The 114,327-nt window shown below is 72.5% G+C and carries 102 protein-coding genes, 2 pseudogenes and 3 riboswitches (2 of these 107 running past the window's edge); of the genes and pseudogenes, 46 read left to right on the top strand and 58 right to left on the bottom strand.

Going from position 1 to position 114,327, the window contains the following annotated elements:
* The 6 genes from ACIQGQ_RS25100 to cas6e form a co-directional block, all read left to right on the top strand.
* Positions 1-1,117, top strand: partial view of a CRISPR-associated endonuclease Cas3'' gene (locus ACIQGQ_RS25100; RefSeq protein ID WP_402399040.1) — the 3' portion only. 1,607 nt of this gene lie to the left of the window's left edge; only the last 1,117 of its 2,724 coding nucleotides appear in the window; its start codon lies beyond the left edge, outside the window; the stop codon is at positions 1,115-1,117.
* Positions 1,118-1,181: 64 nt separating this feature from the next.
* The gene (gene casA / locus ACIQGQ_RS25095; protein WP_402399038.1) at positions 1,182-2,786 is read left to right on the top strand and encodes a type I-E CRISPR-associated protein Cse1/CasA; all 1,605 of its coding nucleotides are present in this window, start codon (positions 1,182-1,184) and stop codon (positions 2,784-2,786) included.
* A gap of 28 nt (positions 2,787-2,814) precedes the next feature.
* Positions 2,815-3,480 carry a type I-E CRISPR-associated protein Cse2/CasB gene (gene casB, locus ACIQGQ_RS25090; RefSeq protein ID WP_402399037.1) on the top strand — a complete coding sequence of 222 codons (666 nt, stop codon included), beginning with the start codon at positions 2,815-2,817 and terminating at the stop codon, positions 3,478-3,480.
* Positions 3,481-3,505: 25 nt separating this feature from the next.
* On the top strand, positions 3,506-4,681 hold the full coding sequence (cas7e, locus tag ACIQGQ_RS25085) for a type I-E CRISPR-associated protein Cas7/Cse4/CasC (RefSeq protein WP_402399035.1): 1,176 nt from the start codon (positions 3,506-3,508) through the stop codon (positions 4,679-4,681).
* A 20-nt stretch (positions 4,682-4,701) separates the two neighbouring features.
* Positions 4,702-5,502: a type I-E CRISPR-associated protein Cas5/CasD gene (gene cas5e, locus ACIQGQ_RS25080; protein WP_402399205.1), complete on the top strand. Its 801-nt coding sequence runs from the start codon at positions 4,702-4,704 to the stop codon at positions 5,500-5,502.
* Positions 5,499-6,164 (top strand): type I-E CRISPR-associated protein Cas6/Cse3/CasE, encoded by a 666-nt coding sequence (gene cas6e / locus ACIQGQ_RS25075; RefSeq protein WP_402399033.1) that lies wholly within the window; start codon positions 5,499-5,501, stop codon positions 6,162-6,164. The genes cas5e and cas6e overlap by 4 nt, the downstream gene beginning before the upstream one ends.
* A gap of 162 nt (positions 6,165-6,326) precedes the next feature.
* Here cas6e and ACIQGQ_RS25070 read toward each other — a convergent pair whose 3' ends face one another.
* From ACIQGQ_RS25070 to ACIQGQ_RS25045, 6 genes are all read right to left on the bottom strand, one after another.
* Positions 6,327-6,971, bottom strand: a complete 645-nt coding sequence (locus tag ACIQGQ_RS25070; protein ID WP_402399031.1) for a response regulator — start codon at positions 6,969-6,971, stop codon at positions 6,327-6,329.
* Complete coding sequence (locus ACIQGQ_RS25065; RefSeq protein WP_402399030.1) at positions 6,962-8,047, bottom strand: sensor histidine kinase; 1,086 nt, start codon at positions 8,045-8,047, stop codon at positions 6,962-6,964. Before ACIQGQ_RS25065 ends, ACIQGQ_RS25070 begins: the two co-directional genes overlap by 10 nt.
* A gap of 263 nt (positions 8,048-8,310) precedes the next feature.
* Positions 8,311-8,973 carry a DedA family protein gene (locus ACIQGQ_RS25060; protein ID WP_402399028.1) on the bottom strand — a complete coding sequence of 221 codons (663 nt, stop codon included), beginning with the start codon at positions 8,971-8,973 and terminating at the stop codon, positions 8,311-8,313.
* 216 nt (positions 8,974-9,189) lie between these two features.
* Positions 9,190-10,047 (bottom strand): alpha/beta fold hydrolase, encoded by an 858-nt coding sequence (locus ACIQGQ_RS25055; protein WP_402399026.1) that lies wholly within the window; start codon positions 10,045-10,047, stop codon positions 9,190-9,192.
* Positions 10,047-10,988, bottom strand: coding sequence for a VOC family protein (locus ACIQGQ_RS25050; protein WP_402399024.1), 942 nt, complete (start codon positions 10,986-10,988; stop codon positions 10,047-10,049). The genes ACIQGQ_RS25055 and ACIQGQ_RS25050 overlap by 1 nt, the downstream gene beginning before the upstream one ends.
* 36 nt (positions 10,989-11,024) lie before the next feature.
* Positions 11,025-12,572 (bottom strand): bifunctional 3-(3-hydroxy-phenyl)propionate/3-hydroxycinnamic acid hydroxylase, encoded by a 1,548-nt coding sequence (locus ACIQGQ_RS25045; RefSeq protein ID WP_402399023.1) that lies wholly within the window; start codon positions 12,570-12,572, stop codon positions 11,025-11,027.
* Between the two features lie 185 nt (positions 12,573-12,757).
* Between ACIQGQ_RS25045 and ACIQGQ_RS25040 the strand changes: the two genes are divergently transcribed.
* Complete coding sequence (locus tag ACIQGQ_RS25040) at positions 12,758-13,417, top strand: TetR/AcrR family transcriptional regulator (protein WP_402399021.1); 660 nt, start codon at positions 12,758-12,760, stop codon at positions 13,415-13,417.
* A 27-nt stretch (positions 13,418-13,444) separates the two neighbouring features.
* On the opposite strand, the gene ACIQGQ_RS25035 is transcribed toward ACIQGQ_RS25040, so the two are convergent.
* Positions 13,445-14,221, bottom strand: coding sequence for an IclR family transcriptional regulator (locus tag ACIQGQ_RS25035; RefSeq protein ID WP_402399019.1), 777 nt, complete (start codon positions 14,219-14,221; stop codon positions 13,445-13,447).
* A gap of 68 nt (positions 14,222-14,289) precedes the next feature.
* On the opposite strand from ACIQGQ_RS25035, the gene ACIQGQ_RS25030 reads away from it, so the two are divergent.
* The 5 genes from ACIQGQ_RS25030 (at position 14,290) to ACIQGQ_RS25010 (ending at position 20,493) form a co-directional block, all read left to right on the top strand.
* Complete coding sequence (locus ACIQGQ_RS25030; RefSeq protein ID WP_402399017.1) at positions 14,290-15,450, top strand: cupin domain-containing protein; 1,161 nt, start codon at positions 14,290-14,292, stop codon at positions 15,448-15,450.
* 2 nt (positions 15,451-15,452) lie between these two features.
* Positions 15,453-16,280 (top strand): fumarylacetoacetate hydrolase family protein, encoded by an 828-nt coding sequence (locus ACIQGQ_RS25025; RefSeq protein ID WP_402399015.1) that lies wholly within the window; start codon positions 15,453-15,455, stop codon positions 16,278-16,280.
* Complete coding sequence (locus ACIQGQ_RS25020) at positions 16,277-16,909, top strand: maleylpyruvate isomerase family mycothiol-dependent enzyme (protein WP_402399014.1); 633 nt, start codon at positions 16,277-16,279, stop codon at positions 16,907-16,909. Before ACIQGQ_RS25025 ends, ACIQGQ_RS25020 begins: the two co-directional genes overlap by 4 nt.
* A gap of 32 nt (positions 16,910-16,941) precedes the next feature.
* Positions 16,942-18,180 carry an FAD-dependent monooxygenase gene (locus ACIQGQ_RS25015; RefSeq protein ID WP_402399202.1) on the top strand — a complete coding sequence of 413 codons (1,239 nt, stop codon included), beginning with the start codon at positions 16,942-16,944 and terminating at the stop codon, positions 18,178-18,180.
* A 201-nt stretch (positions 18,181-18,381) separates the two neighbouring features.
* Positions 18,382-20,493, top strand: coding sequence for a DUF2075 domain-containing protein (locus ACIQGQ_RS25010; RefSeq protein WP_402399200.1), 2,112 nt, complete (start codon positions 18,382-18,384; stop codon positions 20,491-20,493).
* A 53-nt stretch (positions 20,494-20,546) separates the two neighbouring features.
* Here ACIQGQ_RS25010 and ACIQGQ_RS25005 read toward each other — a convergent pair whose 3' ends face one another.
* From ACIQGQ_RS25005 to ACIQGQ_RS24890, 24 genes are all read right to left on the bottom strand, one after another.
* Complete coding sequence (locus ACIQGQ_RS25005) at positions 20,547-20,675, bottom strand: DUF6408 family protein (RefSeq protein WP_402399012.1); 129 nt, start codon at positions 20,673-20,675, stop codon at positions 20,547-20,549.
* 191 nt (positions 20,676-20,866) lie between these two features.
* Entirely contained in the window at positions 20,867-22,738 is a 1,872-nt protein-coding gene (locus ACIQGQ_RS25000) for a DNA/RNA helicase domain-containing protein (RefSeq protein ID WP_402399197.1), read from the bottom strand.
* Between the two features lie 333 nt (positions 22,739-23,071).
* Positions 23,072-24,559: an SDR family oxidoreductase gene (locus ACIQGQ_RS24995; RefSeq protein ID WP_402399010.1), complete on the bottom strand. Its 1,488-nt coding sequence runs from the start codon at positions 24,557-24,559 to the stop codon at positions 23,072-23,074.
* A 92-nt stretch (positions 24,560-24,651) separates the two neighbouring features.
* Complete coding sequence (locus ACIQGQ_RS24990) at positions 24,652-25,266, bottom strand: hypothetical protein (protein WP_402399009.1); 615 nt, start codon at positions 25,264-25,266, stop codon at positions 24,652-24,654.
* A 93-nt stretch (positions 25,267-25,359) separates the two neighbouring features.
* Positions 25,360-25,908, bottom strand: coding sequence for a tunicamycin resistance protein (locus tag ACIQGQ_RS24985; RefSeq protein WP_402399008.1), 549 nt, complete (start codon positions 25,906-25,908; stop codon positions 25,360-25,362).
* Between the two features lie 15 nt (positions 25,909-25,923).
* The gene (locus ACIQGQ_RS24980) at positions 25,924-27,120 is read right to left on the bottom strand and encodes a class I SAM-dependent methyltransferase (RefSeq protein WP_402399006.1); all 1,197 of its coding nucleotides are present in this window, start codon (positions 27,118-27,120) and stop codon (positions 25,924-25,926) included.
* Positions 27,117-28,121: a zinc-binding dehydrogenase gene (locus tag ACIQGQ_RS24975; RefSeq protein WP_402399004.1), complete on the bottom strand. Its 1,005-nt coding sequence runs from the start codon at positions 28,119-28,121 to the stop codon at positions 27,117-27,119. Before ACIQGQ_RS24975 ends, ACIQGQ_RS24980 begins: the two co-directional genes overlap by 4 nt.
* The gene (locus ACIQGQ_RS24970) at positions 28,118-30,127 is read right to left on the bottom strand and encodes a hypothetical protein (protein ID WP_402399002.1); all 2,010 of its coding nucleotides are present in this window, start codon (positions 30,125-30,127) and stop codon (positions 28,118-28,120) included. The genes ACIQGQ_RS24975 and ACIQGQ_RS24970 overlap by 4 nt, the downstream gene beginning before the upstream one ends.
* An 18-nt stretch (positions 30,128-30,145) precedes the next feature.
* Positions 30,146-30,337: a hypothetical protein gene (locus tag ACIQGQ_RS24965; protein ID WP_402399000.1), complete on the bottom strand. Its 192-nt coding sequence runs from the start codon at positions 30,335-30,337 to the stop codon at positions 30,146-30,148.
* Between the two features lie 48 nt (positions 30,338-30,385).
* Positions 30,386-31,432: a hypothetical protein gene (locus ACIQGQ_RS24960; RefSeq protein WP_402398999.1), complete on the bottom strand. Its 1,047-nt coding sequence runs from the start codon at positions 31,430-31,432 to the stop codon at positions 30,386-30,388.
* Positions 31,429-35,151 (bottom strand): ABC transporter ATP-binding protein, encoded by a 3,723-nt coding sequence (locus ACIQGQ_RS24955; RefSeq protein WP_402398997.1) that lies wholly within the window; start codon positions 35,149-35,151, stop codon positions 31,429-31,431. Before ACIQGQ_RS24955 ends, ACIQGQ_RS24960 begins: the two co-directional genes overlap by 4 nt.
* Positions 35,152-35,171: 20 nt before the next feature.
* A complete protein-coding gene (locus tag ACIQGQ_RS24950; RefSeq protein WP_402398996.1) occupies positions 35,172-36,662 on the bottom strand; it encodes a carboxylesterase family protein in 1,491 nt (496 codons plus the stop codon).
* Positions 36,662-37,744, bottom strand: a complete 1,083-nt coding sequence (locus tag ACIQGQ_RS24945) for a phenazine antibiotic biosynthesis protein (protein WP_402398994.1) — start codon at positions 37,742-37,744, stop codon at positions 36,662-36,664. Before ACIQGQ_RS24945 ends, ACIQGQ_RS24950 begins: the two co-directional genes overlap by 1 nt.
* The gene (locus tag ACIQGQ_RS24940) at positions 37,737-39,161 is read right to left on the bottom strand and encodes a thymidine phosphorylase (RefSeq protein ID WP_402398992.1); all 1,425 of its coding nucleotides are present in this window, start codon (positions 39,159-39,161) and stop codon (positions 37,737-37,739) included. Before ACIQGQ_RS24940 ends, ACIQGQ_RS24945 begins: the two co-directional genes overlap by 8 nt.
* 10 nt (positions 39,162-39,171) lie before the next feature.
* The gene (locus ACIQGQ_RS24935) at positions 39,172-40,473 is read right to left on the bottom strand and encodes an aminotransferase class III-fold pyridoxal phosphate-dependent enzyme (RefSeq protein WP_402398990.1); all 1,302 of its coding nucleotides are present in this window, start codon (positions 40,471-40,473) and stop codon (positions 39,172-39,174) included.
* Positions 40,470-41,618, bottom strand: coding sequence for a hypothetical protein (locus ACIQGQ_RS24930; protein WP_402398988.1), 1,149 nt, complete (start codon positions 41,616-41,618; stop codon positions 40,470-40,472). Before ACIQGQ_RS24930 ends, ACIQGQ_RS24935 begins: the two co-directional genes overlap by 4 nt.
* On the bottom strand, positions 41,603-42,304 hold the full coding sequence (locus ACIQGQ_RS24925; protein ID WP_402398986.1) for a hypothetical protein: 702 nt from the start codon (positions 42,302-42,304) through the stop codon (positions 41,603-41,605). The genes ACIQGQ_RS24930 and ACIQGQ_RS24925 overlap by 16 nt, the downstream gene beginning before the upstream one ends.
* Entirely contained in the window at positions 42,301-43,131 is an 831-nt protein-coding gene (locus ACIQGQ_RS24920) for a TauD/TfdA family dioxygenase (protein ID WP_402398984.1), read from the bottom strand. Before ACIQGQ_RS24920 ends, ACIQGQ_RS24925 begins: the two co-directional genes overlap by 4 nt.
* 79 nt (positions 43,132-43,210) lie before the next feature.
* Positions 43,211-44,497, bottom strand: a complete 1,287-nt coding sequence (locus tag ACIQGQ_RS24915; protein ID WP_402398982.1) for a hypothetical protein — start codon at positions 44,495-44,497, stop codon at positions 43,211-43,213.
* A 4-nt stretch (positions 44,498-44,501) separates the two neighbouring features.
* Positions 44,502-45,857 (bottom strand): hypothetical protein, encoded by a 1,356-nt coding sequence (locus ACIQGQ_RS24910; protein ID WP_402398981.1) that lies wholly within the window; start codon positions 45,855-45,857, stop codon positions 44,502-44,504.
* On the bottom strand, positions 45,854-46,489 hold the full coding sequence (locus ACIQGQ_RS24905; protein ID WP_402398979.1) for a hypothetical protein: 636 nt from the start codon (positions 46,487-46,489) through the stop codon (positions 45,854-45,856). The genes ACIQGQ_RS24910 and ACIQGQ_RS24905 overlap by 4 nt, the downstream gene beginning before the upstream one ends.
* Positions 46,486-47,136, bottom strand: coding sequence for a class I SAM-dependent DNA methyltransferase (locus tag ACIQGQ_RS24900; protein WP_402398978.1), 651 nt, complete (start codon positions 47,134-47,136; stop codon positions 46,486-46,488). The genes ACIQGQ_RS24905 and ACIQGQ_RS24900 overlap by 4 nt, the downstream gene beginning before the upstream one ends.
* Positions 47,137-47,154: 18 nt before the next feature.
* On the bottom strand, positions 47,155-47,676 hold the full coding sequence (locus tag ACIQGQ_RS24895; protein ID WP_402398976.1) for a hypothetical protein: 522 nt from the start codon (positions 47,674-47,676) through the stop codon (positions 47,155-47,157).
* Between the two features lie 78 nt (positions 47,677-47,754).
* Complete coding sequence (locus ACIQGQ_RS24890; RefSeq protein ID WP_402398974.1) at positions 47,755-48,657, bottom strand: helix-turn-helix transcriptional regulator; 903 nt, start codon at positions 48,655-48,657, stop codon at positions 47,755-47,757.
* A 367-nt stretch (positions 48,658-49,024) separates the two neighbouring features.
* On the opposite strand from ACIQGQ_RS24890, the gene ACIQGQ_RS24885 reads away from it, so the two are divergent.
* Both ACIQGQ_RS24885 and lepB read left to right on the top strand, forming a co-directional pair.
* On the top strand, positions 49,025-49,870 hold the full coding sequence (locus ACIQGQ_RS24885; protein WP_402398973.1) for a nucleotidyltransferase domain-containing protein: 846 nt from the start codon (positions 49,025-49,027) through the stop codon (positions 49,868-49,870).
* Positions 49,871-49,994: 124 nt separating this feature from the next.
* Positions 49,995-50,645, top strand: a complete 651-nt coding sequence (gene lepB, locus ACIQGQ_RS24880; protein WP_402398972.1) for a signal peptidase I — start codon at positions 49,995-49,997, stop codon at positions 50,643-50,645.
* Here lepB and ACIQGQ_RS24875 read toward each other — a convergent pair.
* The 8 genes from ACIQGQ_RS24875 to ACIQGQ_RS24840 all read right to left on the bottom strand — a co-directional run bounded on the left by ACIQGQ_RS24875 (position 50,629) and on the right by ACIQGQ_RS24840 (position 59,744).
* Entirely contained in the window at positions 50,629-51,195 is a 567-nt protein-coding gene (locus tag ACIQGQ_RS24875; protein ID WP_402398970.1) for a DUF2087 domain-containing protein, read from the bottom strand. The genes lepB and ACIQGQ_RS24875 overlap by 17 nt on opposite strands.
* On the bottom strand, positions 51,192-51,836 hold the full coding sequence (locus tag ACIQGQ_RS24870; protein WP_402399194.1) for a TetR/AcrR family transcriptional regulator: 645 nt from the start codon (positions 51,834-51,836) through the stop codon (positions 51,192-51,194). The genes ACIQGQ_RS24875 and ACIQGQ_RS24870 overlap by 4 nt, the downstream gene beginning before the upstream one ends.
* Before the next feature lie 177 nt (positions 51,837-52,013).
* The gene (locus ACIQGQ_RS24865; protein ID WP_402398969.1) at positions 52,014-53,066 is read right to left on the bottom strand and encodes a peptidase C39 family protein; all 1,053 of its coding nucleotides are present in this window, start codon (positions 53,064-53,066) and stop codon (positions 52,014-52,016) included.
* 40 nt (positions 53,067-53,106) lie between these two features.
* Entirely contained in the window at positions 53,107-55,185 is a 2,079-nt protein-coding gene (locus tag ACIQGQ_RS24860; RefSeq protein WP_402398967.1) for an iron ABC transporter permease, read from the bottom strand.
* Complete coding sequence (locus ACIQGQ_RS24855) at positions 55,182-56,258, bottom strand: iron-siderophore ABC transporter substrate-binding protein (RefSeq protein WP_402398965.1); 1,077 nt, start codon at positions 56,256-56,258, stop codon at positions 55,182-55,184. Before ACIQGQ_RS24855 ends, ACIQGQ_RS24860 begins: the two co-directional genes overlap by 4 nt.
* A 73-nt stretch (positions 56,259-56,331) precedes the next feature.
* Positions 56,332-57,240, bottom strand: a complete 909-nt coding sequence (locus ACIQGQ_RS24850) for an ABC transporter ATP-binding protein (protein ID WP_402398963.1) — start codon at positions 57,238-57,240, stop codon at positions 56,332-56,334.
* Between the two features lie 87 nt (positions 57,241-57,327).
* Positions 57,328-58,221 carry a helix-turn-helix domain-containing protein gene (locus tag ACIQGQ_RS24845; RefSeq protein ID WP_402399191.1) on the bottom strand — a complete coding sequence of 298 codons (894 nt, stop codon included), beginning with the start codon at positions 58,219-58,221 and terminating at the stop codon, positions 57,328-57,330.
* A gap of 110 nt (positions 58,222-58,331) precedes the next feature.
* Positions 58,332-59,744, bottom strand: a complete 1,413-nt coding sequence (locus ACIQGQ_RS24840; protein WP_402398961.1) for a hypothetical protein — start codon at positions 59,742-59,744, stop codon at positions 58,332-58,334.
* 121 nt (positions 59,745-59,865) lie between these two features.
* Positions 59,866-59,940: riboswitch (cobalamin riboswitch) on the bottom strand.
* 97 nt (positions 59,941-60,037) lie between these two features.
* Positions 60,038-60,175, top strand: a riboswitch (cobalamin riboswitch).
* A 117-nt stretch (positions 60,176-60,292) separates the two neighbouring features.
* Between ACIQGQ_RS24840 and ACIQGQ_RS24835 the strand changes: the two genes are divergently transcribed.
* Genes ACIQGQ_RS24835 through ACIQGQ_RS24815 form a run of 5 tightly spaced genes read left to right on the top strand, consistent with a single transcriptional unit; the run spans position 60,293 to position 67,641 of the window.
* Entirely contained in the window at positions 60,293-63,043 is a 2,751-nt protein-coding gene (locus tag ACIQGQ_RS24835; protein ID WP_402398960.1) for a prenyltransferase/squalene oxidase repeat-containing protein, read from the top strand.
* A gap of 8 nt (positions 63,044-63,051) precedes the next feature.
* Positions 63,052-63,954, top strand: a complete 903-nt coding sequence (locus ACIQGQ_RS24830) for a hypothetical protein (RefSeq protein WP_402398958.1) — start codon at positions 63,052-63,054, stop codon at positions 63,952-63,954.
* 5 nt (positions 63,955-63,959) lie between these two features.
* Positions 63,960-65,123: an energy-coupling factor transporter transmembrane component T gene (locus ACIQGQ_RS24825; protein WP_402398956.1), complete on the top strand. Its 1,164-nt coding sequence runs from the start codon at positions 63,960-63,962 to the stop codon at positions 65,121-65,123.
* Positions 65,120-66,811, top strand: a complete 1,692-nt coding sequence (locus ACIQGQ_RS24820; RefSeq protein ID WP_402398954.1) for an ABC transporter ATP-binding protein — start codon at positions 65,120-65,122, stop codon at positions 66,809-66,811. The genes ACIQGQ_RS24825 and ACIQGQ_RS24820 overlap by 4 nt, the downstream gene beginning before the upstream one ends.
* Positions 66,808-67,641: an ECF transporter S component gene (locus ACIQGQ_RS24815; RefSeq protein ID WP_402398953.1), complete on the top strand. Its 834-nt coding sequence runs from the start codon at positions 66,808-66,810 to the stop codon at positions 67,639-67,641. The genes ACIQGQ_RS24820 and ACIQGQ_RS24815 overlap by 4 nt, the downstream gene beginning before the upstream one ends.
* Positions 67,642-67,651: 10 nt before the next feature.
* On the opposite strand, the gene ACIQGQ_RS24810 is transcribed toward ACIQGQ_RS24815, so the two are convergent.
* The 3 genes from ACIQGQ_RS24810 to ACIQGQ_RS24800 form a co-directional block, all read right to left on the bottom strand.
* The gene (locus ACIQGQ_RS24810) at positions 67,652-68,392 is read right to left on the bottom strand and encodes a hypothetical protein (protein WP_402398952.1); all 741 of its coding nucleotides are present in this window, start codon (positions 68,390-68,392) and stop codon (positions 67,652-67,654) included.
* 187 nt (positions 68,393-68,579) lie between these two features.
* Positions 68,580-69,887 (bottom strand): VanZ family protein, encoded by a 1,308-nt coding sequence (locus ACIQGQ_RS24805; protein WP_402398950.1) that lies wholly within the window; start codon positions 69,885-69,887, stop codon positions 68,580-68,582.
* Between the two features lie 278 nt (positions 69,888-70,165).
* Positions 70,166-70,990: an alpha/beta fold hydrolase gene (locus ACIQGQ_RS24800; RefSeq protein WP_402398948.1), complete on the bottom strand. Its 825-nt coding sequence runs from the start codon at positions 70,988-70,990 to the stop codon at positions 70,166-70,168.
* A 171-nt stretch (positions 70,991-71,161) separates the two neighbouring features.
* Here ACIQGQ_RS24800 and ACIQGQ_RS24795 point away from each other — a divergent pair, with 171 nt between their 5' ends.
* Positions 71,162-72,028, top strand: a complete 867-nt coding sequence (locus ACIQGQ_RS24795) for a phosphotransferase (RefSeq protein ID WP_402398947.1) — start codon at positions 71,162-71,164, stop codon at positions 72,026-72,028.
* 219 nt (positions 72,029-72,247) lie between these two features.
* Here ACIQGQ_RS24795 and ACIQGQ_RS24790 read toward each other — a convergent pair whose 3' ends face one another.
* Together ACIQGQ_RS24790 and ACIQGQ_RS24785 are read right to left on the bottom strand one after the other, a co-directional pair.
* Entirely contained in the window at positions 72,248-73,099 is an 852-nt protein-coding gene (locus tag ACIQGQ_RS24790; protein WP_402399188.1) for an RCC1 domain-containing protein, read from the bottom strand.
* Between the two features lie 75 nt (positions 73,100-73,174).
* Positions 73,175-73,966, bottom strand: a pseudogene (locus ACIQGQ_RS24785) (IS5 family transposase); the annotation flags it as partial.
* A gap of 82 nt (positions 73,967-74,048) precedes the next feature.
* Here ACIQGQ_RS24785 and ACIQGQ_RS24780 point away from each other — a divergent pair.
* On the top strand, positions 74,049-74,876 hold the full coding sequence (locus ACIQGQ_RS24780) for an NAD(P)H-binding protein (RefSeq protein ID WP_402398945.1): 828 nt from the start codon (positions 74,049-74,051) through the stop codon (positions 74,874-74,876).
* A gap of 586 nt (positions 74,877-75,462) precedes the next feature.
* On the opposite strand, the gene ACIQGQ_RS24775 is transcribed toward ACIQGQ_RS24780, so the two are convergent.
* Entirely contained in the window at positions 75,463-77,058 is a 1,596-nt protein-coding gene (locus ACIQGQ_RS24775; RefSeq protein WP_402398944.1) for an AMP-binding protein, read from the bottom strand.
* A 253-nt stretch (positions 77,059-77,311) separates the two neighbouring features.
* Between ACIQGQ_RS24775 and ACIQGQ_RS24770 the strand changes: the two genes are divergently transcribed.
* The gene (locus ACIQGQ_RS24770) at positions 77,312-78,151 is read left to right on the top strand and encodes a hypothetical protein (RefSeq protein WP_402398943.1); all 840 of its coding nucleotides are present in this window, start codon (positions 77,312-77,314) and stop codon (positions 78,149-78,151) included.
* Positions 78,152-78,496: 345 nt separating this feature from the next.
* Positions 78,497-78,778, top strand: coding sequence for a hypothetical protein (locus tag ACIQGQ_RS24765; RefSeq protein ID WP_402398941.1), 282 nt, complete (start codon positions 78,497-78,499; stop codon positions 78,776-78,778).
* Positions 78,779-78,799: 21 nt separating this feature from the next.
* On the opposite strand, the gene ACIQGQ_RS24760 is transcribed toward ACIQGQ_RS24765, so the two are convergent.
* A complete protein-coding gene (locus ACIQGQ_RS24760; RefSeq protein ID WP_402398939.1) occupies positions 78,800-79,378 on the bottom strand; it encodes a GNAT family N-acetyltransferase in 579 nt (192 codons plus the stop codon).
* Positions 79,379-79,614: 236 nt separating this feature from the next.
* On the bottom strand, positions 79,615-80,523 hold the full coding sequence (locus ACIQGQ_RS24755) for a hypothetical protein (RefSeq protein ID WP_402398937.1): 909 nt from the start codon (positions 80,521-80,523) through the stop codon (positions 79,615-79,617).
* A 113-nt stretch (positions 80,524-80,636) separates the two neighbouring features.
* Here ACIQGQ_RS24755 and ACIQGQ_RS24750 point away from each other — a divergent pair, with 113 nt between their 5' ends.
* The gene (locus tag ACIQGQ_RS24750; RefSeq protein WP_402398935.1) at positions 80,637-81,218 is read left to right on the top strand and encodes a TetR/AcrR family transcriptional regulator; all 582 of its coding nucleotides are present in this window, start codon (positions 80,637-80,639) and stop codon (positions 81,216-81,218) included.
* Positions 81,219-81,386: 168 nt separating this feature from the next.
* Here ACIQGQ_RS24750 and ACIQGQ_RS24745 read toward each other — a convergent pair whose 3' ends face one another.
* Positions 81,387-81,752, bottom strand: a complete 366-nt coding sequence (locus tag ACIQGQ_RS24745; protein ID WP_402398933.1) for a hypothetical protein — start codon at positions 81,750-81,752, stop codon at positions 81,387-81,389.
* A gap of 63 nt (positions 81,753-81,815) precedes the next feature.
* Positions 81,816-82,301: a DUF4265 domain-containing protein gene (locus ACIQGQ_RS24740; protein WP_402399185.1), complete on the bottom strand. Its 486-nt coding sequence runs from the start codon at positions 82,299-82,301 to the stop codon at positions 81,816-81,818.
* A gap of 54 nt (positions 82,302-82,355) precedes the next feature.
* Here ACIQGQ_RS24740 and ACIQGQ_RS24735 point away from each other — a divergent pair.
* Both ACIQGQ_RS24735 and ACIQGQ_RS24730 read left to right on the top strand, forming a co-directional pair.
* Positions 82,356-82,738: pseudogene (locus ACIQGQ_RS24735) on the top strand (hypothetical protein); the annotation flags it as partial.
* Between the two features lie 150 nt (positions 82,739-82,888).
* Entirely contained in the window at positions 82,889-83,089 is a 201-nt protein-coding gene (locus tag ACIQGQ_RS24730) for a hypothetical protein (protein ID WP_402398931.1), read from the top strand.
* Positions 83,090-83,196: 107 nt separating this feature from the next.
* Here the strand turns inward: ACIQGQ_RS24730 and metE are convergent, their stop codons facing one another.
* From metE to ACIQGQ_RS24715, 3 genes are all read right to left on the bottom strand, one after another.
* Positions 83,197-85,521 (bottom strand): 5-methyltetrahydropteroyltriglutamate--homocysteine S-methyltransferase, encoded by a 2,325-nt coding sequence (gene metE, locus ACIQGQ_RS24725; RefSeq protein WP_402398929.1) that lies wholly within the window; start codon positions 85,519-85,521, stop codon positions 83,197-83,199.
* A gap of 182 nt (positions 85,522-85,703) precedes the next feature.
* A riboswitch (cobalamin riboswitch) is annotated at positions 85,704-85,856 on the bottom strand.
* 144 nt (positions 85,857-86,000) lie between these two features.
* Positions 86,001-86,204, bottom strand: coding sequence for a DUF397 domain-containing protein (locus ACIQGQ_RS24720; RefSeq protein ID WP_402398927.1), 204 nt, complete (start codon positions 86,202-86,204; stop codon positions 86,001-86,003).
* A complete protein-coding gene (locus tag ACIQGQ_RS24715; protein WP_402399182.1) occupies positions 86,204-87,028 on the bottom strand; it encodes a helix-turn-helix domain-containing protein in 825 nt (274 codons plus the stop codon). Before ACIQGQ_RS24715 ends, ACIQGQ_RS24720 begins: the two co-directional genes overlap by 1 nt.
* A gap of 200 nt (positions 87,029-87,228) precedes the next feature.
* Here ACIQGQ_RS24715 and ACIQGQ_RS24710 point away from each other — a divergent pair, with 200 nt between their 5' ends.
* Positions 87,229-87,708 carry an ATP-binding protein gene (locus tag ACIQGQ_RS24710; RefSeq protein ID WP_402398926.1) on the top strand — a complete coding sequence of 160 codons (480 nt, stop codon included), beginning with the start codon at positions 87,229-87,231 and terminating at the stop codon, positions 87,706-87,708.
* 115 nt (positions 87,709-87,823) lie between these two features.
* On the top strand, positions 87,824-91,003 hold the full coding sequence (gene glyS / locus ACIQGQ_RS24705) for a glycine--tRNA ligase subunit beta (RefSeq protein ID WP_402398924.1): 3,180 nt from the start codon (positions 87,824-87,826) through the stop codon (positions 91,001-91,003).
* A 107-nt stretch (positions 91,004-91,110) separates the two neighbouring features.
* Here the strand turns inward: glyS and ACIQGQ_RS24700 are convergent, their stop codons facing one another.
* Together ACIQGQ_RS24700 and ACIQGQ_RS24695 are read right to left on the bottom strand one after the other, a co-directional pair.
* Positions 91,111-92,289 carry a GDSL-type esterase/lipase family protein gene (locus tag ACIQGQ_RS24700; protein ID WP_402398922.1) on the bottom strand — a complete coding sequence of 393 codons (1,179 nt, stop codon included), beginning with the start codon at positions 92,287-92,289 and terminating at the stop codon, positions 91,111-91,113.
* 112 nt (positions 92,290-92,401) lie between these two features.
* A complete protein-coding gene (locus tag ACIQGQ_RS24695; protein WP_402398921.1) occupies positions 92,402-92,971 on the bottom strand; it encodes a TetR/AcrR family transcriptional regulator in 570 nt (189 codons plus the stop codon).
* A 156-nt stretch (positions 92,972-93,127) separates the two neighbouring features.
* Here ACIQGQ_RS24695 and ACIQGQ_RS24690 point away from each other — a divergent pair, with 156 nt between their 5' ends.
* From ACIQGQ_RS24690 to ACIQGQ_RS24650, 9 genes are all read left to right on the top strand, one after another.
* Positions 93,128-94,003 carry a Gfo/Idh/MocA family protein gene (locus ACIQGQ_RS24690; protein WP_402398920.1) on the top strand — a complete coding sequence of 292 codons (876 nt, stop codon included), beginning with the start codon at positions 93,128-93,130 and terminating at the stop codon, positions 94,001-94,003.
* 448 nt (positions 94,004-94,451) lie between these two features.
* Entirely contained in the window at positions 94,452-95,363 is a 912-nt protein-coding gene (locus ACIQGQ_RS24685) for an ArsR/SmtB family transcription factor (RefSeq protein WP_402398918.1), read from the top strand.
* 329 nt (positions 95,364-95,692) lie between these two features.
* Entirely contained in the window at positions 95,693-96,757 is a 1,065-nt protein-coding gene (locus tag ACIQGQ_RS24680) for a phytanoyl-CoA dioxygenase family protein (protein WP_402398916.1), read from the top strand.
* Positions 96,739-98,067 (top strand): DUF6271 family protein, encoded by a 1,329-nt coding sequence (locus ACIQGQ_RS24675; RefSeq protein ID WP_402398914.1) that lies wholly within the window; start codon positions 96,739-96,741, stop codon positions 98,065-98,067. Before ACIQGQ_RS24680 ends, ACIQGQ_RS24675 begins: the two co-directional genes overlap by 19 nt.
* 5 nt (positions 98,068-98,072) lie before the next feature.
* Positions 98,073-99,281, top strand: coding sequence for a type III PLP-dependent enzyme (locus ACIQGQ_RS24670; protein WP_402399180.1), 1,209 nt, complete (start codon positions 98,073-98,075; stop codon positions 99,279-99,281).
* A 1-nt stretch (position 99,282) separates the two neighbouring features.
* The gene (locus ACIQGQ_RS24665) at positions 99,283-99,846 is read left to right on the top strand and encodes a GNAT family N-acetyltransferase (RefSeq protein WP_402398912.1); all 564 of its coding nucleotides are present in this window, start codon (positions 99,283-99,285) and stop codon (positions 99,844-99,846) included.
* Between the two features lie 6 nt (positions 99,847-99,852).
* On the top strand, positions 99,853-101,070 hold the full coding sequence (locus tag ACIQGQ_RS24660; RefSeq protein WP_402398910.1) for an MFS transporter: 1,218 nt from the start codon (positions 99,853-99,855) through the stop codon (positions 101,068-101,070).
* A 110-nt stretch (positions 101,071-101,180) separates the two neighbouring features.
* Entirely contained in the window at positions 101,181-101,882 is a 702-nt protein-coding gene (locus tag ACIQGQ_RS24655; RefSeq protein ID WP_402398908.1) for a 4'-phosphopantetheinyl transferase, read from the top strand.
* A gap of 4 nt (positions 101,883-101,886) precedes the next feature.
* Positions 101,887-103,020: a P1 family peptidase gene (locus ACIQGQ_RS24650; RefSeq protein ID WP_402398906.1), complete on the top strand. Its 1,134-nt coding sequence runs from the start codon at positions 101,887-101,889 to the stop codon at positions 103,018-103,020.
* A 40-nt stretch (positions 103,021-103,060) separates the two neighbouring features.
* On the opposite strand, the gene dmpG is transcribed toward ACIQGQ_RS24650, so the two are convergent.
* Genes dmpG through ACIQGQ_RS24635 form a run of 3 tightly spaced genes read right to left on the bottom strand, consistent with a single transcriptional unit; the run spans position 103,061 to position 105,824 of the window.
* Positions 103,061-104,083, bottom strand: coding sequence for a 4-hydroxy-2-oxovalerate aldolase (gene dmpG, locus ACIQGQ_RS24645; RefSeq protein WP_402398905.1), 1,023 nt, complete (start codon positions 104,081-104,083; stop codon positions 103,061-103,063).
* Positions 104,080-105,027, bottom strand: coding sequence for an acetaldehyde dehydrogenase (acetylating) (locus ACIQGQ_RS24640; RefSeq protein ID WP_402398904.1), 948 nt, complete (start codon positions 105,025-105,027; stop codon positions 104,080-104,082). Before ACIQGQ_RS24640 ends, dmpG begins: the two co-directional genes overlap by 4 nt.
* On the bottom strand, positions 105,024-105,824 hold the full coding sequence (locus ACIQGQ_RS24635) for a 2-keto-4-pentenoate hydratase (RefSeq protein WP_402398902.1): 801 nt from the start codon (positions 105,822-105,824) through the stop codon (positions 105,024-105,026). Before ACIQGQ_RS24635 ends, ACIQGQ_RS24640 begins: the two co-directional genes overlap by 4 nt.
* 183 nt (positions 105,825-106,007) lie before the next feature.
* Between ACIQGQ_RS24635 and ACIQGQ_RS24630 the strand changes: the two genes are divergently transcribed.
* Together ACIQGQ_RS24630 and ACIQGQ_RS24625 are read left to right on the top strand one after the other, a co-directional pair.
* Positions 106,008-106,724, top strand: coding sequence for an IclR family transcriptional regulator (locus tag ACIQGQ_RS24630; RefSeq protein ID WP_402399176.1), 717 nt, complete (start codon positions 106,008-106,010; stop codon positions 106,722-106,724).
* 99 nt (positions 106,725-106,823) lie between these two features.
* The gene (locus tag ACIQGQ_RS24625; protein ID WP_402398901.1) at positions 106,824-107,348 is read left to right on the top strand and encodes a hypothetical protein; all 525 of its coding nucleotides are present in this window, start codon (positions 106,824-106,826) and stop codon (positions 107,346-107,348) included.
* Between the two features lie 83 nt (positions 107,349-107,431).
* Here ACIQGQ_RS24625 and ACIQGQ_RS24620 read toward each other — a convergent pair whose 3' ends face one another.
* On the bottom strand, positions 107,432-108,316 hold the full coding sequence (locus ACIQGQ_RS24620) for an SIS domain-containing protein (RefSeq protein ID WP_402398899.1): 885 nt from the start codon (positions 108,314-108,316) through the stop codon (positions 107,432-107,434).
* A gap of 238 nt (positions 108,317-108,554) precedes the next feature.
* Between ACIQGQ_RS24620 and ACIQGQ_RS24615 the strand changes: the two genes are divergently transcribed.
* The 7 genes from ACIQGQ_RS24615 to ACIQGQ_RS24585 all read left to right on the top strand — a co-directional run.
* Positions 108,555-109,355 (top strand): DeoR/GlpR family DNA-binding transcription regulator, encoded by an 801-nt coding sequence (locus ACIQGQ_RS24615; RefSeq protein WP_402398897.1) that lies wholly within the window; start codon positions 108,555-108,557, stop codon positions 109,353-109,355.
* Positions 109,356-109,649: 294 nt separating this feature from the next.
* A complete protein-coding gene (locus tag ACIQGQ_RS24610; protein WP_402398896.1) occupies positions 109,650-110,651 on the top strand; it encodes an MBL fold metallo-hydrolase in 1,002 nt (333 codons plus the stop codon).
* 66 nt (positions 110,652-110,717) lie between these two features.
* Positions 110,718-112,091: an ATP-binding protein gene (locus ACIQGQ_RS24605; protein ID WP_402398894.1), complete on the top strand. Its 1,374-nt coding sequence runs from the start codon at positions 110,718-110,720 to the stop codon at positions 112,089-112,091.
* Positions 112,088-112,513 (top strand): roadblock/LC7 domain-containing protein, encoded by a 426-nt coding sequence (locus ACIQGQ_RS24600; RefSeq protein WP_352273144.1) that lies wholly within the window; start codon positions 112,088-112,090, stop codon positions 112,511-112,513. Before ACIQGQ_RS24605 ends, ACIQGQ_RS24600 begins: the two co-directional genes overlap by 4 nt.
* Complete coding sequence (locus ACIQGQ_RS24595; RefSeq protein ID WP_402398893.1) at positions 112,510-112,863, top strand: DUF742 domain-containing protein; 354 nt, start codon at positions 112,510-112,512, stop codon at positions 112,861-112,863. Before ACIQGQ_RS24600 ends, ACIQGQ_RS24595 begins: the two co-directional genes overlap by 4 nt.
* A complete protein-coding gene (locus ACIQGQ_RS24590; protein ID WP_402398891.1) occupies positions 112,841-113,455 on the top strand; it encodes a GTP-binding protein in 615 nt (204 codons plus the stop codon). The genes ACIQGQ_RS24595 and ACIQGQ_RS24590 overlap by 23 nt, the downstream gene beginning before the upstream one ends.
* Positions 113,452-114,327: the 5' portion of a cytochrome P450 gene (locus tag ACIQGQ_RS24585; protein ID WP_402398889.1), read on the top strand. The gene runs 423 nt beyond the window's last position; 876 of the gene's 1,299 nt are visible here — the first part of the coding sequence; its start codon is at positions 113,452-113,454; its stop codon lies off the right edge, out of view. Before ACIQGQ_RS24590 ends, ACIQGQ_RS24585 begins: the two co-directional genes overlap by 4 nt.

Genomic DNA, 114,327 nt, shown 5'->3' with positions numbered 1-114,327 from the left:
AAGCGGGCATCTGCCCCAGCAGCCTGCCGGGGCCGTTCGTGCCAGCACGCTCAGTATGACCGTGGTTGACGGTACGCCGTATGGCGAGATCCGGGCGGCTCTCGCACCGATGGTCGCAGCCGACAAGGGCCGAGCCGCCGTCTACCGACCGACGCCCGCGGAGGCAATCCGCACATTCCATCAACTCACACGGGATTTTCCCGACCTTGATGTGGCCCTGGTCCATGAGCAGATGCGCAACAAGGACCGATGGCAGCGACTCGCGGCGTGCCGGAAGGCCTTTGCCCCTGACGGTGGAGTCCTCGGCCCCTCCGTGCTGGTGACGACGTCGATGCTGGAGCATGTCCGGGGCCTTCATTTCGACCTCGTCATATCCGGACCGGCTCCGCTCGCGGACCTCTTGGCCCGTGTGGTGCAGAGTGCGGGTGATAGGTCGAGGCTGGTGGTGCTCAGAGCGGACGACGCGTCGGAACTGGACGACGCCGCCCTGCTGTGGCGGACGGACACGCTCCTGGGGTCCGGCAGGACGGTTTCTCTGCCCGAAGAACTGCCTTCGCTGCTGGATGAGGTGTATGCCGAGGAGCTCGTCGGCAAGTTGGCGCAGCCTGCGGCGTCTGAGCTCCAGCGGTTCGACAACCAGCGCGTGGTGCGTGAACGCCGGGCCAGCGGTACCGCGCGTTGGCTTGAAGTGCCTGGACCGCAGGAGCTCGACGGTGACCTCGGCCTGCTGAGCCGGGATCACCCCGGCATGGAACCCGAGTTGCTCTCCGCCGTGCTCGGCGAGGAGATGGTCCACGTGGTCTGTCTGTATCCCGGGCGCGACCGACAGGGGAACCCGGCGCATTTCCTGGAGAACGGCGTCCTGGAGCGGAAACTTCAACGCGGCCCCAAGGGGAGACCGAAGCCGGGCCAGCTCGTCCCCTATCTCATTCCGGTACCGAAGCGACTCGTGGAGGCCGTGGAGGGCGATGCCAACCCTGCCTGGCGTGGAATGGCCGCCCTCAGGAATGTTCTCCGACTGAACCTGAGAGAGGAGGGCGGTGAATGGGTGTACACCAGCCCGAGGCACCGATTCTGCATGAGTGAACACGGCCTGAAGATCGTCCAGTTGCCGTAAACGCCCGCGCTGCCCCGTACTGCCGTCTAACATTCAGTGCACGTTTGACCACGGAGGGAGGGGCGTGGCCGCGTCCAATCTGATCGACCAGCCATGGATTCCGGTCGCATGGCTGGAGGGGGAGTCGGGCCCACCGCAAGTGGGCCTCAGGGATCTGTTCCTGCACGCCCGAGAAATTCGCACGCTGCTGGTCCCGGACAGTCCGGCTCACTCGGCGCTGCTGCGCGTGCTGTACGCGCTCACCGCCCGGATCGCTGCGCTGGATCAGGCCGGTCCCGGGAGCTGGGGTGATCGGCGGGAGGAGATCATCGAGCAGGGTCTTCCCGAACAGAGCATCGAGCTCCCCGACGGTCGCAGGGCCGGCATCGCCGGCTACTTCGACCAGTGGGCCCACCGTTTCGACCTGTTCGACCGTGATCGTCCTTGGCTCCAGGACCCTCGCCTTCCCGACCAGTGCGACAGGAGCCAAACTGCCGGGGTCCACAAGCTGGTCATGAGCCGGTCAGCAGGCAACAACCACTCCTGGTTCGGGCACTGGAGCCGCGACAAGCTCGTGCTCCCCGATCTTTCGCAGGCGGCGCTGTCGCTGCTGACCTGGCACTACTGGGGAGCCCCCGGGGGACTCTCCAGGCGTGCGGTCGACAACGTGAGCCACCACTACGCGAAGGCGTCACCGCTGCGAGCCGCGCTGTCTTATCACCCGGAGTGCGACAACCTCCTCCTGACACTGCTGGCAGGTCTGACTCCGCCGGATGGCGACGTCAGCCGGCAGACCGACCTGTGTCCGTGGGAGCGTGAGGACCTCCCGGACCCCCTCAAGCCGATGCCCGAGCCGCAGGGCCCCTGCTCGCGGCTCACCGCCTGTTCACAACACGCTCTCTGTCTCGTCCCCGCCGAGGACGGTGAGCACACCGCCGACGCATACATCACCTGGGCCTACAACGCCGAGCGCATCCGGCCGGAAGACGACTTCCTGATCTGGGACATCGGCAAGGACGGAGAAACCTCCCCCCGGCTCGCGCGCGCCTCCCGTTCCCTCTGGCGGGACCTCGACGCCCTCCTGCTCAAACAGCTGGACGACGAGAGCCCCATCCAGCCGAAGGTCATGGACCACGCATTCGACGTCAGCGAGTACTTGCGTGTGCGGGCGCTCGGCTTCGAACAGGACGCCAGTCAGTCGGCCAATCATCAGTATGTCGACTCCACGACCCCGGTACTCCTTTCCCGAGTGGAGGAAGAGGTGGTGAGCAGCGACCGGCCTGTCCGTCAGCTCCGCGAGCTCGGTGAGCTCTTCGGGGGCCGGCTGGAGCAGGCCACGAAGGAAGCCTGGCTGAAGTACACGGATGACAAGAAGAACGATCCGGGGGCTTGGCTGGACGCGGTCGCGGCACGGTACTGGCCGTCCGCGGAGGACGAGTTCTGGTCCAGGTTCAGGCAGTTGAACCGATCCGACTGTGCGGTGGACTCCACCTTCGACTTCGAGGCCGCGTGCCGGGCCTTCGGGCGCCACGCACTCGATGCGTACGAGGCAGTGACCGATTCCGTGACACGCACACCTCGGGGCGCGAAGGCCGTTGCCAGGGCGAAGGCGATCATCCTCGCCGCCCTGAAGGACCCGCGCAAGGCGATGGAGCAACCGAAGACGAAAAGGGCGGCCAAGAAGTCGTGACCGGCGCCCACCGACCCGAGGACAGTCAGTGACCTTCCACGCCCCTGATGCGAGCAAGCACCAGCGGATTCGCGCCTCGTACACCGCCTTCACCATGAGCATCGAACGCTTGTGCCGTGTGGACCCCGGTGCCCGTTCGGCCCTGCGTGCTGGTCTGCGCCGAGATTTGGATGACCCGCGAGCCCGTGCCATGCACCGGCTGCTGACGCCGCGCCTGCCGGAGGAGTGCGATGACAGAACGGCGCAGGCCTACTACACGGTGGCCTCGCTGATCGCGGCCCAGCCCCGACACGCCTTCGCGCCCGGCCAGGAAGCCGACGAAGGCACCGCGGACGAACAAGGGGAGCAGGTTCCCCAGGAGGGCGGAGAGCCGGACGAGGAGGCCGCTCCGTCGGAGCGGACCTCGTACGGATCCTCGTTCGGCGCCACTTTGGGGCAAGCAGCCATCGCGAAGGGTGCCTCCATGAGGATGAGCGCCGCAGAGAACAGCATCAACCTGCTGGCGCGGCAGAGTCTCCGAGGCATCCACCTCCACCTTCCTTCCGCGGTGAATCGGGTGCGCACCACCGATGCCCCGATCGATTGGGGGCAGTTGCTGGCGGACCTCGTCAACTGGCCGCATGGATCAGGGCGTATCAGTCGCCGCTGGCTGCAGGACTTCTACCGGATCACCGCCCATGCCGACCGGGACTGACCCGCTCACCCCAAGGAGACCCCTGATGGACATCGAGCCACGCTTCCTCGACATCCACATCGTCCAGCCCGTTCCCTACGCGAACCTGAACCGGGACGACACCAACTCGGTGAAGACCATGATCTACGGGGATGCCCTGCGCACCCGCATCTCCAGTCAGTCCTGGAAACGGGCCATCCGTGAGCACTTCCAGGACGCGCTCGGTGACAAGGCGCTGCGCACACGCCGCGTCGGTGAGCGAGTCACCGAGGTGCTCCGCGACCGTGGGTGGGAGGAGGCGCTTGCCGAACGTGCCGGTGCGCACGTAGCGGCTGGGAGCAGCATCAAGTGGGAGGTGGCCAAGGGGAGGGACAAGCAGCCCATCACGAACAAGGTCCTGACCAATGCGCTCGTCTATCTCCCCGAAGACGCCGTCGAGGAACTCGCAGACATCGCCGAAGCCCACAAGGAAGCCCTCACGGACGACTTCACCGGAAAAGGGAAGGCGAAGCCCGAGAGCGTCCTGAAGGGGAAGATCGACAAGATCCTCATCAGGAGGAACGGGGTCATCAACCTCTTCGGCCGCATGCTCGCCGAGGTCGACCAGGCTGGTGTCGACGGTGCCGTCCAGGTCGCGCACGCCTTCACCACCCACGCCACCGAGGTCGAACTCGACTACTTCGCAGCCGTCGACGATGTCACCGCGACGAAGGGTGATGAGACCGGCAGCGGCCACATGGGCACTGCGGAATTCAGCACGGGAACCCTGTACCGGTTCGCCACGGTCGACCTACGGGAACTCACCAAGAACCTGAGCGACGACAACGACATCGCCGTCCACGCCGCCCGCGAACTCGCCGGCCAGTTCCTGCTCTCCTTCATCGAGTCACTGCCGCAGGCCAAGAAGAACTCCACGGCCCCGCACTCACTCCCGCACCTGGTCCACGTGGCGGTCCGCTCCGACCGGCCCTTGTCCTTCGCCGCGGCCTTCGAGGAACCCGTACGGTCCGCTCAACACGGCGGCTACGTCGTGCGCTCCGTGGAAAGCATCGACGCCTACTCCAAGGCCGCAAACACTCTTCTCGGCCCGGACCGCGTTCTGCACACGGCGCACGCCTCCCTCCACTTCGACAAGCTGGAGCATCTGGGAGAACGCCATTCGTCCTTCGAGGCTCTCGTCACCACGGCCGTCGACGTGGCGCTCGCCGAGGCTCCGCAGTGACCGAAGAACACGCCCGCGGGATGCTGTTGCGCCTGGCAGGCCCGCTGCAGTCCTGGGGCACGCACAGCAAATACCTGTGGCGTGACACCGCCAGATTCCCCACTCGGTCCGGCGTCGTGGGCATGCTGGCCGCAGCTCTCGGCAGGGAGCGCGAGGCGGCCCTGGACGACCTCACGACCCTGTCGATGACGGTACGGGTCGACCGTCCCGGTGTTGTGCTATCCGACTTCCACACCGTAGGCGGTGGGCTGGCCGCCGACGAAACAGTGATCACTGTCGACGGGAAACGCCGACCGGAGGGTAAGGGCACTCTGGTATCCAAACGCCAGTACCTGGCTGACGCGGCCTTCACCATCGCGCTCACCTCCGACGACGCGGCGCTGCTCGACTTGTGCGCTGCTGCCCTGCGCGACCCGCACTGGCCCCTCTTCCTCGGCCGACGGTCCTGCCCGCCGGAAGGCCCGATCCTGCTGGGAATCGTAGAAGACCCGTTGCACCACCTCGTGCGGCTCCCGCTCGCAGCCAAGAGGCCGCGCCGCGGCCCACAGCCGACCGACTTCTACAGCGACAGGCCGCTCGGTGTGCTCCCCGTGGACTCCGACGCCCCGGACAGGAACGATGGCGATCACCACAGCGGCGAAGTCACCGACGAGCCACTGTCGTTCGCACCGCTGGAACGCCGGTACCGCCCCCGGCCGCTGTACCGGCGTGCTGTGCAGTTGCCGGATGCCGCGTATGAAGGCTTCGGTGTCGGCTACCTCGAAAAACTCCGCACCTACATCGACACCTGTGCCGTCAAGCCGGAGAGGAACGCCCGGTGACTTTGTGGTTGACCCGCATCGTGCCCTCGCCCAGTTCTCGCGAGGCCCGGAGGGACCTCGGCGGCAGCGATCAGGGCATCCGGCTGCACCGGCGAATGCTGCAGATGTTTCCCGACGGAGTCGAAGGCCCGGCCAGGGCCGCATTCGGAGTTCTGTTCCGTGCTGAGGAAGGTCCACTCGGACCGCGAATCCTCCTGCAGAGCCACGTAGAACCCGACTCCTCGCGCCTGCCGGAAGCCTACGGCAGCGTTGAAACCCGCTCTCTCGATGCTTTGTTGTCGAACCTGCACAAGGGGATGGTCGTCAACTACCGTTGCGTGGCCAACCCGGTGCGCAAGCCCGGGGCCACTTCTCGGGAAGTCTATGGGCTTCCACCGGTCGTGGCCCTGAGCGGCAACGCCGCTGTTGAATGGTGGGAACGGCAGTCCAACGCAGGCGGGTTGGAGCCGTTGCACATCAACGCCCACCCGCTCGCCATGGTGCGAGGCCTCCAGGGCTTCAAAGGGACCGCCGCGAAGCAGCGCATCCAGCATGCCCGCACACAATTCGACGGGACGGCCCGAGTCCTCGACGCCGAGCTGCTTCGCGAGAAGCTCGCCACGGGCATCGGGCGGGGCAAGGCATACGGATGCGGGCTTCTCAGCATCGCTCCCGCTCGATGAGCTCATCCACGCGCGCTGACGGATGGTGTCGTGGGCTCCGTGTGCGTGGGTGAGGAGAGAAGACGAGGAAGCCGCACGGGGACGGTGGGGTCACTGGGGCGTGTCGCGGCCACTTCCACCGCCGCCGCCGCTGGGGTGGCCCAGGCCGGACCAGCGGTTCGGCTACGACTCCAGGTAGCGGAGCACGGCCAGGATGCGTCTGCTGTAGCCGGTCGTGCGGGACAGGTCCAGTTTGTCGAAGACGGAGTTGAGGTTCTTCTCCACCGAGCTGAGCGAGAGGTGCAGCTTCTGGGCGATGGCGGTGTTCGTGTGGCCCTGGGCGAGGGCCTCCAGGACCGTGCGTTCCCGGGGGGTCAGTCGTGCCAGTGGGTCGCCGTGGGTGGTCCGGACGACCAGTTGCCGTACGACTTCCGGGTCGATCGCCGCTTTGCCGGCGTGGATGCGGTCGAGGGCGTCGAGGAACTCCTCGACCTGTGCCACCCGGTCCTTGAGGAGGTAGCCGACCCGTTCGGCGTTGGACGCGAGCAGCTTGGCGGCGTAGTTGCGTTCGACGTACTGGGAAAGGACGAGCACCCCGGTCCCGGGGAAGCGCTCCCGGATCTCGACGGCCGCCCGTAGTCCCTCGTCGGTGTGGGTCGGGGGCATCCGGATGTCGGCGACGACGATGTCCGGGCGCTGTTCCTCGACCTCCTTGAGCAGGGTCACCGCGTCGCCCAGCGCCGCCAGGACCTCGTGGCCCTCCTCGGCGAGCAGCCTGACCAGGCCCTCGCGCAGCAGGGTCGAGTCCTCGGCCAGGATTACGCGCATGGGAGCTCCGCGGTGATGGTGGTCGGTCCCCCGAGGGGGCTGTGGAGGTGCAGGGTGCCGTCGAGGGCGGCCACCCGGCTGCGCAGCCCGGTGAGGCCGCTGCCGGATTCGTCCGCGCCGCCGGTGCCGTCGTCCTCGACCCGTACGGTGAGCAGCGCGCCGTCGAGGGTCACCGCCACCGAGATCGCCGAGGCGCGGGAATGTTTCGCCGCGTTCGTCACGGACTCCGACACCACGAAGTAGGCGGCGGTCTCGACCGGCCGGGGCAGCGGACCGCCGACGTCGAAGCGGGTCCGCAGCGGAATGCCGCACCGTTCGGCGACGCCGCCGATCGCCTCTTCGAGCCCGAGGCTGTCCAGCGCCGACGGATACACCCGCCAGGCGACCTCGCGCAGTTCGGTCAGTACGTTCCGGGACTCCTCGTGCGCCTGGAGCAGCAGCGCGGCGGTCTGCTCGGGGTCGCGGCCCCGGCGCGCCCGGCCGATCAGCATGCCGAGCGCCACCAGTCGCTGCTGCATCCCGTCGTGCAGGTCCCGCTCGATGCGCCGCCGCTCGGTGTCGACTGCGGCGACGACCGCGGCCCGGCTGGCGGCGAGTTCGTCGATGCGGCGTCGGAGCAGTTCCCGCTCGGAGGGACCGAAGCACTCCCGGGTGATCCGGGCGTCGAGCGCGGCGAGTGAGTGCAGGCCCTGGACATCGAGGAAGAGCAGGACGCCGCCGAGCAGGACCTGGGTGAGCAGCTCGTCCCAGTCGAGGGTGCCCCGGACGACACCGCCGGCCAGGAGACCTGCCAGGACGGCCCCGAAGACGAGGAGTCCGACGACCACCATGTGGAGCAGGCCCGTGCAGACGCGGATCGCGAGGTAACGCAGGATTTTCTGGTCGGAAGCCGTGTAGTGCTCGGGGAAGAGGTCGCCGAAGAAGTCGGAGCGCCGGACCCGTTCGAAGGCGGCCAGGCGCCGGGCGCCGGTCATCAGGATCTCCAGGGCACTCGGCCGGGTGTGCGGCCAGAGGAGGAACGGGCCGAGGGCCGTTCCGACGACGAGGAAGTACAGGGCGCCGACCAGGGCGGTCACGCTGCCGACGAGGCTCCCCAGGCCGCGTCGGGGCCAGGACGGAACGGTCGTACGCGTGATGGTCCCGTCCCCAACGGAGCCGTCCCCAATGCAGCCGTCCTCAACGGAGTTGTTCCCGGCGGGCTCGGGCCACGGCCGGTCGGACGCGGTGCCCCCCAGATCCCCTTGCACGGGGCCCGAGGCTAGTGCGCCCGTGCGGACCGGGCAAGATCGTCCGGGCGGCACGGGGAGGGGGACCGTGCCGTTCGGGCGGGAGCCGGGGGTCACGAGGCGCGGCGGTGCCGGGCCTGGCCGCGGCTGCGCAGCCGGACCGCCAGGTAGGTGGCGACGGCGACGAGGACGAGGGCCGCGACGATCTTCGACAGGATGCCGACGTAGGTCTCCACGACATCCCACTGGTCGCCCAGCCAGTAGCCGGCCATGACGAGGACGCTGTTCCAGACGAGGCTGCCGAGTGTGGTGAGCATGAGGAACACGGGCATGGGCATCCGCTCGACGCCCGCCGGTACCGAGATCAGGCTCCGGAAGATCGGCACCATCCTGCCGAGAAAGACCGCCTTGGTGCCGTGCCGGGCGAACCACTCCTCGGTACGGACCAGGTCCGACGCGTTCACCAGCGGCAGCTTTCCCCAGATCGCGTGCATCCGCTCCCGGCCGAAGAGCATCCCGATCCAGTAGAGCGCCACCGCCCCGACCACGGAGCCGAGCGTCGTCCAGAACAGTGCCGAGACCAGGCTCAGTACGCCCTGACCGGCGGCGAAGCCGGTCAGCGGCAGGATGACCTCGCTGGGCAGCGGCGGGAAGAGGTTCTCCAGGGCGATGGCCAGACCGGCTCCCGGGCCGCCCAGTGTGTCGACGAGACCGGCGGCCCAGCCGGCGAAGCCGTCCGTGGGCTGCTGGGCGAGCGCCAGGATCGTGAGGTGCATGAGGGACTCCAAGTCGGAGGGGAGGCGGGGCGGTTGCCCCGTCGTTCTCCCTGTTCTCCCTCGAAACTAGAAATCGCCGCTCCGTACCGGTATGCGGGTTGCCGCCCGCTCCGGTGGTGCTTCCCGTACGTCCGACCCTGCGGTTTTCCGCAGGGTCGGACGCGCGAAAGGCGGGCGGCGCCCGGCGGTCGGGCCCCCCGGGGCCGTGACGGCCGGTCAGGACTCGACGGGGTTTCCCCGGACGAAGTCGATGACCAGGCGGTTGAACTCCTCGGCGTGCTCGATCATCGCCCAGTGGCCGCAGCGGTTGAGCAGGACGAGGCGGGAGTCCGGGATGTTCGCCAGGAGGAACAGGGAGTTCTCGAAGGGGACCACCCGGTCGTCGCGGCCGTGGATGAGCAGGGTGGGTACCGTGATGCCGCTCAGCCGGGCCGGGTCCACCCAGCGGGGCAGGGGAGCACCCTTCGGGAGGCCCGCCACGTAGTTGGAGAGGTGCTCGGGGCGGGCGAGGGCCGCCCGGGAGCGGGCCTCGCACAGCTCGGGGGTCGCGAAGCGCGCCTTGTCGTAGCACATGATCTCGACGAGCCGGCGCATGTTCTCCGGGCTCGCGTCCCGGTACGCCTCGATGAGGACCTTCAGCCCCTCGGACGGGCCGTCACCGGCGGCGAACAGGTTGGGGATGCGCCCGACCGGCGGGCCCATGGTCACCAGGTGGCTGATCCGGTCCGGGTGCTCGGTGGCCAGCCGGAGCGAGGTCTGGCCGCCCATGGAGTTCCCCACGAAGGCGGCGCGGGGGATGTCCAGCGCGTCGAGGAACTGGATCGCGGCGTCGACGTGGTCGAGCTGCTCGACCGTGGCCGCGTCCGATTCGCCCCAGCCGGGCATGTCGACCGCGTACACGTGGAAGTGCTCGGCGAGCGCCTCGATGTTGCCGCTGAAGTTGCTCCAGCCGGTCGCCCCCGGGCCGCTGCCGTGCAGCAGCACCAGCGGGTGGCCGGAGCCGGCCTCGTAGTAGCGCAGCGTCCAGTCGCGGGTCCGGACCGTCCGGGTGATCTGTTCCTTGTCGAGTGCCATCAGCTCTCTCCTCCTTCGGTGTCCAGCGGGGACGGCGCGGCGGCCAGCAGCTCGGCCACCACGCCCGGCGGGCGGTGGCCCCAGCTGTGCAGCCGGTCCAGGGTGCGCACCTGCCAGGTGGCGTCGTCGATGATGAGCCCGCCCCAGCCGTACTCGACGGAGAAGCCGGAGGGGGTGAGGACGTAGAAGCTGAACATGTGGTCGTTGGGGTGCATCCCCAACGTCATCTCGAACGGCTGCTTGGCGTCCATGCACCGGTCGTAGGCCAGGCCCACGTCCCGGATGTCGGTGACCTCGACCATGAAGTGGTGGGTGCGCTTGGGGGACGGCATGTCGCCGAACGCGACACTGTGGTGGCGGCCGTTGCAGTGCAGGAAGATCAGGTCGGCGACGACACCGGGGGCCAGCTCCTCGACGATGATGTCGCTGATCCGGAAGCCGAGCAGGTCCTGGTAGAAGCCCAGGTACTCCTCACGGCTCACCCCGCGGGCCAGCAGAACCTGGTGTCCGGCGCCGCCGGGCCCGGTGACGAAGTCGCCGAGCAGCGACGCGGAGGCGAACGGGGTGTCGGCGTCGGCGAGGCCGGTGACCAGCTCGACGCGGTTGCCCATCGGGTCGGTGGTGGTGAAGATCCGGTCCACCCGGCGGGCCGCGGCGAGCGCCGCGTCCCCCTCGTCGACCCGGACGCCGGCCGCCCGCAACCGCTCGACCAGCGCGTCGAGTTCGCCGCCGTCCTCGACCTCGTACCCGCTGGCGGCCAGGTCGTCGGCCGGCCCCCGGGTGACGATCCAGCGGTGCGCCTTCTCGTCCAAACGCAGGCCGAACCAGTCCTCGCCCCGTTCGCCGAGCTGCATGCCGAGCAGCTCGACCCCGAAGCGTTCCCAGTCGGTGAGGTCGCCGACCTCGTAGACCACGTAGGCGAGTTCCTTGACTCCGCTCATGGGAGGTTCCTCCTTCTGAAGGGTGGTGGACGGCGGTCAGGCGGGGACGGCGAGGCCGCTGGTGTCGGCGGCCGCCACGAAACGGTCGGGGCGCAGGGCCACCGCGCGTACGCCGTACCGGCGCAGCCACGGACCGAGCACGCCTTCCAGGTCGACGAGCTCGTCGGGCCCCTGGGTGTAGGCGCTCTGCGGGCGGACCGCGAGATAGCGGGCACCGAGCGCGTCCCACTGGGCGCGCTCCGGCCCGGTCAGCAGGGTCGAGGGGTCGACGTCGTCGCCCAGCAGGACGAAGGCGTCGCCGAGCAGCTCGTCCAGGCGGGCCATCCGGCCGACGGTGTCGCCGACCACCGGCTGCGGCACCATCCGGCCGACGATGCTGGCGTCGCCGAGCGGGCCGCGCAGCCAGCCGGCCGCCAGCACCGGCGGCGCGGTCAGCGGCGGCTCGAAGGGGGTGACGAGCGCCTCGGACGGCGGCGCGGAGAGGGCGGCCTGCTCCTCCTCGGACGCCTCCTGCCTGATCACCCGGCCGAGCCGCACGGCCAGCCCGGTGTAGAAGTCGGCGTTGGGGCGGCGCTCGGCCTCGTAGGTGTCGAGCCAGGACTCGTCCAGCTCCCCGGCCAGCACCCGGCCGAGCTTCCAGCCCAGGTTGTGCGCGTCGCGCATCCCGGTCTGCATCCCGGCCCCGGCCCACGGCGGCATCAGGTGCGCGGCGTCACCGGCCAGGAAGACCCGGCCGGAGCGCCAGGTCCGCGCCGACCGCACATGGTGGCGGTAGAAGGCGTGCTGGTGGATCTCGACGTCGTCCTCGCTCACCCCCAGCGCCTTGAGGAGGGGCCACACCTCGGCGCTGGTCGGGAAGTCGGCCTCGGTCTCGTGCGGCTTGAGCGGGATCTCCCAGCGGTGGTTGCCGGCCGACAGCGCGATGTCGACGACCGGCCGCTCCGCGTCCGTCCAGAAGGTGAGGAAGTCGCGGTCGGGCCACCAGCGCTTGACCCGGCAGTCGATGACCACCCAGGTCATCTCGTTGGTGTCGCCGTCCAGCGGGATGCCCAGGCTCTGCCGGGCCGGGCTGCTCCCGCCGTCCGCGGCGATCGCGTACCGGGTCCGGTACCGGTGGACCTCGCCGGTGGCCGTGTCGGTGGTGGTGACCGTGACCCCGGAGCCGTCCTGCTCGATCCCGGTCACCTCGGCGCCGTAGCGGACCTGGACCGAGTCCCCGCGCTCCTGCGCGCAGGAGCGCAGCTCGGCCTCCATGACCGGCTGGTAGATGTTGTAGAAGCGGGGCCCCGCCCCGAGCGCCGACGGCGGATGCTCGATGCGCATCACCTCGTGGCCGTCGTACGTCACCCAGCGCAGCGCCCGCTGCGGGTCGATGACCTTTCCGATGCGCTCGCCGATGCCCAGGCTCTGGAAGATCCGCATGGTCCAGTCGTTGACCGTGACCGCCCGGGCCCGGGGGTAGATCTCCTTGTCCCGTTCGAAGGCGATCACTCGCGCGCCCTGCTGGGCGAGGGACAGAGCACCGACGACGCCCGTGGGCCCGTAGCCGATGACGGCGACGTCCGCGTCGAAGTTCTGGGGCATGGCGGCCTCCTTGCCGGTCGTCCCAAGTTTTGGACCGGTCGTTCAGTCCAATAGTGGGGACTGTCACACGGCTGAAAAAAGCCGGTCAAGAGGGTGCAAGCCGGATTCCGCAGAGCAGAATCAGCCGCTGTTCGGGCGCCGGACACCTAAAATCCACCCGGTCGAGCGCGGGTATGCTTCAGCGCGTGGACCCCAGGCGCGACATGACCGGCAACCGCAGAGGGCGGCGCTCCCGGGAAGAGATACTCGAGGTCGCGTCCCGCCTGATGGCCGAGCGCGGCTACGCGGCGACCACGTTGTCGGAGCTCAGCCGGGAATCGGGGCTCCCCAAGAGCGCGGTCTACCACCACTTCCGGTCCAAGGCCGGGCTGCTCTCCGCGGTGATGGAGCACGGTGCCCACGCCTTCTTCCAGGGCATGGCCCGGGCGCAGGAGAACCCGCCGCGCCAGGGGAGCGTACGGGAGCGGCTGGGGTGGTACCTCCAGCGCACCGGGGAGGTGTTTCTCGCCAACCCGGATTTCCTGCGGCTGCACCTGATCCTGCTGATGAACGCCGAGGCGGGCGAGGCCGCGGAGGCCGCGGAGATCGACCGGATCCTCGACCGGGTGCGGTGGGACGGCCGCGCGCACATGAACCGCATGCTCGCCGACTCGTTCGCCGTGTACGGGGCAAAGACCGCACAGGCCGTGGCCGACCGGCTGGACTACTTCGCCATCGCGGGCTTCGACGGGGCCTTCGTCGCCTGGCAGGCGGACCCGTCCCGCTCGATGGCCGACGCGATGGAACTGCTGACCGACGCGGTCGCGGCCCTCGGCGAGTCGTTCGCGGAGGGGCTGCGGGCCTGACCGCCCGAGGGCCGCGCCCCCGCCCGGTCACCGATGCTCGGCGAGGTCCTCCTCCAGGGCGCGCGCCGTGGCGTTCAGGGCCGTGACCAGGGACGGAAGCCGATGGGGGTCGTAGCGCACACTGGGCATCGACACCGACAGACCGGCCAGCGCGCTGCCCTCCCGGTCGCGGACCGGCACGCCGACGGCGATCAGGCCCCGCTCGGAGCGTTCCCGGTTCACCGCGAACCCGTTGCGCCGCAGCCGTCTCAGCTCCGCACGCAGCCGGGCCGGGTCCGGTCCGTCCGCCGGACGGTCGTGCTGCGGCCCGGTCGTGTACACCTCGTCCAGCTCCTCGTCGGAGAGGTCGGCGAGCAGGAGCAGCCCCGCCGTGGTGCGGTGCGCCGGGAACACCATGCCCTCCCGGGAGCCGACCCGCAGGGCCTGCCGGCACTCGACGCTGGCGATGAACCGGACCGTGCCCCCGGTGCGCACCGTCAGGTTCGCGGTCTCGCCGAGCAGGTCCACGACCTGGTGGAGATGGGGCATGGCAGCCGTGCGCAGCCGTGAGACCAGCGACTGGGAGTGCGCGGCGAGCTCCAGCACCGGCCCCGCCCGGTAGAGGCGGTCCTCGTCCTGCACCGCGAAGTCCCGGTAGACCAGCATCGCCAGGACCCGGTGGGCGGTGGACCGGGCCACGCCCAGCCGTTCGGCGATCTGCGAGACGGTCGCCCCGCCCTCCAGCTGGAGGATTGCGGCGGCGCGCAGCGCGTGGTCCACGCTGGCGATCGGATAGGGCGGCGGTGTCTTCAGCGGTTTGTCCATGACGGTCCTCTGATTCTGCTCTCCAGAATCTCCATGTTCTCTCACCAGACGCCGCGCAGGCTGAGCCCGTGACTGAGATCTCCATCGCCCAAGACACCGCCACGGGTTCCCCGGTCCGGCTCCAGGCTGTCGCCGCAGAGGGTCAGCCGGAGGTCACCCCGGCCCTCGAAGAGCTCTACCGGGGCTTCGAACAGGAACTCCTCGTCCCGCTGTGGACCGAGATCGGCGACCTGATGCCGTCCCACCCGCGTTCGCGCGCCGTGCCGCACCTGTGGCGCTGGGAGCGGCTGCGGGAGCTGGCGTCCCGGGCCGGGGACCTGGTCCCCGTCGGCCGGGGCGGCGAACGCCGGGCCATCGCGCTGGCCAACCCCTCGCTCGGCGGCCGGCCCTTCGCCACCCCGACCCTGTGGGCGGCGATCCAGTACCTCATGCCCGGCGAGGACGCCCCCGAGCACCGGCACACCCAGCACGCCTTCCGCTTCGTCGTCGAGGGCTCGGGCGTGTGGACGGTCGTCGGCGGCGACCCGGTGCCGATGAACCGCGGCGACTTCCTCCCGCAGGCCGGCTGGAACTGGCACGCCCACCACAACGCGACCACCGAACCGATGGCCTGGATCGACGGCCTGGACATCCCCTTCCAGTACCTCACCGAGGCGCAGTTCTTCGAGTTCGGCCGCGACGTGATCGGCGAGGCCGAGCGGATCACCCCTGAGCGGTCACGCTCCGAGCGCCTGTGGGGCCACCCCGGCCTGCGCCCGCTCGCGGCCGCCCCGACCACGCCGGGCAGCCCGCTGCTCTCGTACAAGTGGGAACACACCAACGCCGCCCTGCGCGACCAACTCCTGCTGGAACGCGAGGGGTTCGGCGCCACCGTGGAGCCCGGCCACGCCGCGGTCCGCTACACCAACCCGCATGACGGATCCGACGTACTGCCCACGCTCCGCGCCGAGTTCCACCGCGTCGCCCGCGGCGCCGAGACCGCGCCGGTGCGCGAGACCGGCTCGTCGGTGTACCAGGTCTTCGACGGCTCCGGCGTGGTGACCGTCGGCGGGAAGTCCTGGACGGTGACCCGCGGCGACCTGTTCGCCGTCCCGTCCTGGGAACCGTTCACCGCCAGGTCCGAGGCCGGTACGACCGACTCCGACGAGGGCTCCCTCGACCTCTTCCGCTTCTCCGACGCGCCCGTCTTCGAGGCGCTCAAGCTCGACCGCACCCAGAAGGACGCCTGACCATGAAGCTCGCCACCATCCGCACCACCGACGGCACCCGCGCGGTCCGCCTCGACGGCGACCACCTGGTCGACCTCGGCCACCCCGACCTGGGCGCACTCCTCGCCGAGACCGACTGGCGGACCGCCGCGGCCGCCGCGACCGGCCCCACGTACCCCGTGGCGGGCGCCGACTTCGCGCCGGTCGTCCCCAACCCCTCCAAGATCATCTGCGTGGGGCACAACTACACCAACCACATCAAGGAGATGGGCCGGGAACTGCCCGCCCACCCGACCCTCTTCCCGAAGTTCGCCGACACCCTGATCGGCGCCGGTGACGACATCGTCAAGCCGGCCGAGACCGACGCGCTCGACTGGGAGGTCGAACTGGCCCTCGTGATCGGCGGGACGGTACGCCGCGCCGACGAGCGGCAGGCCGCCGACGCCATCGCCGGCTTCACCGTCATGAACGACATCTCGGCCCGCGACTGGCAGTTCCGCACCATCGAGTGGACCCAGGGCAAGATCTGGGACTCCTCCACCCCGGTCGGCCCCTACGTCGTCACCCCCGACGAGGTCGGCGGCGTCCGCCCCTCGCTGGAGGTACGGACGACCGTCGACGGCCGGACCATGCAGCACGACGACACCGGAACCCTGCTGTTCGACCCGGTCTTCCTGGTCCAGTACATCTCCACCGTGATCACACTGCGCCCCGGCGACATCATCGCCACCGGCACCCCCGCCGGGGTGGGCAACGCCCGCGACCCGAAGGTCTTCCTGCTGCCGGGCCAGAGCGTCGTCACCGAGATCTCCGGCCTGGGCGCCTGCACCAACAAGGTGGTCGAGGCATGACGGCCCCCGCACGGACCGTGGCCGACGCGCGCGCCTGGGCCCGCGCGGGCACGGAGCTGGTCCTCGGCGCCGTCGCGGACCTCGACGAGGCCGGATTCCGGGCCGACAGCGCCCTGCCCGGCTGGACGCGGGGCCACCTCGCCGCCCATGTCGCCGCGAACGCCGACGCCCTGGGCAACCTCGTCCACTGGGCGGCCACCGGGGAGGAGACGCCCATGTACGCCTCCGCCGAGGCCCGCGCCGAGGGCATCGCCAGGGGCCCGTCCCTCTCCGCCGACGAGCTGCGGTCCTGGCTGACCGCCTCCGCGCAACGGCTCGCCGAGGGGCTCGACGCCCTCGCCGACGAGCAGTGGCAGCACCCGGTCGTCACCGCCCAGGGCCGCACCGTCCCCGCCACCGAACTGCCCTGGATGCGGGCCCGGGAGGTCTGCGTCCACGCCGTCGACCTCGCCACCGGCACCGTCTTCACCGACCTGCCGGACGGCTTCCTCACCGCGCTGGCCGACGAGATCCGCGACCGGCGCGGACTGGCCGGCCTGCCCGAAGGACCGCTGCCGGAGATCGCCGCCTGGCTGTCCGGCCGCCCGCACTCGCTCGCCGACGCCCCCGCGCTCGGCCCGTGGCTCTGAGGAGTCGAACCATGTCCCACTCCGAACCCGATGTGATCGTCGTCGGCGGCGGCCTCGGCGGCCTCGGCGCCGCGCTCTCGCTGACCCGCCAGGGCCTGGCCGTCCGCCTGCTGGAGCGCGCCCCGGCCTTCGGCGAGGTCGGCGCGGGCATCCAGCTCGCACCCAATTGCACCCGGATCCTCGACGACTACGGCCTTCTCGCCGAGGCCAGGAGCCTCGGCGTCGTCCCGGACGCCATGGTCATGCGCGACGCCGTCGACGGCGACGAGCTGACCCGGCTCGACCTGCGGGACCTGGAGAAGCGCTACGGCTACCCGTACCTCGTCATCCACCGCAGCGACCTGCACGGCCTGCTCCTGCGCGCCTGCGAACGGGCGGGCGTCGAGCTGGTCACCGACGCGGAGGTGGTCTCGTACGAGAACACCGACGGCGGCGCCCGCGCGACCCTCGCCTCGGGCGAGCGGCACGAGGCCGGTGTCGTGATCGCGGCCGACGGGCTGAACTCCGTCGCCCGCAAGCTGCTCGTCGACGACGAGCCGGTCTCCTCCGCGTACGTCGCCTACCGGGGCACCGTCCCCGCCGACCAGCCGCGCGTACGCTCCCTCGACCTCAGCGAGGTCGTGGTGCACGTCGGCCCCGCCTGCCACTTCGTCCACTATGGCCTGCGCGGCGGGGAGCTGCTCAACCAGGTCGCCGTCTTCGAATCGCCCAAGGCACTGGCCGGGCGGGAGGACTGGGGCACCCCCGACGAACTCGACGCCGCCTTCGTCGGGACCTGCGACTTCGTCCAGGACGGCCTGCCGTTCATGTGGCGGGAGAAGTGGTGGCGGATGTTCGACCGGGACCCGGTCATGAACTGGGTCCACGGCCGGATCGCACTGCTCGGCGACTCCGCGCACCCGCCGCTCCAGTACATCGCCCAGGGCGCGGTCATGGCGATCGAGGACGGCTGGGTCCTGGGCGAGCACGTCGCCCGCAACCGCTCCGCCGACGGCACGGTCGACTGGGACACCGTCTTCGCCGCCTACGAGGCGGTCCGCCCGGAGCACTGCCGCCGCGTACTGACCACCTCCCGCGCGTGGGGCGAGCTGTGGCACCTCGACGGCACCCCGCGCGAACAGCGCAACGCCCTGCTGCGGTCCCGCGACACCTACGACTACACGTTCGTCGACTGGCTCTACGGCCCCACCGCCCTGACCCCGGACCAGGAACCGCCCATGTTCACCCCGATCCCCCTGGCACCGCAGGAGGCGACGGCGGGAGCCGTGTGACGGCCCGGCCCGACCGGGCAAACGGCCCAAAGGCCTGTGTCCGGTCGATGAGCAGTTCCGGGCCACCGCAGTGGCGGTGTACTTCCGCAGGAGACCATTCTCTAGGATCACCGGAACCGATTGCGGCCCGACGGGCTTCCGAACAGGACATGCCCCCACCCGCACGAATCACTCGTGCCCCGGGGGAATCACTTCGTGTCCATGCTTTTGCTGAAACTGTCGGCGCGGGATCTCCTCGCCCTGAACGCTCGTCGACGGATGGTGCCGCACCTTGCCGCCCGGTGGCGGCACTTCCGTGGAGCCGACGCCTCCTTGTCGGAGCGTTCCGCGTGGGCCGAGAGCCTGGTCAGTCTGGCGAATGACCTGGTTGCCGCAGGGCGCGGAAACGTGGAGATGATCGTCGAATGCGCGGTGACGGTCGATGAGGGCGGTCGGTCCGACACCCCCAGGCTCGTCGATGTCGTACTGGTGGGTCGGCATCCGGACGCCGGCGGGCCATCCGTGCAACTGGTCGAGTTGAAGCGCTGGTCCACGGTGACCCGCGTGGAGCGGGCCGCTGCGAACATGGTCCATGTGCCGGGAATGGGGGAGAAGAAGCATCCGGCCATCCAGTTGCGCGAGTATTACCAGGCGTTCACGAGCGAGCACGGCCCCCTCGGGAACATCGACTTCACGTGCGGCGGCTTTGCGTACCTGCACAATGCGACGGACGATTCGGTGCGGCCTCTGGTGGACTTTGACGCACCGACCGGTGCCTATGCCCGTGTGTACACGGCTGACCGGCGTGACCAGTTGCTTTTCGATCTCCGCAAGAACTTCGCGGAGGATGGAGCGGGGTCCGAGGCCGAGAGGATGATGCAGCGCATGGGCCTGCGCAACACGCCCTTGCTCGACGCCATGATCCGGTCCCGTGGGGAGGACACGGTCTTCACCCTGCGAAGAGAGCAGAAGCGCGTCGCCGACCAGATTCTGGAAGCCGCCAGCAAGGTGCTCCCTGACCCGGCCCGCCCCGCTCTCGTCCCGGACGACCGACGTGTGGTCTTTCTGATCACGGGGGGAGCCGGTACGGGGAAGAGCGCGATCGGCCTCCAGCTCAAGGCGGAGCTGGAGGCGCAGGGAAGGACCGTCAAGTACGCCAGTGGCAGCAGGGCCTTCAACGGCGCGCTTCAGGAGCATGTCGGATACGGCGATCGGGAGTTCAAGGAGTCGTTCACCTACTTCAGCAACTTTGTCACACCGCCGGACCCACCTCTGGACGTGCTGATCTGCGATGAGGCGCACCGCCTTCGGGACCGGTCCACGAACCGTTTCTGGAAGCCGGAGGACTGGGGCACCGGTCCGCAGGTGGACGAGCTCCTCGATGCGTCCCGTCTCACCGTCTTCTTCCTGGATGAGGGTCAGTCCGTCCGTCCCAACGAGGTCGGGACCGTCGCGCTCATCGAGGACGCGGCAAAGAGGTACGGTGCCCGACTTGTCCCGAGCAACCTTCGGGAGCAGTTCCGCTGCGGAGGAAGCGACGCCTACATCCGCTGGGTGCGAGCTGTACTCGGGGTCTCGGATGAGCCTGTCGAGGAATGGCGCCCTGACGGGCTGATGCACATCGAGGTGGCGGACACACCGGAGGAGCTTGAACGGACCATCCGTACCGAAGCGCTCGCAGGGGCCTCCGGGCGGATGGTCGCAGGCTACTGCTGGCCCTGGACGAAGCCGCTCGGAAAGGAGAAGCGACTGGAGCCTGATGTCCGCATCGGCACATGGCACCGGCCGTGGAACGCGGACAGCGACAGTCGGTGCGAAGAGGGCCGGGTACCGCCGGCGAAGACCTGGTCGACCGACGAGAACGGTCTCGGGCAGATCGGTTGCGTGTACACGGCTCAAGGGCTCGAGTGGGACTGGTGCGGTGTGATCATGGGCGAGGACATGGTGCGCCGTGGGGACAAGTGGGTCTTCCGTCGGGGCAAGGAGCGCGAAGAAGAGGGATCGAAGATCAAACGGGTCGACCGGCCAGGATCGTTCGACCCGAAGGTGCGACCGAGCAGCGTCAGCGACGAGGAGTTCGCACGGCTCGTCCGTCACGCCTATCACGTGCTGATGACCCGGGCCAGTCGCGCGACGGTGCTGTACTCCACGGACGCCGAAACGCGGGCCTATCTCAAGGGACTTGTCGGAGAGGTTGAGCTCCACGACTTGCGGCCCACCTGGGAGACATTGCCTCTGGAGGCCCGGAGTCCGCACCTGCCCCGGCCGAGCAGAGGTTCGGGCGGTCGAAGGAAGAAGAAGCGGAGGTCGAGCGGGGAGCTCCGGTTGTTCTGAGGAGAGCGGCGAGGAGTGCGTGGCGGGCTCACCGGGCCCGCCACCTGCCTGCGTCAGAAGAGCAGGCCTGCCACCGTTGCCAGAGCCGTCACCACAAGGTTGGAGACGACTCCCACAGCGATGTCGATCAGGATCTCGCGAATCCGGTCACGACGCGCAGACTTGTACTCGACCGTAGTCATGGCCACTCCAGAGCAGTGAGATATGGAATGGAAGGGGGACGCCCTACCGGGTATCCACAGCTCGCGTCGAGTGTCGCCACACGACGGGCACAACCATCCGTCACTCGCTGCCGGTTGGGGCAGACGCACAGACCACTGCCCGTACCCTCCGGGAAGGTGCGCAGCACGCCGATATTAACCCGGCCACGGAATCAGTGTGCTGCAGGGACGAGGGAGCGAAGTTTCTCACGGGTCTCGGGGTCCGTGGAGTAGATGATCGTTCCGATCATGCCTCGTGTCAGCAGCACCTTGTAGGTGTTGCGGACCAGTCTGTCGACTTCGCTGTCCGGTGTGGCCCTGGTGAAGGAGGGGTCCTTGGAGGCTGTGCGGTCCACGACCCAGTGGTCGGTCCGCCAGACAAGGTCCTGCCCCATGATCACGCCCGACCAGTCGTACTCGAAGCCCTGCGCCGTGTAGACGCATCCGATCTGGCCGAACCCGGCCGGGTCGGTGGCCCAGAGCGAGGCGGACGGCGCGCCGAGAAGGGAGCGGTCTCCGTACAGGTTCCACGGTCGGGCCCAATCCCCGATGGTGACATCCGGCGGTAGCGCGTTCATGCCTGGCGTGATCTTTGTCGTCCACTTCCAGCAGTAGCCTGCGGACATGCGGGCTCCGTAGTTCCGGGCGCGCTGAGCGATCAGGAAGTCCTCGAGCTCCTGAGGGCTGTCCGTCGTCAACAGCTCCACCTTGCCATCGGGTTCCCAGACGGAGGGGCCTTCGCCCTCCAGGCCCAGCAGGCTTGTCACCCAGCGCAGGTACGCGTCGCTTCCGCCGCAACGGAACTGGCTGTCGAGTTCCACCACCGTGCACTCCAACCCCTGTCCGGCGGCGGCATCCCGGATCTCCTGCACCGTGCCCATCTCGCCGGGACGTACCACCTGGTGCTGGTCGAGCAGGAAGACGGGCACGCGGGCGGCGTCCATCAGTTCCGCCACCTGGGGCCGCCCCGTGCGCAGGGCGGCCCTGGTGTACCGGTTGGCGGAGGTCTTGCGCAGCCTGTGGGCCTCGTCGCAGACCAGCACGTCCAGGTCGTTGGGCTCGGCCTCCATGAAGCTGTTGAAGTAGCGGAAGAGCCGTTGGACCTCGGGCTTCCGAGCGCCCGCGACCTTGCGCATGGTCTTCGTGAACGACTGCGATCCGGTGGCGTGCAGCGCGGGGACCCCGCGCCGGTACAGATCGCCCAGCAGGGACAGAGCGATCACGCTCTTGCCGGAGCCGGGCCCGCCCGCCACCACGATCACTTGCTTGTGATTGGACCGCCGGGCCTTTCTGACGGCGGACATGACCGTCTCGTAGGCAACCCGCTGCTCGTCCAGCAGAACGAACTGCTCGCGATCGCGGACCTCTTCGGCGGCAACCGCCATCAGTTGCCTTGACGGCCGGACCTTTCCCTGCAGCAGCGCGTCGGCCGCTTCGCCCCCGGGCTTCGGGGCCAGCCTCGAACGCAGGTAGGCGAGGAAGGCACCACGTTGATCACCGGTGAACATGCGGCCCAGGCCGTCTTCCGGAACCGCGCGCAGCCCCGCGACACCGAACTCGGTGGCGTTGTGCAGATACGCCACGCCCGCGACCGAATCGGGGAAGTGCTCCAGAGCCCCGTTGAATGACATCAGGTAGTCGCAGTAGCTCCGCACCTGTTCGATCGGATTGAGGACCGGATCGGGGTACGCATCGATGCGGCACCGCAATGGGTCGTCCTCTTCGGGGAAAGCGTTGCTCCACTGCTTGAGTTCCACGACCACGTACGACGGATCCCCTGTGGCGGGGTGTACACCGGCGAGTACCACATCCGCGCGCTTGCTGGTCAGCGGCAGCCCGTACTCCAACAACATCTCGATCTCGCCGAGTCCGGCCTCGATCAGTACGTTGGTGAGTGCCGGGATGCTGCGTTCCCAGGAGCGCACTTCCGACGGCTGGGGCTGATGGCGGTGCTTATGGAAGAAGTTCTCCTTCAGGAGTTCGGCGAGGCGGCCTTCGAGACGGGTGCGGTCGGCCAGCGATGCCGCAGATTCACGGAACAGCAAGAAGAAGCCCCCAGGCAGCACGAAGTAGCTCGCGCGGGTGGGGGCATGTCCTACGACTTCCACGGCAGTGGAGCGGAAGCCCGGCGGGCCGCTGAGATGGTGTTTGTCAGTCTAGAGCAGAAGACGGACCATGAGCCCGGGGCTACGCCGCAGCCCTGTATCCACGAGTTTCGCTGATGGCAAGCCGATTTAATTCCCCGTTTTTTCGGAGGAATTCCTGGAGTTCAGTTTATTCGGAAAGGCTGGCTTTCGGGGTGTTTTGTGGCGCCTGATGCTCCACCGGGAACGGACGGGAATTCGGGCGGTCCGATCGACTGACCGGGCACCCGGCCGTCAGGCCCGTTCGGCCGTGCGGGCGATGTTGCGGGCCATTCCGCCGAAGACGACGGCGTGGAAGGGGGAGACGCTCCACCAGTAGGCGTGGCCCAGGAGGCCGTGCGGGTGGAACAGGGCGCGCTGGCGGTAGCGGGTGCGGCCGGATTCGTCGGTGTCGGTACACAGTTCCAGCCAGGCCAGTCCGGGCAGCCGCATCTCGGCGCGCAGCCGCAGCAGCCGGCCGGGCTCGATCTCCTCCACCCGCCAGAAGTCGACCGAGTCGCCGACCCGCAACCGGTGCGCGTCCCGGCGGCCGCGGCGCAGGCCCACACCGCCCACGAGCCGGTCGGCGATGCCCCGGACGGACCAGGCCAGGGGGAAGGAGTACCAGCCGTTCTCCCCGCCGATACCCTCGACGACCCGCCACAGGGCCTCCGGCGGGGCGTCGACCAGGCGTTCCCGCCGGTCGGTGTAGAGGCTTCCGCCCGCCCAGTCGGGGTCGGTGGGCAGGGGGTCGCTGGGGGCTCCGGGGACCGAGGCGGAGGACCAGCGGGTGGCGACCTCGGCGTCGCGTACGCGCTTGAGGGCCAGCCGCACCGCCTCGTCGAAGCCGATGGGGTGGCCGGGCGGGTCGGGGGCGTAGCGGGTGATGTCGTTCTCCTGGCACACCACCTCGTACCGCAGCGACTCCGCCAGCGGGCGGGCGATGGACGAGGGTACCGGGGTGACCAGGCCGACCCAGTGGCTGGACAGGCCGGGGGTGAGCACCGGCACCGGCAGGATCACGCGCCGGGGCAGCCCGGCGACCGCCGCGTAACGCAGCATCATGTCCCGGTACGTGAGCACGTCGGGCCCGCCGATGTCGAAGGCGCGGTTCACGTCGGCGGGCATGTCGGCGGCGCTCACCAGCAGGCGCAGCACGTCCCGGACGGCGATGGGCTGGATGCGGGTGCGGACCCAGCTCGGTGTGACCATCACCGGGAGCCGTTCGGTCAGATAGCGCAGCATCTCGAAGGAGGCCGAGCCGGAGCCGATGATCACGGCGGCCCGCAGCTCCGTCGTGGGCACCCCGCTCCCCAGCAGGATGCGCCCGACCTCGGCCCGGGAGCGCAGATGCGGGGACAGCTCGCGTTCGGGCACCCCGGCCGGGGTCAGCCCGCCGAGGTAGACGATCCGGCGCACCCCGGCCGCGGCGGCCCGCTCGCCGAACACCCGGGCCCCCGTACGGTCGGTGGACTCGAAACCGCGCCCGGTGCCGAGCGCGTGGACCAGGTAGTAGGCCACGGCGACCTCCCGCATCGCGGCCCCGGCCGTGACGGGATCGGTGACGTCCCCCCGGACCACCTCCACCTCCCCGGCCCAGGGATGGTCGCGCAGCTTCCCGGGGGAGCGGGCCAGACAGCGCACCCGGTACCCGGCGGCGAGCAGCTCCGGCACGAGCCGCCCGCCGATGTAGCCGGTCGCCCCGGTCACCAGACACAGGGGCCGGTCCTCCGCCGCTTGCATGCCGTCCGCCTCCTCCGTCCGCCGGTCCCGTCCATACTGCGCAACCGCGGGCGGGCGCGCGCGGCGGACGGCCCTGCCCGGTCCTGCCCGGCTCAGGGGTCCTCCGCAGGGCCGATCTCCCGGGCGGCGGGGGATTCCAGGGCGGGGCCCGGGGGGTGGGTGAGGGCGTGGGCCAGTTGATCGGCCAGGCGGGGGAGGGTGGCCGGGGGGAGGTAGAGCTCGGCTCCGGCGTCGAGGAGGCGGCGGACCGGGCCCTGGTAGTCGACGCCCAGCTCCGGGTCCTCGATCTCGGTGACGACGACCCGGGCGTCGGGGAAGGACGAGCGCAGGGACCCGATCAGCTGCGGGCTGACCGGGGGGACCAGCAGGACGTCGGCCGAGCGGGGGGCGGAGCGCATGTCGAGGACGATGTAGTCGGGGCCCAGCCGGTCGGAGAGCGCGGTGCGGGCCGTGTCCGACAGCTCCATGGCCGTGGCGACGACCGTGACGGACCCGTCCGGGGGGCGCGACCCCTCCTCGGGGGCGTTCGGCGGGGCGACGACGGTGCCGACGAGGACGGTCCTGGTGACGGGGGAGACCCGGGCGAACGGCGCGCCGTCCCGGGTGATCACCAGCTCCTCGCCGGGGCCGAGGGCGTCGACGAGGGCCAGGACGTCCTCGGGTAACCGGCCCGCGTCGATCGCGCGCGCGGCGTCCTCGCCGGTCATCGGGGAGCGGGAGGGACGGGTGCGGTGGGCCGAACGGGAAGCGTCCTCACAGCGCCCGATCCTCCCATATGCGGCGGAAGATCCCCGGGTGCCTCATCCGGTGACTTCGGCGCGGGCCGCGATCCGCTCGGCCAGTCGACGGGGGCTCGCCGTGTCGGTCGGCAGGACGAGGGTGTCCGCGCCGAGCCGGTCCTCGCAGGCCAGCGCGGCGTCGATCCGGCCGAGCCGCCAGGCCCGTACGTCCGCGTCCCGCACCGGGTCGTCCGGATGGATCACCTGGGCGGTGATGCGCCGGGTCAGCAGGGCGCGGTCGGCCGACAGCCAGACGTGCAGCAGGCCGTCGTCCTCCTCGCGGACGACGTCGAAGATCTCCCGCCGGTACGCGTCGTTCACCACGGTCATCGGGACGACGAGGAGGTGGTCCGGATAGTGCCGCACGAACGCCGCGCACGAGCGGGCCACGACCTCGCGCCAGCACGCCAGGTCCTGGAAGTCCCCGGAATCCGGCATCGGCACCCAGGCACGCAGATGGAAGCCGGCCTCCTCCGGGTCGAAGACGATGATCCGCTCCACGATCCGCGTCAGCTGCTCCGTGACGCTCGACTTGCCCGCGCCGAAGGCGCCGTTGATCCAGACCAGCATGACTCTCTCCAGGGGTCACGGGAGGTGCTTCGGACAGCAGCGGTCGACGGGCTCGTACAGGTGCAGGATCACCCAGGCGCGCCCCGGCCACCGGGTGTCGAGCGATCCCAGCGCGGCGGCGCGGGCCAGTTCCGCGCAGACGGACCGCGCGGTGTGCTCGTCGATGCCGGAGAAGGACGGATAACTGGCGTTGACCAGGCCCTGGAGCCAGTCGCGGAGCGTCCGGGTCTCGTCCCAGCGGGCCAGCTCGATCCTGCGGTGCACGAAGCCGCGGTGCAGCAGCCAGCCGTGCAGCCGCTGCCGCTGCCCCTTCGTCCAGTACGGGAAGACCCCGCCGGCCACCTCCGCCAGCCGTGCGGTGACCGCCTCCTGGAGGCGGCCGACCCCCGCGGCGGGCGCGGTCTCCAGCTCGACGCGGTAGAACCGGCCGCCCAGCGCCAGCACGCGTTCCACCTCGGCGGCCGCCAGCAGCGGCTCCGTGCAGAAGTCGATGCTCTCGTGCTCGACGACCGCGTCGAACGATCCGGGGGCGAACGGCATCGCCATCATGTCGCCGTGCCGCACGTCCAGGCCGTCCCGGCGCCCCGCCTCGATCATCGCGCGCGATGCCTCGATCCCGGTGTACGAGCCCGCGAAGGGCGCCACGTTACGGGCCAGCCTGCCGGTGCCCGTACCCAGTTCCAGGACCCGGAGGGAACCGAGGAAGTCCCGGGCGAAGCCGCGCAGCACGGCGTTGAACCGCTCCGTCACCGGCCGGGCCGGGGCGTACCGCCGGGCCAGCTCCGGCCCGTAGAGCGCGCCGTCGCACGCCCCCGCCCCGGGGAGGTCCACCCGGGTGAGCGGGCGTTGGTTGGCGTCGAACCAGCCGACGCACTCCCGCGCCGCCCGTACCGTCATCCGTTCGGTACGGGCGTGCCCCACCAGCTCCGGGGGCAGCCCGCCGAACGCGAGGACGCAGTCGTCGGGCGCGCCCCGCAGCCGTACGTACGCGCAGGCCGCGAGCAGCGTCGCCGTCTCCTCGGCGGTGACCTCGGCATCCGGCCGGGCGGCGGCGTACCGGGCCGCGACCTCGGCGACCGGGGGCAGGACCTGCCGTGCGAGCGCCGTCAGCGTCGCCGTCCGCCACGGCGGGACGTAGTGGAACCGTCGGTCGCACGGCGGCACGGCACCGCCCTCGCCCGCCTCGCGCAGCACCTCGGCCGCGGCGCTCACCGGGCCTCCCCTCCGCCGGCCGGTGCGCCGTGGTCCGGCCAGGTCAGGACGAGATTGCCGCGTACGTCCCCGTCCGCGAGCCGCTTGAGCGCCGCGCGCGCCTCCTGCGCCGGCAGCACGTCGTCCACCAGCGGCCGGATGCCGGTGGTCCGCATCAGGGTCACCATCCGCGCGTACTCCTCCCGGGTCCCGCTGAACGAACCGACGACGTTGATCTGGTGGAAGTAGATCCGGTGCAGCCGGGCGGGCGGGACGTCGCCGGTCGTCGCGCCCGCGACCACCACCGTGCCGCCGTGCCGGACGCTGCGCAGGGTGTGCGTCCAGGTCTCCCGGCCCACACTGTCGATCACCGCGTCGACCGGCGCGGGCAGTTCGGCCCCCGGCCCGAACGCGGCGCTCGCGCCCAGCCGCCGGGCCAGGGCCCGCTTGGCGGCGGACCGGCCGGTCACCCAGGTGCGGACCCCGCTCGCCGAGGCCAGGCTGATCAGCGCGGTGGACAGGCCGCCCGCCGCGCCCTGGACGAGCACGGTGTCCCCGGGGCGCAGCGCCGCCTTGGTGAACAGCATCCGGTACGCGGGAAGCCAGGTGCACACCAGGCAGGCCGCCTCCTCCCAGGACAGATGGTCCGGGACGGGCAGCAGGCTCTCCGGGGGAGCGGCGAAGAACTCGGCGAGGGTGCCCGGCCGGGCACCGACGAGCTGCGCCGCGGGCATCGCCAGTGTCTCGTCGGCGGTGCCCGGCGGGGAGTCGAGAAGCGGATACAGCACCACACGCGCCCCGTCCGGCCGCATCCCCGCCGCCTCGCAGCCGAGGATGCGGGGGTACTGGTCCCGGTTGATCCCGACGCCGCGCAGGGTCCAGAGGTCCTTGTGGTTGAGGGAGGCCGCCCGCACCGCCACCCGCACCCAGCCCGGGGGCACCTCGGGGTCGGGGCGGTCCCCGACGACGACGGTGGACAGCGGGTCGTCGGGGTCGGGGGCGGTGGCGAACACGGCCTTCATGAGCCCTCGCCCTCGGGCCGGCCGGCAGCGGTGCCGCGCATACGGTCGCGACCTCCTTCGTGTCGGGGGGAACCGGACGGGGGCGGGGCGCCCAGCAGTTCGGCGGACGGCACGGTCGCCCGCGCGAACCAGATCGCGAACCCGGACACCGCCAGCGCCCGCACCCGCAGCGAGGGCCCCGCACCGCCCGTGTCGCACCGCACCCGCACCGCCCCGCCCGCCGCGAGAACGTGCGCGCTCCTGGTACGCAGGCCCCCGGCCCCGTCGTCGACGTCCACGACCACCCGGGCGGCCGGGCCCGGCCGGGCACCGCCGGGGCCGGGGGCCGTGCCGAAGAACCGCACGCCGACCGCGCCCGGCCCCGCCACGGTGACCAGCGGGAACCGCTCCCCGTCCGGCGACCGTGCCAGATCCCCGCAGACGTCGCACCGCGCCCAGTGGCACTCCCGGCCGTCCGCCGCGCCCCGGGCCGCGCCGACCCGGACCGGGAGCCCGCACAACCGGCAGGAGCACAGCACCTCGGGACCCGCCGGTTCGAAGAGCAGCCCGGACCTCATGGCGCGCTCGACGGCACGGGCACCGACCAGCGCAACGTCCGCCCGGACGTCCCCTGGAACGCTCGCCGGAATGCCTCCCGGAACGTTCGCCAGGAAGGCGACCAGATCCCGTTCGAACCGTTCGCCGAGGGACCCCATTCCGGCGACGCAGCGGGCGAACTCGGCCCGGGCGGGCTCGCCGTACAAGGTCCGCCCGCTCGCCGCCGACAGCACCGCCGCCGCCCGTACCGCCCAGCCCCGGGCCCCGTCGATCCCGCGCGCGCAGGCGTCCAGCGCCCCGCGCCCGGCGGGGCCCGCCGCCAGGCGCAGGGCGACGAGCACACCCCGGGCGTCCTCGACGGTCCGGGTCAGGGCCAGCAGCCGGGCCCGGTCCTCGGCCAGACGCGCCGAATCCGCCTCGATCCGCCCGAGTTCACCGCCCAGCGACGCCACGGCCGCCGTCCGGCCCGGCGCGTCGGCACGGTGGCGCAGCAGGACCGGATCGCCCAGGCAGAGCGTCCCCGCCGACCGGCCGTCCCCGCCCGGCGCGGCGCCGCCGAGCTGGGCCAGCTCGTGGACGAGGATCGCCCGGCGCGACGTCGGCATGCGGTAGAGCGAGCCGCACAGGGTCGCCGCGTAGGAACTCGCGAAGGCATCGACGAAGTTGGTCGCGGGCCGGCTGCGCCGCCAGTCGGGGATCAGCGCCCCGCAGGACCCCAGATGGATCCAGCCGCAGCGGATGTCGTCGAGCCGGCAGAGCCGCAGGCCGTTCGGGGCGCACGCGCAGTCCTGCCCGGGGAAGCCGCTCGTGCTGTGCGCGCAGACGAACCGGTCGCCGATCTTCACATGGGACTCGTTGCCGTGGCCGTACACCGAGACGGTGCGCACGCCCTCGGAGCCGGGCGCGGCCAGCTCCGCCGCGTCGCCCACCACGGACGAGGAATCGGCCGCGTCCACGAAGACATGGGCCCCGGCCCGCGCCCTTCTGGCCAGGGCCATCCGCCGGAGCATGAAGCCCAGCTCCCCGGCGGAGCGCGCGGGCAGCGTGCCCACCGGGAGTCCGGTCCGGTGCCCGAGGGCCACGACGTCCCCGGCGAACCGGAGGTCGAACGCGTCCCTGGCGACGGTCACCAGGACGTATCCCGCCGACGACGGGACCGCCCGTTCGACGGCCCCTGCCCCCGCACCGGTGCCTTGCCGCCAGTCGTCGAGCGGGACGTGCGCGGCCACGCGGCAGCCGAGGGACGTCAGATCGGCCCCGTGCGGGTGCGGGCCCTTCCCCACGACGATCACCGCCCCCTCGGGCCACATCCGTCCGGCCCCCTGTCCCGTGCCCTCTCCGGCGTCCGGTCCGGCTGTCCGGGACGCGTACCAGTCGAGTACCTCCCGCCGCCGGGCGCGAAGCGGGTCCGTACCGGGGCGCCGGGGGCGCTCGGTGACGTGCCCGGTGGCGCGGTGCGAAGGTTCCACGATGCTCCTCACTGTTCTCTAGATCCCTGGGTACGGGGCCAGTTCGTCCAGCGAGAGCACGGACCCGACGTTCTCCTCGGGGACGTCGTCGAACCAGTCGGCGTCCGCCTCGGCAGGTCCGGTGGGCCCGGCCGTCCCGGCCGCCACCGTGCCGTCGTGCTGCTGTGGCTGCTGCTGCTCGTCGTCGTGGGTCTGTTCGGCGTCCTGCACTTCGTTTCCTCCTCGTCGGATTTCGATCCGGTCCGGGACGGACCGGCCCTATCCCAGGCGGGCGCGGATCCGCTCCGCCAGATACGCCCCGTACCTGCGGTGCGCGTCCGATGTCAGATGGATGCCGTCGGCGAGGAAGTCGGACTCGTCGACGTCCGTCCACTGGCGCACCGGGTGGACCCGGCCGTCGCCCCACTCCATGACCGCCGCCACGGCGGCGTCGTGCACCGTCGCCCACTCCGTCGCGGTCAGCCCGCCCGGACCCTTGCGGTCGTGGAACCGGGGGCTCGCCGGAGCCAGGAGGACGACCACCTCGCAGTCGGGCACGGTGTCCACGACGCGTTTCACGAACCCGAGCATGTTCGTCAGGTACGTGTACGGGTTCAGCGAGCCGGTGAGATAGACCATGCCGCCGACCGCCATCGTCAGATAGCGCGGCCGCAGTTCGGCGATCAGGTCCGCGAACACCGGCTCCAGGTGCGTGCCCTTGCCCCGGGCCAGCGACACCAGGTCGAGGTCGTCGCGCCACCGGCTCGACTGCACGTAGTTGGTTAGCGGCGAGTCCGCGCCCATGCCCTGCGAGAGCGAACCGCCGTAGTGCACCCACCGGTTGGGGTTCGGCGCCGTTACGGAGGCCGTCGCCCCCTCGTCGATCCGCAGGTCGATCAGGCGGAACTGGGCGTAGAGCGGCAGCCACAGTTCGACCTGCCGCACGGGCGCCGTGCCGGCACCGCCCTCCGCGCCGAGATCGAGCCGCAGGGTCTGTGTGCTCCGCGAGGCGGACAGGGCGCGCCGGCCTCGGCGCACACCGTCCACGACGATGTCGACCGACTCCAACTGCTCGATGTCCTCGGCGAGTTCGACGATGTTGTCCGGGCAGCGCGAGCACAGGTAGTCGAGTTCCACGTGGTCCGTGTCCGTCGTCAGCACGAGGGCCACCCCGGACGGCATCCCCGCCCGCCCGATGCCTCCCTCGGGGAAGTACAGCCGGGCCCGGTCGAAGGGCACCCGCCACGGCGCCACCCAGCCCTCGCCCCGCTGCAACGACACCGCCCCGTTGAACCGGAACTCCTCGCCGCAGGTCAGTGACCTCATGTCCTCGCTCCTCGTCCTTGTCCTCGTTCCCGGACCGGCCCTCGTCCCCGGTCGCGGTGTGGTGGTCCGTCGGCGGCGGAAGCCGCCCAGAGGTCCGCGTACAGCCCGCCCGACCGCAGCAGGGACGCGTGCCCGCCGACCTCCAGCAGCCGGCCCCGCTCGACGACGGCGATGGCGTCCGCCTGCGCGGCGGTGGCGAGCCGGTGGGCGACCAGGACGGTCTTCCGCCCGCTCCGGTCGCCGCGCAGGGCGTGGACGACGGTGCGTTCCGCCTCCGCGTCCAGCGCTCCGGTGGCCTCGTCCAGCAGCAGGAGTCCGGGGCGGGAGACCAGCGCCCGTGCCACGGCGACCACCTGCCGCTGCCCGGCGGACAGGGCGGCTCCCCGGGGGCCGACGTCGTGGTCCACCCCGCCGGGCAGGGCGTCGATCAGTTCCGCCGCGCCGAGCGACCGCAGGACGGCCGAGATCTCCGCACGGGAGACGCCGGGCCGCCCGAAGGCGATGTTCTCGCCGACGGAACCGCTGAACAGATGGGCCTCCTGCGGCACGATGGCGGTCCGCAGCCGGTAGTCGCGCAGCGGGATCAGCCCGACGTCCACACCGTCCAGGCGCAGCGTCCCGCACTGCGGGTGGTAGAACCGCGCCAGCAGTTTGATGATGGTCGACTTGCCCGCCCCGGTCGGGCCGACGACGGCGAGCGACGCCCCCGGCGGGATGTCGAGCACGACGTCCTGGAGCGAGTACGGGGCGTCCTCCCGGTACCGGAAGCCGACCCGGTCGAACCGGATGCCCGCACCGGCCGGTCCCTCCGGTACGGGAGGCACCGGCGCGGGCCCTGCCGGCTCCTCAGCCGGTTCCTCCGCCGGTTCGGACAGCAGGCCGTTGACGCGCCGGAGCCCCACCCGGGCCTGCTGGGCGCCGTCGTAGACCGTCGCGATCTGCTGGATCGGGTAGGACAGCAGCGAGAGGTACAGGACGAGGGCGGCGGCGGTCCCGCCGTCGAGGACACCGGCCCCGGGCGGCCCGTCCGCCGCGGCGGGCAGCAGCAGGCAGACCAGCGTGAGGTCGACGGCGAGCGCGACCAGGGGGAAGAACCACGCCACCGCCGTCTGCCCGCGCAGACGTTCGTCGCGGTACGCCGCCGACCGCTCCGCGAACTCCGCGACGATCCGCCCCGTGCAGCGGAAGATCTGCGCCGTACGGATGCCGTGCGCCTTCTCGTGCAGGTCGGTGTTGACCGCCGCGAGCAGGTCCCGCGCCCTGGGGTACGAACGGGAGACGACACGGCGGAACGCGGCCGCCCCGGCCAGCACCGCGCCCCCCGCCCCGGCCAGAACGGGCCAGCGGTCCGGCGCGATCCACACCACGGCCAGGACGACCCCGCCCACCAGCGGCAGATTGACCGCCAGGGACACCAGCCCCGTCTGCACGAACGCGGAGAGCGAGTCGATGTCCGACGTCAGCCGGGTCAGCAGCCCGCCCGACCGCACCCGGTCCACGTACGGCAGCGGAAGCCGCTGGACGTGCCGGAAGCACCGCAGGCGTACGGCGAACAGCACCCGGTCGCAGACCCGCGCGGTCGTGCGGATGGTGCCCCACCCGGCGATCCAGCCCACCGCCGTGACGGCCAGCCCCAGGGCGAACAGCGCCCCGACCGCCGCCGCGTCGCCGTCCGCCGCGCTCGCGAGGACGGACCGGGCCACCGCCGGAAGCGCCACGGCCGCAGCGACCTCGGCGCCGATGCAGACGAGGGCCGCGAGGACGGGGCCGCGTACCGGCCGCAGCGCCGCCCCGAGGGTGAACGGGCCGTTCCGCCGCCCGCTCTCCAGATCCGCCCGCGCGGGCGCGTCCACCACCCCGGGCAGCCGGGCGGCGTACGCACCGGCCGGGTCCTCCCGGGTGCCGGCGCGGGCCGGTCCGGGCGGGGGGCCGTCCGCCGCGGGTCCGGCCGTGACCCCGTCGGCGCCCAGCGTCGGCGTATCGGCGGCCTCGCCCATCAGGGCCCTCAGCCGTACGGAACGTTCCATCAACTCCCCGGCAGCGCCGTGCTCGACCACCCGGCCGCCCTCGACGACCGCGATCCGGTCGGCCAGCGCCAGCACCGCGCGCCGCCGCCCGGTCACGACGACCGTGCACCCGTCGCCGAGCCGCCGCCGCAGCGCGGTGAGCACCCGCGCCTCCGTCAGGGTGTCCAGCGCGGACGTCGCGTCGTCGAGCAGCAGCAGCTCCGGCGCGCCGTACAGGGCCCGGGCGAGGGCGATCCGCTGCCGCTCGCCACCGGAGAGCAGGGCCCCGTCCTCACCGGCCGGGGCCAGATCGCCGTCCGGTAGCCGGTCCAGCATCGTGTCCACGGCGGCGTCCGCGACCGCCGCGGCGTACCGGCCGCCGTGGAACTCCCGGCCCAGCAGGATGTTGTCCCGGACCGTGCCGGAGAACAGGAACGGCTCCTCCGTCACCAGCACGGCACCGCAGCCGCCGGGCGCCGATGCCCGGACGCGCCCGGTACGGTCGGTGAACTCCAGCCGTCCGCCGGAGGGTGGGTACTGCCCCGACAGCAGCAGCGCCAGCACCGACTTCCCGGAGCCGGTCCGGCCCGCGACGCCGAGGCACTCCCCGGGGGCGACGGTCAGGCTCAGATCCCGCAGGACGTGCCGCCGCTCCGGCCCGAGCCGCAGCCCGACGCCGGACAGCACCACTCCGAGCCCGGCCCCGTCGCCTTCCCCACGGGGCTCGGCCTCCGGGTCCGGCCCGGGGCCGCCGCTGTCGATGACCGCGTGGACGCGCTCGGCCGACGACCGGGCGAGCGCGACCGCGGAGACCGCCCCGGCCAGCAGCCGCACCAGCCCGGTCATGGTGAGCAGATACGTCGCGAACACCACGAAGGTGCCGACGCCGATGTCGCCCCGCAGGGCCATCGCCCCGCCGACCCCGACGACCAGGACGAGCGCGCCCTGCGGCAGGGTGGTCAGGACGGGCGTGAACACGGCGTTCAGCCGGGCGACCCGCTGGCGGCGGCCGAACAGCTCGGCGGCCAGGGCCCGGAAGCGGCCCTCCACCAGCTCCTCCCGCTGGAAGACCTTGGTGACGGGCAGCCCGGCGACGGCCTCGCCGGTGAACGAGGTGAGGTCGGCGGCGGCCTGCTGGGACAGCCAGGTGGCCGCGTGGAGCCGCCGTCGGGACCGGACCACCACCACCCCCGCGACCGGCAGGGCGACGAGCGTCGCCGCCGCCAGCACCGGGGAGAGCACGAACATCACCACGACCTGGACCGCGACATGGCAGACCGCCGCGGCCGCCTGCGGGGCCAGGGTCAGCAGCGACTGCACCACCTGGAGGTCGGTGACCGACCGCGAGACCACCTCGCCCCGCCGTAACGCGTCCTGCTGCTCGCCGGAGTAGCGGCACAGCGATTCCAGCAACGCCACCCGCAGCTCGTGCTGGACCCGGGTCGCCGGCCGGCTCGCGGCGGCACGCTGGCCGAACCGGACAACGAACCTGAGCACGGCGGCGACGGCCAGCAGGACGAGCGTGGAGAGGGCGACCGCCCGGCCGACGGCCAGCCCGTCGACCACGGACCCGACGACCAGCGGCGTCGCCAGGTCGATCCCCGCCCCGGCCAGCGCCAGCGCCACGGCACGGACCGCCACCCGCCGCTCGGCGGCCCACGCCACGAGCAGCCGCACCGCCCACGACGGCGCCGCCCGCGATTTCGTACGCACTCCCCGTCGCCCCCGCCCCGCTACCGGCCGGCTGCCGCGTGGTCGTCGTCCAGCGGCCACACGGCGCTCTCCACCCGCGGCTCCCGCCCGATCCGGACCAGCCGCTCCGCCGCGCCGTCGTACACCGGCCAGCGGACCCCGCCGGTCGACGGCCCCCTCCCGTGCGCGAACTCCACGAGCGCCCCCTGGACATGGCGGGCCACCGCGACATCCGCCTCCGACGCGGGTCCGGGGGAGGCGAGATCGAGGAAGAGCGACGCCAGGTCCATGCCGTGCACCGCGCGCCCGGCCCCGGCCAGCCCGTGGTCCGAGGGGACGTGGTCGTAGATCTGGTACCAGCACCGGCCGGTGCCCGACGCGGACTTCGCCCGCAGCAGGTCGCGCGAGGGGCGCAGGAACAACTCCGCGTCGATGAACGCCTCGTGGTCCGCCCCGTACCGTGCGGCCGGTACGGCGCTCCGCGCGCCCCGCGCCACCACCCGCGCCCCGCCCGGCATCAGGTGGTCCCACAGCCCGGCTTCGTCCGCGGTGTTGGAGACCAGGAGGTCGACCCCGGCCGACGCCCCCGCCGCGATCGCCCCGATCGGCGGACGCGTCAGGTGCGTACCGTCCACGACATCGCGGTAGTACACGATCTCGTGGCGCCTCAGCAGGCGTTCGTGCGCCACCTTCAGATGCACGTTCGGTACGGTGGCCAGCCGCTCGGGCGCACCGGCGAGCCCCGCGCACTCCAGGAACTCCCGGGCGAGGCCGGTCGCCTCGTCCCTCGGCACCGCGTTCTCGCAGCCGCCGCTGTACAGGGCGGCCCGCTCGAAGAGCCCCTCTGCGGCGGCGCACCCCAGGACCGAGCCGATGTTGTGGGCCCCCGCGGACTCGCCGAACAGGGTGACGTTGCCGGCGTCGCCGCCGAAGGCCGCGATGTTCTCCTTCACCCAGGTCAGGGCGAGGACCTGGTCCCGCAGCCGGAGGTTGGCCGTGTCCCGCCAGGCCGGGCCCGACGGGCCGGTCAGCTCGTCCAGGAAGAGATGGCCCCAGCACCCCAGCCGGAAGTTGGCCGTCACCACCACGACGCCGTGGGTGCGGCTCAGCACCTCCGGACGTCTGCCGGGCATGCTCCCCGCCCCCGCGACCTGCATGCCCGGGTGGAACCAGACGAGCACCGGAAGCCCTGCCCGACCCGGGTCCGGGGTGTGCACGGCGAGGTTCAGACAGTCCTCGTGCTCCGTACCGCCGGTGTGGGAGAAGCCGAAGTGCCGCAGCGCGTCGGACGCCCGGTCGTGGACCGGCGGGAGCTGCCAGGACACCCGGCCGGGCCGCAGCGCCGGACGCACCCCCTCCCACGGCTCCGGCCGCACCGCCCCGGCGAACCGGCCGCCGTCCGCCCGGACCGTGCCGTACGGGACGCCCTGCCACCGGGCGGAGCCGGAGTGCCGGTCCAGCACCCCGCCGACCCGGCCCGCGGCGGTCTCCCGAACGACGGGGACCCGCCGCCCCTCCCGCGTACCGTCCATCAGTAGATCCCCTCGACGATCCGACTGCCCTCGAACTCCGCCATCGGGACGACGTCCGCGACCGAGTCGCCCCGCCACTCCTCGCCCCCGGTCCCGGCCGTCCGCACCGCCAGGTCCCGCTCCAGGTTGTTGGGCAGGAACATGTCCCGGGTGACCGTGTGCATCAGCACCTGGCCCCGGGCCCCGTACGGCACCGGCCCGCGCGTGCCCGGATCGACGACGCGGACGAACAGCTCCGGGCCGGCCGGGTCGAACACCGGATGGTCGTCGTACGCCGTCGTACGCCTGAGCAGCGCCCGGGTCCCCGTGATCGAACTCGCGTACGTGGCGACGAAGAGGGCGTCCGGGAAGACCAGCCGCGCGTACTCGTACACCTCCTCGCGCGTCATCCGGGCCCCGCCCCAGGTGACGACCCGCACCGTGGCCCGCACCCGGTCCGCCAGCTCCTCCGAGCGGGCCAGGGCGCGCAGCAGGGGCGGGGTCACCAGCAGATGCCCGACGTGCTGGGTGCGGAGCACGTCCAGGGCCTGGGCCAGTACGTGCTCGACGTACCGCCGCCGCACGTCCGCCCCGATCCCGGACTTCACCCACCGCGGGTCGATGTCCACCTGGAGGTAGGGCACGCGCAGCCGCCGCGCCCACCGCCGCTGCCAGTTCCCCGCGAGGTGGGGGCCGGTCGGGAACAGCGACAGCATGGTGTGCCCGGCGGCCTCCGGCACGTACGCGCAGTACAGGTCGACCAGTTGCTCGATCCGGGAGAGCGACAGCACGGCGCGCTTGGGCCTGCCGGTCGTGCCGCCGGACTCCACCACGTAGGGCGGGGGCTCGTCGGCCAGGCCCCGGGGGACCAGGTCCTCGACCCGGGCCTCGCGCAACTCGTTGACCCGGGACGGAAAGCGGCGCAGATCGTCGAAGGTGCGGATGTCGGCGACCGGGTCGAAGGGCAGGGCGGAGCGGTGGTCGACCCAGAACCGGGAGCCGGTCTCCTCACCGAAGTGCCAGCGCAGCATCGCCGTCAGGTACTCCCGCAGCTCCGGCTCGGCGGCGGGGGCGGCGACCGGGCCCGTCATCGGATCAGACATGGACCGTCCCCGTTCCCGTTCCGTTCGCGGAGGCGTCCGTGAAGACGCCCGTGGAGACGCGGGCCGGTACGTCCGTACGGGCGTCGGCCCCGGACAGCGGCTCCGGCTCGCGCGGCGCCCGGCAGTCCTCCCGGGGACCGACCCGGACCGCCCCGGCCACCAGGTCCACCGCCGCCCCGGCGTCGAGCCCCTCGCGGTGGAACACCTCGGCCAGGACGTCCCCCTCCGCCACCCGCCCGCCCAGGGGGTGGGCGAGCCGGATCCCGGCGTGCGGGTCGATGACGTCGCCCGCGAACACCTTGCCCGCGCCCAGCTTCAGCGCGGCCCGGCCGATGTCGAGCGCCGAGACGTCGGTGACCCACCCGGCCCGCCGGGCCCGTACGAGCCTGCGCACGCCCGGCCGGCAGTACCCGTCGCCGCGCAGGACCGGCGCGGTGTCGCCGCCCTGTGCCGTCAGCATCCGGACGAAGACCGACAGCGCCGCCCCGGAGCCCAGCGCCGACCGCAGCCGCTCCCGGATCCTGCCCTCCGGCTCGTCCGGCTCGGCCACCCGCACCATCTGCACGGCCAGGGCCTCGCACTCCGCCGCGAGCCCCCGGTCCCCCCGCCCGCGCAGGAAGTCGACCGCCTCGTCGACCTCCGCCGCGTTGCCGACGGCCCGGCCCAGCGGAACGGAACCGTCGCTGAGCACCGCCCGGCAGCGCAGTCCGAACTCGCCGCCGAGCCGCACCAGAAGCCCCGCCAGCCGCCGCGCCGCCCTGTGGTCGGGCACCAGCGAGCCGGCCCCGTACCGCACGTCGAACACCACCGCGTCGGCGCCGACCGCCACCTTCTTGCTGACGATGCTCGCGGCGATCAGCGGCGCCGACCGCACGCAGCCGCTCACCGACCGCAGCCCGTACGTCGCCGTGTCACCGGGTACCAGCTCGCCGGAGAACGACCCGATGACGGCGTCGTCGGCGGCGAGCCGGGCGGCCAGCTCCGCCTCGGTGAATTCGAGCCGCAGCCCGGGCACGCTCTCCAGCTTGTCGATCGTGCCGCCGGCGATCCCGAGCCCCCGCCCGCTCAGCTTGCAGACCCGGACCCCGAGCGCGGCCACCAGCGGCACCACCACCAGCGTCGTCTTGTCGCCGATGCCTCCCGTGCTGTGCTTGTCCACCACCGGCCGCCGACCGCCCCCCATCGCCGCCACGGGCCGGACCGGGCCGAGATACGCCCTGGTCAGGGCCACCGTCTCGGTGAACCGCAGTCCGCGCGCCGCGATCGTCGCCAGCCAGGCGGACAGCTGGTAGTCGGCGAGGCGGCCCGCCCGGTGGAGGGCGAGGACCGCCGAGGCCCGTTCGGTGGTGAGCGACTCGCCGTGGCGCAGCCGCTCGATGTGCTCCAGGGCGTCGTCGACGCCGATCATGTCCGTCATCGTCGGCTCCTCACCGCGCTGCGACCACTTTGCGGACCCCGGTGACCAGATGGTCGACGAGCCGCTCCTCCTCCGCGCCGCTCAGACAGGCGGGCGGTGCGAGCAGGACCGTGGAGCCCTGCTGCCGGGTGTAGGCCCCGAGGTCGTAGACCACCCGCTGCACGCTCCCGGCGCAGTCGGCGCCGTCGAACTCGACACTGAGCGCCAGACCGTGCCCCCGGACGTCGAGCACACCGTCCGTACCGCGCAACTCCCGCTCCAGCGCGCCGAGCAGCCGGGCACCGGAGGCCCGGGCCGCCGCCACGGCCCCGGAGCGGCGCATGTGCTCCAGCGTCGCGTGTGCCGCCGCGCAGGCCGCCGCCGAGGCCGACATCGTGTGGCCGTAGGGCACGATGCTCCCGGCGGGCAGCCGGTCCAGGACCCGGCGGTCGGCCGCGACGGCGGACAGCGCGCACACCCCGTTGGTCAACCCCTTGCTGAACGCGGTCAGATCGGGGCGCACCCCCGGATGCTCGTGCGCGAACCACGCCCCGGTCCGCCCCATCCCGGTGAACACCTCGTCCAGCACCAGCAGCGCCCCGTACTCGTCGCAGATCCTGCGGACGTCGCCGAGCAGCCCCTCGGGGAGCCGGATGCCGCCTCCGACGTTCAGGAACGGTTCGATCAGCACCGTGCCCGCCGCCGTACGGGCCAGCAGCGACCGCAGCCGCGCGGTGATGTACGCCCGCGCCGCCTCCGACCGCTGCCCGGCGCCGATGAACCCGCCGAAGGTCAGACGGTGGACGCGGACCGCGTCCCGGGCCGGGGCGTCATTGGTCTGCGGCAGCCCGGACAGCGCCTGGCACAGCGCGGTCGAGCCGTGGTAGCCGCGCTCGAAGGCGACGACGCCGGTACGCCGCCCGTCGACCGCCGCCCAGTACCGGGAGGCGAGCCCCACGGCCAGCTCGATCGCCTCCGAACCGCTGTTGGCGAAGAAGAACCGCTCACCGCCGTGGCCCCGGACGTCCCGCAGCGCGTCCGCGAGCCGGTGCGCCGGTCCGGAGAGCCCCTGGGCCATGTCGACATGGGCCAGCTCCCTGAGCTGCGCCAGGTAGGCGTCGACCACAGGCTCGACCCCGTGCCCGCAGAACACGTTCAGCGCGCCGGACGTCGCGTCGATCACCCGGTGCCCGGTCCGGTCGGTCAGCCAGGCGCCCCGCCCGGCGACGAACGTCGGCCCGGAGTGGTCGCGGGGAGCCCGCCAGGGGCGCCCCAGCGCCGAGACGGCCGCCCCCCTCCCGCCCCGTTCCGCCCTCTCGTTCTCGGAACTCATCGTTCCCCCTTCCCCTTCTCGATCCATGCGCACAGGTCGCGCGCGGTACGGCGGTACGCGTACGCGTCGAGCGGCGCGCGTTCACCGCGCCGCCGGTGGATCACCGCCAGGGCGGCGGCCCCCTCCTCCGGGTCGTCCGCGCCGTGGGCCAGCCCGTCCCTGGCCAGCTCGTCGAAGGTCGGCCCGTGCCGGTCCACCACGGTGGGCAGGCCGAACAGCCGGGAGTCCCTGATCCGCAGCCGCACACAGGTGTCGTTCTCGACACCGCGCCGCCCGACGCAGACCAGCGCGGACGCCCCGGCCAGCACCCGGAAGTACTCCGCCCGGCCCAACGGCGTCTGACGGACCGTCACGTAACTGCCGCAGCCGTACCGTTCGACGGCGCCGAGCAGGCCGGACAGGACCGCCGCGTTGTCCGGGTTCTCCCGCCCGTACAGGAACACCAGCTCCACGGGGACCCCGCGGCTCCGGGCGATCCGTGCGGACTCCAGCGCGAACATCGGGTCCAGGTACGTCCACAGACCGCCCGACCAGACCACCCGGAACGCCCCCTCCCGGCCGGCCTCCGCCAGACGGCGCCGGGCCGCCTCGGCGGCCGACTCCGAGAACCCGACGGGGATGGTGGTGACCAGCCCGTCCAGCGCGCCCGACGCCCGCATCGCCGCCACCGTCACCCGGCCGGTGAGACAGAGGTTCGCCACCAGCGTCGCCCGCTCCACGGCCGACCGGCAGGTGAAGAACGCCCCGCCCGCCAACTGCCGCCGGTACGCCTCCACCGTCTCCCGGTACCGGCTCTCGCGGTCCGCGCGCCGCGCCAGCGAGGGGTACAGCGCGTGTTCGAGCGGCGGGGCGTTCTCCACGATCACCGGCAGGCCGCTCCCGGCCACCGACGCCAGCCGCTCCGGCGACGGCGAGTCGAAGGAGTAGACGATGTCGCTCCGGCGCAGCTCGGCGGCCCAGGCGGACTCCCGGGTCACCAGCCGGACCCCCGGGCCGAGCCGCTCGGGCAGCGAACCGGGGGAGAAGACCGTGACCCCGGCGACCCGGGCGATCTCCGCGGCCAGCTCCCGCGCCCGCAGCCCGATCCCGCCGAGCGACGTCCAGTCGACCCGGTGACCGGTGCAGTCCATCAGTACGTCGGGCATCGAAGCCCCCACACGTCCGACGGCCGCGTCACATTGACGTAGCTCCCGACCTCGACGCAGGCGGCCCCGGTCAGGACGCGCGCCGGGTCCGTCGCCACCGAGGGCAGCAGCTCCCGGTGGTCGGGGCCGGCCATCGGGACCACCCACAGCCCGTCGAACCGGCCCAGGTCCCGCTCCGGCTTCTCCTCGCACGCCGTGATGAGACCGGACTCCCGGTCGTACGCCACCGCACCGTCGGCGCGCAGCGCCCCGGGGTCCGTGGTCGGGTGGACCAGGGCCGAACGGCCGTGGCGGCGCGCCAGGTCCATCGCCACCGCGAAGTCGTCCGGCTCCCGGGTGGTGAAGATCTGGTCGGGGAGCACCAGGGCGGTCACCCCCTCGCAGTAGGGCAGCCCGGCGCGGACGGCACCGCCCAGACCGGGCCCGTGCCGCCGCCGGTTCTGCACGGTGAAGACCACGTCGGCGCCGCGCCCGCCCAGCTCCTCGGCGACCACGTCCATGGACCGGGCCCGGTCCGGGCCGACCACGCAGACGACCCGCAGCCGCTCCGGGCCGAGCGCGGTCAGCGGCCCGAGACAGCAGTGCAGCACGGTGCGGTGCGCCGCCACGACGTGCAGCTCCTTCGGGTACGGGGCCCCGAACCGCGTCCCCCGCCCGGCCATCGGGATGATGACGGAGTCCCTCATGACACACGCTCCGGGGCATCGGTGTGCAGGCTCCGCAGCAGCAGGCGCGGACGGCGGGGGTCGTCGGTGAAGTGCTCCCGGCCGTGGGCCAGTACGTCGTTGCGGAAGACCAGGCACTGGCCGGACCGCAGGAGCAGATCGATCCGGACGTCGGGATCGTCCCGGCGGGACCTGAAGTAGCGGAGCGCACGGGCCAGGCACCGCTGCTCCTCGGCGTCCCTCGGATACCAGCGCTCGACCCGGCCCTCGCCGTACCGGGTCGCGTAGTGGCCGTCACCGAGCGCGGCGAACACCGGCCCGACGGCCTCGCGGACCGCCCCCGGGATCGTCGACCGCCGGCCGAGGATGGTGCCCCGCAGCAGGACCTCGGCCGCCTCCGGGTCCCGGTCCCCCAGCTCCGCGAAGACCCGCCCCGCGTTGAGCAGGAAGGTCCGGCCGCCGCCGCGCGCCGGGCGTACGCAGTACAGCAGGGTCGTCCGGATGGTCCCGATGTCCTCCAGGAGGCCGTCGGTGTGCCAGCCCTGCGCCGCGCCGGTGTGGAACGCCGGATGGTCCGCGTCGGGCTTCCGCGTCACCTCCGTGACGGGCGGCGCGCCCCGGTCGCGGTAGAGGAGCGGGGCGTAGGGCTCCCCGAGACCGAGACCGGCCCGGACCGCCGCCATCTCGCGGTGGGCGTCCTCGGCGGACACCTCGCCGGACGGGCTGTGGACCACCGCGAAGCCGTAGCGCTCCAGCAGGTCGTGGGCCATGTCGGGGCGCAGCGGACCGGTCACGTAGCCGTGGCCGGGCGCGGAGAGCTCCGTGTAGTCGGACGTCATCAGTCGCATGCCACGCGCCCCCGTACCCCGGGGCCCGCAGGTCCAGCGGGATCCGCAGGGGACGGCCCGGCACCGCGGGGCCATCCGGTCAGCACGTACACAGCCCGGCCTCCACTCCCAGCTTCTCGGGATCGGTGTAGAAGGGCGCACCGAACCGGGTGCGGATACCGCTCGCCGTCCGGGGCCCGAGCGGTCTCTCCCGCGCCGTGGACAGGGCGGCGGCCAGCTCCTCGACCGCCCGCGGACCGGCGCCCTGGAAGGTGATCTCGTTCGCCCCGAGGCGCAGGTGCACCCCGGGCATCCGGGGCATCGACGACTGGAGGTTGACCCGGATGCCCGCCTCGGCCAGCCGGTTCGACAGCGTGTACGCGGCCGCCGGGGAGTCCATCGCCACCCACACCTGGTGGGTGTCGGTGTAGCCGGTGCCCCGGTCGCCCTGGACCCGGAACCCGGCGTCGGCCAGGGCGGTGGCGAGCCGTCGCGCGTTGTCGCGGGTGGTCCGGGCGTACTCCGCGATCCGGGGCTCGATCTCCAGAGCGGCCAGGGACAACGCCAGTGTCTGCGCGAAGTGGTGACTGCTGAGCAGGTCGAACTGGGCGGCGCGCAGACTCTCGTCGATCTCCTCCCCATCGGTGAAGACCACGCCCTTGTGCGGTCCGGGGAACGACTTGTGGGTGGAGCCGCCGAAGGCGTCGGCCCCGCACCGCAGGGGGTTCTCCACCAGGCCGCCCAGCACGAGCCCGAGATAGTGGCTGGCGTCCACGTACAGCCGGGTGGCCGGGCTCACCCTCCGTACGACGTCCGCCATCGCCGCGAAGTCCGGCACCCGGACGCAGTTCTGCACGTCCACGTAGACCAGGTCCACGTCGCCCGGGGCGAGCGCCCGGGCCAGCCCCTCGGTGTCGACCCGGCCGTCCGGGCAGCCGAGCAGCCGGGACCGGCGGCCCAGCCTGCCGAGCAGCGCCGGGGTGGCGTAATGGCCGCCGGAGTCCTGGTCGACGCTGACCACGGCCGAGCCGGGCGCGGAGAGCGCGGCGACGGTCAGGATCATCGCGCTCATCCCGGAGACCGGCCGCAGGTTGCAGTACCGCGCCGAGGCCATCCGCCTCAGTGCCCCGGCCCCGTGCGCCTCGATGTGCGCGATGTCCTCGCCGCCCCGGAACTCCCAGAACAGCGGGTCGCCCGCGGTGTTGAAGAAATACCGGTTGGCGAAGTCGGAGCCCAGCGGCACCGAGGCCAGGGGCGAGACGCGGTTCTCGCTGGGTACGAGGTTGAGCGCGTGCGCGGCCCGCCGGTCGGCCTCGGCTATCGCCCTGCCCAGCGCCAGTGGGTCGGTGGTGCCCGTCGGTGTCCGTCCGCCCGTTCCCTGCGTCACCTCATCACCCCAACGCCGTTTCGAGGATGCCCACGGTGCGCACGGCATCCGGCTCCGCTACCGAGCAGTTGAACCGCACCCAGGGGCGGGTGCAGTCGTACAGGGCGGCCCACGGCTCGTCGCCGCCGCCGAAGACCGCCGCCGGGTTGAGCTTGAGTCCGGCCTCCCGGCCGACCCGGTTGCACCAGCCGACCGCGCCCTCGGGACCGTCGACCCGGACCGGCAGCGGCAGGAACAGCGAGTAGCCGGTCTCCGGATACCGGGGGACCGGATCGATGCCCAGGGGCACGAGCCGACTCCGGTAGGCCGAGAGGACGGTGGCGTAGTGCCGGGCCATGCCGCGCAGGTACCGGTCGAGGACGTCGACGACCGGCGACCGCCACAGCATCCGTACGAGCGGGTCGTCGGCGTCCGGCCGGGCCGGCGCGACCTCGGGGGGAAGCAGCCGGGGCCGCGCCGGTACCGTGCCGTCGCGCCGTGCCGCCCGGGCGCACATCAGCGCGACGTAGAGCGCGACGACCGCGGTGGACAACGGGCTCAGCGCGTAGCAGCGCTCGAACCGGTCCGCCTCCAGGTACCGCCGCAGGCCGGGGTCGCGGGTGATCAGCAGGCCCGCGCGGAGTCCGGGCACCGACAGGTCCTTGCTCGCGGTGAGCATCACGCAGCCGCGGCCGAGGTCGAGGTCCCGGACGGCCTCGCGCAGATGGCCGTCGTCCACCCCGCCCTCCCCGCCCGGAGCCGCGGAGACCTGGAAGACCGAGTCGAGGACGTGGAAGTCGCCCGCCGCGGCGCCGGGAAGTCGGAAGCGCCGGCCGGTCACCCCGTTCGGCACGATGTCGACCAGGGCCCGGGGCGCGCCGGGCCGGGCGCGGTGCGACCGGCTCCCGTACAGCAGGCCGTCCCCGTTGTAGTGGGCGGCGACCGGCATGCTCCGGCGGCGGGCGGACTGTTCGAAAGCGTAGTAACAGGGCAGCGGCAGCACGTACGCGTACCCCCGCGCGGCGAGGTAGCCGGTGACCACACTGATCGCCTCCGTCGACCCGGACATGACGAACACATCGCCCGGCCCGATGTCGGGGCGGCCCAGCCAGTGCGCGGTGAGCGCGCTGATCAACTGCCGGTCGGAACCGTCGAACCCGGTCGAGTAGTCCGTCATGCGCTGCTGCTCGAACAGCGCCGTGACCAGGGAACGGACCTGTGCCACGAGCTCCGGGGCGGCCGGGTACATGTTGCGGCCGTATCCGATCTGGTGCGGGGTGGACACCCCGTGCCGCAGGCGCCGGTAGGCGACCACGCACTCCGCGTCCGCGTGTCCGGGGCCCCGGGCCGGTGCCATGGCCTCCTTCGGGCAGACCGTCATGGGCCCCCCTCGGCACTCCGCCCGGACGGCGGCACCGTCCAGGCGGCCGTCATCGCCCGGACGAGCGAGGAGACCACCTGCTCCGACGCCGTGCCGGGCAGCAGCTCCACCCAGTCGTCGACCGGTGTCCCGGGGGCGGCCGCGAACGCCAGGTACGCGTCGAGCCGGGCCAGTTGCCAGCTCCGCACCCGGTGGTAGTCCGCCGAGCCCCGTTCGAAGAACGCGTAGGTGTCGGCCAGCTCCTCGCAGTACTCCCGGGACGCCCGCAGGCCGATCACCGAGACTGCCGCTCCCCGGGCCGCGAGACCGGCCCGTAAGCGGGCCAGCCGCTCACCGCAGTGGATGTTCATCGGCGCCAGGACGCGGCCGTCGGCGCTGTGCCGGGCGGTGTGGACGCACAGGGTGGTGAAGAGCGCCTGCCAGACGGGGTCCTCCTGGAAGTCGTCCGGCAGGCCGGTGCGGAACTCCATGAGGGCGAAGCCCAGTTGCTCCCCGTCGACGACCTCGACACCGCTCCGGCCGCCCGGCCCTCTGTTTGCTCCTCCGCCCGGCCGGGCGCCGAGCCGGGTGGCGACGGCCTGGGCGATCTCCATCCTCGGCAGCGCCCAGGGGCCCGTGACGACAGTGATCATCGGCTCACCCGGAACATCATGTGGAGGTCCTTGTCCGCCGTCGCCAGCTCCGGCCGGTGGGAGATGCTCGACCACGTGGTACGGGCGAAGCCGTGCCGGGCGAAGACGTCGCGCAGCACGTTGGGGTGCCAGCCGCCGAACCCCGGCAACTCCCCGCCCACCTCCCGGAAGTCACCGTTCGGCCGGCCGTCCCAGATCGTCTCGACGGCGATCCACACGGCGTCCCGCGCCAGGTGCGCCGCCACCGCTCCGGCCAGCCGGCCCGGGTCCGCCACGGTCCACAGCACGTTCCGCGAGAACACCGCGTCGTACGGGCCGTTGAGCCCCTCGGTGTTCCCCGCGTCGAGCCGCGTGAACGTGACGGCGGGGCCGCCGTTCCCGGCGCGCCGTTCGAGGGCCTTGTGCCGGGCCCGGGCGAGCATCCGCGCCGAGGTGTCCACCCCGTGGACGTCGAAGCCCAGCTCCGCGCAGAGCAGGGTGTAGGTACCCGTCCCGCAGCCGATGTCGAGCAGCCGACCCGAACGGGCGGGGAACGCCTCCGCCAGCATCGATTTCCATGCCGCCGCCTGCTCGGCGGTCAGCGCATTGCCCGGTGTCTCGTCGTAGTTATCGGCGCGGTGGTCCCAATGCGCCACCAAATTCGTCACACCCGACTCCTCCGGCCGCTATTCCCGCTCGTTGTCCGTTCCGAAAACGATGTGGACGCGCAGGTCGTCGCCCCCGTTGAACGCGCTGTGCAACTGCCGGGTATCGACGTAGTACAGATGTCCGTCGGCCGGAATGTTCACCACTCTGTCGTGCTCGACGAACACGAAGCGCGCGTGCTCGCTGGTGGTGACGGCGAGGTGGTAGCGGGGCGTCGGGTCGCGGTGCACGGAATAGCAGTGCTTCGGGTCCAGCGCCATGATCCGGGTACGGACGGGGGTGAACGGCAGCCGGTCGAAGACCTCGCCCAGATAGCTGTCGCGCAACTCGGCGTGGACCTCGGTGAAATCCGTGTCCGAGGAGATCAGCGACTGGCGCAGGCACCCCTCGTACCACGGGTCCGACGCCTGCGGCCGGTGCTGGAGAGCGAGCTGCCGGGTCCCCTCGAAGACCAGCGGATGCCTTTCCAACAGGCTTGCCACCGAGGCGCGGAGCTCACCGGGGTCGATATCGAGATCGGTCCTGGACGTCAGCACGGTCACGGCGTGACTCCTTCCGCGAAACGGATCGGCCGGGTCCGCCGACGGCGAACCGGTTCTCGCTTTCCCGCTCTCCTGCCTCTACTCGATTTTTCTGGCGGTCGCAGGGTCTGTCATTGCCGAGACGCGACCACCTGATTGGCCGATCGCGTCCTGCTGGAACCAGTCGTCCCGGAACCTGCCCGGCGGCAGCCCGTACCTGGCCCGGAATACGCGGCTGAAGTCGGACGGCTGGGTGAATCCGTTCCGCAGGCCGATCTCGCGGACGGAAACCGAGCGCAGCCGGGTGTCGCAGAGTTCACGGCGGCTGTTCTCCAGCCTCCGCTGCCGGATCCAGTCGGACGGCGTACTTCCCTCCGTCTTGAACAGCCGTTGCAGATATCGCAGGGAGATGTGGTGGGCCGAGGCGACCAGGCCCGGAGTGAGGCCGCAGTCACCGAGATTGCGGTCGATGAATCCCCGGATACGCGTTATCAGTTCGTACTGCTGGGTCTGCGGGCACACCTCGTCGGCCTCCACGAAATGCCGCTCCAGCACCGCCGCCGCCAGATGCAGGGCCGCGTCGCCGAACCGGGCCACCTCGGGCGCTCCCAGCCCGGCCGCCCGGCCCGCCGCCTCGACCAGGAACGAACGGAGCAGCGGCCCGGAACCGGCCGCCTCACGGACCCGGTGCTGCCCCGCGGCGGCGTCCGGCGGGACCGTCGGCATCGCGGAGCCCGGGAAGACCATCACGACCGCCTCCGCCGCCGCCCGGTTCTCCGGCGCCGGGCCGATGCCCAGGGGGAGCAGGGTGTCGCAGAGCGCCACCGCCGCGTCCCGCACGACGAGTTGGCACCCGGCCCTCGCCACCCCGATCCCGCCGAACGAGCTGAGCACCAGCGCGTGCCGCCCGGGATCGGCCTCCAGCACATGAGGGACGGAACCGGCGACCCGGAACGTGATCCGGTGCGTCGTGACGCTGCCCAGCTCGGTGGTCCGCAGCACGGGGCGGACCCCGCGGAGCGCCGGCTCGCGGCGCCCGGGGCCACCGGACCACCCCGCCAACGGCGCGCACACGGCCCCTTCGGGCCTCCACCGGTCCCCCCGCCGGACGGCACCGCCCAACGGCACCGTCTCACCGCTGTGCCGCATTTCCAAACTCCCGTTCTAGCGAATAACCGGGTACATGGCCTCCAGAAGCAGTCCGCCCCATACTGCCGCTGGTGAAATATCACTGTCATTGATAGGGGGCGACCAATCGCTTGACCTCGTGCGCCGATCTGTTCGATGTCGCCGGAATATGCGCCATTGCGCTAGTACGATGAAAAGCACAAAGAAATGCGTGAAGAAAAGTATGAAGAAAGGCATCGCGTTGACTTCTTCAACCCCGATCGACCCCGGCCGGGAACCCTGGGTTCTCGCCCGGCGTTTCACGCACCGGCTCGCCGATGTCCTGGGGGACGCCCTCCGCGATGTCGTGGTGGTGGGGTCCGCGTCGCTCGGCGACTGGCGGGCGGAGAGCGATGTCGACCTCGTCTGCGTGGTGGAGCGGGAGCTCGACGCCCCGGCCCGGGAGGCGGTCGCGCCGCTGCACGAGCGGTCCCGGGAGGCGTACGGCCACACCGTCGACGCGATGTACGTGACGAGGGACGGGCTGGCCAAGGGCCCCGATGCCCTCCGGTCGGTGGTGGCGACGGTCGCCGGGGTCCTGGACCCCGAGTCGGCGGACGGGCCGATGAACTGGCCGACCTGGCTCAACATCGTGCAGTGCGGGGTGCGCGTCCCGCTCGCCGGGGACGGTGCGTTGAGCGCGGTGGCGGCGGGGAGCGCCGGATTCCCGATCGAGGAGGAGGCCGCGCGGGACGGGGCGGTCGGGTTCTCCCGCGCCAATCTCGACCAGTACTGGCGGGGTCGGGCCGATCTGTCGGAGCGGTTCCATCTGGCCGAGGGGGCCACCCGGGCGGTCTCCGCGTTCGAGGTCGAGTGGATGTCGCTGGGCCCGGCCCGGCTGCTGGCGACGGTCCGCACCGGGCGGATCGTCTCGAAGTCGGAGGGCGGCGAGCTGGCCGCCGGGCTCTTCCCGGAGTTCCGCCCGCACCTCGCCCGGGTGCTCGACGCCCGCCGGGGCGAGGCCCCCGCCACGACCTGGAGCCGGGCGGACCTGGAGCGCTCCCTCGACCTCGCCCGCCGCTGCGTGCGCCTGGGCACGGAAGGCTGAGGGACGGAGCGGCCCGGGCCCCGGCACCCCGGGACCGGGACCCCGGGGCCCGTCCGCGTCCCCCGGCCTCCTATCCTCTGCTGGTCCGCCCGGCCACGGGCGGACCCGGGGAGGGGCGGGATTCATGGGGCAGCGGAGAGCGGGACACGGACTGAGGGTGGCGGCCCGGGTGCTGGTGCCGCTCGGGCTGGTCCTGGCGGCGGTGGGCGCGGGGTACTTCTTCACGGCCTACCGGGGCGTCACCGTCGTGGGCGCGGCGATGGAGCCCACGTACCGCAAGGGCGACCGGCTGGTGGCCGAGCGGGTGGACGCCGGTGCGATCCGCCGGGGCGACGTCGTACTCGTCCAGGTGCCCGGCCGCTACGGGGACCACCCGGTCCTCCAGCGGGTCATCGGAACGGGCGGCGACCGTGTGGTGTCCGACGGCGACCGGGTCACGGTGAACGGGAAGCCGGCCGACGAACCCTATGTGCGGCGCGGCACGGTACCCCTGGACCCGTACGACGTGACGGTGCCGCAGGGGCGGTTGTTCCTGCTGGGCGACAACCGGGGCAACGCGAACGACTCGCGGTTCTTCCTCGACGAGCGGTCGGGCAGTGTGGCGGCCTCCGGGGTGCTCGGGCGGGTACGGGGCGACTTCGTCGCCCCGGTGCTGGTCCTGGGGCTCGGTGGGTTCGGCGGAGTGCTGACCGTGATCGGGATCGGTCTGGGGATCGGCGGATACGCGGCCGGGCGGAGCGCCGTGGCGCGTCCGGCGGCTACCGGGCGGTGGTGAGGCGGTACCGCCCCGCCTCGCGGTGCAGCACCCCGAGGTCGACCAGGGCCCGGCGCAGCGACACCGCGTCCGTGGCCCCGGCCTCGCACCACGGCTCCAGACGCTCCGTCACCGCGCGTTCGTCGTACGTCTCGTCCGAGGGTGCGAAGGTGGCCCCGGCCACGTGCCGCAGCACCGCGTCGCGGGCCTCGGGGGCCGTCTCCTCGGGGAGCCGCAGCAGGACCCGGCCGCGTACGAAGCCACGGAGCCGGGCGTCGGGCTGCTCGGCGGCGGCCTCCTCCGCCCGGCGGAGCGCGGCGGACTGGGCGGCCCGCGCCACGGCGGTCTCGTCGACGGCGAGCCGGCCGCTTCCCCCGGGCACGAGCAGTCCCGCCCGGGTCAGCCGGCCGATGGCCTTGGCCGCCACCGGGGCGTCGAGCCCCGTGGCGGCGAGGATCGCGGACGGGGCGGACGATCCGAGGACGACCGCGCCGAAGACGCGGCGCGCTGCCGGGTCGGCCAGCGCGAGGGTGAACTCGTCCGCGGTGAAGGCGGGTTCGCCGGATGTCATGGGTTCTCCTCTTCCTGTTCCGTCCGTGCCGCCGCCGCTCGTGGGGCGGGGTCCTCGGAGCGGGTCCTGGCAGATGGGGCGGTACGGGCGAGCGCGGCCCAGGACGCGAGCAGGAGCTCCACCGCGTCCACGACGGATTCCGGTCCGCCGCCGGCGGGGGAGAGCACCCGCTGGATGGACAGCCCGTCGTCCAACGCATGGACGATCAGCGAGAGTTGCTCCACCGGGGCGGGCAGGGTGATGCCGCGCTCGGCGAACCCCTGCTCCAGTGAGCGGGCGATGGTCTCCCGGGAGCGGCGCTCCCGCTCCGCCAGCACGGGCCGCAGCTCCGGGTCGCGCAGCGCGTAGAGCCAGAGTTCGGTCCGCAGGGCGAGCCAGCCGGCGAGGTTCTCGTCGCGGCGGCGGTGCCAGGCGCGGAGCCGGTCGAGGGTCTCCTCGAAGCCGCCCGCCCCGACGTCCATCGCCCGGACCTCCGCCAGTTCGTGCCGGGTCCGCTCCTCCAGCAGGGCCAGGACGAGTTCGTGCTTGCCGTCGAAGTTGCCGTAGAAGGCGCCCCGGGTGTAGCCGGCGGCCTCCACGATCTGTTCGACCGACGTTCCGCCGACCCCCTGGTCGGCGAAGAGCCGGGCCGCCGCTTCCAGGAGCCGTTCCCGGGTGAGCTGCCGGCTCTGCTGCCGGGTGAGCCGCTCGGTGATGGGGACCGCCTCCCTCCTGTGTCGTGCCGTCCCGCGAGGTGACGTGCTTTCGGATACAGAACTGTATTGGCATACGTTTCTGTATCCAAAAGGTTTTCGGGACCACCGGGAAGCGGGGTCCCGCTACGCGGCGCCGACGACCACGGCGCCACGGAACGGGTCCGTGGAGACCAGCGACATCGCGTCCAGCGAAGGATCGGGCACCGGCAGCAGATGGGCGTCGACCCAGGTGTCGCCCGAGACGGTCTGTGACCAGGGATCCTCGATCACGAGGGCGCCGGGCACGGCTCCGTGGCAGAGCACCCAGTGCGGTACGTCGAAGCCCTGCATCGCGGCGAGCGAGACCAGGAGCAGCACATGGTCCCGCCGGGCGACCGCGTCCCGGATCGCGGCCATGGCCAGGCGGGAGGGTTCGACCGGCAGCCCGGTCCGTCCCGCCTCCTCCCGTGACGCGCGCTGGAGCACGGCGCGCCAGTCCCGTTCCTCCTCCGTGCAGTGGTCGAGCAGCACCGGCCGGTCGGCGTCGAGGTGGACGGTGACCGGTGCCGAGGGCCACGTGCGACGCACGGCGACACCCAGGCCGACGGGTTCGCACGCGGGGAAGTTCGTCGCCTCCCGCCAGAGCGTCAGCTCCGCCGCACGGTCGAGCGAGGCCCATGGCACGGCCCCCGCGTGGGCCCGCGCGACCAGGGCGGTGACCGCGCCGCAGGTGAAGTGGGTGGTCTGCCCGTAGTACGCGGGCTCCGTAACCGCCACCTCCGGGCCGGACAGCCAGCGCACGTATCCGGTGGGCGGGGCGTCCGGCCCCGTCGCCGTCAACGGGGCGCTCAGCGGCGTGAATCCGGCGGCGAGGGCGGCCCCCGGGTCCACCGTCCACCCTTCCCACTTGACCTGTACGAGCCCCTGGCGGCGCGCGTGGCCGACCACCGCCCCGGCGGCCGCCGCCACGTTGCCGACCGCGTCGACGATCTTCAGGTAGGCGGTTTCCGGACGGGCCGTCACGAGTGCGGCGGCCGCCCAGCCCGCGCCGTCCTCCCGGGCGACGGCCACCAGACGCGGGGCGTGGGCGGAACGGTCGACGTCCCGCCAGCGCTCCGGCACACCGCCGAGCCGGGCCAGCGCGGCCGGGGGAGCGGCGGGATCGAACGGGACCACGACGACGGCGTCGCTGTTCACGGGCGGACCCCTCTGCTCGCACGGACGGGGCAACGGAATGTCATACGCGGGACCTCCTGAGCATCCAGATGAAGTACGGGGCTCCGACCAGCGAGATCATCAGCCCCGCCGGCAGCTGGGCCGGGGTGACGAGCGTGCGGCCCAGCGCGTCGGCCACGCAGACCAGCAGCGCGCCGAGCAGCATCGCCACCGGGATCGCCCGGCCGTGCCGGGCACCCGCCAACGACCGGGCGAGGTGCGGGGCGACGAGCCCCACGAACCCGACGACACCGACGGCGAGCACGCTCAGCGCCGCGAGCACCGCGGCGATCGTCAGCGCGGCGAACCGGGTGCGTTCCGGCCGGACGCCGACCACCCGGGGCGTGTCCTCGTCGACGGCGAGCAGATCGAGCCGGTGCCGCATGGCGAGCAGTACGGGCAGTGCCACGGCCACCGCCACCGCCACCGGTACGACATCGGGCAGGGTGCGCCCGTAGGTCGTCCCGGAGAGCCAGGTGAAGATCCGGGGCGTGTTCCACGGGTCCGCGCGCAGCAGCAGGAAGGTGGTGACGGAGCTGAGGCCGTACCCGCAGCCGATGCCGATCAGGACGAACCGGTCGGGCAGGAAGCCGCCGCGCCAGGCGAGCACGGCGATCAGCGCGAACGTGGCGAGCCCGGTCGCCACCGCCGCGACGACGAGCAGCGGGCGCCCGCCGGACAGCCCCGAGGTCGCGACGGCCGCAGCGCCCAGCCCGGCACCCGCCGTGATGCCCAGCACTCCCGGCTCGGCCAGTGGATTGCGGACGGAGCTCTGCACGACGCATCCGGCCAGCCCCAGCGCCGCCCCCGCGAGCACCGCGGCGACCACCCTCGGCACCCGGTCGTCGAGCGCCTGGCCGATCAGGTCCGGGGCGGCCCCCCGGGCCCAGAGCGCGAGGTCCCCCGTACGCAGCCAGAGGCTGCCCGCGAGGACCGCGACGAGCACCGCCGCAGCCAGCAGCGCCACCGCCCCGGCCACGACGAGGAGGTACGAGCGGCGCGACCGCGCGGCGACCCGGCCGCCACCCGGCCGCCCGGCCCCGCCGGTGTCGCGCAGCCGGAGCGCGAGGACCACGATCACGACGGCGCCGAGCAGCGCGGTCGGCACCCCGGTCGGAATCGCTGCGGCCTCCCCGGCCCCCTGAACCGCCCGCAGCCCCGCGTCCGCGAGCAGGATCAGCAGGGCGCCGAGCAGCCCGGCGGCGGGCACCAGGAGGAGGTGCCGGCGCAGCCCCCGGACCCGTCCCGCCAGCAGCCGGGCCAGGACGGGCGCGCCGAGCCCGACGAAGGCGATCGGGCCCGCGAGCGTCACCGCCGTACTGGTCAGCAGCACCGCGCAGAGCACGGCGGCCACCCGGGTGGCACGGACCGGCACCCCCAGGGAGGCGGCGGTGTCGTCGCCGAGGCCCAGCACGTCCAGCCTCCGGGAGAGGACCAGGGCGACGCATGCCACCACGGCCAGGAGCGGGAGGGCGCGCACCGACGCGTCGATGTTCAGCTGGGCCAGCGAACCGCTGCCCCAGGCGTAGAGGCCGGTCGTGTTCTTCTGGAACAGGACGAGCAGCATCCCGGTCGCCGAGTCCAGGGCCATCGCCGTCGCCGACCCGGCGAGGACGAGACGGGTGCCCGAGGTGCCCGCGGCCCGGCCGGTGAGCGCCAGCACCAGCGCCGCCGCGAGCAGCCCCCCGGTGAAGGCGACCGCGCCCGACGCCCACAGCGGGACGGCGATGCCGAAGGCCGCGACGGCCGAGAGCGTGAAGTAGGACCCGGCGGTGACCGCGAGGGTGTCCGGGGAGGCGAGCGCGTTGCGCGTGACGGACTGGAGGAGCGCGCCGGCGCAGCCGAGCGCGAAACCCACCGCGACCCCCGCGAGCAGCCGGGGCAGCCGCGAGCCGGTGAAGATCTCCCCGACCCGCGCGCCGTCCGGACCGCCGCGCTCCCCGGCGAGGTGGCGCAGCAGATCCCGGGCGCCCACCCCGGACGTTCCCTGCGTCAGATGCCACAGGCCCACCGCGACGACCGCGACGAGCAGGGCCGCCAGGACGGCCGCCCCGGCCCGGAGTCCGTCCCGGCCGGGAGCCGCCGTATCCGGTGCGCTCACTTCTCGCCGGTGTTCTTGTCGAGCACGTCGACGTACGCGTCGATCGCCTGCGCGCAGGAGCGCGGGCCGCCCGCACCCCAGACCCGGGCCGGGAAGGCGTGCGCCCGGCCCTCCTTCACGGCCGGGATCGACTTCCAGATCGGGTTCTTCTCCAGAGCCGCGACGTAGCCGCCCGCGCCCTCGTCGTTGGCGTAGAAGAGGTTGGCCTTCCCGACCGCGGTCAGTCCCTCGACATCGGTCTGCGCCAGCCCGTACGAGGGGTCGACGCCGCCGTTCCCGTGGGCCTTGTCGACCGCGTCGGTCCACGCGGGGGTCATGCCGAGTTCCTCGCCTATCGCGGTGAACAGGGCGCCCTTGCCGTAGGGGCGGACGGTGAGGTTGCCGCCCTGGAGCCAGCCGTCGAAGAAGAGGAAGTCCTTCGTCGGCAGGTCGGCGTCGGCCACCTTCTGCTTCGCCGTGGCGAGGTGCTCGTCGAACTCCTTCAGCACCTGGTCGGACCGTTCGGTGCGCCCGGTCGCCTTGCCGATCATGCCGAACACGTTCCGCATGTTGCCGATCGGGTCGGCCGGGTCCGCGCCCTTCGTGACCATCACCGGCACGCCGCGCTTCTCCAGCTTCTTGACGATCTCGTCGTCGGCCTTGAACGCCTCGACGACGACGAGGTCGGGCTTGGCCGCGGCGAGGGTGTCCAGGTCGGGTTCCTCGCGGGTGCCGATGTCGGTGACCTTGCCGGGCAGCTTCTCCGCGCTGACCCAGGTGCGGTAGCCCTTGGCGTCGGAGACCGCGACCGGGGTGACGCACAGGGTGAGCGCGTCCTCGATCTGCTGCCACTCCAGGACCGCGATCCGCTCGGCGGGCTTGTCGAGCGTCACCTGACGGCCGACGCCGTCCTTGAACGACACCGGTCCGGTGGACGTGGCCGTCCTGTCGTCGGCGCAGCTCTTCGACCCGGGCGACGTGGCACCGGCGGCCTTGTCCGCCGTGTCGACGCTGGTCGTGCCGCAGGCCGTCGCGGAGAGTGCGACGGCGAGGCCGGTGGCGGCCGATGCCGCCAGGCGACGGGCACGGTTCATGGCAGTTCCTCTTTCGGATGGTTCAGAAGGGCGAGCACGCGAGGTGCTCAAGGTGCTGGGAATGAGGGGTGGTTCAGGTGGTGACGGCGGTGCGGGCGGAGTGCCGCCCGAGCGGGTCGATACGGAGCCGGCCGGTACGCGGTTCCACCGCGACCTCGACGCGGATGTCGTAGACCGCGCCGATGTTCCGCGCGGTGAGGACGTCGACGGGCGCGCCCACCGCGTGCACCCGGCCGGCGCCCATCAGGACGACGGTGTCCGCGACGCGGGAGGCGTGGTCGAGGTCGTGCAGCACGATCCCCACCGCGACGCCGTGCTCCTCGACCAGATCGCGCACCAGGTCGAGCGTCTCGATCTGGTAGCGCAGGTCCAGGTGGTTCGTCGGCTCGTCCAGCAGGACGACCCCGGTGTCCTGGGCCAGGCAGGCCGCGAGCCAGACGCGCTGCATCTCCCCGCCGGAGAGCTCCCCGACCGGGCGCCCGGCCATGTCCCCGACCCCGGTGACGCCCATCGCGCGCCGGACGGCGTCGCGGTCGTCGCCGGCCGGCCCGCCGAAGCCGCGCCGGTAGGGATGGCGCCCGAAGGCCACGACCTCCGCGACCGTCAGCCCCTGCGGGGCGGGCCTCGACTGGGAGAACAGCGTGACCTCCCGCGCGAAGCCACGCGCGCTGAGCAGCGCCGCCGCGCGCTCGGGGGCTCCGTCGCGGCCGCCGAGCGTCACCCGGCCGCCGTCGACCGGGTGGAGCCGGGCGAGCGCCCGCAGCAGTGTCGACTTCCCACTGCCGTTCGGCCCCACCAGCGCGGTGGCGCGCCCCGGTTCCAGGGTCAGTGAGACGCCGTGGACGACCGGCGCCCTGCCGTAACGCAGGACCAGGTCGTGGCCGCCGAGGGGGACCGGCGCCGAACGGGCGGGGGCGTCGGCGGGGCCGGCGGCGCGCGCGGTGATGCGCGCGGCGGTGCGCCGGAAGGAGCGAGTGAGCATCGAGGGATCCGGGTGACTGGAGCGGACAGCGGCAACTAAGGGTTACCTAACTAAGGGAACCCTATCTTCCGCTTGTCGTGGCGGCAATCAGGAGTTCTGGACACCCGATGCGGGATTCCGGACACCGTCCGGGGCGCCACCGGCCCGGCCGGCTCCGACGGCTCCGACGGCTCCGCCCGTTTCGCCGAAGAAGGCGCCCGGGGTCGTGCCCATGACGCGCCGGAAGGCGGCGATGAACGTGCTGGGCTGCGCGTACCCCAGGGAATCGGAGACGTCCCGCACGTCGAGACCTTCGGAGAGCAGGGTCAGTGCGTGATGGGCGCGCAGCATCTGCCGCCACTGCGCGAAGGAGAGCCCGGTCGTCCGGCGGAAGGCGCGGGCGATCGTACGGTCGCTGATCCCCAGCGTCCGCGCCCACCCGTCCAGCGAGCGGGGGTCGGCCGGGTCGTCCAGCAGGGTCTCGGCGATGGGGTCGATCCGGGGGTCGCCGGGCAGTCGCAGGGCGAACTGGCGCTCCGAGGGTCGCAGTACGTCGAAGACGACCGCCTCCGCCCGCGCCCTGGCCCCGGCGTCGAGGTCCGTGCGGGCCAGGTGGGTCAGCAGGGACTCCAGGACCGGCGTCATCGTGATCGCGGTCGGCGAGCCGAACGCGACCGGGGTGCGGTCGGGTGCGAAGAAGGCGCTGTGGAACTCGACGCCCGCCGTGGTCCGCCCGCCGTGCACCACCCCGGCCGGCATCCACAGCCCGTGCCCCTCGGACACGGTGAGGACGCGGTCCTCCACCCGGGACGTCAGTGTTCCCCCGCGCACCCAGACCAGTTCGTGCAGGTCGTGCGCGTGCGGCACCCACTCCGTGGGTACGGACGGGATCTGCGACCCGGCGAGGATCGCGAAGGGGCTCCCCGTGTGCCCGGACGCCACCGCCCGCTCCGGGACTCGCACCACCCGGCGCACCGCGGTGCCCGCCTCGCGCCGCCACATCCCCGCACTTGTGCCATTACGGGATGATCGGGTCATACGGGCGAGTCTATCCGGGCTTCCACCCCCACCGGTCGGGCGGGGGCGAAGGCCCGGACGGACCCGACCCGGGATCAGGAGCCCAGACGCAGGGCGATCGTGTCGCCGACCGCGACGGCGCTCTCGCGCGCCGCCGTGGTGAACGCGGCGCCGTCGACACTCGCCTTCCAGACGGTGGAGCCGCTGTTGGTCCTGCCGTTGAGGGCGGTGATCGGGCCGGTGCCGGTGGCCGGGGTGACGCCGGTGACGCAGCCGGACGGGGCCGCCGCGCCGGCCGCCGCGTCCAGTACCGCGCCGAGTGTGGTCGTGGCGCCGGTCGCGGTGAGCGTGACGGAGCACACCTTCAGCGAGCCGGTGCCGTCGTCCACGGTCAGCGCGAACCTGCTCGCGGTGCCGGAGGACAGCGACGCCTGGCCGACCCACCGGGGCGCGCCGGCGGTCGCCGGAGTGGGCGGTGCGGAGGTGAAGCCGCCGCCGGCCACCGCCCGCAGTCCGTCGATGGAGGCGTACGCCTGCGGGGCGGTGTCGGTGGGCAGGTACCGGAAGCCGCCGCCCGGGTTGAACTGCTGGCCGATCAGGAAGTCGACCGGGGTCCTGCCCTTGGAGGTGAGGAAGTCGCCGGTCTGGGCGTTGATGCCGCAGGCGTTGAGGCCGGAGACGGCCCAGCCGTTGGAGTCGGTGTTGACCCCGTACATGGCGTCGAAGGCGCCGGTGTTGACGACGAGCTTGTTCTTCAGGAACGTCCTGGCCTCGACGATGTCGGGGTCGGTGGCGGGGGCGCCGGAGACGCACAGCGCCGCCATGGCCGCCCCGGTCATGTCGACGTCGCCCTCGGCGGCCAGCTGGGCGGGGTCGCCCTCCGCCTTGCCGAAGTTCCAGCCGCCGTCGTCGTGCTGGTTGGCGCGGATCCGGGTGATCATCGCGTCGCGCAGGGACTGGGGTACGCGTATCCGGTCGGCGGTGGTCCGGGCGCCGTTCAGGGCGAGGGCGGCGAAGACGGTGCCGTTGAAGTTGGCGGACGGCCCGAAGTAGCCGGGCTCGGCGGTCTGCCAGTAGGAGTAGATGTCGGCGACGAGGTTGCGGGAGGCGGAGACCCGGGCGGGATCGATCCCCGCGGCGTACGCGTTCAGCGCGGCGCGCTCGTAGTCGGTGACGACCGGGGAGGCCGAGGGCCAGGAACCGGTGGAGAGCAGGTTCCGGTAGACCGTTCTCGCGTTCTTCGTCGCGTCGCCGCCGGGGATGACGTCCACCGCGGCCGTACCGGCGGCGGCGAACGCGCTGAACGCCCACTCGTTGGAGAGCCCCGACCCGGCGTACGAACCATCCGCCCCCTGGAGGGACTTGAGGTATCCGACACCGTTGGCGGTGGAGGTGGCGATCTGTGCCGGCGTCGAGGTCGCCGCCGCCGGCAGGGCGGTCAGGGCGAAGGCGCCGAGGGCGGCCGCCGCGGTGAACGCGGCGCGGCGGACGGTACTGGTACGGGGCATGGCGTGCTCCAGAGGTGAGGGACGCCGGCCCCGCTCGCCGGTCCCCGCGAGGGGTGCGTACGACGGGGCGTGGCCGCCGTCCGGAACGCGTGGACCGACTTCCAACTAGCCAGTGCCGTATGGGCATTCGGGCTCGGGAAGGCAGTCGCCGCCCCACACCGCTGCGCGTCAGCCCCGGAGTCGCACCGGGTTCCCCCACTCGGCAGGGCCGGACAGTACCGGACGTCCGACCGGCTTGGCCACTGTGCGCAGCGGCGTGAACCCGCATCGTACGGAGCGGTCTTGACGGTCCCCACGAACGCATGCTCCAATCCGGCTGATACGCAAAGCTGTTCCAGGGGAAGCCGGTCGAAGTCCGGCGCTGACCCGCAACCGTAGGCCCGATCCCGGTCGGGCGAGCCGGAGTGCCTGGAGCGTGTTCCACAGCAACGGACGCCGTCGCGGACTACGGCGTGGTGCGACCTGCTCCGCCCTGCGGCTCACCGCCGGGACGGGGCCGCTGCCACGTTCCCCGCCACCCGCTTCGGCCACACAGCGAAGGGGCCGTGATGGGAACCGTGGAGTGCGAGGACACTCACATACGGCGTGCACGACACGTGCGGAGACGGCCGGGCGCCCCGGCCGCCGTGCTGTCCGCGCTGGTCGTCCTGGTCGCGTCCTGCCTCGCGTACCTCCTCACCGGCCTGCCCGCCGCCGCGGCCCCGGTCGGGGACTGCACCGCGACCAGGGGGGCCGTCCTCGCCGTCGACTTCACGCCCTTCGGCGGCAAGGTCGAGCGCGGCTGCGACACCACCCCCACCACCGGCTACGAGCTCTTCCGCGACGCCGGCTTCACCACCACCGGGACCCAGCACGACGGCCCCGGCTTCATCTGCCGTATCGGCCTCGGCACCGGTACGCAGTACCCGACCCCGGACAAGGAGGACTGCGTCCTGACCCCGCAGGCGACCGCCTACTGGTCGTACTGGGTCGCCTCGCCCGGCCAGGACGACTGGACCTACAGCCAGTACGGGGCGATGGACCGCAAGCTCAAGGACGGTGACGTCGACGCCTGGGTGTACGGCGGCACCGACATCGGCGGCACCACTGGCCGGCCCACCTTCAGCCCCGACGACGTCCGCGCCCAGGGCGGCACCTCCCCGAACCCGGGCGGCGGACCCACCGGAGCCCCCGGCCGGGTCGACGTGGCGGGCGCCGCTTCCTGGCTCCAGGACCTGCTGAGCGACGGCGAACGCATCGTCGACGAGGGCACCGGCACCCCGAACTACCTGCTCACCACGGAGACCGCGTACGCCCTGGCCGCCGCCCGCGGCAGGAGCGGTGCCCTCGACAAGGTCGTCGGCTTCCTCGCGGCCCACGTCGACGACTACGTCCTCCCCGGCGGCAGGGACCAGGCCCCGAGCACGGCCGCCGCGGCCCGGCTCGCCCTGCTCGCCGAGTCGACCGAACGCGACCCCCGGGACTTCGGCGGCCGGGACCTGATCGCCGACCTCACCGGCAACGTCTGCCCCGCCGCCGCCCCCGGCCAGGGCTGCACCGCCGAGGGGGACATCCGGCACATCACCTACGCCGACGAGCAGGCCCGCGCCGTACTGGCCCTGCTCCGCGCCGACATCACCCCCGAGACCGCCTCCGTCGCCCGGCTCACCCAGGTGCAGTGCAAGGACGGCGGCATCACCAGCATCCTCATCCAGCCCGGCGGCCGCTGCGAGGGCGACGCCGGGACCACCGGCCTGATCGCCCTCGTCCTGCACCGGGCGGGCGGCCAGGAGCCCGCCGTCACCAAGGCCCGCGACTACCTGAGGAAGACACAGCTCGACGACGGCTCCTTCCCCGGCTACACCGGAGCCACTACCGGCGACGTGATCGCCACCGCCTACGCCGCCCAGGCCCTGCGCGCGTTCGGCGAGACCTCCCGGGCCGATTCCGCCGAGGGCTGGCTCTCGCGCACCCAACTGGACGGCGGCGGCTTCGGCTACGACCGGGACGCCACCGAACCCACCGCCTATGCCACCCCGGTCGCCGCCCTCGCCGGAGCCCGCACCGACCTCGCGAGCCTCACCACCAAGAAGACCGAACCCACCGGCCCGCCCGCCACCCCGGACCCGGGCGGCGAGCCGGAGCCCGGCGACGGCCCCGACCTGAAGAAGGGCGTCGCCTACCTCACCGGCGCCGACCGGCTCCAGCAGGGCCGGTACTACCCGGCCGTCGCGGGCTCGGGCCGCGCCGACTTCGGCCTCACCATCGACGGGGCGTACGCCCTGGCCGCCACCGGCCTGGACAACGCCAGGCTGCGCGGTGTCGTCGACTTCCTCGACCAGGGCGGAACGGACGGCGAGGGCCGCACCGTCAACGACTGGACGGGCATCGGCACCGCCTACGCGGGCGGCGGCTCGATCGGCAAGACCGCGCTGCTCGCCGAGGCGGTGGGCCGCGACCCGCGCGACTTCGCCGGGCACGATCTGATCGCCGCCCTCGACGAGGCGGTGTGCGCCGGGCCCAGCAAGGCGCCCGACCGCTCCTGCGCCGCCAAGGGCGCCTACACCTACGCGCCGTCCGTCTTCTCGCAGGCCCTCGCCGTCATGGCGCAGCTCCGCGCCGGGGACCAGGAGAACGCCGAGGATCCGATCGCCTACCTGGAGAGCATCCAGAACGCCGACGGCTCCTGGCCGAGCCTGATCCCGCCGACCGGGGACAAGGACGTCGACTCCACCGCCATCGCCGCGATGGCCCTGGACCTCGCCGGCGGCGACCGGGCCGACAAGGCCGTCGACAAGGCCCTGGAGTGGATCGCCGGCCGGCAGTACGACGACGGCGGCTTCCCCGGAGCGGCCGGCAACAGCGTCAACTCGGCGGCGCTGGCCGTCCAGGGCCTCTCCCTGGACCGCGCGGCCCACCGGCCCGCGATCGCCTCGGCCCTGGAGTTCCTCGCCGCCCAGCAGAACAAGGACGGCGGCTTCAACGTCGCCAAGGAGGGCCAGCGCGGCTCCGACCTGCGGGCCTCCACCCAGGCCGTCGCCGGGGCCACCGGCGTCTCCTTCGCCACGCTGGAACGCGAACTGAACGGCACCGGCCCCCAGCCGACCCCGAGCGGGGACGACGACGGCATCCCCGAGATCGTCACCCCCGGGGACGACGGCACCGACGGCGGAAGCATCGTGGACGCGAACGGCGGCGGGGCCCTCGCCTCGACCGGTGCGCAGGCCCTGGCCCTCGGGCTGTTCGCCGTACTGCTCTGCACGGCCGGCTGGCGCACGGTCGTCGTGGCCCGGCGCCGCACGGTCCGGGGGGAGCGGTGACGAGGGCCGTGCGCGCAGTGGCCCGCACGGCGGTCGCGCTCGCCCTGACCGCCGCCGGGCTCGGCGCCACCACCGGGCAGGCGGCGGCCGACCCGCAGGCCATGGGCCGGTGCACCACCACGGCGGGCGTCGTGCTCGCCGTGGACTTCAGCCACTGGGGCGGCCCCGTCTACCGGGCCTGCGGCACCACCCCCACCACCGGCTACGAGCTGCTCAACCAGGGCGGCTGGCGCACCGTCGGCACCAGCCACGACGGCCCGGCGTTCATCTGCCGGATCGGCTACAGCGGCTACGGCAACGGCAAGCAGTTCCCGCCCGCCTCCCAGGAGGACTGCGTCCTCACACCGCCCGCCTCCGCGTACTGGTCGTACTGGCACGCCGACCCCGGCGCCGACGACTGGGAGTACAGCCAGCTCGGCGCCATGCTCTACAAGCCGAAGCCCGGCAGCGTCGACCTGTGGATCTTCGGCGGCACCGACATCGGCGGCACCAAGGGCCGTCCGAAGATCAGGCCCGACCAACTGCGCGCCCACAACACCAGGCCCAGCGGCACCGGCCGGCCCGCCTCCACCGCCAAGGCCCCGAAGCTGCCGCCGAACGTCAACACCGGCCCGGCCCCCGAACAGCCGGTGGCCGAGGAGACCACCGAACCCCCGGCCACCCCGTCGAGGACCGGGAAGCCGGAGAAGTCCGGGGAACCGACCGGAAGCCCCAGCCCCTCCGGCCCGGCGAGCACCACCCCGGCACCCTCCAGCGGCACCGGCTCCGAACCCCGGGTCGTCGACGCCGCCCCCAGGGCCGCCGCCGCCCACGACGCGGGCTCGGTGCTGCCGGTCGTCGCGGGCGCCGGACTCGTCGCGCTGATCGCGGGCGCAGGCATCTACACGGCACGCCGCCGCACGCACGAGTGACCCCCATGGACCACCCCCCACCCGAGGCGGTGGCCGTCCGGACCGGCACCACGCCGGACCAGGGCGGCCGCCGTCCGGCCCGTACCCTCCACCCGCTCACCTGGTGGATCTGGGCCCTCGCCCTGGCGACCGCCGTCAGCCGCACCAACAACCCGCTGCTGCTCTTCCTGGTGCTGGCCGTGCTCGGCTACGTCGTCACCGCCCGCCGCACCAACGCTCCCTGGGCGCGCGGCTTCAAGTACTACCTGTACCTGGCACTGACGGTGGTGACGATCCGGGTGGTCTTCCGGGTGGTGTTCGCCACCGGCATCACCCCGAACGACCACTTCCTCTTCTCCCTGCCGCACATCCCCACCCCCGACTGGTACGCCGGCATCCGGCTCGGCGGACCCGTCTCCCTGGAAGCCGTGCTGTCGTCGGCCACCGACGGGCTCCGGCTGGCCTGCATGCTGTGCTGCATCGGCGCCGCCAACACCCTCGCCAACCCGAAGCGGGCCCTGCGCGTGCTGCCCGGCGCCCTGTACGAGCTGGGCGTCGCCGTCACCGTCGCGATCAGCGTGGCGCCCCAACTGGTGCAGAGCGTGCAACGGGTGGCGCGGGCCCGGAAGCTGCGGGCCGGGCGCACCCGGGGCCTGCGGGCGCTGCGCGGCATCGTCGTCCCCGTGCTGGAGGACGCGCTGGAACGCTCGCTGCGGCTGGCCGCCGCCATGGATTCGCGCGGCTACGGGCGCGCGGGCACCGCGACCCGGCGCTCCCGGCGGGCCACCGGCGCCCTGATGCTGCTCGGCATGTGCGGCCTGTGCGCCGGGGCGTACGGGCTCCTCGACGCGACCGCCCCCGCCTTCCTCGGCTTCCCCGCGATGGGGGCGGGCGCGGCGCTGTGCGTCGCCGGACTCCGGCTCGGCGGGCGCCGCGTCACCCGCACCGCCTACCGGCCCGACCCGTGGCGCACCGCCGAATGGCTGGTCGCGGGCAGCGGGGTGCTGGCGGCGGTACTGCTCTTCGCCAACCTCGGCTACGACCCCGCCCAGCTCAACCCCGCCTTCTACCCGCTCACCTGGCCGGAACTCCCGCTGGTGCCGACCGCGGCGATCCTCCTCGCCGGAACGGCCGGATTCCTCTCGCCCCCGCCCCAGGACCCCCGACCCGAACCGAAAGCCGCCGCGTGATCACCTTCGACCACGTCACCGTCGCCTACGACGACGCCCCCGCCGCCGCCCTGCGCGACGTCGACCTCACCGTGGAGGAGGGCGAACTGTGCCTGGTCGTCGGACACACCGGCGTCGGCAAGTCCACCCTGCTCGGCACGGTCAACGGACTGGTGCCGCACTTCACCGGCGGCACCCTGTACGGCCGGGTCACCGTCGACGGCCGCGACACCGCCGACCACCCGCCGCGCGAACTCGCCGATGTCGTCGGCGTCGTCGGCCAGGACCCGGCCGACGGCTTCGTCACGGACACCGTCGAGGAGGAACTCGCCTACGCCATGGAGCAGTTGGCGACCCCGCCGGCCACCATGCGCAAGCGCGTCGAGGAGACCCTGGACCTTCTGGGCCTGGCCGATCTGCGCCACCGCGCCCTGCACGAACTCTCCGGCGGCCAGCAGCAGCGCGTCGCCATCGGCTCCGTCCTCACCGCGCACCCGCGCGTCCTCGTCCTGGACGAACCGACCTCCGCCCTCGACCCGAGCGCCGCCGAGGAGGTCCTCGCAGCGGTCACCCGCCTCGTCCACGACCTCGGCGTCACCGTCCTGATGGCCGAACACCGCCTGGAACGCGTCGTCCAGTACGCCGACCGCATCCTCCACCTCCCCGGCGACGGCGTCGTCCGCATCGGCGACCCCGCCGAGATCCTCCGTACGTCCGCCATCGCACCGCCCATCGTCGATCTCGGGCGGGCGGCAGGCTGGGACCCCCTGCCGCTCTCCATCCGCGACGCCCGCCGCAGGGCCGCCCCGCTCCGCACCCGGCTCACCGGCCGTACCCCGGCGCCCCTGCGCCCCGCCGCCCCCGACCGCCCCGCCCTGCTCACCGCCCGCAAGGTGACCGTCACCTACCAGGGCGTCCCGGCCGTCCGCGAAGTGGACCTCACCCTGCACGGCGGCGAGGTGACCGCACTGATGGGGCGCAACGGCTCCGGCAAGTCCTCCCTGCTCTGGGCCCTCCAGGGCACGGGCCCCCGCACCGGCGGCACCGTCGGCGTCCACGAGGGCGCCCCCGGAACCCGGACCGGAACCGGGAGCGGGCGTGGTACCGGGGCCACGGACCCGCACGCCGTACCCCCGGCGCACGCCCGCAGGCTCGTCGGCCTGGTGCCCCAGACCCCCGCCGACCTCCTCTACCTGGAGAGCGTCCGCCAGGAACTCGACGAGGCCGACACCGAGTCCGCGACGGGGGAGAGCGCCCGCACCCTCCTGGACCTCCTCGCCCCCGGCATCGACGACACCACCCACCCCCGCGACCTCTCCGAGGGGCGGAAGCTCGCCCTGGTCCTCGCCATCCAGCTCACCGCCGCCCCGAAGGTCCTGCTCCTCGACGAACCGACCCGCGGCCTCGACTACCGGGCGAAGAGCCAACTCGTGGACATCGTCGCCGCGTTGGCCGCCGAGGGGCGCACGGTCGTCGTGTCCACCCACGACGTCGAGTTCGCCGCGCGCGCCGCCGACCGGGTCGTCGTCATGGCCGAGGGCGACATCGTCGCCGACGGCCCCACCGCCGACGTGATCGTGGCCTCCCCGGTCTTCGCCCCGCAGACCGCCAAGATCCTCGCCCCGCTCCCGTACCTCACCGTCGGCCAGGTCACCACCGCCCTCCACGACGACGAACCGCTCCCCGACCACCCGGAGGATCGGCCATGACCCCGCGACCCGGTCCCCGCGACGCCGCCGCCATCCGCCTCAACCCGCGCATCGGGCTGGTCATCGCGATGGCGGCCTTCCTCGGCGTCGTCGCGTTCTTCTGGCCGTTCGTCGTGGCCCCCGGCACCTTCGGCTCGAACTACGCCCCGCCGCTGATCTTCGGAGTCCTGCTGATCCTGATCCTCTGCGTCGTGCTCTCCGAGATCGCCGAGGGCGGCATCGACTCCAAAGCACTCGCCATGCTCGGCGTGCTCTCCGCCGTCAACGCGGCGCTGCGCCCACTCGGCGCGGGCACCGCGGGCATCGAGACCGTCTTCTTCGTCCTGGTCCTGGCCGGACGCGTCTACGGCCCCGGATTCGGCTTCACCCTGGGCTGCACCTCCCTGTTCACCTCCGCCCTGATCACCGGCGGGGTGGGGCCCTGGATGCCGTACCAGATGTTCGGCTGCGCCTTCGTCGGGATGCTCGCCGGATTCCTGCCGCGTGCGACAGGACGGCGCGAGGTGCTGCTCCTCGCGGTCTACGGATCGCTCTCCGGCTACCTCTTCGGCTTCCTGCTCAACCTGTCGTTCTGGCCGTTCTCCCTCGACCCCGACAGCTCGATCGCCTATCTGCCCGGTCTGCCGTTCACCGAGCAGTGGCACCGCTACCTCGCGTTCGACGTGGCGACCTCGCTCGGCTGGGACACCGGACGTGCCGTCACCAACTTCGTGTGCATCGTGCTCGCCGGACCGGCCGTCCTCACCACTTTCCGCCGGGCCGCCCGCAAGGCCCGCTTCCGGGCGCCGGTACGGTTCGTGCGGTCCGGGGAACCGTCCCCGGACCGCTGAGCCGGGCGGCCTACTTCACCCGGGGCGTGAGGGTCTTCGCCAGCTTCATGACGTCGGCGAACTCCCCGCCGTCGTTGTCGGAGGACACGGACAGCAGCCGGTCACCGACCCGGGTGACGACGATCTCCCGGCCGACGTAGGCCTTCCGGTCGATCGTGATGCGCACGCCCTCGTCCCCGACGCCGTCGACGGCGCCGACGGTTATGGTGACCGGGTTGGCCAGCAACCCCGCCGAATTCGGCTCGTAGGTCGTCCCGCAGACCCCCTCCAGCGACCTCAGGTTCCCGAACGCCTCCGAGGCCTGGCCGGCGGAGTAGGAAAGCACCATGATCCCGACCTCATGGGCGTACGGGTCGGTGACCCCCAGGTTGGCGTACGCCCCCCAGCCGCCGAGAGCCCCTTCCGTGCCGTGCTGCGACAGCTGGTCGCAGCCGAAGTCCGCCGCCTGGCTGGGGTCGGCGGACGGCGCCACCGGCTTCGGGCCGCTGTCGTGCTCGTCGAACACGGTGGAGACCTTCCACCCCTTGGGCAGGGTGCGGTTGGTCGGCAGGTAGGTCTTCAGGACCGACCCCGGCACCACGTCCGGGTCCGCCGTCGGTGCCGCGGGCGCCGACGGCGACGGGCTGTCGACGGCGGCCGTCGCGGTCGGACCGTCGGCCCGCGGCTCCTCCGACGCCGACGAGCCGCAGCCGGCACAGAGGACGGTCGCGCAGATGACCCCGACGGTGGTCGGGAATCGAGTGGTACTCATCGCTTCCTCTTCATCATGGCCCACATGAAAACACACTGAGTGACATGTCCACTGCGTAGGTACCTGGGTGAATCGGTCCGGCTTTGTGGAGCAAGTTGCCCGACAGCAATGCGAGTTGGCGTCTCGGTCCCGGATCGGGCGGACACGTGCCCGGCCGGCCGGAGGCCCGGCCCCGGCGGGACGGCACTCAGGGGCCCACCTCGCCGGTCTCGGCGTCCACGTACATCTCGGAGACGTCCGATGCGTCGAAGGCCACGGATACGGTCCACCGGGCACGCCACTCGCCCTTCTCCTCGACCGCGATGAGCTTGCCCGCCTCGACTTCCGCCGTGGACCCCTTCGGGAACGTGGCGGTGACGAGTGATTCCGCCCGGGCGCGGTCCACCCGGCGGGGAGGAAGCGCCACGGACAGCGGACCACGTTGAACGTTCAGCCGCGAGACCCGGCCGGCGCGATCGATCTGGACGTCGAGCCGTCGGGGCATGACCGCGCCGTCCTCGATGTTCCGCCAACTGACGAGCCAGCCGGACTCCGCCCCGTCCCCGACGGGGGACAACTCGTGACCGGTTCCCTCGAGGGCCCATGCGTAGTGCGAGCTCGCGTAGCGATGTGCGATCGCGTATGCGGCATCGGCATTCTCCGGATTCCCGGATGCTCCGTCCACCGGGAAACTGTTCGGATTCGGTGTGAGGAGGGCTTCCCATTCCACACTGAAGTTCGCTCTGTCGGGCCAGCTCAGCGTTGCTGAGCTGTGGGGCAGAGCAATGAGCAGCGTTTCGGGTCCGCCGTCGTATCCGGGCTGGACCTGCACATTCACCGGAGAGTACCGATCGTCGAACGCTTCCTTGAGCGCCGCTCGCGCAGCTTCTTTCTCCCGGGCGTTCGCGAACCGAAGGCTGGTGGCATCCACGGCGATCGGTGTGATGGCGAAATTCCACACGCACGCGCAGATGGTCAGTGTGCCGACGCCGATGACCGCTGTCCGCTTCATGCCCTGGCGCCACGGATCGATTCTCGAACCCCGAAGTCCGAGCAGCGCGCAACCCAGGCCCGCGCCCAGAAGTACTCCGATGACGTTCATCTCCGCGTCGCTGCTGTCGCAGGTCCGGCCGATCCAAGGAAGGGTCGCCTGTGCCAATTCCACGACGACCGGAGTCAGAACCCCGTACACGACGACGGGAAGAAGGCGCCGGAAAGCCAGGACCGAAGAGAGCCCAAGAGGCACGCACATGGCGGCATTGAGCAGCCCTTGTTCCGTCTTGAACGGCTCGGTGAAGTCCCTGTTGACGGTGCAGGTCCCGCTCGCCGTGCCCCCGTTCGGCAGGAAGACGGTGACCCCCAGGGCCATGGCCAGAAAGAACACGAACGCGGCAACCGCCCAGGAAGGTGAATCACGACCGCGGGTGAGCCGGTGGGCCGACAACCCGCAGATGAGCGAGATGACGATGAGGGAGGCGAGGAAGAATTCCTGATCGTGAAAAACCGCGTTCAGCATGGATCCTGGTCGTCTCTCTGGGAAAGGTGAGGAGCGGCCAGGTTATCGAGCGGGACATCAACTCCTCGGTGTGGACGGCGAGATCGCGGAAACCCGGTCTGCGCTCGGTGTCGGGGAGCGCCTTGAAGCGTGGCCGTATGGCGCGGAACCGCGGCCGGCCGGCGCCGCGGTCCGGCTGCCGTGCACTCCACGGCCCGGACCCCCACCGGTTCGGCCCATGCCGCGTACGAGATTCGGGCCGGAACGGACTTACCGGTGACCGGTGTTGTGAAACCGGGTCAGCCCCAGAACTCCCGCAGGGCGGCGTTGACGGCGGCGGCTTCCTGGGTGTGCGGGTAGTACCCGGGCACTCGCAGGAGGCGGCCCCCGAGGGAGTCCGTGAGGGACTCGGCCACGGCCATGAGGGGGAGCCCCACGTGCTCGCGGTACGCGTCCGGCGCGTCCTCCCAGGTACCGCAGATCACCAGGACCGGCAGGGCGGCGGCCCGGATCGGCTCCAGCGGGATCTCCGCCTCCCAGATGGGCCGTTCGGCCATGGAGGTGGCGACGGCGCGGAGCCGGCGCGGGGTGGGATCGGGCATGGCCATCCCCAGCCCCTCGGTGGACGCGCGCAGATACTGCTCCGGTGTGACGCTGTCCGGGATGCCGGGGGCACCGTCGCGCACCCGGTCGAGGAGGGCGGCGACGACCGGATGGTGCGCGGCGGCGGTGAAGGCGGACGGCTGGACGAGGGCGAGGGAGCGGACGCGGTCGGGCCGGCGCGCGGCGGCGATGAGCGCGGCGACGGCACCGTTCCCGTGCCCCACGAGGTGGGCGCCGCCGGGCCCTGCGGCGGTGACGGCCCCGCCGTCGAGAACCTCCAGGACGTCCTCGGCGTCGGCGTCGAAGTCGCTGCGCGCGGTGTCCGGGCTGTCGCCGTATCCCCGACGGTCCATCAGGAGGAGCCGCCGGCCGTTCGCGAGGGGGCGTTGTCCGGCGAATCCGTACGCGGAGTCGCTGCCCCAGCTGAAGATGTTGTGAACGAAGAGGGCGGGGGCATCCGCAGGGGCGGGGTCGCCTCCGGTCCCATCGCGGTCGTCCCACACGGTCACGTGCACGGTCATGGGCCATCCTCCCGGAGGTGGAGAACATCGACTTCGTCGAGACTACGGGACGGCCCTCGCGCCCTGGTGCAGGGCCGATGCCGCGGAGGACGAGCCGGGGCCCGGCAGTCGGTATCCGGCCGCATTGGGAGGCGTCACCCCCCGCCGGTGCATCCATGTCAGGCTTCAAGGATGGACAAGCCCGACGTGACGCGTGCGATCGCTGCTGCGACCTCGGTCGCCGAGTCGTCCGGCCTGCCGGCCGACGACGTGACCGTCCTCCACAACTCGAACAAGCTGGCGTTGCGGCTGACGCCGTGCGACGTCTTCGCCCGGGTCGCCCCGGTGGGGCAGGAGGTCGCACAGTTCGAAGTCGATCTCGCCCAGCGGCTCATCAAGGCCGGATGCCCGGTGTGTCCCCTGGAGCCCCGGGCGGACCCGCGTGTGTACGTACGCGATGGCTTCGCCGTGACGTTGTGGACCTACTACGAGCCCGTGGCACCGCTCGTCCCACCGGTCGACTACGCCCGGGCGCTGGAGCGGCTGCACGCCGGAATGCGCGACATCGGTATGGCGTGCCCGAGGTTCACGGACCGGATCACGGAGGCGGAAGACGTGGTCGCCGACCCGGACCGTTCACCGGAACTCGCCGAAGCGGACCGCCTGTTCCTCGGTGGCAGGCTGGCAAGTATGCGACGGGCGATCGACGACCGCGGCGCCGTGGAGCAACTGCTCCACGGCGAGCCGCATCCGGGCAATGTGCTCGGCACGAGGAACGGCCCGTTGTTCATCGACCTGGAGACGTGCTGCCGCGGCCCCGTCGAGTTCGATCTCGCCCATGCCCCCGAGGCGGTCTGCGCGCACTATCCAGGCGTGGACCGGGCGCTGCTGGACGAGTGCCGGCAGCTCGTCATCGCGATGGTCGCCGCGTGGCGTTGGGAGCGTGGCGACCAGTTCCCCAACGGGAGGCGATTCGGAGAGGAGATGCTGCGCGCGCTGCGTCAGGGGCCTCCCTGGCCGACGCTCGACACCATGACCGGGCGACTGGACGGTCGGTGAAAGCGCCGGAGACCCCATGGGCGGGCAGGGACTCCACGACCGGACGGTCGCCGGTGCATACCGGCCGGCCCTCGTGAGGTGCACCGGCGCACGCCCCCGGGCGCGGGTATGGACATGCCCGGCGGTGTGTCCTTTCCTCCGCCAAGGACTGGAATCAGAATGAGGTCTCTGGGCTCGGAAATGACGGTGTGTCAGGTCGCGTTGGCGTGGTCCGGAGGCTTATGGCAGCTGGACTCCGGACCAGGCATCGACTTCGCACTGTCTATCGGCATTGTTCCCGGCGGTCACGACTGTGCCGTTGGCACGCAGGCCAAGGGTGTGCGTTGAGCCGGCCGCCACGGCGACAATGTCGCGCCAATCGCCGACTTCGCACTGTCCGTAGCGGTTGTCCCCCGCTGCTAGGACCCGCCCGGACACCGTGACTCCGACGGTGTGGTAGCTGCCCGCGTCGAGTGCCACCACGTCTTCCCACTCATCGACCTCGCACGCCCCGGTTGCCCGGTCGCCGGTTGCTACTGCCCGCCCGTCGGCTCTGAGGCCGACGGTATGGAGATACCCGGCCGAAATGGCGGCCAGGTCATGCCACCCTTCAACGACACACTGACCTCGTCGGTTGTTCCCTGTGGCCAGTGCAGAACCGTCCGACCGGACGCCGACCGAGTGCCAGTCACCACACGAGAGAACGACCATCTCGCGCCAGGACTGCACGTCGCACTGCCCTTCTGAACTCCGGCCAACTGCTAGCACGCGGCCATTGGCGAGCAGCCCGAGCGTGCGGCGCCAGCCTGCGGCCACGGCCGCGACACCTCGCCATCCGGTGACATCGCATTGCCCATCGCCGTTCCACCCCGTTGCCAGCACCGTGCCGTCCGACCGGAGTCCCGCCGTATGAGACCTGCCCGTGTTCGTCGCGGCATGGACGTTGCCGGCTGCCACCGCGACGACGTCTTCCCATCCCTCGACACGGCATTCAGCGGCTGCGGTATTGCCCACTGCGAGAACAGTTCCATCCCAGCGCCGTCCGACCGAATGACGCCTTCCGGCCGCCAGTGCCGACGAGCTGGCGAACATTCCGCCTCCTTGTGCTCGGCGCGAGTTCACGACATGGGATGCCACCTTACGTTGGCCTGGAATCAGTCGCCGCCGGCAGATGACGGCACAACCGAGTCTGATGAAGGCCTGGTGGATGTCGTCGCGGACTCCCAGAGGGTGCGTAGGCGGCGGAACCGGTGCAGTAGTGCGATGGCGCCTTCCACGACCCAGCGGTGTACGCCGAGTCCGGAGCCGTGTTCGGTGCCGCGTCGGGCGATGTGCGGGGTGATCTCGAACCGTCGGACCTGGTCGCGGTAGCTCTCGTGGTCGTAGCCGCGGTCGGCGTAGAGGTGCTTCGGGCGGCGCAGCGGTTGGCCGCGTTTGCCTCGGACCGGCGGGACGGCTCGGATCAGTGGGATCAGCTGGGTCACGTCGTCGCCGGTTGCCGCCGGTCAGCGTGACGGCCAGCGGGATGCCGCGGGCCTCGACGATCACGTGGTGCCTGCTGCCGGTCTTGCCCCGGTCCACCGGAGACGGGCCGGTGGCCGCACCACCTTTCATCGCCCGCAGATGGCTCGAGTCGACCGGCGCCCGGGACAGATCCAGTATGCCGGCCACCCGCAGCTCGGCCAGCAGCCTCTCGTGCAGGCGCCGCCAGACCCCGGCCTCGTTCCACTCCCGCAGTCGCCTCCAGCAGGTCATCCCGGAGCCGAAGCCGAGTTCCTGCGGAAGGTAGCGCCAGGGGATGCCGGTGTAGAGCACGAACAGGATGCCGCACAGAACCCGCCGGTCATCGAGCCGACGACGCCCCGGGTACCGGAAGCGCCGCTCAATCACCGGCAACAGCGGCTCGATACGCCCCCACAGTCCATCGTCAACTTCCCACGGCGAACCCAGAGACCTCATTCTGATTCCAATCCTAAGCGGATGGGCCCTCCGGTACTGTTGGCGAGGACTCTTGACGCCTTCTCGGATGCTGGGGGACAGAATGATTCTTGTGACGGGTGCGACCGGCACCATTGGCCGGCACCTGGTACGGGCGCTTGCGGGGGCGGACGTACCCTTTCGGGCGCTGGTGCGGGATGCCCGCAAGGGCGAGGAGCTGGACTGCGACTTCGTGGTCGGGGACTTCGACGATCCGGTGTCGATGGCGTCCGCCCTGAAGGGAGTTGACCGTCTTCTGCTCAACAGCGGCGGCGCGCTTCCCGTGGAGGGGCAGCAGCCGATGGTCCGGCAGCAGACCGGCGCCATCGACGCGGCGCGGGCTGCCGGGGTTTCGTGGGTGGTGAAGGTGTCGGCGTGGCGACCCGGTCCGGACACGAAGCTGTCCGTACGCGCGCACTGGGAGATCGAGCAGCACCTCAAGGCGTCCGGGCTGCGATGGGCGTCGCTCCAGCCCACCAGCTACATGCAGAATTTCTTCACCGGCGAGGGCGGCTTCACCCACGGCGGTGCCCTGGAAGGTCCGTACGGTGCGGGACGTGTGGCGTACATCGACGCGTACGACATCGCCGCCTGTGCCGCAGCACTGCTGGCAGGCCCGCCCCGAGAAGGCGAGACCTACGCGCTCACCGGGCCGGAGGCGCTGACGCATGAGGAGATAGCCGCCAAACTCGGCGTTCCCTTCCGTGATCTGACGCCTCAACAGGCAGCCGAGGGTCTGCGGGCACGGGGGCTGCCCGGATGGTTCGTGGACGACCTTCTGCGGCTCTACGCGGAGATGGCGGCCGACTCGATGTCCGAGGTGACGCATGCGGTGCGGGAGCTGACCGGGCGCGCGCCGCGTACGTTCGACGAGTTCGTCGACCGCGCGTAGGCCGTGACCGGGGCGGCCCTGTCCGCCCCGCCGCCGCTACGGAATCGCCGACCGGCCCGACTGTGGCGGCAAGCACAGGCCGCAGGCCATGAACGTGGCCACCATCGGCCAGGCGGACGAGGCCGCCGGGACGACGCCCCACTCCGGTGGCCGGCGCCCCGCCGCAGGGAGCAATCAGGACGGTGTCCAACGACGGCGCGGTCTCCCGTGACCTGCGGTCGCCGGTGCATGGGGTGCAGCCTTCGCTCCAGCGGTCGTCCAGGAAGGGCTTGTGCTCATCGAGGGCGGAGGGCCGGTTCTGCCGCTGGCCGGTGAACAGCTCCTCCGGCACCGGACCCGCGCCCCGCTGATTCCGCGGATCCGGCCTGAGCCGGGGACTGCGTCGTCAGGCGCATGCTGAGGTCATGGCCACCAAGGGCGCCATGCGGGGCCTCATGAGGTTCGCCGCCCGCGAGGTCTACAGGCACATCACGGTCCCGAGCCACGTCAACCGGGTGTGCGTCGTGGCCGGTCTGCCGCAACCACGGGCAAACGAACCCGGACGGCGGCCCCTTCGAACTGACGCGGCCGGCACACCCCCGCCGCGTCAGCCGGCCGACGGGGCGGGGGTACCCGTGTCGCGGGACCGAAGGAGCTTCTTGTCGGGCTTGCCCGCGTCGGTCAGCGGCAGGGCGTCCGCGAGATCGATGCGGTCGGGCTCGTACATCGCTCCCCGCCCCTCCCGCACCCAGGCACGGAGTTCCTCCACGGATACGGGAACGCCGGGGGCGGTGACGACGGTGGCGTGGATGCGCTCGTAGCCGCCCTCGCCCTTCACGCCGTAGACGGCGCTCTGCCGAACGGCGGGGTGGGTATGGAGGAAGTCCTCCAACTCGGTGGTGTACACGTGGCCACCGACCACCGCGATCATGTCCTTGATCCGGTCGACCACGGTCAGGTAGCCCTGGCTGTCCAGCAGGCCGAGGTCGCCGGTGTGCACCCATCCGTCCCGCAGGACCTGCGCGGTGAGCTCGGGGTTCTTCCAGTAGCCCTCCATCGTCCCGTCCGCACTGCGCACACAGATCTCCCCGACCTCGCCGGCGGGCAGGGGTGTGCCGTGGTCCGGGTCGCGGATCTCGACCTCGACGCCGGGGACCGGACGTCCCGCGGTGCGCAGGACGTCGAGGCGGTCGGGGTCGTGCTCGGAGGCGGGCAGCACGCTCACCGCTCCCGCCTCGAACTGCCCGTACCCCTGCTGCAGCACACGCCCCAGACGCCGTACCGCCCGGGCGATGCGGGTCGCGGAGGACGGGGTGCCGCCGTAGGTGATCTGCTGGAGGCTGGAGGTGTCGGTGCGCCCGGCGTCGGGGTGGTCGAGGACCTGGTAGAGCAGCGGTGGCAGCAGCATCATGTTCGTGATCCGCTCACGGGCGATCGTGGCCAGTACCTCTCCCGGGTCGAAGGCGTAGTGCAGGAAGACGGTGCCGCCCGCGGAGAGCGTCCCGTCCGCGATGAACCCGGCGGCATGCGACAGCGGAGTGCACACCAGGTCGCGCCTGCCCGTCCCGCTGAACAGTTCCCTGGTCCGCGCGATCCCCTCGTGCATCCTGGCGAAGGTGCTGCGCACCCCCTTGGGATGGCCGGTGGTCCCTCCCGAGTGCCGGATGAAGCACAGATCCTCGGGCCGGGCCGCACTGGTGACCGGAGTGTCCGGCTGCTCGGCGGCGAGAGCGAGAAGGTCCTCACCCAGGCCCTCCGCCCCGTCATTCCCCTGTGGCCCGGGGCCGGGGTCCCCACCGAGCACCAGGACGTGCCGCATCGGTGGAACGGCCTGGACGAGTTCGGCGCCCCGGGCGGCCAGGCGCGGATCGACGATGAACGCGTAGGTGTCCACATCGGCCATCATCAGGGCCTGCACCTCGGCGGAGAGCCGGTTGTAGAGGTGATTGAAGTGCGCACCCAGCAGGTTGACCGCGTACCGCACGGCGATCGTCTCCGGGAGGTTCCCGCACAGCAGCGTGACCGTCCTCCCTGGACCGACCCCACGCTCCCGCAGGGCGCGCGCCAGGCGGTGGACCAGGGAGCGGAACTCGACCGCGGTGAAGGCATGCTCCTCACCCACGACGATCCGCTGCCCCGGCGTGCTGTCGAGTCCGTCGAGGATGATCTCGACGTAGTTGCGGAATTCAGGCGCTGGAGGCACGGAAGGGTCCCTTCTGAAGTACCGACGTGTCCCCGCGCAGGGACACGAACGACCTGTCGCCGCCATGATGCTTCACCGTGTCGCCCGCCGGTCCCCGATCGGCCACCGCACCCTCGACGTCCCGGGCCGCCGCCGCTCCATCGCGCTTGACCTTGACGCGACGGCACGGTTTCTACTGGCGGCATACGCATCGGAGAGATCGCCGCGCCCGTGGGGCTCGCCACCCGGGCGCTGTCACGGAGAGGGGCTGGGGATGAGCGGCCGGTCAAGGGGTGTACGGGCGGCGCGAGTCGCGGTGGCCGCCGTGCTGCCGGGTGAACTGGCCCTGGTGGCCAGCCTGGTGGCCGGGATCCGGCCGCCCGGGTGGGCGCTGGCGGGCGCCGAGGCGCTGGTGCTCGCCGTGCTGCTGCTGGAGACCTGGGTGCTGCGCTCGCTGTACGTCGCCGCGCGCGCCCGTGGCGCGGACCGCAGGGCGGCGCGGCGGGCCGCCGTACAGGAGGCGGTGCCCGTGAAGGTCCGCCGCCTGGTCCTCCACGAGCTGCGCGCCCTCGCCTCCCTGGGGCGGTGGGTCCGGCGCCGTACGCACGGGGTACGCCCCGGGGACCTCGCCGCCGCGTACACCGGACCTCAGACCGCGACGATGTACGGCCTGCTCTTCGTCATGGTGGTCGAGACGGTGGGCCTGGCCCTCCTCATCCCCTGGCCGGTGGTCCACCGGGTGATCCTCGTGCTCGACCTGTACGGCGTCATCCTCGTGCTGGCCCTGCACGCCGCCTGCGTCACCCGGCCGCACGTCGTGCGCCCCGACGGCTCTCTGCGGATCCGCTACGGCGCTCTCTTCGACCTGGCCGTACCACCGGACGCGGTCGCCTCGGTCCGGGTGGACCGGCGCTATCCCGAGGGCCGCCTGATCACCCTCTCCGAGGACGGGGTCCTCGACCTGATCGTGGGCAGCCAGACCACGGTGACCCTGGAGCTGAACCGGCCACTCCCTTTCACCCGCCCGCTCGGCGCGACGGGGGAGGCCCGCGCCATCCGCTTCCACGCCGACGACCCGCGCGCACTGGTCGGCGCACTCCGCCAGCCCGCCTGAGCGCACCGGCCGGTCTTCGCCGCGACGGGGTGCGGTCTATGGTTCGTCGACCGAGGGTTCGGCGTACGGGGGCGGTGTGGGGGAGCTGCGAGGCGGCTACAAGGCGCACTTCTGGTTGGCGATGGTGTGCGCCGGGGCCGGGGCGTTGTGTGTGGGTTCGACGTGGCTGCCCGGTGGGCAGGCACCGCCGAAGTGGCTCGAAGTGGTGCTGCTCCTCGCGGTCTTCCCGGTCTTCGCCGCCGCGCTCGTCCGTAGCCTCATCACCGGAGTCGCCGCGGAACTGAAGGACACCGGCACTTCGGCACATACGTTCTGCTGCTGCCGCACCTCCTCAAGCTCACCTATGTGCTCTTCGGCCTGCTGGCCGTCCTCGGCCTCGTCACCGGATTCGGGGCGGCCGAGGACGCACAGGCGGATGCCTCGGGTTATTACTACACGTACTGGGACAGACCCCAGGAACCGCAGCGCAGCGTCAGGGTGGAGCTCACCGAGTCCGAGTACCACGATGCGGTGACGAGCCAATTCCGGATCTTCGGCTCCGGCGCGGTGCTCTTCTACGCGTACAGCGGCTTCCTCGTCTTCGCCTCCGCGTCGGCAGCGGCCGACCGCGCCCGGTCGGCCGCCTGAACGGCCGGGTGTTTCAGATGCTCAATTCGAAGGAAGGTCCGTTCCGCCGCTTTCATGGCACCACGTCAGCAACTCCACCCGGCGCCCCTTGGCCTCGCGTGTGAGGGGCTCGTCGTCGGTGAGGCGGAAGCCGGTCGCACGAGCGACCGCCTCGCTCGGGAGATTCGCCGGTTCGATGCGCAGGAGCACACGCCTTGCCCCCAGTTCGCGGGAGGCGTGGGAAGCCATCAGCCCGACGGCTCGTGAGGCCAGGCCCTGCCGTCGGTGCCGACTGCCGACGCCGTAGGCGAGTTCGACATCCCGAGCGTCGAGCTCGCAGCGGAAGAGAAGGATCTCGCCGCACGGCTGCCCGCCGTCCGTGGTGATCGCCAGTTGCACATTCCTGCGGCCTTCCCCGGGGCCTCGGCGAGCCTTGGCCAAGTACGCGCGCGCCGCCTCGGAGGTGAACGGCGAGGGGACCGGGGTCCATCGGTCCATCTCGGGATCGTCGTAGAGCTCGACCAGTGCCGACAGGTCGGATTCGGTCCACTCCCTCAGCTGTATTCCGTCTCCGGACAGCCGAAGACTTGGCGGTAAAGCGATCTCGTGGTCTTGGGACATGCGCCTGATTCTGTCCTCTCGAAGATCCGGGGGCCAGGGCAGGAACACTTCCTCGCCCGGTGGTTCGCCTGTCGTCCGACCGGACGGCACGCCGGTCACCGCCGCATGGCGGCGTCCGGTGCGTCGAAGCCCGTGAACCGTCCGGGGCCCATGCGTATCGGACCGTCGGCCAAACCCGTCGACGAGTGCTGTCCATCGCGGTACGCGCGGTGACTGCCGACTCGTGGGGGAGGGGCTCACCCGGCTTCGGGTCCGTCTGTGCCCGCTCGCTCGTAGTCGTACTCCATGCCGATGCCGAGGGTGCTCTGTGTCGGGAGAAGGCCGGCGCCGACGATGTCGAGCACCGGCGGGAGGAGCAGTTCGGCCAGTCGGGCCGTCTTGTCGCTCCCGAGTGCGGCCCAAGGGGCGGCGGCGAGCTCGTCGGTGAGTCTTTCGACGGAGGTACGGACCCGAAAGCCCTTGTCCGTCGCTCTGCCGTCGGCCTCCACCAGGCCGCGGGCGGCGAGGCGTTCGCGGGCCGTCGTCCACTCCTCGTCGGTCCACTGCCTGCTGCTGAACACCTCCTGCGGCGCGGCGCCGACGGCGGTGTGCGAGACGAGGGACTCGGCGGGGCCGAGGCCGTGGGCCTGGAGGGCGGCGATGTGGCCGTCGCCGCGGTGCTCGCGCAGGATGGTGGCGGCCTGCCAGAGCACCATGTGCGGCTCGGCGGGCCAGGGCAGTGCGGCGTTCGCGGCGGCCATGGGCCGGCCCGCCGTGTCCGCCGACTCGGCGGCCCGACGGGCCAGTTCCGCGGCCTCACGCAGCTCCGGCGATCCGATCCGGCCGCCGAGCAGCTTCCGCAGCGCGCGGTCCACCGCGGTGCTCCGGGCCTCCAGGACCTGCCCGGGCGCGGCGGTCGGCCAGGCCGGTGCGATGTGGTGCTCCACCATCCGGGGGCTGAAGCTGTAGAAGAGGGCGTTCGCCAGCTGCGGACCGACCGGACCGAGCGGCGCGGCACGGTAGGCGAAGTAGCTCGGCCAGCGGCCGTCGGTGGCGTAGCCCAGGGCCGCGGCCTCCTCGAACGCCTCCGGCGCGTAGTAGAGCGTGGCATGTACCGGCTCCAGCAGCTGCCACATCTGTCGGACTGTGCTGAGACTGTGCGTCATGTCTCGCTTCCTCCGGTGTCACGGTCGCGCACCCAACAGGGACTTGTCACTGACTAGATTGTGTGGCCACGCCTCATCTTGTCAATGGCAAGATTGCAGATAGCCTGCTCTCCATGGCCGCAACACCGAACTACCACCACGGAGATCTGCGCCGGGCCGTCGTCTCCGCCGCACTGGAGGTGATCCGCAGCGACGGCGTCGCAGCGATCAGCCTCCGCGACCTCGCCCGCCGTGCCGAGGTCTCGCACGCCGCGCCCGCCCATCACTTCAAGGACAAGGCCGGTCTGCTGACCGCGATCGCCACGGAGGGGTTCGAGCTGCTGGCCGACGCCCTGGCGGCGGTGCCGGCCGACACCGGGCACCGGCTGCGCGACATGGGTGTGCGCTATGTGGAGTTCGCCCTCGCCCACCCGGCGCACTTCGAGGTGATGTTCCGGACCCGGCTGCTGCACGGCGACGATCCGGAACTCGTCACCGCCAGGGAGCGCGCCTCCCGCGAACTGTCCTCCGGGGTCGAGGGCCTCCCCGCCGCCCGCCGCGGCCCCGACGCCCGGCGCGCCGGCCTGGCCGCCTGGTCGCTCGCCCACGGCTTCGCCGCACTGCAGCTCAGCGGCAGTCTCCCGGCGCCGGACGACGATCCCGCCCGGACCTTCCGCGCACTCATCGACGCCCACTCCGTCGTGGACCTCCCGTAGCCGACTCCCTGCCCGGATTGCGGGACCGCGTCCGGTCGCTCCAAGGGTCAGGGGCGGCGGGCGTGCGAGACCGCGTCCGGTCGCTCAGGGGCACACGCCCGCGTCGTCCTACGCGGTGCCGCCCACGGTTCAGGACCTGGCAAGGCGCGCCGGGGCGGCGGGCGCGGCTCATGCGTCGAGGTACCGGTGCCTCACCTCGCCGGGCAGGACGAGGACGCGACCGTCACGGACCTGCCACTCGGTCGCACCGTCGATCTCGTGGCTTGCGAGGAACATGCCCCGGACGAGATCGCCGTCGTCGTCGGAGGGCGGAATCCGGGCGATCTCCCTGAGCTGGTCCATGAACCAACTCAGCGCCGATGTGCGGATGTCGGCGCCGTAGAAGACGTAGTGGGTCCAGTTGACCTGCTGCCGGGGCGTGCTCCATCCGTGGGAGTAGTGACCGTCCGCGTGGGACGAGATGATTCCTTCGACGGCTGCGAGTTGTGTCCCGTCGCACTCCAGCCACCCTCTGATCGAGATGTAGACGCCCACGGCACGTCCTCTCCTTCCGTTCCGGCCCGACCGGTCCGCCCGTCCGCGCGTGGCGTACAGGGATCAGGCGCGCCGCCACTCCTCGGTCGCGCAACCGACCTCGTAGTGCCACCACCCGTCCTCCTGGCCCTGGGCGAGGAGCGCCTTGATTCCTCGGAAGTCGGCACCGGCCGGTGCGCTGAAGGCGATCAGGGGGAATTCCTTGCTGAAGACCTCGCCGCCGAGCCCGAGTCCCGAGAGGCGCCGGTGAACGGCCTGGGGGCTGCGGCCCAGCGGGCCGGAAGGAACGGGCAGCACACGGATCGTGCAGCTACCGGAGGTGCTGACCCGTTCCACGGCCCAGTGAAGCCCTTCCGGGTCGGTGCGGAACCGGACGACGTCGCCCTCGGCCACCCCGTTCTGAAGGAAGGGGACGTTCAGGAGGAGGGCCGTGTCGGCGTCGAGCCTCGTGGCCCACAGGCCCTCGGTGTCCTGCGGGAGCCAGCCCTCGCGAGGAACGAAGCGGAACCAGATCTTGATCTTCTCGGCCGTGCTCTCCATGCCGGGCATCATGCTCCCTCCGCCGAAGGCGCACCACACCGGGCCGGGGGTGCGAACGCGGCGGTCAACCACTGTGCGGGCGACGGGGACAATCCGCGCCGGGTCATGGAGGACACGGCCACCGGATCCCTGACCCGCAATGTCGCCTCCGCCACCGGCGACCTCGCCGCCACCACCGGCAAGACCGGCGACACGGTCCTGCAACTCACCACCATCCACGGGGGCATCGCCCTCCAGCTCCCGCCTGGACGCGGGCAAGGCGCCGGTCGCCCTGGACTCGGACGAGTACGGCAACCCGCGCAACCGGCCAGGAGGCCACCCGCTACAACTGGCTCGGTGCCAAGCAGAGCTCCACCGAGACCGTCACCGGTCTCACTCTCATGAGCGTCCGCCTTCACAACCCCGCCACCGGACGCCTCCTCCCGTTGGACCCGGTCCACGGCGGTAAGGGAGGCGGTAGGCCCGTCCGGAAGAATGCCGGCAGGGCCGGGGCGAGCCCGGACACCGCTCGACGAGGCCCTGCCGGCCCCCTCTTGAACCCCTTGTCCCCGAATCCCGAATCTTCGTAGAACTCTCCACAGGAAAGGCCGAGCATCATGAGTACGGCACAGTCGGTGCTTCTCTGGACCCAGAGCGCTCTGGGGCTCGACAGTCTCCTTCTCGCTCTGTTCCTGCCCAAGGTGAAGGCGGACGGAGCGGTGCGGAATCCCAGGACCGTTTACCTCCTCTGCCTTGTGCCCTGGTTGTTCCTGCTCGTCCTGTGCGTCTACTTCCGGACGCTCTTCGACGCGTGGTAGCGGGCACCGCCGGTGCGGTGCGACGCGCTTGCCGTCCGGATTCTCCGACGGGGTGACGGGCCGGGAGCGCCGGAGCGCTCCCGGCCCGGTGGCCGGTGCGGCGGGGCTCAGGACCCGTTCGCGGCCAGTTCCTCGCGTACGGTGCGGGCGGCGGCGACCAGGTTCTCCAGGGACGCCTTCGTCTCGGGCCAGCCGCGGGTCTTCAGGCCGCAGTCGGGGTTGACCCAGAGCCGTTCGGCCGGAATCGCTTCGAGCCCGGCGCGCAGCAGCCCGGCCGCCTCCGTGACGCTCGGGACGCGGGGCGAGTGGATGTCGTACACCCCGGGTCCGGCCTCGCGCGGGTAGCCGTGGGCGGCGAGTTCGCGGGCGACCTGCATGTGTGAGCGGGCTGCCTCCAGGCTGATGACGTCGGCGTCGAGGTCGTCGATGGCCCGCACGATGTCACCGAACTCGGCGTAGCACATGTGCGTGTGGATCTGGGTGTCCGGCCGCACCCCGCTGGTGCTGAGCCGGAACGCCTCCGTCGCCCAGGCGAGGTAGCCGGGCCGGTCGGCGGCGCGCAGCGGCAGCGTCTCGCGCAGCGCGGGTTCGTCGACCTGGATGACGGACGTCCCGTTCGCCTCCAGGTCCGCCACCTCGTCGCGCAGGGCGAGCGCGACCTGCCGGGCCGTCTCGCCGAGCGGCTGGTCGTCGCGGACGAACGACCAGGCCAGCATGGTGACCGGCCCCGTCAGCATGCCCTTGACGGGGCGGTCCGAGAGCGACTGCGCGTACGAGGTCCAGCGCACCGTCATCGGCTCCGGGCGGGAGATGTCCCCGGCCAGGATCGGCGGACGCACGTACCGGGTGCCGTACGACTGGACCCAGCCGTACTGCGTCGCCAGGTAGCCGGTGAGCCGCTCGGCGAAGTACTGCACCATGTCGTTGCGCTCGGCCTCGCCGTGTACCAGGACGTCCAGACCGGTCTTCTCCTGGAAGGAGACGACCTCCCGGATCTCGTTCCTGATCCGCTCCTCGTACCCCGCCTCGTCGATGCGCCCCGCGCGCAGGTCGGCGCGGGCCGTGCGGAGCTCGGTGGTCTGCGGGAACGAGCCGATGGTGGTGGTCGGCAGCAGCGGCAGGCGCAGGTGGGCGTGCTGGGCGGCGGCCCGCTCGGGGTACGGCTGGGAGCGGTGGGTGTCCGCCTCGGTGACGGCGGCGGCGCGGGCCCGGACCGCCGGGTCGCGGGTCAGGGACGAACCGGCACGGGACGACAACGCCGCCCGGTTCACCGCGAGTTCGGCGGCGATCGCGTCCGTTCCCCGGGTGATCCCCTTGGCGAGGGTGGCGATCTCGGCGGTCTTCTGCCGGGCGAAGGCGAGCCAGCGGGTGATCTGCGGATCGAGGTCCCGCTCGGCGGTCACGGTCAGCGGGACGTGCAGCAGGGAGCAGGAGGCGGCCACGTCGACCCGGTCGGCGAGGCCGAGCAGGGTGCCGAGCGTGGAGAGCGACTTCTCCAGGTCGTCGGCCCAGATGTTGCGGCCGTTGACCACCCCGGCCACCAGCCGCTTCCCGGGCAGCCCGCCGACGGCGGCCAGGGCGTCCAGGTTGGCGGCGGCCGCCTCGGTGAAGTCGAGGGCGAGCCCGTCGACGGGGGCCTTCGCGAGCACCGGCAGCGCCTCGCCGAGCCGGTCGAAGTACGAGGCCACCAGCAGCTTCGGCCGGTCGGTGAGGGCGCCCAGGTCGCGGTAGGCGCGGGCCGCCGCGTTCAGCTCGGCCGGGGTGCGGTCCTGGACTAGGGCGGGTTCGTCGAGCTGCACCCACTCCGCGCCCGCCGCGCGCAGGTCGGCGAGGACCTCGGCGTACACCGGCAGCAGCCGGTCCAGCAGGGTGAGCGGGTCGAAGCCGCCGGCCACCCCGGGCGCGGGCTTGGCGAGGAGGAGGTAGGTGACCGGGCCGACCAGGACGGGCCGGGGCGTCAGCCCGAGGGCCAGTGCCTCGCGGAACTCGCAGACCTGCTTGGTGGAGTCGGCGGAGAAGACGGTGTTCGGCCCGAGCTCGGGCACCAGGTAGTGGTAGTTCGTGTCGAACCACTTGGTCATCTCCAGCGGCGCCACGTCCTGGGTTCCCCGCGCCATCGCGAAGTAGCCGTCCAGGGCGTCGGCGGCGACGGCCGTGCGGTGCCGGTCGGGGACCGCGCCGACCATGACGCTGGTGTCCAGCACGTGGTCGTAGTACGAGAAGTCGCCGGTGGGCACTTCGTGGATGCCGGCCTCGGTCAGCTCCCGCCAGTTGGCGCGGCGCAGGCCGGCGGCGATGGCACGGAGCGCGTCGGCGGTGACGCGGCCCTTCCAGTAACCCTCGATCGCCTTCTTCAGTTCACGGTTCTGCCCCTGACGGGGGTAGCCGTACACGGTCGCCCGTGCTGCCGCGGCTGCGGTCCTGCCGGTCACGGAGATCTCCTTCGAGAGACGTATCCCTGGGATCCCGAGGACCCGCGCGGCACGAAGGAGTGGCATGTCCCGCGGTGCGGCCTCGCGCCACAGGGCACGGCCGTCCGCCGGATATGTACGCCGACCCGCCCACGAGGTCACCGGGATGTCCGCGCACGCGTCGTACGCGCGCGGGCAGTGGCAGGTCTTCGGACTCGCGGGCTCGCCCGCCCAAAGGCGGACACCTACTGGCCGTCGCTTCCCAGGACCCTGTCTCGGGCCCCAGTGCGTATGACGGCGGTCGTTCCCACTCACCGCTGCGGGGCAGTCCCGGATTCCCACCGGGTTCCCTCTTACGACTCCCCGCCTGGCGGACGGGGCGAACCAGCTGCACGGCCCACCCTACGACCCCGCCCGCACCGGCCGCCACAACACAACGACGCCCCGCACCCGACGGGAGGCCGGATGCGGGGCGCGGGTGCGTTCGTCGCGCGCGTACGTCAGTGGTGGGTGGCGTAGGAGACGAAGGCGGTCCACTGCTGGGGCCCGAAGGCGAGCCGGGGGCCGTGGGTCTGCTTGGAGTCGCGTACGTGGACGGTCTCGGGGACGACGGCTACCTCCACGCAGTCCGGGCCGTCATTGGTGCTGTAGCTGCTCTTGAACCACTCCAGCACGGAACTGTTCGCTGTCGAGGGGTTGGTCATTACATCTCTCCCAGCACTTTCTTGATGAAGGCCAGCGACTCACGCGGGGTGAGGGCCTGGGCCCGGATGATGCCACAGCGGATCTCGAAGAGTTGGATCTCTTTGGGGTGTGAGAACAGTCGATTGATGAGATGGGCCTCGCTGTGTCCAACGGTCTCCCCGTTGTCCAGCCGCAGTAGCTTGAACGCCCCTGCGAGACCTGTGTGATCCTCGCGATTCGTGGGCATTACCTGGATCTCCACGTCTCGCCGCTGGCCGAACTCCAGCAGATGTTCGAGCTGCTTCCGCATCACCATTCTGCCCCCGAGGGGGCGCTGGAGCGTCACCTCTTCCATGATGAAGGTGAAGACCCGGGCGGGCTGTTGGTGGAAGATCTCCTGGCGTGCCATCCGCGCGGCGACGAGCCGCTCGATCTCCTCCTCGCTGAAGGCCGGGCGCCGCATCCCGTACAGCGCCTTGGCGTACTCCTGGGTCTGGAGCAGCCCGTTGACGACGGAGTTGTCGTAGGCGCAGATCTCGATCGCCTGGTCCTCCAGCTTCGCCAGATCCCGCACCTTCTTCGGGAACCGCGCCTCCTCGGCCTCCTTGCACAGGGCGGCGATCATGCCGCCCGCCCCGAGCACCTCGTCCGCCCGCTCCAGGAACGCCGCGCTCGGGGCGCGCCGTCCCCGTTCCACCGAGGAGACCTGTTCCTCGCTGTAGCCGATGGCCGCCCCCAGCTCGGCCTGGGTCATGTTCAGCCGGTCGCGCCAGCGCTTGACGGTCCGGCCGATCATCCGCAGGACGAGCGTCGACTCCTCGTCGACGGCGTCGTGCGGCTCCATTCCGTCACCGGCCTGTACCGAATGCCCCGTCAGACTCACGTTCGCACACCTCCACATCCGATCCGTGCATGCTCAACTCCTCGCTGGGGAAACGGGTAACGCCACACAGCCCGGACAGACCCGGACAAGACCCGGACAGTCACGCCCTGTACGGGTGTCGCTACTGGTCACCGTAGATCCGGGTGGACACGCTGAGTGACATGAATCGCGAAACCTCCCCCACTCCGGAGCCCCGCCCCGCCTCCGGACAACACCGCGCCCCCGCCCGCCACTTCGGCATCCTGCTCTCGGCCACCCCGCGTGGTGCCCGGCTCGCCCGCCGTCTCGCGGCCGAGGAGATCCACCGCTGGGGCTGGCCGCACGGGAGCGAGGCGAACCGGACGGCGCAACTGCTGGTGGCCGAGCTCGCCTCCAACGCCGTACGGCACGGACGGGTGCCCGGCCGGGACTTCCGGCTGCGGCTCACCCTCCAGGGAGGGGAACCGGAACTGCTCGTCGAGGTGACGGACGCGAGCCCCGACCGGACCCCGCCCGCCCCCGGCACGGTCCGGGCGTCCTCCGCCGGTCTCGACACGAGCGGCCGGGGGCTGCTCCTGGTCGAGGCCCTGTCGCGGCGGTGGGGGACCACCGGTGGTGATCCGTACACCAAGACCGTGTGGTGCGAGGTCGCGCTGGCCTGACCCCGCATTCGGCGATCGGGGGGTTCCTTCCCGCTCGATAGACTCGCCGGACTCAGGGTCTCCTGTGCTCCGGCCGGGAAGTGCTCCGAAGTCCGCGCGCCGCGTCCGTGAAGGAATGATCTCAGTGTTGACGATGCAAGAAGCTCTCCAGGTGCTGAACACCTACTGGGCCGAACAAGGTTGTTTGAACGTTCAGCCCATGAACACTGAGGTCGGCGCGGGCACGCTCAACCCCTCCACGTTCCTGCGCGTCCAGGGCCCGGAGCCCTGGCGGGTGGCGTACGTGGAGCCGAGCGTCCGCCCCGACGACTCCCGGTACGGGGAGAACCCCAACCGCCTCCAGACGCACACCCAGTACCAGGTCATCCTGAAGCCGGAGCCGGGCAACGCCCAGGAGCTCTTCCTCGGCAGCCTCCGTGCCCTGGGCATCGACACCGACGCCCACGACATCCGCTTCGTCGAGGACAACTGGGCCTCCCCGGCGCTCGGTGCCTGGGGCCTGGGCTGGGAGGTGTGGCTGGACGGACTGGAGATCACCCAGTTCACCTACTTCCAGCAGGCGGGCGGCATCACGCTGGACCCGGTGTCCGTGGAGATCACCTACGGCATCGAGCGCATCCTGATGGCGCTCCAGGGCGTGAACCACTTCAAGGACCTCCAGTACGCGCCCGGCGTCACCTACGGCGAGGCCTTCGGCCAGGCCGAGTACGAGATGAGCCGCTACTACCTCGACGAGGCCGACCTGGACACCCAGCGGACCCTCTTCGAGGCGTACGCGGGCGAGGCGCGCCGCCTGCTCGACGCGCGGCTGCCGGTGCCCGCGTACTCGTACGTGCTCAAGTGCTCGCACACCTTCAACGTGCTCGACGCGCGCGGTGCCATCTCCACCACCGAGCGGGCGCGGTCCTTCGCCCGGATGCGCGGACTGGCCCACGAGGTGGCCGCGCTGTGGGTCGCCCGCCGCGAGGAGCTGGGCTTCCCGCTGGGCACCGTCCCGGGGACCGCCGCCGCGCTGAAGGCCCAGGCCGCCGTCGAGCGCGGAACCGCTTCGGAGGCCGCCGCCCCGGCGGAGCAGCGCCAGGAGCCGGAGCAGGCCCCCGCGGAGGCGGAACCAGCCGCCCCCGCAGCCCCCGCGGTCGCTGAGCCCGTCGCCCCCGCCGAGCCGGTGGCCCCCGGGCCCGTCGCTCCTGCCGAGCCGGTGGCCGTCGCCGAGCCCGTGGCCGCTCCCGTCGAGGCCGGTCCGGCCACGCTGGTGCTGGAGATCGGTGTCGAGGAGATGCCCCCGGCCGAGGTCACCCGGACCACGCGGGCGGTGCGCGAGGCGCTGACCGAGAAGCTGGCCGCCACCCGGCTCGGCCACGGCGCGATCAGCGTCGTCGCCGGACCGCGCCGCGTCGTGGCCGTCGTCGACGGGGTGCAGCCCCGCGAGACGGACTCCGAGCAGACCGTGCGCGGCCCGAAGGTCTCCGCCGCCTTCGACGCCGAGGGCAACCCCACCAAGGCCGTCCTGGGCTTCGCCCGGAGCAACGGCGCCGACCCCGCCGAGCTGGGCCGGGTCGTCTTCGGCAACAACGAGCACGTGGCGCTCACCCGCCAGGTGGCCGGGCGCCCGGCGCAGGAGGTGCTGTCCGCCCTCCTCCCGGAGATCGTGACCGGGCTGCGCGCCGAGAAGAACATGCGGTGGAACGTGCCGAAGCTCGCGTTCACCCGCCCGATCCGCTGGATCCTGGCGCTCCTCGGCGACCAGGTCGTCCCCTTCACCGTCTCCACGCTGGAGTCGGGCCGCACCACGCAGGTGCACCGCGACGCGGCCCGGCCGACGGTGGAGGTGGCGACGGCCGACGGATACCTCTCCTTCCTGGAGCACCACGGCATCCTCGCCGACGCCGAGGTGCGCCGGCGGCTCGTCGTGGACGGGGCGGTCCGGCTCGCCGCCGAGGTCGGCGGGTACATCGACACCGAGCGGCACACCGGCCTCATCGACGAGATCACCAACCTCGTCGAGGCGCCCACCCCGATCCTCGGCGGCTTCGAGGCCAAGTACCTCTCGCTGCCCTCCGACATCCTCGTCACGGTCATGCGCAAGCACCAGCGCTACCTGCCGGTGGTGGGCGAGCGCGGCGAGATGCTGCCGTACTTCGTCGCCGTCGCCAACGGGTCCTGCGACCACGACGTGGTCCGGCGCGGCAACGAGGCCGTGCTCCGCGCCCGGTACGAGGACGCCTCCTTCTTCTGGAAGGCGGACCTGGAGACCCCGCTGGCCGACATGAAGGAGAAGACCCGCCTCCTCACCTTCGAGGAGCGGCTCGGCTCCATGGCGGACCGCGCCGACCGCATCTCGGCCGTGGCCCTCCGGCTGGGCGAGAGCGTCGGGATCTCCGGCGCCGACCGCGAGACCCTGGAGCGCGCCGCGTCGCTCACCAAGTTCGACCTCGGCTCGCAGATGGTCACCGAGCTCTCCAGCCTCGCGGGCGTCATGGCCCGCGAGTACGCCTACCGGGCCGGGGAGAGCGAGGCGGTGGCCCAGGCGCTCTTCGAGAACGAGCTGCCCCGCTCCGCCGGTGACCTGCTGCCCGGCACCCTGCCCGGTGCCCTGCTGGCCCTGGCGGACCGCTTCGACCTGCTGGCCGGGCTCTTCGCGATCGGCGCGGAGCCCTCGGGCAGCTCCGACCCGTTCGGGCTGCGGCGCTCCGCGCTCGGCGTGGTCAACATCCTGCTCAGCCGGGCCGACCTGGCCGGGCTCACCGTCCACCAGGGCCTGGCCATCGCGGCCGGGCACCAGGCCGTCCCGGTGGCCCCCGAGACGGTGGACGCCGCCCAGCAATTCGTGGTGCGCCGCTTCGAGCAGCAGCTGATCGAGACGGGCCACGCCACCGTGGACGTACGGGCGGTGCTGGTCCGGGCCGACGCGCCGCTGCTGGCCGTGCGGGTCCTGGAGGAGCTGGAGAGCCTGCGCGGCGACGAGCGGTTCGCCACCGTCGTGGCCGCCTTCCAGCGGATCCGGCGCATCGTCCCGGCCGACGTGACGGCGGGCTACGACCGGACGCTGTTCTGGGAGCGCGCCGAGCAGGGCCTGCACGACGCGCTGAGCAAGAGCCGGGCCGTTCTCGCCGGGGAGGGCTCGCTGGTGCGCTTCAGCGCGGAGACCGGTGAACTGGTCGACGCGGTCAACACCTTCTTCGACGACGTCCTGGTGATGGCCGACGACCCGCGGGTGCGGGCCAACCGGCTGGGCCTGCTCGCCGCCGTGCGCGACCTCGCGGAGGGGCTCATCGACTGGGAGGCGCTGGTCTGACGCGGCGCCGCCGCCGATCGACTGTTCGCCCCGACCGCCGTCCGCCGTCCGCCGCTCCTGGCGCGGCGGGCGGCGGTCCGGCGTTCACGGGGCCGTGGCCCCGGGGCTCAGCGGGGTTCCGCGGCGAACGGGCCGCCCTCGCCGAACACGAGCCGCCCGAAGCTCTCGCCGATCCGGCGGTGGGCGGCGGCGTCGGGGTGGATGCCGTCGGGCAGCGGGAGTTCGGCGTACTCCCGCTCGCCGTACAGCTCCCGGCCGTCCAGGTAGTACAGGGCCGGGTCGTCGGCCGCGCGCTGCTCGACGATCCGGGCCAGCTCCTCCCGGACGACGGTGAGCGTCAGGCGCCCGGCGGCGCGCTCGGCCGGATCGCCCGTCGCCCGGAATCGCAGCGTCCCGTCGGAGAAGTCGGGCATGAGCGGACCCGGGGTGTCCTCCTGGACCGGGCAGAGCAGCGGCGACACGACCAGCAGCGGCGTGGCCGCATGGCCCTCGCGGAGGGTGTCGAGGAAGCCGTGGACCGCCGGGCCGAAGGCCCGCAGCCGCATCAGGTCGCTGTTGACGACGTTGATGCCGATCTTCACGCTGATCAGGTCGGCGGGGGTGTCCCGCATCGCGCGGGCGGTGAACGGGTCGAGCAGCGCGCCGCCGCCGAACCCCAGGTTCACCAGCTCCACCCCGCCCCGGGCGGCCGCCAGCGCCGGCCAGGTACCGGTCGGACGCGTGGCGTTCGAGCCGTGGCTGATGGAGCTTCCGTGGTGCAGCCACACCCGGCGCCCCCGGTCCGGCGCCGGCTCGACGGGGGCGTCGGCGCGCAGCGCGACCAGCTCGGTGGTCTCCGTGTGCGGGAGCCAGATCTCGATGTCCTTGTCGTGCGCGGGCAGCCCGGTGAACAGGGCGGTGCCGACGGGCCCCTCGGTCAGCTCGGAGGCCTGGGTGACCAGGTCGGTGACCGTGCGCACGTTCCCGCCGGACACCGTGGTCCGGGCGGCGGGAACGCCGTCCACCACCAGGTCGTACACGCCGTCGGGCCGGGGCGGCAGGCCCCGGTAGGCCCGCTTGGTGGGCAGTGTGTCCAGGGCGACGGCCGTGGCCCTCGTACGGAAGACCAGCCGGACCCCGGACGGCTGGGCCTCGGCCTCGGCCAGTTGCTGGTCGGGGATCTGGCGGCGGGCCCGGGCGGGCAGCCGGTGCGGCAGCAGGCCGTGGGGCGTCGTCTCCAGATCGAGGTGGCCGCGGAGGAGGTCCTCGGTGACGGGGGTGGTGATCCAGTCGTGCTCGGTGTTCATCGTGCGTTGCCTCGGGTTCGTTCGGGATGTTCGGCGGCGGCGGCCGGGCGTGGGCCGGGCGGCTGTCCGGCCCGGTCCGGGCGTCCGCGCCCGGAGGGGCGGACCCGCCGGGTCAGCGCGGGGAGAGGGTCCGCAGCAGGGTGTCGAGGGAGTCCACGACCCAGGCCCAGGACTCCTCCGCCCCGGGGGCGGAGTGCTCGAAGCCCCCGGCCAGCTCCAGGCTCGCGTAGCCGTGGAAGACGCTGCCCAGCATCCGGACCGCGTGTGTCTGGTCCGGCTCCGGCAGGTCGTAGCCGCGCAGGAGCGCCCGCATCATCTGCGCGTGCCGCACCCCGGCACTGGCGGCCGCCGTCTCGGGGTCGAGCCGGAGGCGGGCGGCCTCGTAGCGGCCAGGATGCTCGCGGGCGTAGTCGCGGTAGGCGTTCGCACAGGCGGCCAGGGCGTCCTTGCCGGCCCGCCCGGCCAGGGCCTCGGCGACCCGGTCGGCCAGCTCCTCCAGGGCGAACAGGGCGATCCTGGTCTTCAGCTCCTGGGAGCTGCTCAGGTGCGAGTACAGACTCGCGACCTTCACGTCGAACCGCCGGGCGAGCGCCGAGACGGTCACCTGGCCGAAACCGACCTCGTCGGCCAGCTCCGCCCCCGCCAGGGTCAGACGCTCCGGGGTCAGCCCCGCTCTCACCATGCTCACTCTCCCATTCAGCGAATCCTATTATGCAGCTGCCTAAAGGGTATAGGAAAATGATGAATGCGTTCGGGACCCGTCCGGACGTGGGAGGATCGGCGGCAGTGGGGCCCGGGGCGGCTCGCGGGCCCACCGGCTCGAAGGGAAACCCTCCGGATGCGCATCGGGATCGTCGGCACCGACAACAGCCATGTCGACCAGATCGTCCGCCACCTCAACACTGACGCGGCCTGCGGCGACGCGCGTGTGGTGGCCCTCGGCGGCGGGCGCACCCCGCGCAACGTCGCCCTGGCGGCCGCCGGGGGCATCGCGGAGGTCGTCGACGCCCCCGCCGAGCTGCTGGGCCTGGTCGACGCCGTCGTCGTCGCGGACCGGGACGGCGCCCGCCACCGCGACCAGGCGATGCCCTTCCTGGCCGAGGGCCTTCCCGTCTTCGTCGACAAACCGCTCGCCCGCACCGCCGAGGACGCCCGCGCCCTGACCGACGCCGCCCGCGCCCACGGTGCCCCGCTCACCTCCTCCTCGGCGCTCCGCTGGATCCCGGACACCGAGGAGCTGGCCGCCCGTTCGGCGCGGGCGGGGGTGCCGGAGCTGGTCGTCGTCTCCGGCCCCGCCGACCCGGACGGCGACCACGGCGGGATCTTCTTCTACGGCATCCACGCCGTCGACATCGCGCTCCGGCTCGCCCCCGGCGCCCTCTCGGCCGTCCGCGTCGACATCACCGGCTCCACGGTCGTCGCCTCGTTCACCGCGGGCCCCACCCGGGTGGTCGTGAACCTCGTCCGCCCCGGCCGTACGGAGCAGGTCCCGTTCCACGCCATGGCGTTCACCCGGGAGGGCATGGCGGAGCGGACCCTCGTCCCGGGCCCCGACTACTGCCTGCCCGGACTCCGGGCCTTCCTGGCGATGGCGCGCACCGGGCGGCCGCCGGTCGACTACCCGGACCTGGTGCGCCCCGTCGAGGTCCTGGAGGCCGTCGACACCGCGCTCGCCACCACGCTCGGCGGCGCGCCGGCGGGGGCCGGGAGCTGACCCGGGCGTACCGTACCGGGGTTACGGACCGGCGAAGGGGAGAGGTCGGACTCATTCGTTCCGTATGACGAATTGCCTGGTGGGGGCGGGTTTCGCGGGGTCCGGGGCAGTCGCTCCGACGGCAGATTGTTGTCATGCCCCTGCCTGCAATTGGTCACATGCCGCACGAGTTACCTCGCCGTACGTGATGGTCGTATGACCTGGGTCACTAGATCCTTGACAGCTGCCGGACGGGTGCCGAAAGCTCAAGCAGCATTGGTCTGGACCACTAGGGATGGGCGGGGTTCGTGTTCAAGCCGTCGCATGCTTCTGCCGTGGACGTACTCCGATCGCTCCTCGAACTCCGACTCAGATCGAGAGAGTTGGCGGCGAGCGGGGCGGGGCGCGCCGCCGGTCCCGTGTACGCGTACGCCGGCCGGGCGGTGTGATGCGACGCCACCCTTCCGACGTGCGGCTGGCGCTGTGCGAGTCGTGGCAGGCGTTCGGCGCGGCCGCCCTGCTGGTCCGGTACGGCCCCGACGTCCCCTGGCCGCACGCCTCCTGGGCCCGCGAGGCGCACGGGCTGCTCACCCCGCGCCTCAGGTCGCTGGTTGCCCTCGCCCGGGCGCGGGGGCGCATCCCGTCGTTCCTGACCGCGGGTGCCACCTCCCGGGCCGGGGGCTTCGCCGCCGAACTCGACGGCATGGGGCGGGTGTCGGCCGGTCTCGTCCGCGACGAGCTGGCCCGGGAGTACCCGCAGGGCTTCGCCGACCCGCTGATCGCCGCCCTGGTCCGCGACCCCGAGGCCCAACTCGGCTATCTGGCCGTCGAGCTGTCCCGGTTCTGGCGGTCCGCGATCGAACCGCGCGCGGCCGGGCTGGCCCGCTCGCTGGAGGAGGAGATCCTCTTCCGCTCCCGCGCCCTCGCGATGGGCGGCGGGGCGGAACTCCTGCGCGACCTGCGCGTCCCGTACGAGCGCACCGAGGGCGCCGACCGGGTGACCGCCGTGCCCATGATGTTCGCGGACGGCACCTGCTGGTGGTCGGTGGCGGGCGGGCGGACCGTGGTCTCCTTCCCGGCGCGCGGGGCCGGGCTCCTGCGTACCGAACCGGACCGGGGCGGCGCCGGACGGCCCTCGCGCGAGGACCGGCTGGCGATCCTGCTGGGCCGGGGGCGCGCCTCCGTCGTCCGCCAACTGGCCGCGCCGACCACCACCTCCGCCCTCGCCGACCAGCTCGGACTGGCCGCCAGCACCGTCTCCCAGCACCTCGCGGCCCTCGTCTCGGCGGGCGTGGTGCAGCGCCACCGGGCGGGCACCCGCGTCCTGTACGAACTCAACCGCTCGGGGCTGGAACTGACACAGTGCCTGACCAGCAAATGATCTTCCGCTCGGTGTGCGGCACCACCTCCCACCTGCGGTCGGGGCGATTCGGCACACACCGAAAGGCTTGTCGGCCCGGACGGCCGTCCAGCAGAGTCTGAGCGGCGGAGCCACCCGGCCGGAGGCCGGCGCGGCCCCACCACGCGAGACCGGCGGCGAGCCGGTCGCCAGCCGAGAGACCGAGGGGCGCGAGGAGCCGAGCCATGGCCCCCGCCCGGTCCCGAAGCACTCCCACCCGTACCCGCGGCCGTCGTCGACGAGGACGAGCGCGCCCGCGGCCGCTCCCCGGTGCCCGAGAGCACGAAGACGCAGAGCCTGGAGTGATTGCCTTGCCGACGCCCGAACCGTATCTGTACCGAGCCCCCTCCGAACGCCCGTACTTCAGCTCGGACGGCGAGGCGTACCTGGCGCGGACACCGCTGCGGGAGATCCGCAAGACGCGGGAGCTCCGGGTGCTCTCCGAGGAGGACTTCGCGTTCTGGCAGAACTACGGCTACGTCGTCGTCCGCGAGGCGATCCCCGCCGAGGCCGCGCGCCGGCTCCTCGACTTCACCTGGGACTTCCAGGGGCTGGACCCGTCCCGCCCCGACACCTGGTACGAGGACCGGCCGTTCCGCGACGACCTGGACCGGGAACTGCACGTCTACGGCTTCGTCGAGGCGTACCACCACCAGCTCATCTGGGACAGCCGGCAGACCCAACGGGTCTACGACGCCTTCGTCGACGTCTGGGACTGCGAGGAGCTCTGGGTCACCCTGGACCGGCTCAACCTCAACCCGCCCAACGTGAAGAACCGTGACCGCGCGCTCATCGCCCCCACGGACAAGGGCTTCGACATCGAGCTGCACTGGGACGTCGACACCACGCTCGGGGTGCTGCCGCAGCGCGTCCAGGGCATCATCGCGCTCAACGACACCCGGCCCGAGCTCGGCGGATTCCAGTGCTCGCCCGAGCTGTTCCACCGGTTCGAGCCGTGGAAGACCGGCCAGAGCGCGGACCGCGACCCGATCCGGCCGGACGTCGACCGGGACGAATTCCCCGTGGTCCGGCCCGAACTGCGCGCCGGGGACCTGCTGATCTGGAACGGGCTGCTCGCCCACGGCGTGGCCCGCAACACCTCGGCGGACGGGGTGCGCGCGGTCCAGTACCTCTCCATGATGCCCGCGCTCGAATCGCACGAGGAGCTGCGCCGCTCGCGGATCGAGTCCTGGCGCACCCTCGCCACACCGGACTGGAACGGGACGCTGGTCGGCGACGTCACGCGGCACGAGTCCCTGCGCTACGGCCCCGCCGGACTGAACGGCCTCGGCGAACGCCTGCTGGGCCTGAAGTCCTGGCACGAGCCGGCCACCGAGCGGTCCACGGAGGAGCCGGCATGCGCCGTATCTGCCTGACCCTCCCGACCAACCGGGCCTGCGCCGACACGATCACCGCGATGGGCGAGGAGGCCGCGTACGCCGCCGACCGCTTCGGCGTCGAGGCGCACCTGCTGATCCTGGACTCCACCGAGGGCCCGGTCCGCGCCGGGCACGCGCGGGCCGCCGAGGCCGCCGGACACCACCGGAACGTGGTCGTGCACCACCTCGGCGAGGACCGGCAGCGGGACTTCCTGCGCCGGGTGATCGCCGACTCCGGGACCGTGAAACCGGACGCGGTCCTCGACCTCATGCTGCCCGCGAAGGTCTCCTACGGGGCCTGCACCAACCGCGCGTTCCTGATCGCCGCCGCGCTCGGCTGCCGGTCGGTGCACCGCCGGGACTCCGACAGCCGCTACCAGGTCCTGGACGGCGAGACCGTCTTCCCGGTCCACCACGAGCTGGCCTCGCTGGGGAAGGCCGCCGCCGACGCGGCGGACGGCGTGGACGAGAACCTGCTCGGCGCCGACGACGCGGCCAAGCCCGTCGCGATGGTGGGGAGTTCGTTCATCGGCGAGCTGTCGGTGGACATCGGCGAGATCCTCCGCACGGACCCGGACGTCTACCACGACATGGTCGGCCTGTGGGCCCCCGCCGACTGGTCCGAGGAGCGGAAGCGGGACCTGGTCGACGAGTCGTTCCGGGGCGCGGGCACCGAGCCGTTCACCGGCGACCACACGGTGCTCACCCACGTCGACCCGATGCGGGTGGACATGTGCAACATCGGCTTCCTGGACCAGGTGTACGAACGGGTGCCGCTGCCGCCCGCCACCGACACCATCGGCAGCGACTACTTCCTCCTGCACCTGGTGCACGACGGGACCCTGCCCGGCGTCCTGCACAACCGCACCATCGTGAACTACTACACGCCCGAACGCCGCACCGACGCCGGGTTCACGGCCTACCAGCTGCGGCTGACGAAGTTCTTCCTGTCGATGCTGTACTTCAACCTCATCTACGACCGGATGGCGGCCGAGGGCCCCGCGCTCCTCGACGACGCGTTCCTCCTCCGGCCGGAGAAGGTGGCCGAACTGGCCCGGTGGAGCGCCGGGGCGGACCGTACGGACAACGTGCACCGGCTCGACGTCCTGCACCGCTCCTACCGCCGGCTGGGCGGCCGCTACGCCGGGTTCGCGGACGTCCTCGCGGAGCGCGGCCCGCGCCTCCTCGACGAGGCACGGGCCGACATCGAGGACTTCGCCCTGCTCACCGAGGTCTGGCAGCCGCTGATGGCGGCGAGCCGGGCCGCCGGCCTCCCCGGCACGGCACCGGGCGGGCGCGCGTCGTGACACGGCTGAACACACCCCCGAACCCGCCCCTGAGCACCCCGCTGCGCGCCGCGCTGGAGGCCGCCGGTCAGGACAGGATCGTCTTCGACCTCGCGGGCATCGAGGCGCAGTACGACACACTGCTGGACGAGCTGCCCGGCATCGGCGTCCGCTTCGCCATGAAGGCGTGCCCGGTGGACGAGGTCCTCGCCCGGCTGGCGGCGAAGGGCTCGGGCTTCGACGCGGCGAGCCCCAACGAGATCGCCCAGGCGCTCCGTACCGGGGTGCCGGTCGACCGCGTCCACTACGGCAACACCATCAAGTCCGACGAGAACATCGCCGCCGCCCACCGCCTCGGCGTCCGGGACTTCGCGACCGACAGCCCCGAGGACGTGGCGGCGATCGCGGCGCACGCCCCCGGTGCCCGGGTCTTCTGCCGGCTGGCCACCAGCGGCGAGGGCGCGCTGTGGGGGCTCAGCGGGAAGTTCGGCTGCTCCGGCGACGACGCGGTGCGCGTCATGGAGGAGGCCCGGAGGTCCGGGCTGGTCCCGTCCGGCCTCTCCGTGCACGTCGGCTCGCAGCAGATGACGGCGGACGCCTGGCGGGACGCCGTCGACCGCCTCGCCGGCGTGCTCGCGTCGCTGGGCCGGCGCGGTATCCACCCGGACCGGATCAATCTCGGCGGCGGTCTGCCCGCGTTCGGCTACCTCGACAGCCGGGGCGACGTCCTGGACCCGCCGGTCGACAAGATCTTCGCGGTGATCCGGGAGGGCATGGAGCACCTGAGGGCCGTCTCGGAGGTCCCGCTGGACTTCGTCATGGAGCCGGGGCGCCACCTCGTCGCCGACCACGGAGCCGTCCGGGCCCATGTGTCCCGGCTCTCCACCCGCAGCCCGGACGGGGGCGCGCCCGAGCACTGGCTCTACCTCAGCTGCGGGAAGTTCAACGGCCTCTACGAGATGGACCAGTTGCAGTACCGGCTGCACTTCCCCACCCGCCCCGGCGCGGCGGGCGTACCGGCCGTCGTCGCGGGCCCCACCTGCGACAGCGACGACGCCTACGCCCACCAGCACAACCGGGTCGAGGTCCCCGCCACCGCCGCCTCCGGCGACCCCGTCTGGATCCTCTCCAGCGGCGCCTACGCCACCGGCTACACGACGAGGGGCTTCAACGGCTTCGACCCGCTCCCGCACCTCTGCGTGGACGACGGGCAGCGACGAACGGAAAGGCCATGACGTGCGCGTAACCGTACGAGCCGTGCGCGGCGGGGACTGGGACGCCGTGGTGGCGCTGGAGTCCGCCGCGTACGGCGCCGCCGGACTGACCGAGGGGCGCGCGGCGCTGGAGTCCCGGGCGGCGGCCTCGCCCGCCACCTGCTTCGTGCTGGACCACGGCAACCGCACCGCGGGCTACCTGCTGGCCCTGCCCTACCCGATGTTCACCTACCCGGACCTCGACCGGACCGAGGACGTCGTCTTCCACTCCCGCAACCTCCATCTGCACGACCTGGTCGTCGCCGAGGACCTGCGCCGCCGGGGACTGGCCGGGATCCTGCTGGGCCGCCTCCTGACGGTGGCGGCCGCCAAGGGCTACGCGACGGTCTCGCTGGTCGCCGTCGGCGGCAGCGACATCTTCTGGGCGGCACAGGGGTTCCGCGCCCACCGGGGGATCACGCCCCCGGCCGGATACGGCACCGGCGCGGTGTACATGTCCCTGCCGGTGCCGGACGCCCGTACCGGCCGGACCGAACTCGCCGATGCGTCCGCGCATCAGGCACCGATCAACGACGAAGTGGGCTGATGACCTGTGTCCGGTGTCCGTGATCCCTTCCGCCGGGGGCTGTTCGCGATCGCGGCGCTCTTCTGCTTCCTCGGCTTCCAGTACGCCACCTGGGCCTCCCGGCTGCCCGCGCTGAAGACACGGCTCGACCTCTCCGAGGCGGAGCTGGGGCTGCTGCTGATGGCCTGCGGGGCGGGAGCGGCCGCCTCCTTCCCGCTCGTCGCGGTGGCCATGCGGCGCCTGGGCTCGCGCCGTCTCGCGGTGGCGGCGGCGGTCGGCCTGGTCCTGGTCCTGCTCGCCCTGCCGGTCGCCCCGAACTACCCGGTGGCGCTGCTCGTCGTCGCCTGCGACGGGGTCGCCGTCGGCGCCCTGAACGTGGCGATGAACGCCCAGGGGGCCGCGCTCGAAGCCGCCCACGGGCGGACCGCGATGGCCAGGCTGCACGCCACGTTCAGCGCCGGATCGCTCCTCGCCGCGCTCCTCGCGTCCGGGGTGAACCTGGTGACCACGGAGCTGGCCACCCACTTCGGCATCGCCGCCGCCCTGCTGCTCCTGCTGCTCGTGACGACCCGCGCGGGCCTGCTGCCGGACGACCCCGCCCCCGCCCCGGCGGACGGGGCGGGGGCCCCGGCCACGGACGGGAGGAAGAGCCGCAGGCTCAGCCTGCCGTCCCGGGTGACGATCTGGATGGGCCTGGCGATGGTGTTCGGCACGGTCACCGAGGGCGCCATGAACGACTGGTCCGCGCTCTACATGAAGGACGTCGCCGGCGCGGGCGCCGAAGTGGCCCCGCTGGGCATCGCGGTGGTCTCGGTGATGATGGTGGTGGCCCGGCTCTTCGCCGACGGCTGGCGCAGCCGCTGGGGCGACGGGCTCGTCGTCCGGACCGGCAGCGTGGTGGCCGGCGCGGGCCTCGCGCTCGCCCTGCTGGCCGGGGGCGTCGTACCGGCGCTCCTCGGGTTCGCCTGCGTCGGGCTCGGTGTCGCGGCGGTGACCCCGTGCGTCTACGTGGCGGCGGCGGGCCGGGGGCCGGACGCGCTGGCCCTGGTCGCGGCCATGGGGACGACGGGGCTGCTGGCCGGTCCGGCGGTGATCGGCTTCATCGCCGAAGGCAGCGGTCTGGTCTGGGGGATGGGCACGGTGGCCGTCTCCGCGGTCCTGGTGTCGCTCTGCGCCACCCGGATCGACTGGCCCGGACCGTCGGCCGGTTCCCGGGACGAGGGGGAGGCCGTGGCGGTCGGCTGACGCCGCTCTGTGGCCGACGCAACACCGATAAGTCGTCGCTCGCGTCACCCACTGGTTGGGAGTGTCCGGGATACCGGGCAGGATGGGCAGTCCAGCCAGTGGGGGAGACCATGATCGAGAAAATCCTGCCGTCCGGGGTGGCGGTGGCGGAGGCCTTCTCCGATCCGCCCGAGGCCGTGCTCCTGCCGGAGGAGGCCGTGCTGGCCCGCGGTTTCGTGGCGAGGCGGCGCAACGAGTTCACCACCGTGCGGCACTGCGCCCGCCAGGCGCTGGGCTCGCTGGGATTCGCCCCCGTGCCGATCCTCAAGGGCGAGCGGGGCGCCCCGATCTGGCCCGGGGGAGTGGCCGGGAGCCTCACCCACTGCAACGGATACCGCGCCGCCGCCGTGGCCCGTGCGACGGAGCTGGCGAGCGTCGGCATAGACGCCGAGGAGAACGCGCCGCTCCCCGAGGGCGTCCACGAGAGCATCGCGCTGGCCGCGGAGCGGTGGCGCGGGCGCGTACTGGAGCTGGAGCAGCCAGGGATCCACTGGGACCGGCTGCTGTTCTGCGCGAAGGAAGCCGTCTACAAGGCGTGGTTCCCGCTCACCCACCGGTGGCTGGGGTTCGAGGAGGCCGACATCGAACTCGACCCGGACGGCGGATTCACCGCCGAACTCCTCACCGCCGACCTGCGGACGGCCGTCGGCACGGCGGGCCCGGCGGTCCCCCGGCGTCTGCACGGCCGCTGGCTCTGCGGACGGGGCCTGCTGCTGACCGCCGTGACGGTGGCCGCCGTGGCCCCGGCGCGGGAGGGCTCCCGTACGCTCTGACCGCATGAGCGACGATCACCTGAGCGAAGAGCGCGTCCGCGCACGTGAGTTGGGCATCCCGCTGACCGGTCGGCCGGGGCCGTGGAACGCGATCACGGACGTACCCGGTGTGGAGGTCGGCTACGTCACCCTGGTCGAGGGCGACGACGTACGCACCGGGGTGACCGCGCTGCTGCCGCGTGGCCGGGGCGGCGTCGGCACCCCCTGCGCGGCCGGCTGGCACTCCTTCAACGGCAACGGCGAGATGACCGGGACCACCTGGATCGAGGAGACCGGTTCGCTCGCCGTCCCCGTGGTCATCACCAACACCTACGCGGTCGGCCCGGTGCACCGGGGCGTCGTCGAGTGGGTGCGGGCCAACTGCCGGGGCATGGCGCCGGAATGGCTGCTGCCGGTCGTCACCGAGACCTGGGACGGCCACCTCAACGACATCCACGGCCGGGCCGTGGAGGCGCGGCACGCCGCCGAGGCCATCGAGGCGGCGGCGTCCGGCCCGGTCGAGGAGGGGTGCGTCGGCGGCGGTACGGGGATGCGCTGCTACGGCTTCAAGGGCGGCTCCGGCACCGCCTCCCGCGTGGTGGAGTACGGCGAGGACCGGTACACGGTCGGCGCCTTCGTCCAGGCCAACTTCGGCGCCCGGCGCGAACTGGTGGTGGCCGGGGTGCCGGTCGGGCGCGAACTGCCCGACCCGGCGCCGGTCCCGGCAGCGGCCGAGGGGGAGCGGCCGGTGCCGCCCGGCGCCGGATCGGTGATCGTGGTGGTGGCGACCGACGCCCCGCTGCTGCCGGGGCAGTGCAAGGCGCTGGCCCGCCGGGTGACCCTGGGCCTCGCCCGCACCGGCACCACCGGCAGCCACTTCTCCGGCGACCTGTTCCTGGCCTTCTCCACCGCCAACCCGTCCGCCCTGACCAGCACGTTCCCGGAGGACGACGGCAGCGCCCCGTACGAGTCGATGCGCTTCGTGCCCTGGGGCCGGATGGACCCGTTCTACGAGGCGGTCGTGGAGTCGGTGGAGGAGGCGGTGCTCAATGTGCTGACCGGGGCCCGGCCGATGACCGGGCGGGCCGGACACCACGTACCGGCGCTCCCGCTGGACCGGGTGGGCGAACTTCTCGCGGCGCGGGGCGCGGTGTCGTGACGGGCGCCCCCCGCCGGGCGCGGTCCGGCGGGGGCACCGGTCAGGCGGCCGGGGCGGACCGCCGGGCGAGGTCCAGGGCGATGTCCGTGATCATGTCCTCCTGGCCGCCGACCATCTTGCGGCGCCCCACCTCCACGAGGATCGAGCGGGTGTCGAGCCCGTACCGCCCGGCCGCGATCTCGGCGTGCCGCAGGAAGCTGGAGTAGACACCCGCGTAGCCCAGGGTGAGCGTCTCGCGGTCGACCCGCACCTCGCGGTCCTGGAGCGGCCGTACGAGGTCGTCGGCGGCGTCCATCAGCGGGAACAGCTCGCAGCCGTGGTTCCAGCCCTGGATGTCCGCCACGGCGACGAACGCCTCCAGCGGGCAGTTCCCGGCGCCCGCGCCCTGGCCGGCGAGGGAGGCATCGACCCGGACGGCGCCGCTCTCCACGGCGACGACGCTGTTCGCGACGCCGAGGGCGAGGTTGTGGTGGGCGTGGATGCCCATGTCCGTCTCCGGGGCGAGGACGTCGCGGTAGGCGCGGAACCGGGCGCGGACGTCGTCCATGGTCAGCCGGCCGCCGGAGTCGGTGACGTAGACGCACGTGGCGCCGTAGGACTCCATCAGCTTGGCCTGGCGGGCCAGTTCGGCGGGCTCGGCCATGTGGGACATCATCAGGAACCCGGCGACGTCCATGCCGAGTTCACGGGCGGCCGCGATGTGCTGGGCGGAGATGTCGGCCTCGGTGCAGTGGGTGGCGATCCGCACGGAGCGGATGCCGAGCCGGTGCGCCTGCTTCAGGTCGTGGACGGTACCGATGCCGGGCAGGAGCAGGGTGGTGGGGACCGCCTGCCGGGCCGCGTCGGTGACGGCCTCGATCCATTCCCAGTCGGTGTGCGCGCCGACGCCGTATGTGAGGGAGGAGCCGGACAGGCCGTCGCCGTGCGCGATCTCGATCGCGGCGACGCCCGCCGCGTCCAGCGCGGCGGCGATGGTGCGGGCCTGTTCGACGGAGTAGCGGTGCCGGACGGCGTGCATGCCGTCCCGCAGGGTCACGTCCTGGATGTAGAGATCGCTGGTCATGCGGTCGGTGCCTCCTGCCGGCGGTGGGCCGCGATGCGCTCGGCGGTGCGCAGGGCGGCGGAGGTCATGATGTCGAGGTTGCCCGCGTAGGCGGGGAGGTAGTGGGCGGCGCCCTCGACCTCCAGGAAGACGGAGACCTTCCAGGCGGTGCCCGAGCGCTCGCCCTCGGGGAGGAGGTTGCGCTGGGGGTCGTCGGCCGGCACCCGGTCGAACTGGACGTCCTGCTTGAGTCGGTAGCCGGGCACGTACTCCTGGACGGCGCGCTCCATCGCGAGGACCGCGTCGCGGACCCTGCCGGTGTCGCAGTCGGAGACGAGGCAGTAGACCGTGTCCCGCATGATGAGCGGGGGCTCGGCCGGGTTGAGGACGATGATCGCCTTGCCGCGCGTCGCGCCGCCCACCTCCTCGATGGCGGCGGAGGTGGTCTCGGTGAACTCGTCGATGTTGGCGCGGGTGCCGGGCCCGGCGGAGCGCGAGGAGATCGAGGCGACGATCTCCCCGTAGTGGACCGGGGTGACCGAGCGGACGGCGGCGATCATCGGGATGGTGGCCTGGCCGCCGCAGGTGACCATGTTCACGTTGGGCGCGGCGAGGTGCTCGGCGCCGTTGACCGTGGGCACCACGTAGGGGCCGACGGCCGCCGGGGTGAGGTCGACCAGGGTGCGGCCCAGCGGGCGCAGGACCTCCTCGTGGCGCCGGTGGGCACCGGCGGAGGTCGCGTCGAAGACGATCTCGACCTCCTCGAACTCGGGCATCCGCACGAGTCCGTCGATCCCCTCGTGGGTGGTGGCGACCTTGAGCCTGCGGGCGCGGGCGAGCCCGTCCGAGGCGGGGTCGATACCGGCCATGGCGACGATGTCCAGGGTCTCCGACAGCCGCAGCACCTTGATCATGAGATCGGTGCCGATGTTGCCGGAGCCGATGACGGCGACCTTGGTGGTCACTGGGCGGCTCCTTCCGGTGCGAAGCGGACACGGACGGAGCCGAGTCCGGAGATACGGGCCTCGAACCGGTCCCCGGGTGCGGCCGGGACCATCGGGCCGAGGGCGCCGGTGAGGACGATGTCGCCCGCCCGGAGCGGGTCTCCCGTCCCGGCCAGCGTGCCGGCCAGCCACACCGCGGCGTTCAGCGGGCCGTCGAGGCAGTCGGCACCGGTGCCGACGCTGACCCGATCCTCGCCGCGCAGCAGCTCCATGGCGGCCTCGCGCAGGTCGACGGCGGTGAGCGGTACGGGAGCGGTGCCGAGGACGAAGAGCCCGCTGGAGGCGTTGTCGGCGACGGTGTCGGCGAACGTGATGTCCCAGTCGGCGATCCGGCTGTCGACGATCTCCAGGGCGGGCAGGGCGAAGTCGGTGGCGCGGATGACGTCGGCGACGGTGGGCTCGGCCAGGTCGAGACCTGTGCCGAGGACCAGCGCGACCTCCGCCTCCACCTTCGGCTGGAGCAGCCGCCCGGCCGGGACGGTACCGCCGTCCGGTACGGCCATGTCGGAGAGCAGGGCGCCGAAGTCCGGCCGGTCCACACCCAGCTGGGCCTGGACGGCGGGGGAGGTCAGACCGATCTTGCGGCCGACGATCCGGCGTCCGGCGGCCAGCCTCCGCTCCACGTTGATCCGCTGCACCGCGTAGGCGGCGCCGGCGTCGTCGGCGGGGATCAGACCGCGTACCGGGGGGACCGGGCGGCCGGTCCGTGCGGCCTCGGCCAGCAGGTCGGCGGCCTCACGGACCGCGGGGGAGTTCATGGCGGACAACCTCCGGAACGGGGGTGGGGAGGGAGGGCGGATGGTGCGATGAGGCAGGTATAGACGCCGCTCCGGCCGGATCCAAGGAACGTTCCGCCACATGGAACACAGAGGCCCGGACCAGCCCTTCCGTGGCAGTCTGGAGCCGTGACGAGGAACGAGGAGCCGGTACGGGACGGCAGCATGCTGGAACGGGCCGTGGGGCTGCTGGACTGCTTCCGCCCCGACGGGGGCAGGCGCCGCCTCTCCGAGCTGGCGGCCGGCACCGGCCTGCCCAGGAGCACGGCGCACCGGCTCGCCGCCGACCTGGTCCGCCTCGGGCTGCTCGAACGGGTCGGCCAGGAGTACCAGCTGGGCGGCCTCCTCTTCGACCTGGGCTCCCTGGTGCCGCGCCGCCAGGACCTGCGCGAGGTGGCACTGCCGTTCCTCCAGGACCTCTACGAGGCGACCCGCGAGACGGTCCACCTGGGCGTCCGGGAGAACGGGTCCGTGGTCTACCTCGAACGCATCCACGGCCACGAGAAGCTGCCCCTGCCCTCCCGGGTGGGCGGCGCCCTGCCGCTGAGCTGCACCGGGGTCGGCAAGGCGCTGCTCGCCTTCTCGCCGCGCGAGGCGGCCGAGGAGCTGCTGGCCGGGCCGCTGCCCCGGCTCACCCCGCACTCGGTGACCGACCCGGCCCGGCTGCGCGTGATGCTGGACCAGGCCCGGCTGGCCGGTCTCGCCTACGAGGAGCAGGAGGCCGTGGCCGGGGTGAACTGCGTGGCGTCCCCGGTCTTCGCCGCCGACGGGACGGTGGTCGCCGCCGTCTCGGTGGCCGTTCCGGTGGCGCGCTGGTTCCCGGCCCAGCTCGGCACCGCGGTGCGCACCGCGGCGCTGGGGCTGACCCGGGCCCTGCGCTGACCCGACCTGCCGGACGAGCGGGGCGAAACCGGCCCCGGCGAGGCCGACGGGGGCGGGGGTCGTTGGCCCGGCACAGCTTCGTCGGCCATACTGCCCGCCGTGGAGCAGCGCATAGATCCGAACACTCAGCCCGGATACGCCGCGGGGACAGATCCGGCGTACGTCCCCGGTCTCACGGTCCCCGCACCGGCCGCGGGACCGGCGACGAGCCCGCAACGGGCCGTCCCGGAACCGGAACCGGAGCCGGAACCGGCGGCGGAGCCCGTCCCCGACGCCCCCGAGGCCTCCGACGCCACCGGCGACGAGGCGCCCGAACCCCCGGCGGCCCGGAAGGAGGCGAAGGACGGGCCCGCGTTCGAGGCGAGCGACCGGCGCGGCTCGATCGCGGCCGACCACGAGGGCATCCGCTTCCGGCTGGACGACCAGGAGGCCGAGTTCCGCTGGGACGAGGTCGCCGCGGTCGAGGTGAGACTGCCCCGGTTCGGCCGCCGGTTCACCGTCGTCGTCCACATGGAGAACCGCCGCTGGTTCAACGCGGAGGTCGACGCACCGGCCAAGAGCCGCCTCAAGGCATGGGCGGAGGAGATGGACGCGGTCCTGGACGCCTACTTCGAGGAGTCCTGACCCCGTCCGTGCACACGCACCTCATGGACGCGGCCGGGCCGGCGGGCACCTGACGACCGCCGGCCCGGCCGCGTCCGCTCCGGTCAGTCGTCGGTGAGGACGACCGAACGGGTCAGGTGGCGAGGGCTGTCCGGGTCGAGGCCGCGGGCGGCGGCGCGGGCGATCGCCAGGCGCTGTACGCGCACCAGCTCGGCGAGCGGGTCGAGGCCGCTCTCCACCCAGCGGGCGCCGGTCGCCAGCACCTGGTCGGCGAGGCCCTCGGGGGCGGTGCCGAACATCCAGGTCGCGGTGGAGTCGGTGGCGATGCTGATCGGGCCGTGACGGTACTCCATCGCGGGGTACGACTCGGTCCAGGAGAGCGACGCCTCCTTCATCTTGAGCGCCGCCTCGTTGGCGAGCCCCACCGTCCAGCCGCGCCCCAGGAAGGTGAACTGCGCGCAGTCCACCAGTCCCTCGGGCAGCGGCTCGGCCAGCGCCGTCTCCGCGTCGCGCACCACGGACTCGGTGTGCAGCCCGAGGTGGGCGCGGAGCAGGGTCAGCAGCGTGGTGGCGAACCGGGTCTGCACCACGGACTTCTCGTCGGCGAAGTCCAGCACCACGACGTCGTCGGCCGCCGCCATCACGGGCGTCTCGGGGTCGGCGGTGATCGCCACGGTACGGGTGGTGCCGCGCACCCGGGCGAGCAGGTCGAGCACCTCGGTCGTGGTCCCGGACCGGGTGAGCGCGACGACCCGGTCGTACGTCCGGCCGAACGGGAACTCCGAGGCGGCGAAGGCGTCGGACTCGCCCTGGCCGGACCCCTCGCGGAGCGCGGCGTACGCCTGGGCCATGTAGAACGAGGTGCCGCAGCCGACGACCGCGACGCGCTCACCGGCGGCGGGCAGGGCGGCCGACTGCGTCCCGGCCAGTTCGGCGGCGCGGCGCCAGCACTCCGGCTGACTGGCCGTCTCGATCTCGACAAATGACACTGTGCACTCCGAACTCGTGGTGAGGCTCGCGAAGAAGCCCGTGAAGAGACGTGCGGCGCATGGCGAAGCCCGCTCATGGATGCTCGATTGTGCACGCTATACGCGCTCTTCGAGCATTATCAAGCAGAGCCTGTGCGGTCGGCTCGACTGTGCGGGGCCCTGTGCGACGCTTGCGCGTGTCCGGTGACCGTACCCGGGGAACGAGCGCCCGACGGCCGGGCCGGTGAGGAGAGTTGTCTTGTCCAGGGATGCCCGGTGGAACGCGCTGCTGGAGCTGGTCGGCAAGAACGGCCGCGTCGACGTCGAGGGCGCCGCGACGGTGCTGGACGTCTCGGCCGCGACCATCCGCCGCGACCTGGACCAGCTCGCCGAGCAGCAGCTGCTCACCCGCACCCGTGGCGGCGCGGTGGCGCACGGTGTCGCCTACGAACTGGCGCTGCGCTACAAGACCGGCCGGCACGCCCCGGAGAAGCAGGCCATCGGCCGCGCGGTCTCCGAACTGGTCGCGGTGGGCGAGGTGGTGGGGCTGACCGGCGGCACGACCGTGACCGAGGTGGCCCGCTCACTCGCGGTGCGCCCCGACATCGTCGGCGAGAACGCGGCCGCGGCGGGCGGCCAGCCGGGGCTGACCGTGGTCACCAACGCCCTCAACATCGCCAACGAGCTGGTGATCCGGCCGCAGATCAAGATCGTGGTGACCGGCGGGGTGGCCCGCCCCCAGTCGTACGAGCTCACCGGCCCGCTGGCCAGCGGGGTGCTGGGCGAGATCACGCTGGACGTCGCGGTGCTGGGGGTCAACGCGATCGACACGGAGCGGGGCGCGTACGTCCACCACGAGGGCGAGGCCAGCATCAACCGGCTGCTCGCCGAGCGGGCGCAGCGGGTGGTGGTGGCCGCCGACTCCTCGAAGATCGGCATGCGGGCCTTCGCCCGGGTCTGCGACCTGGCGCAGGTCGACTTCCTGGTCACGGACAAGGGCGTCACCCCGGAGGCGGCCGCCCGCTTCACGGAGGCCGGGGTCACCGTCGTCGCGGTGTGAGCGAAGTCGGCCACACACTCTGTTCCCGGCAACTATTTTCGGCCATGCTCGGTGGGTAATCGGCCTGATCCCGTTTGGCTGCCGTTCGGCTCCGGTCCGTCGTGGGGCGGGATGTCCCGGGTCGAATGGGTGCGGTATGTCGGGAAGATGGTGGACGAGGGTGGGATGCGCCGGTCTCGCAGGGTCACCGATGTCTTGCGGTCGAGCCGTGTGAGCGATGCTTTTGAGCCAGCGAGGTTGATGGGTGAACGAGTTCGAACGCGTGGCCGGAATCCGGTCGGCATAATCGCGTCCATGTCGATCACGGGTGGAGATGTCGTAGACCTGGGACGGGGCCTTCACGTATGGCTCCCGCCGAAACGGGGCTGGGGGCTGGCCAACTGCGGACTGCTCGTCTCGCCCCGCGGCGCGCTCTGGATCGACACCCCGTACGACACCGTCCTGGCCGGTCAGTTCCTGGCCGAGACGACCAAGCGGCTGCCCGACGGCGTCCACGTCGACCGGATCGTCGTCACCCACGCCAACGGCGACCACTACTGGGGCGCGGGGGTGCTGCCGGACGCGGAGATCATCGCCACCCGCGAGGCCCGCGAGCACATCCACTACGACCCCACGCCGCAGCAGCAGCACGCCCTGGTCACCTCCGCCGACCCGGCCACCCCGCTCGGCGCCTACCTGGCCCGCCACTTCGGCCCCTTCGACTGGTCGCGGACCGAGCCGCCCGTGCCGACCACCTACTTCACCGGCGAACTCGAACTGACCCTGGGCGACCACCCGGTCCGGATCTCCTCGCTGCCGCCCGCCCACACCACCGGTGACCTGATGGTCCATCTGCCCGCCCAGGAAGCGGTGTTCACCGGCGACATCATCTTCTCCAGCACCCCGGAGCGGCCCGGCGACCACCCGGTGCACTGGGCCGGACCGCTGAGCAACCTGATCGCGGCCTGCGAGCGCGTACTGGAGACCGGCGCCACCACCGTCGTCCCGGGCCACGGCCCGATCCTCGACCGGGCCGGGGTGCGCGACCACATCGTCTACCTGGAGTACGTGCGCGAGCGCGCCCACGCCTTCCACACCGCCGGGATCCCCGCCGTCGAGGCCGCCCGCCGGGTGATCGCCGAGCGGCGCTACCCGGAGCTGGGCCTGCCCGAGCGGCTGGTGGTCACGATCGGCAGCGAGTACCGCGACCTCGACGGCTCCGAACTGCCCGGCGTGCTCAAGGTGATGACCGAGGTCGCCACCGTCGCCCAGGAACTGGAGCGGCCGGGCGGACCGGCCGGACCGGCGGAGCGGTAACGTGCGCCGCCGCCCCCGGCCGCAGGGGAATCCCGACGACAGAAGCCACAGAGGCACGGTGACGGCATGGGTTGGATAGTGGCGGTGATCGCCGTCGCCGCGGCCGTGGTGGCGGCGGTCCGCGCGCAGAACGCGGCGCGCGCCGAGCACCTCGCGCTGGCCCGCGCCGAGCTGGCCGAACGCCAGGCGAAGGCCGCCAACGCCCGTACCGCGGCGCTCACCGACGAGATCCGCCAGCTGGCCCGCAACCGCATCCCCGCCACCGCGATCGCCCTCACCCACCCCACCGCCCGGGTCCCCGGGCTGCGGGAGGCGTCCGAGGTCGACGGCGACGCGGCCCGGCTGCTCACCGAGGCGGTGCAGGCGGCCCGCGACGCCGTCCTGGAGGAGCGCGGCCGGGTCGACGCGGCGGCCCGCGCGGCGATGCGCGGCACCTCCGCCAAGATCCAGTCCCTGCTCAACCAGTCCCAGCAGCTGCTGCACGAGCTCCAGCACGAGTACGACGACCCGCGCATCCTGCAACTGGACTTCCGCAACGAGCTCGCGCTGCGGCGCACCCAGGCCACCGCCGTGCTCTGCGACGCCTGGCCGGGGCTGGCCCGCCAGAACTCGCCGCTCGTCGAGATCGTGCTCGGCGCCCAGTCCCGGGTCGCCGGGTACGAACGCGTCAAGGTCTCAAACCACCTGCGCCAGGAACGGCTGGCGGTGGTCGCCCGGGCCGCCGAACCCCTCGCCATCGCCCTGGCCGAACTGCTGGCCAACGCCACCGCGTACTCGCACCCCGACACCGACGTCCAGATCACCCTCCAGCAGAGCGGCGGCCGGGGCGCGTTCCTGGCCGTCGACGACGCGGGCATCGGCATGGACGACGACGCCCTCGACCGGGCACGGACGCTGCTGGCGGGCCCACCGGAGGTCCTGCTGACCGAGCTGGGCGACCCGCCGCGCACCGGATTCGCCGTGGTGGGCCGGCTGATCGCGCAGTACGGCTTCGACTGCCACATCGAGGCGTCGCCCTTCGGCGGCATGCGCACCATCCTGCGCGTCCCCGCCCATCTGCTGACCGTGCTGGACGAGGAGCACACCCTCTCCGCGCTCGCCCCGAAGCCGGTGGCCAAGCCCGCGGCGGCCACCTCTCCCGCCCCGACCGAGCAGGAGACCGCCCCCGTGCCGCATCCCGTCGGCGGGCAGCAGCCGGCCGCCCTGCCCAGCCGGCGCCGCCGCACCCCGCGTCCGGCCCCCGCCCGCACCCCGTCCGCCGCCGAAGCCGCCGACCTCGCCCGGCCGTCCCGTACGCCCGAGCAGGCCGGGGCCTCCTGGGCGGCGCTCCAGCAGGGCACCCTCAACGGCCGGAGCGTCGCCGGGCGGCCGGCCGCACCGGCACCGGAGGACCACGACCACCCGGACGACCGGGACGAGCAAGGAGACGACCAGACGTGAGCGCCCCCACTTCCACCAACGGCGACCTCGCATGGGTGCTGACCCCGCTGCTGGAACTGCCCGGCGTCCAGCACGCCGTGGTCGCCACCGGCGACGGCCTCGTCGAGGGCGCCTCGCCCGGCCTCGACCGTGCCTCCGGCGAACGGGTCGCCGCCATGACCGCCACCCTGCACGCCGCGGCCCGCGCGTTCACCACCGCCTTCACCGACGTCGAGGCGCCGCTGCTGGCCCAGACGGTCGTCGAGTCCGACCAGGGCTTCGCCATCGTCGTACCGGCCGGGAACAACACCACCCTCGCCCTGTTCGCGGAACCCGGCGCCAAGCTCGGCGACATCGCGTACCAGATGCAGGTGCAGGTCAGCGCCCTGAACCGGGCGATGAACGCGCCCGCCCGCCGCCCGGACACCGACGACCGGCCATGACCGCCGGCCCGGGGCGCCGCCTGATACCCGCCTATCTGGTCACCGGCGGCCGGACCCGGCCCGCCGGTCCCGCGCTCGACCGGCTCGACGTACTCGTGCGCACGGACACCGAACTGCCCCCGGGCACCGGCTCGGAACAGCGCAGGCTGTGCGAGCTGCTGGAACCGGGGGCGCTCACCGTCGTCGAGTGCGCGGCCCACCTGGAGCTGCCGGTCAGCGCCACCGTCTTCCTGGCCACGGACCTCGCGGCCGCCGGACATCTGCACACCCGACCGCCCGTCCCCAGCGCCGGGGAGATCGACCGGTCGATCGTCGAGAGGCTGCTCGTTGGACTCCGTTCCCTCCACTGACCGCACCGGTGTCGGCTATCTGCCGACGGCCGCGCGGACCCTGATGAAGATCGTCGTCACGGGCCCGTTCGGTGTCGGCAAGACCACCCTGATCCGCACGCTGTCGGAGATCGCCACGCTCCACACCGAGGAGGCGATGACCCGGTCCAGCATCCGCTTCGACGACACCGCGGGACTGCCGGACAAGACCACCACCACGGTCGCCGTCGACTTCGGCCGGCTCACCGTCCTGGACGACCTGGTGCTGTACCTGTTCGGCACCCCCGGCCAGCAGCGCTTCCTGCCGCTCTGGGAGGACATCGCGCGCGGCGCGCTCGGGGCGCTCGTCCTCGTCGACACCCGCAGGCTCGGCGACTCCTTCGCCGTCATGGACATGGTCGAGGAGCAGGGGCTGCCGTACGCGGTCGCCGTCAACCGCTTCACCGACGCCCCCGTCCACACCGACGAGGTCCTGCGCCGGCACCTCGACCTCGCGCCCGACACCCCGCTGGTCCAGTGCGACGCCCGCGAGCGCCGGGGCAGCATCGACGCCCTGATCGCCCTGGCCGAGCACGTACTCGCCGGGATGCCCCGCCCCGAGGACCCGTCATGACGCCGTACGCACCGCCCCCGGAGCCCCTCGCCCTGTACGGACCGGAGTTCGCGGCCGATCCGCGCGGCCACTACCGGCGGCTGCGCGAGCACGGACCGCTCGCACCCGTCCGGCTCGCCCCCGGCATCGACGCCCTGCTGGTCATCGACTACCAGGCCGCCGTCGACCTGCTGCGCGACACCCACACCTTCACCAAGGACCCGCGCGCCTGGCAGGCCACCGTCCCCGAGGACTCGCCGGTCCTGCCGATGCTCGGCTACCGGCCCACCGCGCTCTTCAGCGACGGCGAGGTGCACGCCCGCTACCGCGCCGCCATCAACGACAGCCTCGCCCTGATCGAACCGCACGCCCTGCGGGCCGAGGTCGCCCGGGTCGCCCAGCGGCTCATCGGCACCTTCTCCGCCACCGGCAGCGGCGACCTCATCTCCCAGTACGCCCGCCTCCTCCCGCTCCACGTACTCGTCACCTCCTTCGGCGTACCGCCCGGCGAAGCCGACCGGATCGTCGAGGGCGTCGCCGGAATGTTCGGCTCGGGCGCCAACGCCGCGAGCGCCTACGCCGATCTCGTCGAGGTCGTCACCGAACTGGTCGCCGCCCGCCGCCGCCGTCCGCGCCGAGACCTGACCTCGTACCTCCTCGGCCATCCGGCCGGTCTCGACAACGACGAGACCGTGCGTCAGATCACCCTGATCATGAGCGCGGGACACGATCCGACAACGAATCTGATCGGCAACGCGCTGCTCCACATGCTCACCGACCCCCGCTATGCCGGTTCGCTGCACGGCGGCGCGATGACGGCCCACGAGGCGATCGACGAAGTCCTCTGGCAGGACCCGCCCCTGGCCAACCTCGCCGCCCACTACCCGCGGCAC

It is taken from the genome of Streptomyces sp. NPDC092952, from assembly GCF_044754785.1.
Lineage (GTDB): Bacteria > Actinomycetota > Actinomycetes > Streptomycetales > Streptomycetaceae > Streptomyces.
Note: the sequence above shows the minus strand (reverse complement) of the source record. Positions and strands in the feature narration are given on the sequence as shown.

Excerpts from the sequence above, each read along its gene's own strand:
- cas7e (WP_402399035.1), top strand. The coding sequence starts at position 3,506 with ATGGACATCGAGCCACGCTTCCTCGACATCCACATCGTCCAGCCCGTT.
- cas5e (WP_402399205.1), top strand. The coding sequence starts at position 4,702 with ATGCTGTTGCGCCTGGCAGGCCCGCTGCAGTCCTGGGGCACGCACAGC.
- ACIQGQ_RS25070 (WP_402399031.1), bottom strand. The coding sequence starts at position 6,971 with ATGCGCGTAATCCTGGCCGAGGACTCGACCCTGCTGCGCGAGGGCCTG.
- ACIQGQ_RS25060 (WP_402399028.1), bottom strand. The coding sequence starts at position 8,973 with ATGCACCTCACGATCCTGGCGCTCGCCCAGCAGCCCACGGACGGCTTC.
- ACIQGQ_RS25055 (WP_402399026.1), bottom strand. The coding sequence starts at position 10,047 with ATGGCACTCGACAAGGAACAGATCACCCGGACGGTCCGGACCCGCGAC.
- ACIQGQ_RS25050 (WP_402399024.1), bottom strand. The coding sequence starts at position 10,988 with ATGAGCGGAGTCAAGGAACTCGCCTACGTGGTCTACGAGGTCGGCGAC.
- ACIQGQ_RS25045 (WP_402399023.1), bottom strand. The coding sequence starts at position 12,572 with ATGCCCCAGAACTTCGACGCGGACGTCGCCGTCATCGGCTACGGGCCC.
- ACIQGQ_RS25035 (WP_402399019.1), bottom strand. The coding sequence starts at position 14,221 with ATGGACAAACCGCTGAAGACACCGCCGCCCTATCCGATCGCCAGCGTG.
- ACIQGQ_RS25025 (WP_402399015.1), top strand. The coding sequence starts at position 15,453 with ATGAAGCTCGCCACCATCCGCACCACCGACGGCACCCGCGCGGTCCGC.
- ACIQGQ_RS25020 (WP_402399014.1), top strand. The coding sequence starts at position 16,277 with ATGACGGCCCCCGCACGGACCGTGGCCGACGCGCGCGCCTGGGCCCGC.
- ACIQGQ_RS25010 (WP_402399200.1), top strand. The coding sequence starts at position 18,382 with ATGCTTTTGCTGAAACTGTCGGCGCGGGATCTCCTCGCCCTGAACGCT.
- ACIQGQ_RS25005 (WP_402399012.1), bottom strand. The coding sequence starts at position 20,675 with ATGACTACGGTCGAGTACAAGTCTGCGCGTCGTGACCGGATTCGCGAG.
- ACIQGQ_RS24995 (WP_402399010.1), bottom strand. The coding sequence starts at position 24,559 with ATGCAAGCGGCGGAGGACCGGCCCCTGTGTCTGGTGACCGGGGCGACC.
- ACIQGQ_RS24990 (WP_402399009.1), bottom strand. The coding sequence starts at position 25,266 with ATGACCGGCGAGGACGCCGCGCGCGCGATCGACGCGGGCCGGTTACCC.
- ACIQGQ_RS24985 (WP_402399008.1), bottom strand. The coding sequence starts at position 25,908 with ATGCTGGTCTGGATCAACGGCGCCTTCGGCGCGGGCAAGTCGAGCGTC.
- ACIQGQ_RS24975 (WP_402399004.1), bottom strand. The coding sequence starts at position 28,121 with ATGAAGGCCGTGTTCGCCACCGCCCCCGACCCCGACGACCCGCTGTCC.
- ACIQGQ_RS24960 (WP_402398999.1), bottom strand. The coding sequence starts at position 31,432 with ATGAGGTCACTGACCTGCGGCGAGGAGTTCCGGTTCAACGGGGCGGTG.
- ACIQGQ_RS24950 (WP_402398996.1), bottom strand. The coding sequence starts at position 36,662 with ATGGACGGTACGCGGGAGGGGCGGCGGGTCCCCGTCGTTCGGGAGACC.
- ACIQGQ_RS24945 (WP_402398994.1), bottom strand. The coding sequence starts at position 37,744 with ATGTCTGATCCGATGACGGGCCCGGTCGCCGCCCCCGCCGCCGAGCCG.
- ACIQGQ_RS24940 (WP_402398992.1), bottom strand. The coding sequence starts at position 39,161 with ATGACGGACATGATCGGCGTCGACGACGCCCTGGAGCACATCGAGCGG.
- ACIQGQ_RS24935 (WP_402398990.1), bottom strand. The coding sequence starts at position 40,473 with ATGAGTTCCGAGAACGAGAGGGCGGAACGGGGCGGGAGGGGGGCGGCC.
- ACIQGQ_RS24930 (WP_402398988.1), bottom strand. The coding sequence starts at position 41,618 with ATGCCCGACGTACTGATGGACTGCACCGGTCACCGGGTCGACTGGACG.
- ACIQGQ_RS24925 (WP_402398986.1), bottom strand. The coding sequence starts at position 42,304 with ATGAGGGACTCCGTCATCATCCCGATGGCCGGGCGGGGGACGCGGTTC.
- ACIQGQ_RS24920 (WP_402398984.1), bottom strand. The coding sequence starts at position 43,131 with ATGCGACTGATGACGTCCGACTACACGGAGCTCTCCGCGCCCGGCCAC.
- ACIQGQ_RS24910 (WP_402398981.1), bottom strand. The coding sequence starts at position 45,857 with ATGACGGTCTGCCCGAAGGAGGCCATGGCACCGGCCCGGGGCCCCGGA.
- ACIQGQ_RS24905 (WP_402398979.1), bottom strand. The coding sequence starts at position 46,489 with ATGATCACTGTCGTCACGGGCCCCTGGGCGCTGCCGAGGATGGAGATC.
- lepB (WP_402398972.1), top strand. The coding sequence starts at position 49,995 with ATGGGGCAGCGGAGAGCGGGACACGGACTGAGGGTGGCGGCCCGGGTG.
- ACIQGQ_RS24875 (WP_402398970.1), bottom strand. The coding sequence starts at position 51,195 with ATGACATCCGGCGAACCCGCCTTCACCGCGGACGAGTTCACCCTCGCG.
- ACIQGQ_RS24855 (WP_402398965.1), bottom strand. The coding sequence starts at position 56,258 with ATGAACCGTGCCCGTCGCCTGGCGGCATCGGCCGCCACCGGCCTCGCC.
- ACIQGQ_RS24850 (WP_402398963.1), bottom strand. The coding sequence starts at position 57,240 with ATGCTCACTCGCTCCTTCCGGCGCACCGCCGCGCGCATCACCGCGCGC.
- ACIQGQ_RS24845 (WP_402399191.1), bottom strand. The coding sequence starts at position 58,221 with ATGTGGCGGCGCGAGGCGGGCACCGCGGTGCGCCGGGTGGTGCGAGTC.
- ACIQGQ_RS24840 (WP_402398961.1), bottom strand. The coding sequence starts at position 59,744 with ATGCCCCGTACCAGTACCGTCCGCCGCGCCGCGTTCACCGCGGCGGCC.
- ACIQGQ_RS24835 (WP_402398960.1), top strand. The coding sequence starts at position 60,293 with ATGGGAACCGTGGAGTGCGAGGACACTCACATACGGCGTGCACGACAC.
- ACIQGQ_RS24825 (WP_402398956.1), top strand. The coding sequence starts at position 63,960 with ATGGACCACCCCCCACCCGAGGCGGTGGCCGTCCGGACCGGCACCACG.
- ACIQGQ_RS24815 (WP_402398953.1), top strand. The coding sequence starts at position 66,808 with ATGACCCCGCGACCCGGTCCCCGCGACGCCGCCGCCATCCGCCTCAAC.
- ACIQGQ_RS24810 (WP_402398952.1), bottom strand. The coding sequence starts at position 68,392 with ATGAGTACCACTCGATTCCCGACCACCGTCGGGGTCATCTGCGCGACC.
- ACIQGQ_RS24805 (WP_402398950.1), bottom strand. The coding sequence starts at position 69,887 with ATGCTGAACGCGGTTTTTCACGATCAGGAATTCTTCCTCGCCTCCCTC.
- ACIQGQ_RS24800 (WP_402398948.1), bottom strand. The coding sequence starts at position 70,990 with ATGACCGTGCACGTGACCGTGTGGGACGACCGCGATGGGACCGGAGGC.
- ACIQGQ_RS24795 (WP_402398947.1), top strand. The coding sequence starts at position 71,162 with ATGGACAAGCCCGACGTGACGCGTGCGATCGCTGCTGCGACCTCGGTC.
- ACIQGQ_RS24790 (WP_402399188.1), bottom strand. The coding sequence starts at position 73,099 with ATGTTCGCCAGCTCGTCGGCACTGGCGGCCGGAAGGCGTCATTCGGTC.
- ACIQGQ_RS24780 (WP_402398945.1), top strand. The coding sequence starts at position 74,049 with ATGATTCTTGTGACGGGTGCGACCGGCACCATTGGCCGGCACCTGGTA.
- ACIQGQ_RS24770 (WP_402398943.1), top strand. The coding sequence starts at position 77,312 with ATGAGCGGCCGGTCAAGGGGTGTACGGGCGGCGCGAGTCGCGGTGGCC.
- ACIQGQ_RS24760 (WP_402398939.1), bottom strand. The coding sequence starts at position 79,378 with ATGTCCCAAGACCACGAGATCGCTTTACCGCCAAGTCTTCGGCTGTCC.
- ACIQGQ_RS24755 (WP_402398937.1), bottom strand. The coding sequence starts at position 80,523 with ATGACGCACAGTCTCAGCACAGTCCGACAGATGTGGCAGCTGCTGGAG.
- ACIQGQ_RS24750 (WP_402398935.1), top strand. The coding sequence starts at position 80,637 with ATGGCCGCAACACCGAACTACCACCACGGAGATCTGCGCCGGGCCGTC.
- ACIQGQ_RS24740 (WP_402399185.1), bottom strand. The coding sequence starts at position 82,301 with ATGCCCGGCATGGAGAGCACGGCCGAGAAGATCAAGATCTGGTTCCGC.
- ACIQGQ_RS24730 (WP_402398931.1), top strand. The coding sequence starts at position 82,889 with ATGAGTACGGCACAGTCGGTGCTTCTCTGGACCCAGAGCGCTCTGGGG.
- ACIQGQ_RS24720 (WP_402398927.1), bottom strand. The coding sequence starts at position 86,204 with ATGACCAACCCCTCGACAGCGAACAGTTCCGTGCTGGAGTGGTTCAAG.
- ACIQGQ_RS24715 (WP_402399182.1), bottom strand. The coding sequence starts at position 87,028 with ATGGAGCCGCACGACGCCGTCGACGAGGAGTCGACGCTCGTCCTGCGG.
- ACIQGQ_RS24710 (WP_402398926.1), top strand. The coding sequence starts at position 87,229 with ATGAATCGCGAAACCTCCCCCACTCCGGAGCCCCGCCCCGCCTCCGGA.
- glyS (WP_402398924.1), top strand. The coding sequence starts at position 87,824 with ATGATCTCAGTGTTGACGATGCAAGAAGCTCTCCAGGTGCTGAACACC.
- ACIQGQ_RS24700 (WP_402398922.1), bottom strand. The coding sequence starts at position 92,289 with ATGAACACCGAGCACGACTGGATCACCACCCCCGTCACCGAGGACCTC.
- ACIQGQ_RS24695 (WP_402398921.1), bottom strand. The coding sequence starts at position 92,971 with ATGGTGAGAGCGGGGCTGACCCCGGAGCGTCTGACCCTGGCGGGGGCG.
- ACIQGQ_RS24690 (WP_402398920.1), top strand. The coding sequence starts at position 93,128 with ATGCGCATCGGGATCGTCGGCACCGACAACAGCCATGTCGACCAGATC.
- ACIQGQ_RS24675 (WP_402398914.1), top strand. The coding sequence starts at position 96,739 with ATGCGCCGTATCTGCCTGACCCTCCCGACCAACCGGGCCTGCGCCGAC.
- ACIQGQ_RS24655 (WP_402398908.1), top strand. The coding sequence starts at position 101,181 with ATGATCGAGAAAATCCTGCCGTCCGGGGTGGCGGTGGCGGAGGCCTTC.
- ACIQGQ_RS24650 (WP_402398906.1), top strand. The coding sequence starts at position 101,887 with ATGAGCGACGATCACCTGAGCGAAGAGCGCGTCCGCGCACGTGAGTTG.
- dmpG (WP_402398905.1), bottom strand. The coding sequence starts at position 104,083 with ATGACCAGCGATCTCTACATCCAGGACGTGACCCTGCGGGACGGCATG.
- ACIQGQ_RS24635 (WP_402398902.1), bottom strand. The coding sequence starts at position 105,824 with ATGAACTCCCCCGCGGTCCGTGAGGCCGCCGACCTGCTGGCCGAGGCC.
- ACIQGQ_RS24630 (WP_402399176.1), top strand. The coding sequence starts at position 106,008 with ATGCTGGAACGGGCCGTGGGGCTGCTGGACTGCTTCCGCCCCGACGGG.
- ACIQGQ_RS24610 (WP_402398896.1), top strand. The coding sequence starts at position 109,650 with ATGTCGATCACGGGTGGAGATGTCGTAGACCTGGGACGGGGCCTTCAC.
- ACIQGQ_RS24605 (WP_402398894.1), top strand. The coding sequence starts at position 110,718 with ATGGGTTGGATAGTGGCGGTGATCGCCGTCGCCGCGGCCGTGGTGGCG.
- ACIQGQ_RS24595 (WP_402398893.1), top strand. The coding sequence starts at position 112,510 with ATGACCGCCGGCCCGGGGCGCCGCCTGATACCCGCCTATCTGGTCACC.